74 protein-coding genes, 1 tRNA gene, 1 other RNA gene and 3 pseudogenes (1 of these 79 running past the window's edge) are annotated in these 115,343 nt (G+C 67.3%); 32 read left to right on the top strand and 47 right to left on the bottom strand.

Features of this window, described 5'->3' with window-relative positions; translation table 11 throughout:
• Positions 1–461 precede the first annotated feature (461 nt).
• From D2E24_RS03495 to ffs, 4 genes are all read right to left on the bottom strand, one after another.
• The gene (locus tag D2E24_RS03495) at positions 462–821 is read right to left on the bottom strand and encodes a hypothetical protein (protein WP_125967951.1); all 360 of its coding nucleotides are present in this window, start codon (positions 819–821) and stop codon (positions 462–464) included.
• A 475-nt stretch (positions 822–1,296) separates the two neighbouring features.
• The gene (topA, locus tag D2E24_RS03500) at positions 1,297–4,365 is read right to left on the bottom strand and encodes a type I DNA topoisomerase (protein ID WP_125967952.1); all 3,069 of its coding nucleotides are present in this window, start codon (positions 4,363–4,365) and stop codon (positions 1,297–1,299) included.
• Positions 4,366–4,765: 400 nt separating this feature from the next.
• Positions 4,766–6,043 carry a phosphatase PAP2 family protein gene (locus tag D2E24_RS03505; RefSeq protein WP_164520985.1) on the bottom strand — a complete coding sequence of 426 codons (1,278 nt, stop codon included), beginning with the start codon at positions 6,041–6,043 and terminating at the stop codon, positions 4,766–4,768.
• Positions 6,044–6,096: 53 nt separating this feature from the next.
• Positions 6,097–6,193, bottom strand: an RNA gene (gene ffs / locus D2E24_RS03510) — signal recognition particle sRNA small type.
• A 647-nt stretch (positions 6,194–6,840) separates the two neighbouring features.
• Here ffs and D2E24_RS03515 point away from each other — a divergent pair.
• The gene (locus tag D2E24_RS03515; protein WP_420897471.1) at positions 6,841–9,006 is read left to right on the top strand and encodes a transglycosylase domain-containing protein; all 2,166 of its coding nucleotides are present in this window, start codon (positions 6,841–6,843) and stop codon (positions 9,004–9,006) included.
• A gap of 270 nt (positions 9,007–9,276) precedes the next feature.
• Here the strand turns inward: D2E24_RS03515 and D2E24_RS03520 are convergent, their stop codons facing one another.
• The 5 genes from D2E24_RS03520 to D2E24_RS03540 all read right to left on the bottom strand — a co-directional run bounded on the left by D2E24_RS03520 (position 9,277) and on the right by D2E24_RS03540 (position 20,156).
• Positions 9,277–15,189 carry an alpha-N-acetylglucosaminidase TIM-barrel domain-containing protein gene (locus tag D2E24_RS03520; RefSeq protein WP_241222835.1) on the bottom strand — a complete coding sequence of 1,971 codons (5,913 nt, stop codon included), beginning with the start codon at positions 15,187–15,189 and terminating at the stop codon, positions 9,277–9,279.
• 261 nt (positions 15,190–15,450) lie between these two features.
• Complete coding sequence (locus D2E24_RS03525; protein ID WP_125967955.1) at positions 15,451–16,371, bottom strand: carbohydrate ABC transporter permease; 921 nt, start codon at positions 16,369–16,371, stop codon at positions 15,451–15,453.
• A complete protein-coding gene (locus D2E24_RS03530) occupies positions 16,368–17,324 on the bottom strand; it encodes a carbohydrate ABC transporter permease (protein WP_125967956.1) in 957 nt (318 codons plus the stop codon). Before D2E24_RS03530 ends, D2E24_RS03525 begins: the two co-directional genes overlap by 4 nt.
• Before the next feature lie 153 nt (positions 17,325–17,477).
• Entirely contained in the window at positions 17,478–18,791 is a 1,314-nt protein-coding gene (locus D2E24_RS03535) for an ABC transporter substrate-binding protein (protein WP_125967957.1), read from the bottom strand.
• 345 nt (positions 18,792–19,136) lie between these two features.
• On the bottom strand, positions 19,137–20,156 hold the full coding sequence (locus D2E24_RS03540) for a glycoside hydrolase family 43 protein (RefSeq protein WP_125967958.1): 1,020 nt from the start codon (positions 20,154–20,156) through the stop codon (positions 19,137–19,139).
• Between the two features lie 197 nt (positions 20,157–20,353).
• On the opposite strand from D2E24_RS03540, the gene D2E24_RS03545 reads away from it, so the two are divergent.
• Entirely contained in the window at positions 20,354–20,653 is a 300-nt protein-coding gene (locus D2E24_RS03545; protein ID WP_125967959.1) for a helix-turn-helix domain-containing protein, read from the top strand.
• A gap of 62 nt (positions 20,654–20,715) precedes the next feature.
• Here the strand turns inward: D2E24_RS03545 and D2E24_RS03550 are convergent, their stop codons facing one another.
• Both D2E24_RS03550 and D2E24_RS03555 read right to left on the bottom strand, forming a co-directional pair.
• The gene (locus D2E24_RS03550) at positions 20,716–21,774 is read right to left on the bottom strand and encodes a LacI family DNA-binding transcriptional regulator (RefSeq protein ID WP_125967960.1); all 1,059 of its coding nucleotides are present in this window, start codon (positions 21,772–21,774) and stop codon (positions 20,716–20,718) included.
• Between the two features lie 112 nt (positions 21,775–21,886).
• Positions 21,887–24,016, bottom strand: a complete 2,130-nt coding sequence (locus D2E24_RS03555; RefSeq protein ID WP_125968039.1) for a family 43 glycosylhydrolase — start codon at positions 24,014–24,016, stop codon at positions 21,887–21,889.
• A 128-nt stretch (positions 24,017–24,144) separates the two neighbouring features.
• Here D2E24_RS03555 and D2E24_RS03560 point away from each other — a divergent pair, with 128 nt between their 5' ends.
• The gene (locus tag D2E24_RS03560; protein ID WP_125967961.1) at positions 24,145–25,734 is read left to right on the top strand and encodes a glycoside hydrolase family 43 protein; all 1,590 of its coding nucleotides are present in this window, start codon (positions 24,145–24,147) and stop codon (positions 25,732–25,734) included.
• Between the two features lie 11 nt (positions 25,735–25,745).
• A complete protein-coding gene (locus D2E24_RS03565; protein WP_125967962.1) occupies positions 25,746–27,350 on the top strand; it encodes a glycoside hydrolase family 43 protein in 1,605 nt (534 codons plus the stop codon).
• A gap of 238 nt (positions 27,351–27,588) precedes the next feature.
• Here the strand turns inward: D2E24_RS03565 and leuA are convergent, their stop codons facing one another.
• The 12 genes from leuA to D2E24_RS03620 form a co-directional block, all read right to left on the bottom strand.
• Positions 27,589–29,496: a 2-isopropylmalate synthase gene (leuA, locus tag D2E24_RS03570; protein ID WP_125967963.1), complete on the bottom strand. Its 1,908-nt coding sequence runs from the start codon at positions 29,494–29,496 to the stop codon at positions 27,589–27,591.
• A gap of 204 nt (positions 29,497–29,700) precedes the next feature.
• Positions 29,701–30,744, bottom strand: a complete 1,044-nt coding sequence (locus D2E24_RS03575) for a DMT family transporter (protein WP_125967964.1) — start codon at positions 30,742–30,744, stop codon at positions 29,701–29,703.
• Between the two features lie 143 nt (positions 30,745–30,887).
• Entirely contained in the window at positions 30,888–31,256 is a 369-nt protein-coding gene (locus tag D2E24_RS03580) for a YccF domain-containing protein (RefSeq protein ID WP_125967965.1), read from the bottom strand.
• Between the two features lie 192 nt (positions 31,257–31,448).
• Complete coding sequence (locus tag D2E24_RS03585; RefSeq protein WP_125967966.1) at positions 31,449–32,372, bottom strand: cysteine ABC transporter substrate-binding protein; 924 nt, start codon at positions 32,370–32,372, stop codon at positions 31,449–31,451.
• Between the two features lie 225 nt (positions 32,373–32,597).
• The gene (locus D2E24_RS03590; protein ID WP_125967967.1) at positions 32,598–33,500 is read right to left on the bottom strand and encodes an amino acid ABC transporter ATP-binding protein; all 903 of its coding nucleotides are present in this window, start codon (positions 33,498–33,500) and stop codon (positions 32,598–32,600) included.
• Positions 33,493–34,167, bottom strand: coding sequence for an amino acid ABC transporter permease (locus tag D2E24_RS03595; protein WP_125967968.1), 675 nt, complete (start codon positions 34,165–34,167; stop codon positions 33,493–33,495). The genes D2E24_RS03590 and D2E24_RS03595 overlap by 8 nt, the downstream gene beginning before the upstream one ends.
• Entirely contained in the window at positions 34,154–34,813 is a 660-nt protein-coding gene (locus tag D2E24_RS03600) for an amino acid ABC transporter permease (protein ID WP_125967969.1), read from the bottom strand. The genes D2E24_RS03595 and D2E24_RS03600 overlap by 14 nt, the downstream gene beginning before the upstream one ends.
• Before the next feature lie 271 nt (positions 34,814–35,084).
• Positions 35,085–36,134 (bottom strand): alpha/beta fold hydrolase, encoded by a 1,050-nt coding sequence (locus tag D2E24_RS03605; RefSeq protein WP_125967970.1) that lies wholly within the window; start codon positions 36,132–36,134, stop codon positions 35,085–35,087.
• 10 nt (positions 36,135–36,144) lie between these two features.
• Positions 36,145–36,297 (bottom strand): hypothetical protein, encoded by a 153-nt coding sequence (locus D2E24_RS10255; RefSeq protein ID WP_164520986.1) that lies wholly within the window; start codon positions 36,295–36,297, stop codon positions 36,145–36,147.
• Between the two features lie 12 nt (positions 36,298–36,309).
• Positions 36,310–36,972 (bottom strand): VanZ family protein, encoded by a 663-nt coding sequence (locus D2E24_RS03610; RefSeq protein WP_125967971.1) that lies wholly within the window; start codon positions 36,970–36,972, stop codon positions 36,310–36,312.
• 347 nt (positions 36,973–37,319) lie between these two features.
• A complete protein-coding gene (locus tag D2E24_RS03615; protein ID WP_125967972.1) occupies positions 37,320–39,680 on the bottom strand; it encodes a YhgE/Pip domain-containing protein in 2,361 nt (786 codons plus the stop codon).
• Entirely contained in the window at positions 39,677–42,388 is a 2,712-nt protein-coding gene (locus tag D2E24_RS03620; RefSeq protein WP_125967973.1) for a YhgE/Pip domain-containing protein, read from the bottom strand. Before D2E24_RS03620 ends, D2E24_RS03615 begins: the two co-directional genes overlap by 4 nt.
• A gap of 244 nt (positions 42,389–42,632) precedes the next feature.
• Here D2E24_RS03620 and D2E24_RS03625 point away from each other — a divergent pair, with 244 nt between their 5' ends.
• The 8 genes and pseudogenes from D2E24_RS03625 (at position 42,633) to pknB (ending at position 54,452) form a co-directional block, all read left to right on the top strand.
• Entirely contained in the window at positions 42,633–45,020 is a 2,388-nt protein-coding gene (locus D2E24_RS03625; protein WP_125967974.1) for a prolyl oligopeptidase family serine peptidase, read from the top strand.
• A gap of 208 nt (positions 45,021–45,228) precedes the next feature.
• Positions 45,229–45,930: an FhaA domain-containing protein gene (locus D2E24_RS03630; RefSeq protein ID WP_125967975.1), complete on the top strand. Its 702-nt coding sequence runs from the start codon at positions 45,229–45,231 to the stop codon at positions 45,928–45,930.
• Positions 45,931–45,949: 19 nt separating this feature from the next.
• Positions 45,950–46,486, top strand: coding sequence for an FHA domain-containing protein FhaB/FipA (locus D2E24_RS03635; protein ID WP_125967976.1), 537 nt, complete (start codon positions 45,950–45,952; stop codon positions 46,484–46,486).
• Positions 46,487–46,494: 8 nt separating this feature from the next.
• A complete protein-coding gene (locus D2E24_RS03640; RefSeq protein ID WP_125967977.1) occupies positions 46,495–48,141 on the top strand; it encodes a PP2C family protein-serine/threonine phosphatase in 1,647 nt (548 codons plus the stop codon).
• On the top strand, positions 48,138–49,526 hold the full coding sequence (locus D2E24_RS03645) for an FtsW/RodA/SpoVE family cell cycle protein (RefSeq protein WP_125967978.1): 1,389 nt from the start codon (positions 48,138–48,140) through the stop codon (positions 49,524–49,526). The genes D2E24_RS03640 and D2E24_RS03645 overlap by 4 nt, the downstream gene beginning before the upstream one ends.
• Positions 49,523–50,989: a peptidoglycan D,D-transpeptidase FtsI family protein gene (locus D2E24_RS03650; RefSeq protein WP_125967979.1), complete on the top strand. Its 1,467-nt coding sequence runs from the start codon at positions 49,523–49,525 to the stop codon at positions 50,987–50,989. The genes D2E24_RS03645 and D2E24_RS03650 overlap by 4 nt, the downstream gene beginning before the upstream one ends.
• Positions 50,986–51,888: pseudogene (locus tag D2E24_RS03655) on the top strand (serine/threonine-protein kinase); the annotation flags it as partial. The gene D2E24_RS03650 and the pseudogene D2E24_RS03655, both read left to right, overlap by 4 nt.
• 401 nt (positions 51,889–52,289) lie before the next feature.
• A complete protein-coding gene (pknB, locus tag D2E24_RS03660; protein ID WP_125967980.1) occupies positions 52,290–54,452 on the top strand; it encodes a Stk1 family PASTA domain-containing Ser/Thr kinase in 2,163 nt (720 codons plus the stop codon).
• A 96-nt stretch (positions 54,453–54,548) separates the two neighbouring features.
• On the opposite strand, the gene D2E24_RS03665 is transcribed toward pknB, so the two are convergent.
• From D2E24_RS03665 to D2E24_RS03675, 3 genes are all read right to left on the bottom strand, one after another.
• Entirely contained in the window at positions 54,549–55,193 is a 645-nt protein-coding gene (locus D2E24_RS03665) for an anthranilate synthase component II (RefSeq protein ID WP_125967981.1), read from the bottom strand.
• 228 nt (positions 55,194–55,421) lie between these two features.
• Positions 55,422–56,597 (bottom strand): class E sortase, encoded by a 1,176-nt coding sequence (locus D2E24_RS03670; protein ID WP_125968040.1) that lies wholly within the window; start codon positions 56,595–56,597, stop codon positions 55,422–55,424.
• Positions 56,598–56,872: 275 nt separating this feature from the next.
• On the bottom strand, positions 56,873–57,634 hold the full coding sequence (locus D2E24_RS03675) for a DUF881 domain-containing protein (RefSeq protein ID WP_125967982.1): 762 nt from the start codon (positions 57,632–57,634) through the stop codon (positions 56,873–56,875).
• 146 nt (positions 57,635–57,780) lie between these two features.
• On the opposite strand from D2E24_RS03675, the gene crgA reads away from it, so the two are divergent.
• Entirely contained in the window at positions 57,781–58,302 is a 522-nt protein-coding gene (crgA, locus tag D2E24_RS03680; protein WP_125967983.1) for a cell division protein CrgA, read from the top strand.
• Positions 58,303–58,806: 504 nt separating this feature from the next.
• Here crgA and D2E24_RS03685 read toward each other — a convergent pair.
• Positions 58,807–60,423 carry a THUMP-like domain-containing protein gene (locus D2E24_RS03685; protein WP_206430915.1) on the bottom strand — a complete coding sequence of 539 codons (1,617 nt, stop codon included), beginning with the start codon at positions 60,421–60,423 and terminating at the stop codon, positions 58,807–58,809.
• 161 nt (positions 60,424–60,584) lie between these two features.
• Between D2E24_RS03685 and dcd the strand changes: the two genes are divergently transcribed.
• On the top strand, positions 60,585–61,166 hold the full coding sequence (gene dcd / locus D2E24_RS03690; RefSeq protein ID WP_125967985.1) for a dCTP deaminase: 582 nt from the start codon (positions 60,585–60,587) through the stop codon (positions 61,164–61,166).
• 158 nt (positions 61,167–61,324) lie between these two features.
• Here dcd and D2E24_RS03695 read toward each other — a convergent pair whose 3' ends face one another.
• A complete protein-coding gene (locus tag D2E24_RS03695) occupies positions 61,325–64,342 on the bottom strand; it encodes a cation-translocating P-type ATPase (protein ID WP_125967986.1) in 3,018 nt (1,005 codons plus the stop codon).
• 685 nt (positions 64,343–65,027) lie between these two features.
• Between D2E24_RS03695 and D2E24_RS03700 the strand changes: the two genes are divergently transcribed.
• The gene (locus D2E24_RS03700; RefSeq protein WP_164520987.1) at positions 65,028–65,297 is read left to right on the top strand and encodes an AbrB/MazE/SpoVT family DNA-binding domain-containing protein; all 270 of its coding nucleotides are present in this window, start codon (positions 65,028–65,030) and stop codon (positions 65,295–65,297) included.
• Entirely contained in the window at positions 65,294–65,629 is a 336-nt protein-coding gene (locus D2E24_RS03705) for a type II toxin-antitoxin system PemK/MazF family toxin (RefSeq protein ID WP_125967988.1), read from the top strand. The genes D2E24_RS03700 and D2E24_RS03705 overlap by 4 nt, the downstream gene beginning before the upstream one ends.
• Before the next feature lie 395 nt (positions 65,630–66,024).
• Here the strand turns inward: D2E24_RS03705 and D2E24_RS03710 are convergent, their stop codons facing one another.
• Entirely contained in the window at positions 66,025–67,347 is a 1,323-nt protein-coding gene (locus tag D2E24_RS03710; RefSeq protein WP_125967989.1) for an MDR family MFS transporter, read from the bottom strand.
• A gap of 360 nt (positions 67,348–67,707) precedes the next feature.
• Here D2E24_RS03710 and rlmB point away from each other — a divergent pair, with 360 nt between their 5' ends.
• Positions 67,708–68,703 carry a 23S rRNA (guanosine(2251)-2'-O)-methyltransferase RlmB gene (gene rlmB / locus D2E24_RS03715; protein ID WP_125967990.1) on the top strand — a complete coding sequence of 332 codons (996 nt, stop codon included), beginning with the start codon at positions 67,708–67,710 and terminating at the stop codon, positions 68,701–68,703.
• Positions 68,704–69,122: 419 nt separating this feature from the next.
• Here the strand turns inward: rlmB and galE are convergent, their stop codons facing one another.
• The 3 genes from galE to D2E24_RS03730 form a co-directional block, all read right to left on the bottom strand.
• The gene (gene galE, locus D2E24_RS03720; RefSeq protein WP_125967991.1) at positions 69,123–70,142 is read right to left on the bottom strand and encodes a UDP-glucose 4-epimerase GalE; all 1,020 of its coding nucleotides are present in this window, start codon (positions 70,140–70,142) and stop codon (positions 69,123–69,125) included.
• Between the two features lie 204 nt (positions 70,143–70,346).
• The gene (locus D2E24_RS03725) at positions 70,347–71,885 is read right to left on the bottom strand and encodes a UDP-glucose--hexose-1-phosphate uridylyltransferase (protein WP_125967992.1); all 1,539 of its coding nucleotides are present in this window, start codon (positions 71,883–71,885) and stop codon (positions 70,347–70,349) included.
• 148 nt (positions 71,886–72,033) lie between these two features.
• Positions 72,034–73,110, bottom strand: a complete 1,077-nt coding sequence (locus D2E24_RS03730; protein WP_125967993.1) for a phosphotransferase enzyme family protein — start codon at positions 73,108–73,110, stop codon at positions 72,034–72,036.
• 150 nt (positions 73,111–73,260) lie between these two features.
• On the opposite strand from D2E24_RS03730, the gene D2E24_RS03735 reads away from it, so the two are divergent.
• Positions 73,261–74,121, top strand: coding sequence for an AraC family transcriptional regulator (locus tag D2E24_RS03735; RefSeq protein WP_125967994.1), 861 nt, complete (start codon positions 73,261–73,263; stop codon positions 74,119–74,121).
• A gap of 150 nt (positions 74,122–74,271) precedes the next feature.
• On the opposite strand, the gene D2E24_RS03740 is transcribed toward D2E24_RS03735, so the two are convergent.
• From D2E24_RS03740 to D2E24_RS03750, 3 genes are all read right to left on the bottom strand, one after another.
• Positions 74,272–75,696: a DUF4032 domain-containing protein gene (locus D2E24_RS03740; protein WP_125967995.1), complete on the bottom strand. Its 1,425-nt coding sequence runs from the start codon at positions 75,694–75,696 to the stop codon at positions 74,272–74,274.
• A gap of 83 nt (positions 75,697–75,779) precedes the next feature.
• On the bottom strand, positions 75,780–76,475 hold the full coding sequence (locus D2E24_RS03745) for a hypothetical protein (protein WP_125967996.1): 696 nt from the start codon (positions 76,473–76,475) through the stop codon (positions 75,780–75,782).
• 433 nt (positions 76,476–76,908) lie between these two features.
• The gene (locus D2E24_RS03750) at positions 76,909–78,036 is read right to left on the bottom strand and encodes an ABC transporter ATP-binding protein (RefSeq protein ID WP_125967997.1); all 1,128 of its coding nucleotides are present in this window, start codon (positions 78,034–78,036) and stop codon (positions 76,909–76,911) included.
• Positions 78,037–78,349: 313 nt separating this feature from the next.
• Here D2E24_RS03750 and D2E24_RS03755 point away from each other — a divergent pair, with 313 nt between their 5' ends.
• From D2E24_RS03755 to D2E24_RS03765, 3 genes are all read left to right on the top strand, one after another.
• Positions 78,350–79,153 (top strand): LytR/AlgR family response regulator transcription factor, encoded by an 804-nt coding sequence (locus D2E24_RS03755; RefSeq protein ID WP_125967998.1) that lies wholly within the window; start codon positions 78,350–78,352, stop codon positions 79,151–79,153.
• An 11-nt stretch (positions 79,154–79,164) separates the two neighbouring features.
• Positions 79,165–80,502, top strand: coding sequence for a sensor histidine kinase (locus D2E24_RS03760; RefSeq protein ID WP_206430916.1), 1,338 nt, complete (start codon positions 79,165–79,167; stop codon positions 80,500–80,502).
• Positions 80,503–80,658: 156 nt separating this feature from the next.
• A complete protein-coding gene (locus D2E24_RS03765) occupies positions 80,659–82,074 on the top strand; it encodes an ATP-binding protein (RefSeq protein WP_125968000.1) in 1,416 nt (471 codons plus the stop codon).
• 221 nt (positions 82,075–82,295) lie between these two features.
• On the opposite strand, the gene D2E24_RS03770 is transcribed toward D2E24_RS03765, so the two are convergent.
• The 9 genes from D2E24_RS03770 to D2E24_RS03810 form a co-directional block, all read right to left on the bottom strand.
• Complete coding sequence (locus D2E24_RS03770) at positions 82,296–82,826, bottom strand: GtrA family protein (RefSeq protein WP_125968001.1); 531 nt, start codon at positions 82,824–82,826, stop codon at positions 82,296–82,298.
• Positions 82,819–85,269, bottom strand: a complete 2,451-nt coding sequence (gluB, locus tag D2E24_RS03775) for a beta-glucosidase GluB (protein WP_125968002.1) — start codon at positions 85,267–85,269, stop codon at positions 82,819–82,821. Before gluB ends, D2E24_RS03770 begins: the two co-directional genes overlap by 8 nt.
• Before the next feature lie 377 nt (positions 85,270–85,646).
• Positions 85,647–86,297 (bottom strand): helix-turn-helix transcriptional regulator, encoded by a 651-nt coding sequence (locus tag D2E24_RS03780; protein ID WP_164520988.1) that lies wholly within the window; start codon positions 86,295–86,297, stop codon positions 85,647–85,649.
• The gene (locus D2E24_RS03785) at positions 86,278–86,961 is read right to left on the bottom strand and encodes a DUF3990 domain-containing protein (protein WP_125968003.1); all 684 of its coding nucleotides are present in this window, start codon (positions 86,959–86,961) and stop codon (positions 86,278–86,280) included. Before D2E24_RS03785 ends, D2E24_RS03780 begins: the two co-directional genes overlap by 20 nt.
• Positions 86,962–87,110: 149 nt before the next feature.
• Positions 87,111–87,827: a LytR/AlgR family response regulator transcription factor gene (locus tag D2E24_RS03790; protein ID WP_164520989.1), complete on the bottom strand. Its 717-nt coding sequence runs from the start codon at positions 87,825–87,827 to the stop codon at positions 87,111–87,113.
• Between the two features lie 138 nt (positions 87,828–87,965).
• The gene (locus D2E24_RS03795; RefSeq protein ID WP_125968005.1) at positions 87,966–88,418 is read right to left on the bottom strand and encodes a MerR family transcriptional regulator; all 453 of its coding nucleotides are present in this window, start codon (positions 88,416–88,418) and stop codon (positions 87,966–87,968) included.
• Positions 88,419–88,634: 216 nt separating this feature from the next.
• The gene (locus tag D2E24_RS03800) at positions 88,635–91,520 is read right to left on the bottom strand and encodes a beta-glucosidase (RefSeq protein WP_125968006.1); all 2,886 of its coding nucleotides are present in this window, start codon (positions 91,518–91,520) and stop codon (positions 88,635–88,637) included.
• A gap of 644 nt (positions 91,521–92,164) precedes the next feature.
• On the bottom strand, positions 92,165–92,809 hold the full coding sequence (locus D2E24_RS03805) for a sugar O-acetyltransferase (RefSeq protein WP_125968007.1): 645 nt from the start codon (positions 92,807–92,809) through the stop codon (positions 92,165–92,167).
• Between the two features lie 101 nt (positions 92,810–92,910).
• Positions 92,911–94,320, bottom strand: a complete 1,410-nt coding sequence (locus D2E24_RS03810; RefSeq protein WP_241222836.1) for an MATE family efflux transporter — start codon at positions 94,318–94,320, stop codon at positions 92,911–92,913.
• 148 nt (positions 94,321–94,468) lie between these two features.
• Between D2E24_RS03810 and D2E24_RS03815 the strand changes: the two genes are divergently transcribed.
• Complete coding sequence (locus D2E24_RS03815) at positions 94,469–95,545, top strand: AraC family transcriptional regulator (RefSeq protein WP_241222837.1); 1,077 nt, start codon at positions 94,469–94,471, stop codon at positions 95,543–95,545.
• A 216-nt stretch (positions 95,546–95,761) separates the two neighbouring features.
• On the opposite strand, the gene D2E24_RS03820 is transcribed toward D2E24_RS03815, so the two are convergent.
• Complete coding sequence (locus D2E24_RS03820) at positions 95,762–96,133, bottom strand: MGMT family protein (RefSeq protein WP_125968008.1); 372 nt, start codon at positions 96,131–96,133, stop codon at positions 95,762–95,764.
• Between the two features lie 238 nt (positions 96,134–96,371).
• Positions 96,372–99,245: pseudogene (locus tag D2E24_RS03825) on the bottom strand (beta-glucosidase).
• A gap of 441 nt (positions 99,246–99,686) precedes the next feature.
• Between D2E24_RS03825 and D2E24_RS10790 the strand changes: the two are divergent.
• The 7 genes and pseudogenes from D2E24_RS10790 to D2E24_RS03865 form a co-directional block, all read left to right on the top strand.
• A pseudogene (locus D2E24_RS10790) lies at positions 99,687–100,553 on the top strand (serine/threonine-protein kinase); the annotation flags it as partial.
• Between the two features lie 2,018 nt (positions 100,554–102,571).
• On the top strand, positions 102,572–103,549 hold the full coding sequence (locus D2E24_RS03835; protein WP_125968009.1) for a thioredoxin domain-containing protein: 978 nt from the start codon (positions 102,572–102,574) through the stop codon (positions 103,547–103,549).
• 397 nt (positions 103,550–103,946) lie between these two features.
• Positions 103,947–104,020: transfer RNA gene (locus D2E24_RS03840), tRNA-Thr, on the top strand.
• 338 nt (positions 104,021–104,358) lie between these two features.
• A complete protein-coding gene (locus D2E24_RS03850) occupies positions 104,359–105,981 on the top strand; it encodes an aggregation-promoting factor C-terminal-like domain-containing protein (protein ID WP_125968011.1) in 1,623 nt (540 codons plus the stop codon).
• 156 nt (positions 105,982–106,137) lie between these two features.
• Positions 106,138–107,091 (top strand): 16S rRNA (adenine(1518)-N(6)/adenine(1519)-N(6))-dimethyltransferase RsmA, encoded by a 954-nt coding sequence (gene rsmA, locus D2E24_RS03855; RefSeq protein ID WP_125968012.1) that lies wholly within the window; start codon positions 106,138–106,140, stop codon positions 107,089–107,091.
• 85 nt (positions 107,092–107,176) lie between these two features.
• Complete coding sequence (locus tag D2E24_RS03860; RefSeq protein ID WP_241222839.1) at positions 107,177–108,097, top strand: GHMP family kinase ATP-binding protein; 921 nt, start codon at positions 107,177–107,179, stop codon at positions 108,095–108,097.
• Between the two features lie 69 nt (positions 108,098–108,166).
• Positions 108,167–108,862, top strand: a complete 696-nt coding sequence (locus D2E24_RS03865; protein ID WP_125968014.1) for a LytR C-terminal domain-containing protein — start codon at positions 108,167–108,169, stop codon at positions 108,860–108,862.
• A gap of 376 nt (positions 108,863–109,238) precedes the next feature.
• Here D2E24_RS03865 and D2E24_RS03870 read toward each other — a convergent pair whose 3' ends face one another.
• Complete coding sequence (locus D2E24_RS03870; protein ID WP_125968015.1) at positions 109,239–110,663, bottom strand: CCA tRNA nucleotidyltransferase; 1,425 nt, start codon at positions 110,661–110,663, stop codon at positions 109,239–109,241.
• 168 nt (positions 110,664–110,831) lie between these two features.
• On the opposite strand from D2E24_RS03870, the gene D2E24_RS03875 reads away from it, so the two are divergent.
• The 3 genes in view from D2E24_RS03875 to D2E24_RS10440 are tightly spaced (at most 1 nt apart) and all read left to right on the top strand, a layout consistent with a single transcriptional unit that may run on beyond the window.
• Positions 110,832–111,833, top strand: coding sequence for an NUDIX domain-containing protein (locus D2E24_RS03875; protein WP_420897472.1), 1,002 nt, complete (start codon positions 110,832–110,834; stop codon positions 111,831–111,833).
• Between the two features lies 1 nt (position 111,834).
• Positions 111,835–114,117 (top strand): DUF6049 family protein, encoded by a 2,283-nt coding sequence (locus D2E24_RS03880; RefSeq protein WP_125968017.1) that lies wholly within the window; start codon positions 111,835–111,837, stop codon positions 114,115–114,117.
• Positions 114,114–115,343: the 5' portion of a murein biosynthesis integral membrane protein MurJ gene (locus D2E24_RS10440; protein ID WP_206430917.1), read on the top strand. It continues 2,880 nt past the right edge of the window; 1,230 of the gene's 4,110 nt are visible here — the first part of the coding sequence; its start codon is at positions 114,114–114,116; the stop codon falls past the right edge of the window. The genes D2E24_RS03880 and D2E24_RS10440 overlap by 4 nt, the downstream gene beginning before the upstream one ends.

The raw sequence follows: 115,343 nt of genomic DNA on the forward strand, positions 1-115,343 counted from the left end.
CAGCGGTCAGCGGGCGTCCCCGTTCCCGGCGACGACACCCCCCGGATCATCAACGACAGGGCGAGAAAGTCATACCGGAACCGGCGACCCGGTCCCGACCATCGGGACCTACTAAACATGGTAATGGCGTAAACGAACGACGACGCAAACGAACAGGCCGGCGTCGCAATCCGTTAAGAAACGGAGGAATCCATACGAATGACGACGCAAACCGGGTCACTAGCGTCGTAATCCACATGCCAATTCAGATTGGTAAACGAACAACGACGCAAATCCTCCGCTCCGCGTCGCAACCTGCATACCCACGACAAGTCATATAGAAACAACGACACGACTAGACGGAACAGCGTCCGCATACGGATACAATCATGATTCCGTAATCGGACCATCATCATGAAAAGGCGACGATCATACTTGTGGAATATGACCGCCGCCTCCTTCAATCCTGTGACTGTTTCATGTCAGTCATGACGAATGTCATACAGCGTGAACAGGCAGAAAACCACATATACGATCATGAAGAACGTTACGGAGCCGGAAAAGAACTTGTCATCCGTGTATATGGTCAAATACAGGCAATACAAAGCACCCAAGATAGCCAATGCCGTTTCCGCGCCGAAGGCGGCGAACAACATCCTGCGCTTTCGTCCGTCATCATAATCGGACGACGACCACAGCAACGCCAAGCCGACCATCAGCGAGACGATGGCGATTATGGCTGCCTGCACGGATTGGCCATCATGCAGAGACCGGATCAGACCCGTTACGGAACTTACCGCCGTCCACGCTCCGACGACCATTCCTCGGCGGAAGACTTTCATGATGCCTCCTAACCCCAGGGAAACGAATTGCCCAGTTTCCATTGTGTGCCGGAAAATATCCCGGCACGCGACCGCATTGCGTTACGGGAGGATCAATCGCCTGGCACACGATATCGATCAATGCGAGCACCAGACAGTAAATTAATGTTCATGCCGACCATCTGCATATGCCGCATCATATTCCTCGCGCATGCGTCCTCTTCACACCGCAATTTGCGTGGGGAACGACGCGATTCATGCGAATGGCGACACCAAACGGACAAGACATCGTATGCCGACTCGGATTTACAGACGAATAACGACGCAAACCGACATCCCAGCGTCGCAATCTGTTCGGGGGGCGGCGGAATCCATACGAACAGCGACGCAAACCGACCCCTTAGCGTCGCAATCCGCATGCCAATTCAGATTTGCACACGAACGGCGACGCGAACCGGAGTTCGCGTCGCCGGATGGGCCGGGACAGGAAGCCGAATCAGCGCTTGGCGGGCTTGGCGGCGACCACGGCGGGACGCTCGTAGCCCTCGTGTTCGGTCAGCCAGGTGATGTCGGCCTTCACGGTGGCGGCGGTCGAGCCGATCGCGTCCGCGATGCGCGTGTTCGCCCACCCCTGGTCGGCGAGCCGGCGCACTTCGGCGCGGCGTTCGGCGCGCTTCGCCTCGACGGCGCTCGTCTTCGACGCGGCACCGGACTTGGAACCACCCTTGGCGGTGCCCTTCGCCGACTTGCCCGCCGCGGTCTTACCGGCGGCCTTGCCGCCCGCCTTCGCACCGCGGCCGCGCTTGGCGGTCGGACCCATCGCGCGCTTCTCGGCGAGGATGCGGTACGCGTCGGCCGGTTCGATCGTGGCCGGATCGTACTGGCGCGGCAGCGTGCGGTTCGTCTCGCCGTCCGTCAGGTACATGCCGAAGCGGCCTTCCTTGATGACGACGGGCTTGCCGCTCTCCGGATCCGTGCCCAGCTCACGCACGGGCGGCTTGGCGGCGCCGCGCCCGCGTCCGCGACCGTACTTGGGCTGTGCGAACAGGTCCTTCGCCTGATCGACGGTCACGGTGAAGATCTCGTCCTCCGAGCCGAGCGAGCGCGTCTCGCTCTTGCCGTCGGCCGCGGTCTTGGTCAGGTACGGGCCGTAGCGGCCGTTGTTCGCTTCGACGCGCGCCTCGCTGATCTCGCCGGTTTCGGCGTTCGTCTCCTCGTACGTGCCGACGAACCGCGGCAGGCTGAGCAGTCGCAGCGCGTCCTCCAGGGTCAGCGATTCGGGCGTCATCGTCTTGAACAGGGACGCCATCTTCGGCTTGGGGGCGTCGGTCTTCTTCGCGCCCTTCTTCGCCGTCGTCGTGGTCGCAGCAGCGGCGGTCGTCGCAGCAGCCGCACCACCGTCACCCGCAGCCGCACCGTCACCCGCAGCCGCCGGCACGAGCGCCACGTACGGTCCGAATCGTCCGCTGCGCACTTCGACGGTGCCGCCGGTCGCCGGGTCGACGCCGAGCACGCGCGGTCCGCCCGCGTTGCTGGCGATCAGCTCGTGGCCGACTTCGACGGTCAGCTCGTCGGGGGCGAGCGTGTCGGGCAGGGACGCGTGCTTGGGATTGCCTTCCGCGTCGAGCTGCGTTGCGTCCTCCAGATACGGGCCGTAGCGGCCGACGCGCACGCTCAGCCCGTCGCCGATCGCGATCGTGTTGATCGCGCGCGCGTCGATCTCGCCCAGCTGTGCGACGTGGCGCTGCAGGCCGGCGTGCGCCGCGTCGGCCGACTGCGCCGCATCGTCGCCGGAGCCGAAGTAGAAGCGGGTGAGCCATTCGCGGCTGGTCTCCTGGCCGTGCGCGATGCGGTCGAGGCCGTTCTCCATGTCGGCGGTGAACTCGTAGTCGACGTACGTGGGGAACTTGGTCTCCAGCAGCTTGATCACGGAGAACGCGAGCCACGACGGGATCAGCGCGCGCCCGCGCTCGTACACGTAGCCGCGGTCGATGATCGTCGAGATGATGCTCGCGTACGTGGACGGGCGACCGATCTCCTTGGCCTCCAGCGTCTTGACGAGCGACGCTTCGGTGTAGCGCGCCGGCGGCTGCGTCTCGTGGCCGCCGGCCTTGACGCCGCGCGCGTCGACGCGCTGGCCGGTCGTCATCGGCGGCAGCGACGCGTCGGCCTCGCCGGCCTTCGCCGCGCGGCCGTCGCCCATCGCCTTGAGGAAGCCGGGGAATTCGATCACGGTGCCGGACGCCTGGAACACGGCCTCGCCGTCGGCGCCGGCCGGCGCGGACAGGCGCACGGTCGCGGTCGATCCGGTCGCGTCGGCCATCTGCGAGGCGAGCGTGCGCTGCCAGATCAGCGTGTACAGCTTGAGCTGGTCGGCCGGCACCTTCGTCGCGAGTTCGGCCGGGTCACGGAAGCGCGAGCCGGCGGGGCGGATGCATTCGTGCGCCTCCTGCGCGCCGGCGGTCTTCGTCGCGTACTGCTTGGGCGCGTCCGACAGGAACGCCGCGCCGTAATGCGTTTCGACCGCGCTGCGGGCCGCCGCGATCGCCTCCTGCGACAGCGTCACCGAATCGGTACGCATGTAGGTGATGTAGCCGTTCTCGTACAGGCCCTGCGCGGCGCGCATCGTCTGACGCGAGCTCATCGACAGCCGGTTGCCGGCGGCCTGCTGCAGCGTCGACGTGGTGAACGGCGGCACCGGACGGCGGCGGTACGGCTTGGATTCCATCGAGATGACGGTGAACGGCGCGTGCGCGAGCGCCGATGCGAGCGCGGTCGCGGCCGTCTCGTCGAGCTGGCGGACGCCGTCGGCGACGCCGGCTGCGGTGAGCCGGCCGTCGGCGCCGAAGTCCTTCGATCCGGCGAGCCGGTGGCCGCCGAGGGCGATCATGCGCGCTTCGAATTCGGCGGGTGCACCTTCCGCATCGGGGGCGGCGAGCGTGGCGGCGACGTCCCAGTAGGCGGCGCGGGTGAACGCCATGCGTTCGCGTTCGCGTTCGACGATGAGGCGGGTGGCGACGGATTGCACGCGGCCGGCGGACAGGCCGGGGCCGATCTTGCGCCACAGGACCGGGGAGAGTTCGTAGCCGTAGAGGCGGTCGAGGATGCGGCGGGTCTCCTGCGCGTCGACCATCGCGCCGTCGACGTCGCGCGTGCGGTCGAGGGAGGCGCGGATCGCTTCGGGGGTGATTTCGTGGAACACCATGCGTTTGACGGGCACCTTGGGTTTGAGGGTCTGCACGAGGTGCCATGCGATGGCTTCTCCTTCGCGGTCCTCATCGGTGGCGAGGTAGAGTTCGTCGGCGTTCTTCAGCGCGCTTTTGAGTTCGGCGACGGTGCGCTTCTTGTCGGCGTCGACGATGTAGTAGGGCTTGAAGCCATCGTCGATGTCGACGCCGAATCGGCCGTATTTCGCCTTGTCGGCGGCGGGGACCTGGCTGGGCTGCGCGAGGTCGCGGATGTGGCCCACCGACGCCATGACGGTGTAGCCGTCGCCCAGGTATCCCCCGATTTTCCTGGCCTTGGTGGGAGACTCCACGATGACGAGCTTGCTGCCGGTTGCCATATTCTCTCCTTGACTATGGTGCCTACGGAACGTCATATTACCCATGTGCCGTCGTCAAACCGCAAATCGACGGCCCGCGCGGCATGGCCGGCTGCGGCCCTGCCGGCGTACGTCGCGTCGTCATCCGTATGAGTCGGGGACTTTGCATGCGGATTGCGACGCTACCGGCGCCCGTTGCGTCGCAATCCGTACGGAATCGGAGAATCGTATGCAAGTTGCGACGCCTGAGTCGCGTGTTGCGTCGGGATTCGTATTGGGCGGCCCTGTCATATGCAGAAAACGACGCTACGGGTGCGTGTTGCGTCGTCGTTCGTATGAATCGGGGATGTCGTATGCGGATTGCGACGCTGACGGCGCGCGTTGCGTCGCAATCCGTATGGAATCGGGAATCGGGTACGGATTACGAGGCGGACGGCGGGGCCGGGGGCGCGCCGATGAGGCCGAGTCGGGTGAGCGGGGCGGCGGTCAGCTGGCGCAGCGCCACGACGAGGCCGCAGGTGAGCGTCGCCGCGCCGCCGACGCCGACGATCGCGGCCAGGTGCGCGCCGGACGCCGCCCATGCGGCGGAGATTGTCAGGCCGGGCAGGATCTGCCAGATCACGTACGCCGCGTACGCGCAGGCGAGCGTGCCGGCGGTGATCATCATCGTGCCGACGATCTGCACGCCGGTCGACGAGGCGCGGCGGCCCGGATCGTCCATGCCGCTGGCGCGCGTGCATGCGAGCGCCAGCATCGCCAGTCCGCCGACGATGAGGATCGACATGACCGCGTCGGTGGGCCGGTGCCAGGTGCCGGCGATCACCGACCAGCCGACCAGCGACGCGAATGCGGCGGCGACGATCGCGGCCGCGGCGCGCCATGCGCGTGGCACGGCGAGGATGAGCAGGACTCCGGCCGCGGCGGCGGCGATCGTATGGCCGGACGGGGCGGAGTTGACGTACGGGGTTTCCGTGTAGATGAGCATCGGGCGCGGCAGGACGCGTTTGAGCAGCGACGCCGCGTAGCAGGCGGCGATGAGCGCGCCGGATTGGCCGAGCAGCCACCAGCGGCGGCGCACGGCGGCGACGGCGAGTGCCGCGATGCCGAGAATCAGGGCGATGACGATGGTGGGGTTGAGCGTGAGGAACGGCAGGTGGATGCCCTGCCAGAGGAACGGGGTGAGCAGCGCCGACATCCAGTCGGGGAGGGCCGAGTCGAAGCCGGTGATGACCATTTCGTCGTACGATTGGCCGGCCAGGGTGCGTACGCCCAGCCACCAGACGCCGGCTGCGGCGGCGAGCCACAGCAGGCCGAGGATGACGCACAGAATGCGGCTCGACGTGCGCGGCCGGACGGCGAGCGGATCGAGTGCGGCGAGGCCGCGTTCGACGGCGGCGTCGGCCGTGCTGGGGTTGCCGATCGAGGCGGGCCGGTCGGATGGTGCGGTCGAACCGGAGAACCTCGGGAGACCGGACGAACCGGCGGGGCCGCCGGATGCGGTCTGTGCGGCGGCTGTGAAGCGGAAGTCGGACGGCGGGGCCGGGATGTCGGATGCCGGTCCGGGCGTGGCCGCGAAGGGGATGTCGGAGGCGGCGGTATGGTTCTGGGTGGGTCGAGACGCGTGCAATGGGGTGAACGTCACCGTGTCGGCGGCCGGGACGGGGGCCTGGGAATCGCGGGAGCGCTGTTCGTCGGTCATACGCCCGACTCTACACATCGGATCGCGGGAGAAATCGGGGAGAATCTGGAGATAATGAAAAACCTCCGCGTACCCGGCAGAGGCCACTTACCCTTGCTGCATTCCTGCCCTGGGGGAGTTGGGTGACGTACCGCCACGCGGAGGCTCCCCCTAGTGTACATCATCCCCGGACACCGCGCGTCGCAGCGGCGTTGGTCAAGGCCGGGGCCGTCTGTGGGCGAATCCGCCATCCGACCGGGCTGAGATTACGCCGCAAATCAATCACAGCCCACCTATCTCGCACAGTGAGGGCAGATTTTCGGTTGCGCACAGTGCTATACGGCAAACTGAGGGCAGGTTCACTTCCCCTACACCTGCCATACCCCTTAGCCCTTGGCCAAATGTTGCGCCGTATGTGACGATTGCGGAGAGTGCACCTGCCCTCAGTTCGCCGTATAGCATCTTGCAAACCCCGGAATCTGCCCTCAGTTCGCCAGTTAGCGCCCCGCCAGACCGCATCGGCATCCCGGCCGGCGAAGTCCGGCCTCCTGCCGGCCGGTAATGTGATGATTCGGGGGACGTTGTCGGGTTTTTCGGACGCTGACAGTACGGTGGACATCATGAGTTCACAGGCATACAGCAGTTCCCATGCCGGTCGCGCCACCAGCAGCGCCTCGCATGGCGCATCCCGCGGAGGCCGCGGCACGGGCTCGACGGCGCGCCGGTCCCGCACCTCCACGGCCAAACGCGCCGCAGGCCGTCATGCCGGTCCGTCGCGTCATTCGCGCCGACCGCAGCGGCGCAAGGGCCGTCATCTCATACTCAAATGGATCATCGGCATCATCGCCGCCGGCCTGCTCGCCGGCGTCGGTGCGTTCGCATACTTCTACATCACCACCGACATCCCGCCGGCGGAGAAGATCGCACTGGCCGAGAAGACGACCGTCTACTATGCGGACGGCACCACCAAGATCGGCTCGTTCGCGGAGCAGAACCGCGAGATCATCGAATGCGGCGACCTGCCCGACTATGTGGGCAAGGCGATCGTCGCGTCCGAGGACCGCACGTTCTACACGAACCGCGGCATCGACTTCAAGGGCATCGCCCGCGCGCTGGTCAACAACATCACCAAGGGCACGCGCCAGGGCGGTTCGACCATCACCCAGCAGTACGCGGAGCGCTACTATCTGGGCGAGACGACCTCCTATATCGGCAAGATCCGCGAGGCGATGCTCGCGCTCAAGATCGCCCAGTCGCAGGACAAGGACCAGGTCCTGTGCAACTACATGAACACGATCTACCTGGGCCGCGGATCGTACGGCATCCAGGCGGCCGCGCAGGCGTACTTCGGCAAGGACGCGAAGGACCTGTCGCTCGCCGAGGCGGCGACGATCGCCGGCATCATCCCCTCCCCCGGCAACTGGGATCCGGCCGTCGACGCGGACACGGCGCAGCAGCGCCTGACGCGCGTCCTGCGCATCATGAAGGAGGACGGCTACATCACCGCCGAGCAGCAGAGCGAGGCGAAGGACCTGCCGGCGACCGTCGAATACGCGGCGAACAACATGTACGAGGGCATGAACGGCTACCTGCTCACCACGGTCGAGAACGAGCTGGTCGCGTCCGGCTCGTTCACTGCCGACGAGCTGGAAACCGGCGGCTACCGGATCGTCACGACGCTCGACAAGGCGATGCAGGACGAGATCCAGTCCACCGGCGACACGCGCCCGGACGGCATGCCGGAGAGCATCCAGATCGGCGGTCTGGCCGCCGATCCGCGCGACGGGTCCGTCAAGGCCATGTACGCCGGATCGGACTATCTGACCCAGCAGCTCAACAACGCCACCCAGTCGCAGTTCCAGCCCGGCTCCACGATGAAGCCGTTCGCGCTGCTGGGCGCCGCGCAGGAGGGCGTGAGCTTCGACACGACGTTCAACGGCAACTCCCACCAGCATTTCGACGGCATCGAGAACGAGGTCAACAACGCGCTCGAGATCAACTGGGGCAACATCAACCTGTATCAGGCGACCGCCAACTCGGTGAACACCGTGTTCATGGACGTCAACGAGCATCTGACGCCGCAGCGCACCGCCCAGATCGCGCATGAGGCCGGCATCGAGTCCGACATCGACGAGACGTCGCCGTACAACGTGCTCGGCATCAACGCGACGACCGTGTGGGACCTGACGCAGGGCCATGCCACGATCGCGGCGGACGGCGTGAAGAACACGCTGCACATCGTCGACAACGTCACCGACAGCGACGGCAAGGAGATGTACAAGACCGTCACCGAGAACCAGAAGGTGTTCGACGCGAACGACTGCGCGCTCGTGCAGAAGGCGATGCAGGGCACCACCACGTCGGGCACGGCGGCCGGCACCGCGGCGGCGCTCGGCCGCGCCGTGGCCGGCAAGTCCGGCACGGCCAACGACGAGACGGCCGCGTCGTTCGTCGGCTACGTGCCGCAGCTGATCAACGTGTGGGCGATCTGGAATCCGGACGAGAACGGCAGCCCGCAGGTCGTGCCCGAGTTCGCCGGCTACGGCGTCTCCTCGACCGGCTACCCGGCGCACCTGTTCACCGAGTTCATGAAGCAGGCGCTGGCCGGCACCGAGGTCGTCGACTTCCCCACCGCCACCGACAAGGGCAAGGTCGGTGGCCCCGACGGCACGTGGGGTCTGGGCGCGGCGTACGAGCAGCAGAAGAAGGCCGAGGAGGAGGCCCGCAAGCAGGCCGAGCAGGAAGCGCAGTCCGAGGAGGAGTCCGCCGGCCGGACCGGCGTCACCGGCGGGTCGGGCGACGGCGGGACCGGTGACGGGGCCGGCGATGCGTCCGGCGACGGCGGCACGACCGGCGGCACGACCGACGGTTCCGGCGGCACGACCGGGGGCGATGCATCCGGTGACGGATCCGGCGGGACTTCCGGCGACGCCGGGACCGGCGACGGATCCGGCGCGACGACGCCGAACGGCGAAGCCCAGTAGCCGGCAGATTACCGGATTGCCGGATTACCGGATTACCGGCCGGCAGCCCCGGCACCCCGGTTGCATCCCGCGAATACATGACAGGGGGCGGCGTGCGATGTGCACGCCGTCCCCTGTCGTATGTCGCCGGAATACGGGCCCATCCCCTACCGCTCACCTTCGATCCCGCACCTTCGCGCGGTCCGAAGACGACCGAAGATGACCGGAGCCGGAGGCGCGGACGGAAGGCTGAGCGCGTCGCCCGCGGTGACGGGCGACGCGCCTACGCCGTCACCGCAGACCGTGTCCGCGACGACGCCGGACGATCATGAGGCCGGCCGCGAGCGCCGCCGCCGTCAGCGCGGCGATTGCGACGGGCGTGGTCGCGGAGCCGGTATTGCTCATCTTGCCGGAGCCGTCGCCTTTCCCGGAGCCGGAACCGTTGCCGGTGCCGCCGGGCTTCTGATCGCCGGCGCCGGGCCGGTCCGTGCCGCCTTCACCGGTGCCGGGCTTGTCCGTGCCGCCTTCACCCTCACCGGTTCCGGGCTTGTCCGAACCGCCTTCGCCCTCGCCGGGGCCGGGCTTGTCGCCTTCGTCGCCGCCGCCGTGCGACCGGCGTTCCAGCCCGTCGCGCGCAGCCGCGAGCGCGCCGCATGCCTCGTCCAGTGCCTGCTGGGTCGTGGAGATGCGGTCGCGTGCCTCGATGGCGGCGGCAAGCGCATCGGCGAACGGCTTCCAGGATGCCGCGGTGTAGTCGCCTTCCTGCAGGGCCTGCGCCGAGGCGATGGCCGTGGCGAGCACGGTCCGGTCGAGTCGGGCGTCGGCCAGCGCGTCGATCGCGGCGGCGAGCCGCTGCGCGAGGTCGTCGACGGTGGACTGCGGCACCTGGGTCAGGTCGACGTCGCGGGCCGCGTCCAGAGCGGCGGCCATCGCCGCCCATGCCTGGCTGTCGTAGTCGCGTTCCGTCAGCGCGTCGGCGGCGGCGATCGCGGCGGTGAGCGCCGTCGCATCGATGTGCACGACGGACCGTCCGAAGGCGTCGATGGCGTCGCGCAGTGCGGCGCTCGCCGCGTCGATGGCTGCGGCGTCGGCTGCGGCGGCGCGTGCGGCCGCGGCCGTGTCGATGGCTGCGGCGAGCGTGTCGGCTGCGGTCTGCGGGTACTGGCCTTCGTGGTCGCCGATGACGGCGTCGGCGAGCCGCTGGCGGGCCGTGTCGAGCACGATCTGGTAGCGGGTGTCGGCGTCGTCCACGCCGGCGAGCGCGTCGGCGACGGCCTGTCCGAGCGTGTCGGCCGCGTCGTCGATGTCGCGTTGGGTGACGGTGCCGTACGCGTCGGCGACGGCCTTGGCGTCGGCGAGCGGCGTGTCGAGCGTTGCGGCGAGGCCGGTCAGGCCGTGGCCGCGCAGCGCGTCGCGGGTCGCCGTGGCGTCGTCGATGGCCACGTACAGGGCGTTGCGGTCGATGGAGACGTAGCCGGTGCGGTAGAACTCTCCGACGGCGGTTTCGACGCGCGTGGTCCATGCGGCGCTGTCACGCGAGTTCATCGTGTCGAGTGCGGCCTGGTCGGCTGCGTCGAGCACCGTTTCGAGCGTGTCGCGCGCGTCGGCGCGGTAGTCGCCGGCGTGGTCGCCGAAGGTGAGGCGGGACAGGGCGGCGCGTACCGAAGCGAGGGTGCTGCGTAGCGATGCGGCCATGTCGGTGACGTACAGGTACGTCTCGTTCAGGGTCACGTCGCCGTCGTTGAGGATGGTGAGCCGCACCGCGTCGGTGTACACCGGGGCGGCGAGCCGGGCGAGGAGTTCGTCGCTCAGGCGCGTGTTGCCGGAGTAGTCGGCGAGCGTGGCCCACGTGTCGGCGTCCGCATCGTCCGCGGGCACGCGGTATTCGGCCTTGAACCGCAGCGATTCGCCCTTCATCGAGGACAGGATGCCGAGGATGCCGATGTCGTACGGGCGGTCCAGTGCGAACGTGAGCGTCTTGTCGGCGCCGTCGGTGAGCGTCACCGTGCTGTCGCGGTCGCCGTCGGTGAGTGCGGCGAGCGCGCCGGCGTCGAGCGTCGAGCCGTCGCCTGCGGTGACGGTGGCGGTTCCGGCGGCGTTGCGCGGGGTCGAGTACACCTCGATCTCGCTGACCAGCGGCCATGCGGCGCCGCCGGATGACGGGATCCTCGCGTCGGTGATGTCCATGCGAATCGTCTTGACCGCCTCTCCCACCGGCACGTCGATGGTGATGCCCTGCTGCTCGGACAGGTCGTCCGCGGTCCGTTCGTGGACGACGCGGGTCGTGCCGTCGTCGTCGGTCACGGTGAGGGTGAACTGCATGCTGCGGTCGGGCTGGCCGTCCTCGAAGCGCAGTCGGATCGAGTCGACGTCGCGTGCGCTCGGATAGTCGAGTTGGAACCAGGCGGGCTTGGCGCCGTCGCGGGACACCCATGCGGTCGCCTTGCCGTCGACGAGCGCACCGGCGTTCTCGGGCGCGTCCTTGGTCGGCGACGAGGTGATCGTCGCTTCGGCGGCGATGTTGACGCCTTCGATCGTGTCGGCGCTTTCGGCGAGCAGTTCGAGTTCGGCGAGCGCCGGCCATGCGGTGCCGCCGACCGAACCGGTGAATTCGACGGTGACGTGGGTGATCCGCTCGCCGATGTCGGCGGTGTAGACGCGGTCAAGTGCGCCCTGGTTGCCGGTCTGGTCGATGAGGGTGCGTTCGCTGCCGTCCTCGAGGCCGGCGACGATGCGGAACCGGAATTCACGGCCGGCCTGTTCGAAGACGAGTCGGGCGCGGTCCACGCGGGTCGGTTCGGCCAGGTCGATCCGGTACCAGTTGGGTTCCGACCCGTTGCCGACCCAGAGCGTGCCTTCGTTGCCGTCGATGCCGGCGGAGGTGGAGCGGCCGGGTTCGGTGGAGCCGGCTGTGGCGGTGGTGCCGAGGGCGATGTTGTCGTAGGTGGTCTGCGGCTGCGATGCGCCCCAGATGGTCAGTTCGTGGATGCCGGTCAGCTGGCGTCCGTCGGTGGAGTGCAGTCGGTAGCGCACCTTGGATCCGAGGATGTCGCAGTCGACATCGTTTTTGGAGCTGACGACGTCGGCTTCGGACCGTCCGATCTCGACCCATTTTTCACCGTTCCACACCTCGATTTCGTAGCGCAGCGGGAAGTCGGCGGCGATCTGCTGGAGCGTGATGCCTGCGCCGGTGATCGCGTACGTGCCTTCGAGGTCGATGTCGAGGGTGGCGTCGGTGCGGCCTTGGGCGGTCCAGCCGGTGTCGGTGCTGCCGTCGGTCGGCAGGGTCGTGTTTTCGCCGGTGTCCGCGTCGGTGACGGTGCGGCCGAGGGCGAGGTTGGTGCGTTCGTCGGCGCTGCCGCCGCCGGTGTACTCGTCCATGACGCCCACCGTGTAGCGGGTCATGATGTCCTCGGCGAGCCGTTTCCGGTCGTCGTCGGACGCGGTGACGGCGAAGCCGTATCCGGTTTCGTCGCTTTTGCGGTTGGCCCATTCCCACCCGTAGTCGAACCAGTCGGGGTCGGTGAAGTCGGTGCCGTCGGTGAGTTTGGCGAGCCGGTTCTCCACGTAGGTGGCCCAGCGCGTGTAGTAGTAGTCGCCGGTCAGGCCCGCCCACTGGCGGTTCGAGTAGTCGATGAGCGACCCGTTCTTGGCGAGGCCCCAGGTGGTGACCAGCGCTCTGGCGTTGAGCTCGAACAGGTCGGCGGTCCAGTCGTCGGCGTCGTCGAGCATGGTGCGCGCGTCGTCGATCCAGGTGCCGAGCAGGAAGCTGTCGCTGGTGGCGAGCAGCTGATCCTGCGCCTTGATGATGCCCAGCATCTGTTCGCCGAGTACGGCGAACAGGTCGGCGTCGCCGGAGCGGTAGGCCTGGCCTGCGAGCGGCTGGTATTCCTGGAACGCGTTGGCGAGCACCTGGCGCATCACGTCGACGAAGTCGTAGCGGAATCCTTCGGAGTCCCGGTATTCGTCGTAGGCGTCGATGAACAGCTGTGCGGCCTGCTCGAAACGTTCCTTGTCGTAGTCGATGTCGCTGTGGCCCCAGGTGGAGGCCGAGCCGATCGCGTTGTCGGAGGGGCGGGCGTTGATGATCGACTCGCTGGCGCCCTGATAGTATTCGCCGTCGGTGTGCGCGTAGGCGGTGTCGAGCAGGATGTCCCACGCCTGCTCGATGGTCGTGTCGGTGCCGCCGTAGCGGCGTTCGGCGTAGTCGCGCGTCCACGCGCGGTAGTCGATCGGATCCTGCTGCCAGGTCATGTCGAACAGCAGCTCGTAGACGATCGGCGAGTTGTCGATCGCTTCGGGCGTGATGCCGATGCCCCGCATGTACGAGTTCGCGTTGTACGCGTCGGTGATGTTCTGCGAGAGCACTTCGGGCACGCCGTCGAGGCCCATGCGGCCGCCGAAGTTGTGCAGCATGTTCCACACCCACGGCACGCCCTGGTTCTCCATCGGGCTGGCCTGGGAGCGCAGGTCGCTCTGCAGGTCGAGCACGAGCGCCTGTGACTTGTCGGCCAGACCGGACAGCTTGTTCTCGTCGATGCCGGACTGCCACTGCTGCATCACCCAGATGGCGTCCGGGTCGTGTTCGAGCATCTTGGACTGCACGGTGCGGTAGATGTCGACGATGTCGAACCCGTCGGGGATGGTGCCGCCCTCGTGGAACGGGTCGACGGCGTAGTAGTGCGACACGTCGCCGAACACGCGCTCCTGTTCGGTGTAGAACGTGTCGCCGACCTTCTGGAAGTAGTCCTCCTTGCCGGCGGCGCGGTCGTCGTCGGTCAGGTAGGTCTTGATCATGTACGGGCGGTCGTAGCCGGACCAGCTGCCGGAGGATGCGGCCACGGAGTCGGGGTTGCGTTCCTGGAAGTCGGTGGGTACCTGGCCGCCGAAGCCCTGGATGACGGGCGTGATGCCGAACGTCTGCATGCGGTCGTGGATGCGGCGGCCCAGTTCGACGCGCTGCGGGAACCAGTTCGCGGGCAGCGGGCCGCCGGTCGAGTACAGGTTCTGCATGTAGAACCACGCGTAGTAGGCGGGGCCGGACAGGTATTCGCGCACGTCGTCGTCGCTGTAGCCGTACTGGGTGAGCGTCCGGCGCAGCACCTCCTCCTGGCCGACGATGTCGAGCATGAGGTTGACGCCGTTCATCGCGGCCCAGTCGAGGAACGCCTCGTATTCGTCCCATGCCCAGAACGACATCGTGTACGAGTAGGTGCAGAAGTTGAGCGCGTAGCGGTACTCGTAGTTCGTGTACTTGAGGATCTTGGAGCCGACGGCGGGCAGCGTGTCGGGCATGTCGAGCTGCGAGCCGAACAGCGGATTGTAGTCGACCTTGCACCAGTTGCGCAGATAGTAGTTGAGGCCGGAGGCGAGGGAGACGCCGTCGTTGCCGCGGATGAGGATGCGCCCGTCGCCGGCGTCGGAGATCTCGAAGACGTCCTTGCCGTCCGACTGGCCGCGCAGCGCGAAGTCGAACGAGTCTACCCAGCGCTCGCCGATGACGCGGGAGACGAGGTCGCGCACCCCTGCGATGGTCTTGGCCTCGGCGTACTCGGGATCGGTCTCGACCTTCTCCCATTCGGCGCCCCAGCTGCTCGACGCGAAGTCCTCCACGGCGATGGGCGCCGGTTCGGGGCTGTCGTCGGAGATCTTGACGCCGTGGAAGGCGACTTCGGCCAGGTCGACCTGCTGATGGGCCGAATCGTAGCTCACGTTGATGCGCGCGTACGCGGCCCGGGTCGGGTCGATCCGATAGGTGTCCGCGGTGCCGTCCGACGCCGCGTCGTCGCTCTTGTAGGCGACTTTGTCGTAGCGTTCGCCATCCTCGGACAGGTAGATCTCGTAATGATGGTAGGCGCCGTCGCCCGGATTGGCCACGTCGATCCGGGAGACGTCCCACGTGCCGCCCAGGTCGAAGTCGAGGAAGCGCCGGTAGTCCTGCATCGAGGAGTCGGCCGGGGACTGCCAGTAGGTGGCGGGGTCGCCGTCCACGGCGGCGGACGGGTCGTGGCCTGCTGCGGACGCGCCCGAGGCGGTCACGCCGTCGATGGCCGGGTCGTCCGCGGCGAGCGCCGTGGCGGTCAGGCCGCATGATCCGGCGAGCGTGGCCAGCGCGACGGTCAGAGCGGTCAGGGAGCGTGCCGCGCGGCGTCGCAGCGCGGGCGGACTGGCCCATGTGGGCAGGGTCGGATGGAACGGGGTCATGAAGACGGCTCGCTTTCGATGGGCCGCCCGTTCGGCGTGACGCGTCCGTGCGTCGTATGGCTGGCGGCCGTGGTGATGCGGTCCGCACGGCCTGCGGCTCCATCGTCGGGGCCGGCGCCTTCGCGCGGATCGGTATGGTCGCGCTCCATCGTATGGCATGAGTCGGACCCGGCCGATCGGCGGCGCCGGGCATGGAAAAGGCCGCCGCCGGAGGGGTCCGGCGGCGGCCTGTGGAGGAGAACAGGAGAGAGCGGCAGGGGTTTACTTCATGCCGGTCATCGCGATGCCTTCGACGAAGCGCTTCTGCACGAGGAAGAACACGATGAGCAGCGGCAGGGCGGAGATCAGGGCGCCGGCCATCACCACGCCGTACGGGGTGACGGAGGAGCCGTGGCCGGTCAGCATCGCAAGGCCCGCGGTGATGGTGCGGGTCTCCGGCTTGGAGGTCATGATCAACGGCCAGAGCAGGTCGTTCCAGTTGCCCATGAAGTTGAACATGCCCACGGTCAGGATCGCCGGCACGGCGTTCGGCAGGATGATCTGCGCGAAGATGCGCAGCTCGCCTGCACCGTCGATGCGGGCCGCGTTGTCGAGGTCCTTCGGGATGGAGATGAAGAACTGGCGCAGCAGGAAGATGCCGCCGACATCGGCCATACGCGGGATGATGATGCCGAGGTAGCTGTTGATCAGGCCCATGGAGGCGAGCAGCTTGTAGACCGGGATGAGCAGGGCCATGCCCGGGATCATCATCGTGGCGATGAGCACGCCCAGCAGCAGGCCGCGGCCCTTGAAGTCCACGCGGGACAGGCCGTACGCGGCGAGTGCGTCGAAGGTGACGGAGATGAGCGTGACTGCGCCGGCGAACACGACGGTGTTCAGCAGCTCGCGGCCGATTGGCAGACGGGAGAACAGGTCAGTGTAGTTGCCCAGCGTGAAGGCGCTCGGGATGACCTTCGGCGGCCAGGTTTGCGTGACCTCGTTGGGGGTGAACGAGACCAGCACGACGATCAGCAGCGGGAAGATCATCAGGAAGGTCACGAGGATGAGTGCGAAGTAGCTCAGCCCAAGGCTGATACGGCGCTTGGTGCGGGCGGCCTTGCGCAGGCGTTCGTTCTCGTCGTTGATACGGCGGTTCTCGGCCTCCTGCGCGGCGGACAGGGTCACGGAGGTGGCGGTACTCATGCGATCTCCTCCTTCTCATGCTTGTTGTTGGTGTACAGCTGGATGAGGCCGACGATGAGCGTCATGATCAGCAGCACGTACGACAGGGCGGACGCGTAGCCGAGCTTGCCGTTGCCGAATGCCTCGGTGTAGATGCGGTACACGATGGTCTCGGTGGCGCGGGCGGGGCCGCCGGAAGTCAGGATGAACACCTGATCGAACACCTGGAAGGAGCCGATCAGACCGAAGATGACCACGTAGTTGAAGGTCGGGCGCAGGGCCGGCAGGGTGATGTAGCGGAACTTCTGCCAAGCGCTGGCGCCGTCGAGGGACGCGGCCTCGTACAGTTCGGCGGAGATGCCCTGCAGGCCGGCCAAGAAGATGACCATGAAGTAGCCGAAGTTCTTCCACACGGTGATGAAGACGATGGTGGCCATGGCCGTCTCTCGGGTGCCGAGCAGGTCGAGGTGGGCCGGGCCTCCCAGGCAGGAGATCCAGTACGGGATCAGGCCCAGCGACGGGGAGAGGATGAACTGCCAGGCGATGGCGGCGACGGTCAGGGAGATGACGAACGGCAGGAACATGCAGGTGCGGAAGAATCCGACGAACTTGAGGTCCTTGCGGTTGAGCAGCAGTGCGAACGCGAGTGCGACGATCACGACGATCGGGGCGTAGAGCACTGCGTAGACGAGGGTGTTCTTGACGTCGGTGCGGAAGTCGGCGCTCATGAACAGGTCGATGTAGTTCTTGAGTCCGATGAACTTGGCCGGGCGTCGGGAGTTCGAGGTGATGCGGCCGTTGGTCAGCGACGTGATGAACGTCTGGATGGCCGGGTAGAAGACGAAGATCGCGAGGACGATGAGCGCGGGCGCCGTGAACAGGAGGCCGGTGCGCAGGTTGCGCGCCTGGATGGCCTTCTTGTTCTCCTTGGCGACCTGATGCGAACCGTCCTTGGCGGGTGTTGCGTTGGTCATGTGCTCCTCCAATGGAATGACGAGTGGTCGATGACCCTGCGGCCGGGCGCGGGTCATGAAAGACGACAGGCGACCGGGCGGCCACGATCGGGCGGCCCGGTCGCCTGTCATCGCGCGTCAGGCCCCATCACCGGGGACCGACGGTGGTTACGGTTACTCGGCGTACTCGTCGAGGTAGCCCTGGATCGCGGTCTCGGCGTCGTCGAGCAGCGACTGGATGTCGTCGTCGGTACGGGTCGTGTTGGAGGTCAGGGTGTCGAGGGTGGCGGAGATGTCGCCGAAGCCGCCCTTGAGGCCGGCGATGCCGATGAAGGACTTGTCGGTGTTCTCGGCGATCTTGGCGATCAGCGGACGCTCGGAGAGCTCGTCGGCGGTGACGGTGGTGTTGTTCGGCGGGTAGGCGGAGCCGAGGGACCACTTCACCTGGTTGTCGTGGTTGTTGTAGAACTTGAAGAACTCGTAGATGCCGGGCAGCTTCTCGGAGTCGCCGACCTGCGAGGTGACCCACCAGTACAGGCCGGTGGAGCCGGTGTTGGAGCCGGAGGTGCCATCCGGGTAGACGTAGGTGCCGTCACCGGACGGAACCGGGAACAGGTCATGGTCGATGCCCTTGTCGGTGGCCGCCTGGTCCTCCCACGGGCCGACGATCACCATCGCGGACTGGCCGGACTCGAAGGATTCGCGGGCCGCGGTCTCGTCCATGCCGGACACGGTGTAGCCGCCCTTGTAGAAGTCGCGCATCTTCTCGAGGAAGGCCTTGTTCTCCGGGGTGTTGATGGAGACCTTGCCGTCGGTGGTGTACAGGCCGGTGCCGTTGCCCTTCATGAACGGGGCCCAGCCCAGATCCGGGAGGGCGATGCCGTACTGGGAGCCGTCGGACTTGGTCAGCTTCTTGGCGACTTCGAGCAGCTCGTCCCACGTGGTCGGGTAGTCGGCCTCGGTCAGGCCGGCGGCCTTCCACATCTCGGTGTTGTACCACACGGCGGTCGGGGCGTAGCCCATCGGGACGGCGCACTTCTCCTCGGTGCCGTCGATGTCGAAGGTGATCTGGTCGACCACGTTCTGGATGTAGTTCTCGGTCTCGTACTGGGAATCCTCGTAGAAGTCGGTCACGCACTGGAAAGTGCCGTCGAGGGACCAGCCCTGGCCGTTGTCGGCGCCGGTGGTCACGAAGTCCGGGCCGTCACCGGTGGAGACCTTGGTCACCATCGTCTCGCCGATGGTGCTCCACGGCTGCAGCTGGGCGTCGATCTCGTACTTGTCCTGGGACTTGTTGAACTCGTCGGCGATGGACTCCAGCGTCTTGCCGTCGGCCTCGGAGAAGCCGTGCCACATGACGATCTTGATCTTGCCGTCGGCGGTCTTCTCGGCCTCGCCGCCGCCGTTGTCGGCGCCGCAGCCGGACAGGGCCAGACCGGCGGACAGCACCAGAGCCGTCGCGGCGACCATGCGCTTCTTCATTTCCATTTGGATTCCTCCTTGGTTCCTTGGTTTCCCAAGTTTGGCCCCGAAGCCGGGAGTCGGTCAGCCGCGTCCGTCTTCGCCTTGCCGTTCAGGGCTTGGACAAGACGCCCGCGCGTCACACCGTTGTTCTCGACCGTCCACTCGGGACCGTTGCTTTCTTTGCAACGTTGTAATTATGATTATACAGCGTTTTCTATCGTTGTACAAATCCGATGACACGCCTAGAATGCCGCCGTTTTGCGGACCTTCGCCGCTAAAACGGCGCCGGCCGGGGCGCAGTGCGCTCCGGCCGGCGGGCGGGTGGACGGGTCACGACGGACGGCTCCGGCGCAGCCCGGGGGCGCTCCCCTATCGGGCCTCGACCGGGGTGCCGGCGAGCGGGCCGCCGTCGGCCGGCAGCACGTTGGTGGTCGTCGGGGACCACACGACGTCCGGCTCCGGGACGCCGAAGTCGGGGCCGGACTCGGTCCAGCGCACGACGCCGACGCGGGCGTGGCGGTTCGGGTCGAACAGCGGGTCGCCCTCGATCTCGGTGTAGTTGCGCGCGTGGTAGATCATCAGGTCGTCGGCGTCGTCCTCGGACTTGACGAACGAGTTGTGGCCGGGGCCGTACTGGCCGTTCTCGGCGCAGGTGCGGAACACCGGCACCGGGCTCTTGGTCCAGCTCTTCGGGTCGAGCAGGTCGGCGCCGCGCTCGGCGGTCAGCAGACCCACCGCGTACGGCACGCCGGTGCCGGAGGCCGAGTACGTGATGTAGATCTTGTCGTCGTGGAACAGGAACGCCGGGCCCTCGTTGACGAGGAAGTCGATGCACTCCCAGTCGTATTCGGGCTTGGTGAGCATGACCGGGTCGGCGGCCAGCGTCCACGGGTTCGCCATCGGGGCGATGTACAGGTTGGAGTTGCCCGGGATGTCGTAGTCCTTCTGCGCCCACACCAGGTACTGCACGCCGTCGATCACCTCGGTGGTGGCGTCGAGCGAGAACGAGTCCATCGGGGTGACGATGCGGCCCTTCTCCACCCAGTTGTCGGTGGTGGGATCCTCGTCGGTGTTCTCGAGCACGAACATGCGGTGGGTCGGCATGCCGTTGGGTTCGAACTCGTGCTCGGCGCCGGCGAAGTAGATGTACCACGCGCCGTTGATGCGGTGCAGCTCGGGGGCCCAGATGTACTTGCTGCACTCGCCGGACTCGTGCTTGCGCCACACGACGGTCTCGGGCGCCTTCTGCAGCTCGTTGATCGTCTTCGCGTGACGGATGGCGATGCAGTCGTAGTTCGGATCGGATGCGGTGAACCAGTACTCGCCGTCGACCTTGATGACCCACGGATCGGCGCGCTGGAGCACGATCGGATTGTTGTAAACAGCCATTGTTCGTCCTTTGCAATCCACACAACACAGTGATTTACAACGTTGAATATACCAGCTTTACAACGTTGGAACAAATCGGCCGCACATACCGGCGCGCCCCGACGGCGGCATGACCATCGGGGCGCAATAATCATTAGTAAACTGTAGATTATCCAAGTTAATCAATATTATGACGATGATTGGCGGAGGTACCCATCATGAAATACGTCCCCACCAAGGTGCGGCGCGACCTGCGCACGGTCGGCGAACGGTTCTCCCAGCAACGCAGGCTGCTGTCGCTGACCATCGCCGATGTCGCACAGCGCTCGGGCGTCAGCCCGACCACCGTATCCAATCTCGAGCAGGGCAAGGCCGTCCGGACGGATTCCCTGCTGAGCATCGCCCGCGTTCTACAGCTCGCCGACGCCATCGTCACCGCATGCGACCCGTACCTGACCGACCTCGGACGGCTCAGAGCGGACGAGCAGCTCCCCCAACGGGTCCGCCATAAGTGGTGAGAGGAAAAAGCCGCACGACAATGCGGTATCTGCGCTACGCGGCGCGCAGATACCGCAGCCGGCTAGTTGAGCGGGCGGGTGGACTCGCGCACGACGAGCGTGGAGGCGACCTTGCGGAACACATGCGCGCCGTCGGCCACACCCAGCGGCAGCCGGCCGTCGATGCGGTCGTTGAGCACGCGCACGCTCAGGCGCGCCACCGCCTCCAGACCGGGGGCGATCGACGTGAGCGACGGCGACAGGTACTGCGAATCGTCGGAGTTGTCGAAGCCGATCACCGCGATGTCGTCCGGCACGTTCATGCCGCGCATCTGGATCGCGTGCATCACGCCGGAGGCGAGCATGTCGTTGAGCGCGACGACGCCGTCGGGCACGACGCCGGCGTCCAGCAGGTCGTTCATCGCCCGCTCGCCGTCGCTGCGGTGCCACATGACCGACGGCACCACCAGAGCCGGATCGAACTCGACGCCGGACTCCTCCAGCGCCTCCCGGTACCCCTGGAATCGCAGCGCCGCCGAACCGACCGTCTCGCCCGGGTGCACGCCCACGACGGCCACGCGCCGGCAGCCGGTCTGCAGCAGATACGACGTGGCGCGCTTGGCGCCCTCCACGTTCTCCGTGGCGATGTGGTCGACCCGGTCGGTGAAGATGCGCTCGCCGATGAGCACCAGCGGGCATTCCACGTCCAGCTCGGCCACGTCGTCCTGACCGAGCTCCAGCGGGCTGTAGATGATGCCGTCCACCATGCCGGTCTGCGTGCCGTGCAGCGCGTTCAGCTCGCCCTCGCGCGAGTAGAGGGTCGGCTCGACGATGACGCGCAGCCCCAGCTTCTTCGCCTCGGTGATGACCAGCGACGACAGCTGCGCGAAGTACGGCATCTGCAGGTCCGGCACGACCAGCGCGATGATGCCCGAGCGCCCCTTGCGCAGGTTCCTCGCCGACACGTTGACGCTGTAGCCGAGCTCGTCGATCGCCCGGCTCACGCGCTTGCGCGTCGCGTCGGACACGAATTCGTAGTCGTTGACGACGTTCGACACGGTCTTGATCGACACGCCCGCGGCCTTCGCCACGTCGCGCATCGTCACGCCGCGCTCGGCGCCGGATGCCGCTGTTCTACCCATTGCTGTGCTCCATGTTCTGTTCTCGGACAAAAGGACCGCCCACGGCCCGCACCCCGACCGGAAGGCGCATCCCCGTCCGCGAGAGCGGCTCGCGGACGGGGGTCGGTGCGATTCACCGCACCGTAACGTACATCGTCATACCAGCATAGGCCGGATCGAGCTCCTCATCGGCCTGCATGTCAAGCACGGGCATGCCCTCGGCGGACCAGTGGACGCGGCGCACCTGGGCGTCGCGGCCGCCGTAACGACCCTCCTCGTACTCGGCGTTGTGGAACACGTAGATGAGGTTGCCGTCCTCGTCGTGCGACCACATGCCATGGCCGGTGCCCAGCTGCCATTCGCCGTTGTACACGCCGGACTTCTGCAGCGGGTAGTCGAGCTTGGTCCACGAGGCCGGATCGGTCAGGTCGACGCCGCGGCCGGCCGGCGCGGTCACCAGACCGGTCGTGTAGTCGATGCCGACGAGCGAACCGGAGTAGATCAGGTAGATGGTCCCCTCGTGCACGAACGCGTTCGGCCCCTCCGCGATGAGGTTGTCCCACGCGAATTCGGGCACGACGATCTGCGTCGGCTCGCCGGTCAGCTGCGCCGGCGAGGCCGGGTCGAACGGCGCGATCCACACGCTGCCGACCTGCTGCCACGCGTAGTACCAGCGTCCGGAGTCGTTGATGACGGTCATGTCCAGGGAGATGCGCTGCACCGGGTTGAGGATCGCGCCGCCCAAGCCCAGGATCGGCTCGGGCACGCTCCAGTTGGCCGGATCGCGCGGGTCGAGGTCGCGGCCGTCGGCATCCTTCCGAAGCTGCATGATGTGGCAGCGCCCCGTCCACATGTCCGGCTTGCCGGCGCGGTCGTTGGGCGTGCCGTCCGGATTCTCGGCCCCGCCGTCGAAGCAGGGCATGAACAGCACCGACAGGCGTCCGCCGATGACGTGCAGCTCGGGCGCCCAGAAGCAGCCGGTCATCGCACGGCCTTCCGAGTTGAGATCGCCGCAGGTCAGCAGGTCGATCTCGCGGTCCCGGCCTCCGGCCGCGTCCGAAAGCTCGGCGATCGACGAGGCGACGCGCAGCGGCATGTGCGTGCGGCCGCCGTTCGGGTCGACGCAGTTGCCGTCGGTGTCGTCGGTGGCGATGAACAGGAACATCGGCTCGCCGTTGAACTTCCAGGCGAACACCGACGGGTCGGCGCGTTCGACGGCGAACGGGACCGGATACACGCTCTGGCGCACGCGGCCGGGCACCGCGACCGTGCGGCCCGGCTCCAGACGGCCGGCCGCCGCGTCCTCGGCCAGCGCGTCGAGCGCGGCACGGTCCCAGTCGACGGCGCGCACCGCGGTGGAGCCGTCGCTGTACGACAGGTCGGCGCACGCCTTGCCGAGCGCGGCGACCGCCGCACGCGCGTCGTCGCCGCGCAGCGATCCGTCGAGCGAATAGGGGCGCACCGACGCGCCCGTGTTGTAGATGCGCCCGAATCGGGAGGTCAGCACGGCCGCCTCCTTGGCGCTGACCGTGATCACGTTGCCGGCGACGGCGTCGGCGATGCCGTACGCGCCGACGGCCGGACGCTCCGGTTCGCGCTCCGGCGCGTCCGGGTCGGCCTCGACCGGCAGGACGCGGCCGACGGCTGCGGTGATGTCGTCGCACAGGGCGCGCATCGGACGGCCCTCGTCGTCGCGCCAGCGGATGACGTAGCGGGCCGCCGCGTCGTCGTAGGCGACCTGCGGACGGCGCACGCCGGCGGCGGTGTCGAGCACGACCATGCCGAGACGGTCGTAGGCGGTCAGGTCGCGGCTGACGGCCAGCAGGAACGCGCTGCGCTCGCTGCCGTCGGCGTCGCCGCCGCGCGCGACGCGGGTCGCGGCCACGCCGAAGCGGCCGTCGGCGAGACGGAACAGGTGGGGGTCGGTCAGGCTTTTGAGCGTCACGTCGACGCCGGGCATCACCGCGCCGTACGCGACCGCCTCGCTGACGGGGCGGTCCCCGTCGAAGCGGTCGGCGTCGGCGAAGCGGGCCGCCGCGGGGCAGGCGCGGCGGCAGCCGGTCGGGGCGGAGGAGTCGTAGGTGCCCGATACCGGCACGGCGGCGGCGAAGAAGATGCCATAGTTCTCGTTGAGCGGCTCCCACGCACCGGTGAGCGGGGATCGCAGTGCCAGATGCATGCTCAGCGCGATGTCGTCGTTGTTCGCCTCCTCGCGGCGGGTGGCGACGCGGGTATAGCACAGCAGGGAACGGGTTTTCGGCATCATGACTCGCCTTCGTGTCGACAGATGATTTACAACGATGTAGAGTGTACACCGGATTACATCGTTGTACAACATGCGCGGCCCGGTCGCACCGATCCGACGGCCGCCGCCGACAGCAAGGAGAACCCATGACACTGGCCAGCACGGCGCGCAGGGCGGCCGCCGGAATCATCGCCATCACGCTCGCCCTCGGCACCCTCGGCACCCTCGCGGGATGCTCCTCCGACAACGCCGCCGGCACCCGTCAGACCACCGACACGCAGAGCGCCGAGACGACGTCCATCAAGCGCGGCGAATCGCACGACCCGTCGATCGTCAAGGCGAACGGCAAGTACTACATCTTCGGATCCCACCGCGCCTGGCTCAAGAGCGACGACCTGATCAACTGGGACACGTTCACCAACAACCTCAGCACCGATTACAACGATGTGCTGGGCGACATCTGGACCGACTGGGCCAAGCAGTCGTCCAACCCCGAACTCGAAGGCAACATGTGGGCGCCCGACGTCGTGTGGAACGAGACGATGGGCAAGTGGTGCATGTACATGTCCGTCAACGGCGCCAACTACCGCTCCGTGATCGTGCTGCTCACCGCCGACGACATCGAGGGCGACTGGACCTACGTCGGCCCGGTCGTCTACTCCGGATTCGAGAAGGTCAACGCCGGCAAGACCGACGTGTGGAAGGTCCTGGGCGAAGGCGCCGACCTGACCCGCTACGCCTCGCAGACCGACACCGGCATCAACGCCATCGACCCGTGCGTCAAGTCCGACGAGAACGGCGACATGTGGATGACCTTCGGCTCGTGGTTCGGCGGCATGTGGATGTTCAAGCTCGACCCGGCCACCGGCCTGCGCGACTACACGACCACCTACGAGACGGTCCCCAACCAGTCCGACGCCTACTACGGCGTCAAGCTCGGCGGCGGCTTCGGCAACTCCGGCGAAGGCTCCTACCTGCTGCACTCCGGCGACTACTGGTACCTGTTCGCCTCCTACGGCAACCTCCAGCAGACCGGCGGCTATCAGATCCGCATGTTCCGCTCCGACAAGATCACCGGCCCGTACGTCGACGAATCCGGCAACACCGCCGTCAGCACCCGCGCCATCGGCAACAACTGGCAGAGCGAGGTCGGCGTGCGCCTGATGAGCTCCATCCAGTGGAGCGGCAACGACAACGGCAACATCGAGGTCGCGCAGGGCCACAACTCCGCCTTCACCGACGACGACGGCACCACCTACCTCGTCTACCACACCCGCTTCTCCGGCTCCGGCGAGAAGCACGAGGTGCGCGTCCACGAACTGCTCACCACCTCCGACGGCTGGCTCGTCGCCGCCCCGTACGAGTACACCGGCACCAAGGCGGCCGACACCGAATACTCCGCCGAAAACGTGGCCGGCGACTACGAGTTCGTGATCCACCAGCAGAACACCTCGTTCAAGGGCCCCAAGAAGGTCAACGAGAAGAACAGCACCAACTACCGCGGCGTCAACAAGCCCGTCGACATCACCCTCGCCGAGGACGGCACCATCACCGGCGACGCCACCGGCATCTGGAAGCTCGATGCCTCCGACGGCACCGGCACCGCCACGTTCGTCATCGACGGCGTCACCTACACCGGCGCGTTCGACAAGCTGCCGCGCGACAAGGACGGCAAGGACGTCATGACGTTCAGCGCCATCGGCGGCAACATCTGCGTGTGGGGCTCCCAGAAGTAGCGAAGGCCGCCATGGACGAACGATTCATCGAACACCCGCTCGACGACGGGCGCATCGCGATCCACGATCCGGCGATCGTCGAGGACCACGGCACGTACTACATCTTCGGCACGCACCGCCGCTGCGCACGCAGCACCGACCTGGTGCACTGGGAGCGCTTCGAGAACAACCTCACCCGCGACCCGTACGGCGTGCTCGCCGGCATCTGGGAGGCGTGGCCCAAGCAGCCGGAGAACCCCGACCTGCTCGGCAACACCTGGGCTCCCGACGTGATCTGGAACCCCACGATGGGCAAGTGGTGCATGTATCTGTCGGTCAACGGCCACGAGTTCCGCTCCGTGATCGCGCTCCTGACCGCCGACCGGCTCGACGGCGACTGGACCTACGCGGGTCCCGTCGTCTACTCCGGATTCTCCCCCGAGAACGTGGAGCGCACCGACGTGCCGCGCGTGCTCGCCGACGCCCCGTCCGAGGCGCGCGACCTGACCCGGTACCGCTCCCTCAAGGACACGCGCATCAACGCGATCGACGCGGCCCCCATCCGCTGCGAGCACGGCGAGCTGTGGATGAGCGTCGGATCATGGTTCGGCGGCATCTGGATGTTCCGTCTCGACCCCGCCACCGGACTGCGCGACTACACCGCCCGCTACCCGCTCGTGCACGACGCCTCCGACCCGTACTACGGCGTCAAGATCGCCGGCGGCTACTGGAACTCCGGCGAAGGCTCGTACTTCGTGCGCCGCGACGGCTGGTGGTACCTGTTCATGGCGTACGGCTGGCTCGGACGCACCGGCGGCTACCAGATCCGCCTGTTCCGGTCGCGCCACCTGCTCGGCCCGTACGTCGACCAGAACGGCAACCCCGCCATCGCCAACGGCGAGATCCCCGACAACCACGAGAAGGACACCGGCATCCGGCTCACCTCGTCGGTCATGTGGGAGGGCGGGCCGGACCGCGACGCCACGGTCGAAGTGTCGCAGGGCCACAACTCCGTGCTGACGCGCGGCGCCGACGGGCGGCTCTTCCTCGTCTACCACACGCGGTTCCTCGACCGTCCGCACGGCGCCGACGACGAGGACTACGAGACGCACATCCGCGAACTGCTGCCCACCGCCGACGGCTGGCTCGCCGCGGCGCCGTACGAGTACCGCGGCGCCGACGCCGTCCCGCCGCGCCTCGACGCCGCCGACCCGGCGGACGCCGGCGCCCATCCCGCGTCGCTGGCCGGCACGTACGACCTGGTGCGCCACGATCCGCACACGTTCTTCGACGGACGCCGCGACGACGACGGCTCATGGCACGGCGTGAACGTGCCGGAGCGCATCGAGCTGCACGCCGACGGACGCGTCACCTCCGGCGGCGTCGTCGACTTCTTCGACACGCCGGAAGCGAACCTGCCGCGCGCGACCGATGGACCGGTATCGCGCGGATCGTGGCGGCTGACCGGCGCGACGCCCGCCGGCGTGCGCTGCTGCGCATCCGACATGGAGATCGTCATCGACGGCGTCTCCCACACCGGTGTGTTCGCCGTCCTGCCGCGCGAGACCGACGGCTCGCCGACGCTGACGTTCAGCGCCATCGGCGGCAACCGGGCCATCTGGGGCGCCAGAAGGTAACCATCCCAGTCCCGACATCCGCTGTCCCCCTGTTTCGTGGATTGGTATGCGTCCCGACGACGTCATCGCATACCAATCCACGAAACGGCGGCACGAAACGTGGATTGGTATGCGGCGTCCCCATCGGGACGCATACCAATCCACGGAAACGAACGAAAGCGGCCTCCTCCCGATCGGGAGGAGGCCGCTTGTCGTATCTCTTACGGCGGTGGCGCCGGACGCACCGCCGTCAGACGGTTCAGCGCTCGGAGCGGTTCACCGCGGAGATGATCGCCTTGAGCGAGCTGGTGATGATCGACGAGTCGATACCCACGCCCCAGATGATCTGGCTCTCCGCGTCCTCGCCGACCTGGCATTCGACGTAGGATGCCGCCATGGCGTCCGTGCCGACCGACATGGTGTGCTCCACGTAGTCGAGCACCGACACTTCGACGCCCAGATTGGAGATCGCGTTGATGAACGCGGCGATCGGGCCGTTGCCCATGCCGCTGACCTCGCGGATCTTCGGCTCGGCGCCGGCGGTCACGCCGCGGTCGAGCACGCGCGCCTTGAGCACGGTGTCGGAGCCGTCCTCGCCGGACGAGACGGACACCTTGAGGAGCTTGAGGCGGCCCCACTGCTCGAGCGTCGCGTCGTGCGTGTCGCCGACGATGACGCCCGCGGCGGTCGCGCCGGTCTCCTCGACCGGCAGGTACTCGTCCTTGAACAGGCGCCAGATGTCCTCGTCCTTGACTTCCTTCTTGGTGTCGTCCGCGTACTTCTGCACGATGCGGTCGAACTCGATCTGCAGGCGCTTGGGCAGGTCGAGGTTGTGGTTCGTCTTGAGCAGGTACGCCATGCCGCCCTTGCCGGACTGCGAGTTGACGCGGATGATCGCCTCGTACGTCGAGCCGATGTCCTTCGGGTCGATCGGCAGGTACGGGACGAGCCACACGAAGCTGTCGAGGTCGGCGCCGGCGCGGTCGGCCGCGATCTGACGCGCCTCCAGGCCCTTCTTGATCGCGTCCTGATGCGAGCCGGAGAACGCGGTGAACACGAAGTTGCCCGCGTACGGGTGACGCTCCGAGATCTTGATCTGGTTGCAGTACTCGACGGTCTTGCGGATCTCCGGCACGTTCGAGTAGTCGATCTGCGGGTCGATGCCCTGCGTGAGCAGGTTGAGGCCCAGCGTCACCAGGTCGACGTTGCCGGTGCGCTCGCCGTTGCCCAGCAGGCAGCCCTCGACGCGGTCGGCGCCGGCCAGCAGCGCCAGCTCGGTGGCGGCCACGCCCATGCCCTCGTCGTTGTGCGGGTGGAGCGACAGGACGACCGAGTCGCGGTCGTCGAGGTTGTTGGACACGTATTCGACCTGGTCGGCGAACACGTTCGGCGTGGTCATCTCGACCGTGGCCGGCAGGTTGACGATCATCTTGTGCTCCGGCGTCGGCTTGATGACGCCGATGACCGCGTTGCACACCTCGACCGCGTACTCGGGTTCGGTGCCGGTGAACGATTCGGGGCTGTACTCGTAGTACAGGTCGATGCCCTTGGCCTCGCCCTCCAGCTCCTTGCACAGCTTGGCGGCGTCGATGGCGAGCTGCTTGATCTCCTCGCGGTTCTTCTTGAACACGACTTCGCGCTGCAGCACGGACACCGAGTTGTAGAAGTGCACGACGGCGCGCTTGGCGCCCTTGAGGCACTCGTAGGTCTTGCGGATCAGGTGCTCGCGGCACTGGGTGAGCACGGCGATGGTCACGTCGTCCGGGATCAGCTCACGCTCGATGAGCATGCGGATGAAGTCGTAGTCGGTCTCCGAGGCGGACGGGAAGCCGACCTCGATCTCCTTGAAGCCCATCGACACGAGCAGGTTCCAGAAGCGCAGCTTGCGCTCGGAGTCCATCGGGTTGACGAGCGCCTGGTTGCCGTCGCGCAGGTCGACGGAGCACCAGCGGGGCGCGCGCTGCAGGCGCTTGCCCGGCCACGTGCGGTCCGGGTAGTCGAACGGCACCTGCTGGCTGTAGGACGCGTACTTGTTGTAGGGCATGCGGCTCGGCTTCTGCGGGTCGCCGATGAAGCGCGCCGGAGGCAGCAGCGGGTCGTTGTTCCCTCCGTTGGACGCCGCGGCCACCGCCGCCAGATCGAATACCGATGATTGATCCTGACCCATCACTCCTCCTTTTCCTTGGAATAGCCGCCGTCGCGCCGTGGGCCGATTCGTTCCCCGACGCCGGCGGATGCGTGCGCGTACGTCACATACGCAAAATTTCATTCTACCGACGTTCCGACCCGTAAACGCCGCCATTCCGCCATTCGGGACCCGCCGGCAGGTCGTCCGGTCGTCCGGTCGGCCGGGACCCGCCGGCCGCGTCCGTCAGTGGACGAGGAACACCATGACGATGATCATCGCGAAGCCGATCAGGTCGGTCGGCGCGAACACGGCGCCGGTGAACAGCACCGCGGTCACGGTCGCGGCGATCGGCTCGCTGGTGCCGAGCATCGTCGCGCGCATCGCGCCGACGCGCATCACGCCGGCCATGAACAGGCCGTACGCGCCGAACGTGCCGAACACGACCGTGTACGTCATCAATGCGAAGCCGAACGCGTCGAATGCGGGCGCGCCGGACCACGGCCGTACGATCGGCAGCAGCACGAGACCGGAGATCAGGAACATCAGGCCGCTGACGGTCATGTTGCCCCACTTGGCGATGAGCTTCGCCGGCAGGATCGACAGGAAGCCGGTCGCGGTCGCGTTGATCAGGCCCCAGAACAGGCCCATCATCGGCAGTTTCAGCGTGGTCAGGTCGCCGCCGGTGGCGATGAGCACCGTGCCGACGAACGCGAGCGCCACGCCCGCGGATTCGCGCCGGCCGGGCAGCCGGCGGTCGTGGATGCACACGTAGAGGAGCACGACGAGCAGGTTGAGGGTCTGCAGCACGGTCGCGGTGCCGGCGTTGGTCCAGTTGATCGACGACAGGTAGGCGACCTGGCCGGCGAGGACGCAGCCGATCGCGCACAGCACGAACCACGGCCAGGAGCGGCGTTCGCGCACGGCTCCGGCGAGCTGGCGGGGCGAGCGCGTGCCGGCGACGAGGAGGAACAGCATGCCGGCGAACAGTTCGCGGATGCAGGCGATCCACATCGGCTGCGCGCCGTAGTGCTCCATGAGGATCTTCGACACGGTCGCGTTCGATCCCCACATGATGCCGCCCACCAGCACGAGGATCGCGCCGACGAGCACGTTGCGTGCGGACTGGTCGATGGCCGGCGAGATGCGTCGGCGCCTGCCGCCGTCCGTGCGTCCCGTCGTCGCCGATGACGTCGCCGCCGTCGCCGCCGCGACCGGCTCCCCCGCCGGCGTCGACGTGACGACGTCGCCTTCGATCGTTGTGGTCTCCGTGGTCCCGCGTGCGCTCATCGCCGCATCCACCCTCTCTCCGTTCAGCTTCCGTGCCTATGCCGACGGCGATTGTAGCGTGGTGCGGGGTGCGACGCGCGGATGGCGGACGGACGTGTCGGCGACCGCCGGCGGGGGATGCCGACGGGCCGCTGCGGCAGCCGTCAGCGGATGGTGACGATGTCGGCGCCGAACGGCCAGAGCGCGAGCTTGGCCATCTTGAACGACTGGATGCCGAACGGGATGCCGATGATCGTGATGCAGTTGGCGAAGCCGGCGAGCACGTAGCCGATCGCCATCCACACGCCGACGAACACGAGCCAGACGAGGTTGACGAGCGTCGAGCCGACGCCGCCGCGGTAGACGACGGTGCGCCCGAACGGGCTGAGGGTGAGTTCGGCCATCTTGAACGCCTGGAGGCCCAGCGGGATGCCGATGATCGACACGCACAGGACCAGTCCGACGATCGCCCAGCCGACGGACAGGACGAGTCCGCCGAGGATCAGCCACAGGATATTGCCCAGAAGTCTCATGGCTCCATCATGCCTCATGCCGCACGCCGGCGGACTCAGTGGTCCACCTGATTCTTCCCTGATTGCCGTGCTATCGTCCCTCCCCGCGTCGAGGCCCGCATACGACGGATGCCGGTGCGGGAGCGTCGTCCCGCACCGGCATCCGGTCATCCGCGGCCGCGGATCATGCCGCGGTCATGCATGCGCGTCGGCTTACAGCTGGCCGCCCTCCACGACGATGTCGTCCGGGTCGACCTCGTCGCCGTAGACCGGCTTGAGGGTCTCCTCGAAGTCCTTGTGGAAGAACTGCTCGTCGGCGAGCTTGTCGATCTCGTCGTTGACGAAGTCGAGCAGCGTCGTGTTGCCCTTCTGCACGGCCGGCGCGATGGTGTCCTCGTCGCCGAGCTTGGTGATGCCGACGGTGAAGCCCTTGTTGGACTTGGCCCAGGCGAGCACCTCGGTGTTGTCGGTGGAGAACGCGTCGCCGCGGCCGTCGAGCAGCGCGTTGTACGCGTCGGCGTACTGGTCGTACTTCTGGAGCTTGACGTTCGGGTAGTTGTTCTCGAAGTAGGTTTCGGCGGTGGTGCCCTTGGCGATGATCAGGGTCTTGCCGTCGAGCTGGCTGACGTCGGTGATCGTCGCGTCGTCGGGCGAGACGACGCCGAGCGCGACCTTCATGTACGGCTTGGCGAAGTCGACCTTCTCCTTGCGTTCGTCGGTGACGGTGAAGTTGGCGAGCACCAGGTCGACCTTGTTGGAGGTGAGCACGTCGACGCGCGCCGACGGGTCGACGGACGTGTATTCGACCTTCACGCCCAGGTCCTTGGCGAGGCGTTCGGCGAAGTAGACGTCGTAGCCCTGGTAGTTGCCGTCCTTGTCGACGTAGCCGAACGGCGCCTTGTCGGAGAACACGGCGACCTTGATGGTGCCGGACTCCTTGATCTCGTCGAGGGTGCGCGCGGTCGCCGACGTGGCTGCGCCCGTGTTGCCGTTGGCGGTCGTGCCGGCGTCGCTCGGCGTCGCCGCGGACGGGCCGCAGGCGGCGATCGACGCGGCCATGATGAGCGCCGCGCCGGCGGCGAGCACGTTGCGGGCGGCCTTGACGAGGCCGGTTCGGGTGATGGTTGCGTTGGTCATGTCGATCCTCTCTTCCTGTAGTGGATATGACCGTTGGATGGGGATGGGTACGTCTGTTTGGTGTGGGTATGGGCCGTCGGATACGGGTGCGTCCGGGCGCGGCGGCCGGGTATGGCGGGCCGCCCGTCCGATGCGGGTACGACGGGGTCGCGGCCGTTGCGACGAAGCGGCCGGTCGGACGCGCCGGGGCCGTCCTGCGCGTGGCGCGGGATCGGCGGCGTGCGCTCAGCGGTGACGGTCGAATTCGAACGTGTGCAGGAACCGCTGCGCGCGCTCGGTCTCGGGATGCGTGAAGAAGCGTTCCGCGTCGTCGGATTCCTCGACGATGCCGCCGTCCTCCAGCAGGATCACCTTGTCGGCGATGGCGCGGGCGAACTGCATCTCGTGCGTGACGATCATCATCGTCTGGCCCTGGTCGGCCAGTTCGATCATCACGTCGAGCACCTCGCGCACCATCTCGGGGTCGAGCGCGGCGGTGACCTCGTCGAACAGCAGGACCTCCGGGTGGAGGATCAGCGCGCGGCAGATCGCGACGCGCTGGCGCTGTCCGCCGGACAGCTCGTGCGGCCAGGCGTCCCTGCGGTCGGCCAGGCCGACGCGTTCCAGCAGGGCGAGCGCCTCCTGCTCGACTTCGGCGCGGTCGCGCTTCTGCACGAGGATCGGCGACATCGTGATGTTGCCGAGCACGGTCCGGTTGGGGAACAGGTCGTAGCTCTGGAACACCATGCCGATGCGGGTGCGCAGTGCGGTGGAGCGCTTCGAGCGGCCGGCCTTCTCGGTGCCCGGGCGGCCGGTTTCGATGACCTGCCCGTTGATCGAGATCGTGCCGCCCTGGATGGGTTCGAGGCCGGCGACCGTGCGCAGCAGCGTCGACTTGCCGGAGCCGGACGGGCCGACGACGACGAGCACCTTGCCGTGCGGCAGCGTGAACGAGATGTCGTTGAGGACCGGGCGGTCGGCGTTCGCGTAGCGCTTCGTCAGGTGCGCGATCTCGAAGCCGGAGCATTCGACGGTACAGGAGGTGGCGGTCGCCTTGTCGCTTGCGGCGACGGCGGCGGTGGAACGCTGGGTCGAGCCGGTCGCGGCGGGTGCCGCGGTGCGGTCGACGATGGTGTTCTCGTCAGTCATGCGACCACCTCTTTTCGAGTCGGCGGGCCACGATGGACAGCGGCCAGCACACGATGAAGTACATGAGGAAGATCACGCCGTAGATCCACAGCGTGCCGTTGGGATAGTCGAATCGGTTCGCGTCGATGATCTGCTGGCCGACCTTGATGACCTCGACCACGCCGAGCAGCACAGCCAGGGAGGTCGTCTTGACGATGCGGGTCGCCAGGTTGACGGATGCGGGCAGCATGCGGCGCAGCGCCTGCGGCAGGATCACGCGGGTGAACGTCTGCCAGGGGGTGAAGCCGAGCACGTACGCGGACTCGTACTGGGCGCGCGGGATCGATTCGAGCGCGCCGCGCACCAGGTCGCCGAGTTCGGCGCCGCCCCACAGGACGAACACGAGCACGCACGCGCCGGTCGCGTCGAGGTTGAGGTTCCACATGCGCGCGAACCCGTAGAACGCGATGAACAGGAGCGCCAGCTGCGGCATGATGCGGATGAAGTCGAGGTAGACGCGCATCAGGAAGCGCACGACGCGGCTGCGCACCGTCATCAGCCAGCCGACGAGCAGGCCGACGGGCACGCTCAGCGCCACGGAGACGCCGGCGATCCACACCGTCACCCACAGGCCCTGCAGCAGGCGCGGAAAGACGCCCGGCTGGAGCAGGATCTCAGCGCCGCTCATAGTCGAACCGCCTTTCGAGCCACGTGCCGGCCAACGAGATCGGCAGCAGGATGATCAGATACGCGACGATCAGCAGGAACAGCGACTCGTACGTGCTGTAGTACATGCCGATCAGGTCCTTCGCCATGTACATGACGTCGGCGAGCGCGATCGCGGACACGACCGACGACTCCTTGACCAGGAAGATCACGTTCGCGACGACGCCGGGGACGGCGGTGCCGACGGCCTGCGGCAGGACGACGCGCGTGAGCGTCTGCCAGCCGTTCAGGCCGAGCACGTACGCGGATTCGCGCTGCACGGCCGGGATCGTCTCGACGCCGGCGCGCATCGCCTCGGCCATGTACGACCCGCCCAGGAAGCCGAGGCCGACGATCGCGCAGGTCTGCGCGGACCAGACGACGCCCAGCTTGGGCAGGCCGAAGTACAGGAAGTACAGCTGCACGAGCAGCGGCGTATTGCGGCTGATCTCGATGTACACGCGCGCCAGCTGGCGGGCGACGGGAATGCGCGCCGTCTCGATGCCGGCGCATACGAGGCCGACCGCGACGGCCAGCAGAATGCCGAACACGGAGATGAACAGCGTCATGATGGCGCCGTTGACGAAGAAGGGCGCGTACTGCGCGACGAACTGCCAGTCGAACTGCATGCGGCGGCCCTTCCTTCCCGGTCTTGTCCGTGTTCTCTCGATGGTTCCCTATCGCGCGCGGGCGGCCGAAAGCGGGCCGGGCGGCGCGTGAATGGTCCTATCGTAAAGGGTCGCCGATGGTTGGGGAAGCCTTCCTCTCACATTTCGCTATATGAAAAATGGATAGTCGGCTCCCGAAGCGCGGTCCGTGGCCGTGGACGGCCGGCGACGGACGTCGCGTCGCGGCCGGACGCGGGCCACGGAACGGCGTTCCGTCACGCCGACGGCATCATCACACGATGACGAGCTGCGGCGACCCGTAGAAGTCGAGGATGCGCCCGACATAGTCGCCCAGCGTCGCGTTGGGCATGCTGAAGATCTCGTGGACGGCGTCGTCGTAGCGCACGCGTTCGATGTCGGCGCCGCCGTCGCGCACGCGCGCGACGAAGCGGTCCTGCGGCTCGTTGAGCACCCACACGTCGCGGCCGGACTGGAACAGCAGGATCGGCGTCTCGATCCGGTCGCATGCGGACGTCTTCTGCACGGCGCGCGACAGGCGCAGCGCCTGCCGCACCCACGAGAACGCGGCCGCATTGGTCCGGTGATGCGGGTCGGCGAGCCGCTGTTCGTGATACCAGCGCACGCGCGCCTGCGACGCCCCCTCATGCTCCTCGGGTTTGAACTCGGGGTCCATCGGCCCTTGGCCGAACACGGCGCGGCGGCCCATCCCGCACGCACACAGGATCTCGGCGGCGAGCGAGGCGACCCAGTTCGGCACGCCGGTCGCGGGCGCGATCATCGGCGACGACAGCACGGCCTTGTCGAACAGGGTGGGATGCTGCTCCAGGACGGCCGCGCCGATGCCGCCGCCCATCGAATGGCAGTACAGGTGCATCGGCTGGCCGTCCGAGTAGGCGCGGCCGACGGTCTCGGCGAACTTGGCGAGGTCGGCCACGTAGCGACGCCAGTCATCGATGTACACGATGTGGTCCTCGTCGACGTCGCGTGCGGAATGGCCGTGGCCGCGGTGCTCCATCATGCACACCGAATAGCCGGCGAGCAGGAAGTACCAGATCATCTCCGCGTATTTCGCGGCGAATTCGGTGAAGCCGTGCGAGATGACGACCGCACCGTGGAAGACACCGGTCGCGCCCTCCTCGCGCAGGTCGTCGAACTTCGCCGCGTCGTAGCACACGTAGTGCAGACGGCCGTCGACCGGCGGCAGGCCCGGCTCCTCGGCCGGGTCCATCCATCCTTCGACGCGGCACGCCTCCAGCGCGGGCAGCACCCGCTCCCCCATCTGCCGCGCGTACCGTTCCTCATCGATCAGCCTGAAGTCCATGACGACCACTCTAACGGCAGTCCCGCCCCGCCGCACCGCGCCACGCGTGCAAGCGTGCCGATACAAAGGCGATTCCAACGAACTTCATCGGGATGGATATGATGCTCGGCACGACCATCGGCTCATCATCATCGGACAGTGTCTCGCCGAGCACGATACCCATCGCTGTCCTCGGTCATATCGCTGAAGAATCATGACGCCTTACTAGGTAAAAATGTCCTCCATCGATATCGACCCTTCGGAAGCCCATCCACCGCATGGCCGACAGACATCCGATGCCGATCAGCACTCCCATGACATTGGTGCAGATATCCAGAACGTCCAGGACGCCCAGATGGAACACGAACTCCAGACTTTCCACCAGGATGCTTCCCGAAACCCCTATTATCACGGCGAATCGGGCTCCCCTGCATGAGGCGAGAAAGAAACCCACAGGAATCAGCAGGACGATGTTCAGCACTGGCGTGATGGATCCGGCCATCAGTTCATCAAGGAACCCGGCGATGTCGAGATTGATCCCCCAAGCCGTCACATTATTCCAGGATTTCAATACCATGCAGAGCATAAGCCCGACCGAATAGGCAATGCCTCCGCACAAATACATCGCAAAGGAAATTCGGTGGAATGCAAGGCCGCATATCATATATGCACACCATATCGCAGGCAAGACCACCCCGATCGCATATGCCAGAACGAACACCTGCATCGAATTTTCAATCAATCCGGATGTCAGGAGCATCACATACTGCCAGAGTAAACGAAAGTATATATGGTTGAAGCAATACCAACATGCACCGGCCGACAATCCCCACAATGCCAGTGAGCCATAGCGTCTCATAGCGGAAATGATACCTCCGCAGAGAAGCGATAGCGACCGGCCCGGAAATACCGGCCTCCGCACCGGCAAATTGAGGAACGACGGGACCGGACCATCATAGGGGCCAAGGATCGTCCGGGAAGCTCGCTTGTACGGAAAACATGACAGCGGAATCGTCTTCAGTACCGGACCACGGCCCCCTCAGAAACGTCGCAACGGACACGCAATCATCATGTATGCGTGCCAGTTGTGAGGAAACGAAGCCCTCAAACTTCGCAACGGACACGCAGACCCTGCGATCGCGTGTCCATTGCGAAGGAACGGGCCGAAGATGTGACACATGGACGCGGAACGCCCGCCGCCCACCGTCACATGACCTTGGTGCTCTCCAGGTTGTGGATGATCCAGTTGTTGAGGCGGATGACCGGCTTGCGCAGGACGAGGCCGAGCAGCAGCGACGGGATGAGGAACAGCGCCAGCTTGCCCATCGCGATCCAGTACTCGTTGCCGTAGGAGCCTGCCATCGCCGCGTGCATCGCGTCGACGCCGTACGGGAACATCAGGAACTTCGCGACCGCCTGGAAGTACCACGGGAGCGTCTCGATCGGGAACGTGCCGCCCGAGCCGGCCACCTGCATCACCAGCAGCACCACGGCGATCGCCTTGCCGATGTCGCCGAACGAGACGGTCAGCGTGTACATGATGTTCGAGAACACGATCGCCGCCAGCCAGCCGGCCAGCAGGAACCGCCACAGGCTCTCGCACTGTGCGCCCAGGTAGAACACGTCGCCCAGGCATACGAGCGTAGCCTGCAGCAGCGCGAACACGGCGAAGATCAGGTAGCGGCCGAAGTACTCGTGGTGGAGCTTGAGGCCGAACTGCCGCGCGTTGCCGGGCGTCTCGGCGCGCGGCTTCATCAGCACGTCGAGCGCGGCGGCCGGTCCGGCGACGCGGCCGGCGACCATCGCGTCGCGCAGTCCGGTGCGCGCGCCGAGCGGCAGGTCGTTGCCGAGGCCGAGGATCTTCGCCTTCTCGTGGTCGGAGACGGCGACCTTGAGCATCGCGACGAGGATGATCGACCCGACCCAGATGGACAGGATCGTGTAGAACGGGGTCATCGCCGAACCGTAGTTCTCGACCGGGTACACGGCGACGCGGTCGACGCGCACGGGTGCGGAGATGAGTGTCGCGATCGTGTCCGCGTCGGTGCCGGACACGAGTGCGGACAGGTTCTCGCCGCCGTCGTCGAGCGTGGACGTCAGCTTGCCGCTGAGCCTGTCGAGCTTGTCGGCGGAGTCCGTCAGCGACGAGGCCGCGTCCGCCATCGCCTTGCGCGCGGTGTCGATCTGCGAGCCCAGGTCGCCGGTGAGGCCGTCGACGCCGTCCAGTGCGGACGACAGGCCGTCGATCACGGTCCCGACCTGCGAGGACAGGTCGTCCAGCGACGACGCGAGCGCCTCGACCTGGGGTTCGAGCGTCGAACGGTACGAGGAGCGGACGTCGTCGATCTGCTGTTTCGCCGCGTCGAGCTTGTCGGCCAGCTGGGCGCGCGTCTGCTGCGCGTCGGCCTTGCCGTCGGCCACCTGCTGCGCCGCTTCGCCGAGGCCGTCCGCGGTCTCGCGCAGCCGCTTGGCGGCCGCCGACGCCTGGTCGGCGGCCGCGTTCAGCGCGGCGCGCAGCGTGTCCAGGGCCGTCTGGTCCGAGCCGGCTTCCGACGATCCGCCCAGCGAGTCGGCCATCCTGCGGAGCGAATCGGCGTACTCGTCGAGCGCCTTGGCCTGGTCGTTGACGGACGTCTGCATGTCGGTCAGCGCGTCGTGCAGCTGGTCGCTTTGGTCGCCGATCGCGTCGAACGACTTGCCGAGCTGGGTCTTGACGTCGTCGTAGGCGCCGGACGCCTTGTCGAGCGAGTCGCCGACCGAGTCCATCGCGCCGGACAGCGCGTCGCCCAGGCTCGTCATGCCGTCGCGGCCCTGTCCGAGGGCGGTCTTCGCGTCGGCGGCGGTGGATCCGGTGGTGCCGAGCAGCTCGTCGGTGGAGTCGATGATGCCGCCGATCGACCCCATCAGGCCGGCGTACGCGTCCATCTGCGCGGCGGCCGAACGCAGGTTCGATGCCAGCGATCCGATGTGTTCGGTGGCGTTGTTCACGTACTGCGCCATCTGCGGGCTCTGCGTGTAGTCCACCATGTTGGAGGCGAGGTCGAGCGCCACTTCGCCGATCGTCTTGACGAACGTCTGGTCGATGGTCGTGGCGACGGTGCTGGCGCCCTTGTCGGTGATGTGCGGGGCGATCGGGTTGATCTCCTCGTTGAGGTAGTACTCGAGCTTCGCGTGCTCGATGTTCGGCGAGAACACGGTCATCATGTCGGCGCTGAACGTCTTGGGGATGATGAGCGCCGCGTAGTAGTCGCCGGAGTTGACGCCGTCGAGCGCCTCGTCCTTGCCGACGAACTGCCAGTCGAGGGCGTCGTTGGCGCGCAGCGCGCTGATGACGGTCTCGCCCACGTTGATCTCGACGGGCATGAGGTCGGACTTGTAGCCTTCGTCGACGTTCGCGACGGCGACCTTGAGCGCCTTGGTGTTGCCGTACGGGTCCCAGCTGGCGGCGATGTTGTACCACGCGTACAGCGACGGCACCACGATGAGGCCGAGGGCCACGATGAGCGCGATCACGTTGCGGGTGGCCTGGCGCACGTCGCGTACGAAGATGCGTCGGATGTTCCTCATCGTTCGTCTCCTTCGATGGTGTCGGTGGCGGTCGTCGTCGCGGCGGGCGGGAACGACGGCGGCATGGCCGTCGGCGTGCCGGCGTCGCCGTCGGAAGCCGTCGGCGGCGTCGCGCCGGCCTTGTGCTGCGGATGCGGGCGTCGCGCGGTCGTCATGACGCCGCCGTGGAGCATCGCGGCGCGGAATTCGTCGGCGGTCATCGCGCTCACGCCGATCTGCCGCGCGTAGCTGTCGCGCACGAATTCGACGACGATCAGATACGCGTCGATGAGCACGATCGACGCGATCCACGCGGTGAGCATCGCGATCTTCGACTGGATGACGAACAGGAGCACGAGGAACACGAACGGCAGCACGAGCAGCGCGGCGAGGCCGGCGCGCACGAGCCGCGGATAGCGGGCGAAGTAGCGGTGGGCGCGGCGCGTGACCACGGAGCGCAGGTCGTCGGAGTCGCCCAGGTCGCGCAGCAGCGCGCTGAGGCTGACGCGTTCGTCGACCATGCTGTGATGCTCGGTGATCATGAGGTCGGTGTCGCCCAGCCGGCGGTCGAACAGCGCGTTGAGGTTCATCGCGTAGCGTCGCACGATCAGGCCGACGAACAGCGCGACCGGCACGTACCAGCACAGGCTGAGCATGTTCGACGTGTAGTGGTCGCCGTAGATGCCGGCGATGGTGCCGCGCATCGCGTTGATGCCGTACGTGAACGGCAGCCACGGGTGGATGCGGCGGAAGAAGTCGGGCATCAGCTCGATCGGGTACAGGCCGGACGCGCCGGGGATCTGGATGATGACGAGCACCACGGCGAGCGCCTTGCCGATGTGCCGGAACGCGACGCCCAGCGAGTAGATGATGTTGATGTACGTGAACGAGCACAGGATGCCGGCGAGGACGAACAGGACGGGATGGTCGCATTGGATGCCGAGCGCCAGATCGCCGACGGTCGCGATGACGGCCTGCAGCACGCCGATGACGACGAGCAGCAGCCAGCGGCCCATGTACGCGTGCGCGGCGGATACGTGCAGCCCTTCGAGTCCGTCGCGGTCGACCTCGAGCTTGTAGATCGCGATGAGCACGAAGCCGCCGACCCACAGCGCGAGGTTCGTGTAGAACGGCGTGACGGCCGACCCGTAGTTCTCGACCGGGTACACGGTCTTGGTGGACAGCTGCACGGGGCTGCCCATGAACTCGCCGATGCCTTCCGCGTCGAGGTCGAGCGCGTCGGCGATGCGCTGGTAGGCGGCGGAGCTGTCGATCGCGCCGACGTCGTCGCGTACGCCGGTGATCTCCTCGTGCAGCGTGCCGAGCGACGTGTCGGTCTTTCCGATCGTGTCGGACGCCTGCTTGGCGGTGTCGGCCAGCTGGTCGAGCAGCGAGGTCGCCTGCGCGACCGTGCCCTTGAGCGAGGCGAGCGTGCCGCCCAGCGTGGAGGTGAGCGTCTGGAAACTGCCCAGTCCCGAGTCGAGGCTCGGCATGACGGTGCCGGTGAGGGTGCCGCGCATCGTGGTGAGCGTGTCCACGCCGGTGTTCGTGGCCGTGGTGGCCGCCGATGCGAGCGCCGACGCGGCGTCTTTGCCGGAGGAGGCGAACTGCGTGCCGTGGGTGCGGAACCCGTCGACGGCGCTCTTCTGTCCGGCGACGAGCGCGTCGAGCGCGTCGAGGCTCGCCCACACCTGTTTGACGGTCTCGTCCGTGGAATCCTCGCCGTAGCCGGCGTCGCGCAGCGCGTCGCGGACCGTGTCGAGGGTGGAGTCCACCGCGTCGAGGGCGGTGTCCGCCTTGCCGGCGATCGATTCGACGGATTCCTGCGCGCCGGTGAAGCCGTTGATCAGCGTGCCGGCCGCCGTGTTGACGTCGACGCCGAATCCGGCCAGTCCGACGGCGCCCTTGTCCATCGCGTCGGCGGCGGACGACGCGAATTCGCCGGAGCTTTTCCGCGCTTCGGCCAGCAGCGGCGACGTCTGTTCGAGCGAACGCTGCGCGGTGTCGATCTGCGTGGATGCGGTCGCCAGGTTCCGTTTCGCGTCGGCGGTCAGGTCGATCGTGGAGGACAGCGAGTCCTGCATGTCGGCGAGGGACGCGCGTACGTCGGCGATGCCGTCGAGCACGCGGTTGAGGTCCGTGACGATCTCGCCGCTCGCCGTCGTGGTCGTGTCGCCGAGCTTGCCGCCCGTGTCGGCGATCGCGTCGGCCACCGCGCGGCTCACGGTCTGCACGAACTGCGAGTTGATCTGCTCGTCGATGGTGGTCGCGCCGGTGTCGGTGATCTTGGGCGCGATCGCGTTCTTCTTCTCGTTGACGTAGTACTTGAGGCTGGGCTGCCTGCCGCCGTCGGTGACGGATTCGACGAGGCTTGCGCTGAAGTCGCGCGGCAGTACGATCGCCGCGTAGTATTCGCCGGATTTGACGCCTTCGACGGCCGCGTCCTCGTCGACGAACCGCCAGCCGAGCGAGTCGTTCTCCTTGAGTTTGGCGACGACCTCGCTGCCGGCGTCCAGATGGCCGGTCAGGTCGCTGTCGGTGCCGCGGTCCTCGTTGGCGACGGCGACCTGCAGGTTGCCGGTCGCCGAGTACGGGTCCCAGTTGGCGAGGATGTTGAACCACGCGTACAGCGAGGGGATGATCGCCACGCCGATGGTGACGACGAGCGCCACCGGGTTGCGCACGATCCGCATGATGTCGCGGGTGAAGATACGCCAGACCGTCCGCATCCGTGTCCTCCGTCCGATTCGTTCCGTTATGTGCCGTTATGTGCCGTGTGTTGCGTCTGTTCCAGTCCGACCGGTCGTGCGCGGCGGTCCCCCGCCGCCGCGGATCGCACGGTCCGCTGGACGAGTATAGGCGCGGGGATGCGCAAGCCGTCCCGCAGGCGAACAAAACCCGACACACGCCCTGCGTATGCCGGGTTCGCCGGTGAGCGGCCGTCCGGGACCGCGTGGCGTAGTATCGGACCCTATGAGCGAATACACCGATATCAATGAGGCAATCAGGGAATTCCCCCGCCGCAAGGCCCGGACGCTGCGGTTCGGCTCGGGCGCGCCGCGTTCGGCCCGCGTGGTCGGCGACGGCTCGCGCGCGCTGTTCCTGCGCTCCGACGGTCCGGAGGACATCGTCACCGCACTGTGGATGAGCGGCTTCGACGCGGCCGGCGAGCCGTGCGAGGTCGTGCTCGCCGACCCGCGCGCGCTGCTGGCCGACGCGGACGACGAGGACGTGCCCGCCGAGGAGAAGGCGCGTCGCGAGCGCGCCCGTGAAGGCGGCTCCGGCATCGTGTCGTACAGCGTCGACGCGGCCGGCGAACGCGTCGTGTTCACGATCAACGGACGCCTGTTCCTCACCCCGATCCCCGCATCCGTCGACGCCGCCGACGATGCGGCCGCCGCCACGCGCCAGCTGGCCGCCGCGGCGATCGACGCCGACCAGTCGGCGTTCACGCCGGTCCTCAACCCGCGCATCTCGCCCGACGGACGCCACGTCATGTACACGACCGGCACGCGCCTCGTCGTCGTCGACATCGCCGACGACGGCGCCGACGACCATATCGCCGCGATCGCCGACGTGGACGCGCGCAACGCGGCCGCCGCCGACGCGCCGTGGCGCATCGGCCTGGCCGAGTTCGCCGCCGGCGAGGAGATGGACCGCTACGACGGCTTCTGGTGGGCGCCCGACTCGCGCGGCGTGCTCTACGAGACGTACGACACGACCCCCGAACCGATGTGGTACATCGCCGACCCGGCCAACCCCGACCATCCGGTGCCCGGCACCCGCTATCCGCGCGCGCTCACCCGCAACGTCGACGCGTACCTGACCCGTGCCGCGCTCGCGTTCGACGAGGACGGCCGTTGCACCGGCGTCGCCGCGTCCGCCGACGTCGCGTGGGACCGCGAGGCGTACGAGTATGTCGCCGCCGTCAGCTGGACCGGCGGCCACGAGCCGCTCGTGCTCGTGCAGAACCGCCGCCAGACGCGCGACCAGGTGCTCGCCGTCGCCGCCGACGGCACCGTGCGCGTGCTCGAGGAGCATGCCAACGACCAGTGGCTCGACCTCGTCGGCGGCACGCCCGCCTACACGCCCGACGGCCGCCTCGTGTGCGCGCTCAACGACATGGACGCCGACACGAACCGTCTGACCGTGGACGGCCGCGCGTTCACGCCCGTCGGCCTCAACGTGCGCGGCGTGCTCGACGTGACCGACGACGACGTGCTGTGCGTCGTACAGCGCGACCCCGCCCTCCTGCCCGACGTGCCGGCCGTGTGGGCCGACACCGCCGACGGCCACGACGCGCGCAGCTTCGACGTGGTCGCCATCGCCTACGACGGCGCCTGGTCGCCGGAGACGGCCGAGCCGGGCGTGTGGACGATGTCGCGCGGCGAGCGCGGCAACGTCGTCTCCGGACGCATGATGGCCTCGCCGCGCACGCGCGTCTCGCACTGCGTCGACGTCACCGACACGGTCGCCGCCGACGGCGAGCCGGTCGAACAGAGCTGGGCCGTCGCCGTCCTCTCGGACGACTCCGCCGAACCCGGCTTCGCGCCGAATGTGACGTTCACCCGCATGGGCGAGCATGCGCTGCACACGGCGATCATCGCGCCGAGCGAGTCCAGCCCGTACGCGCACGCCGCAAGCCTGCCGGTGCTCATGAAGCCGTACGGCGGCCCGGGCGCGCAGCAGGTCGTCGCCTCCCAGGCCTACTACTGGGACGCCCAGTGGTGGGCCGACCAGGGCTTCCTCGTCGTCACCGCCGACGGCCGCGGCACCACCGGCCGCGGACCGAAGTGGGACCGTGAGATCTTCGAAGCCATGAAGGACGTGACCCTCGCCGACCAGGTCGAGGCCGTGCACGCGTTGAGCGACGCAATCGCCTCGCTCAACGACGCGTTCGCCGCGCTCGGCGAGACGCGCCGCATCCCCGCGCCCGACCTCGATCGCGTGTGCATGATCGGCTGGTCGTACGGCGGCTTCCTGTCGGCGCTGGCCGTGCTCGACGCGCCCGACGTGTTCCACGCGGCCTGCGCCGGCGCCCCGCCGACCGACTGGACGCTGTACGACACGCACTACACCGAGCGCTATCTGGGTCTCGACCCGGAGACGTACCGCCGCAACAGCATCGTCGAGGACGCGCCGAACCTGCGCCGCCCGCTCATGCTGATCCACGGCTTCGCCGACGACAACGTCACGATCGCGCATTCGCTGCGTCTGTCGCAGGCGCTGATGGCCGCCGGCCGCCAGCACACGTTCCTGCCGCTGACGGGCATCACGCACATGACCAACGACGAGACGGTCGCCGAGAACCTGCTCATCCTCCAGCGCGACTTCCTGTACGACGCGCTGGGCATGCGCTGATCCCATCCGCCGCCGGCGGAATCCTCTGACTGCGGTTTGTTCGCGTCCCAACGAAGGCGGCGCACACAAACCGCAGTCATGGCCCCTTGAAACTGCGGTTTGCATGCGTGCCGACGGGGCGGCGGCCCCGGTCGGGACGGTCTTCACATTTGGCCTGTTCCCGCCACGCGCGTAGGATGGGGTATCGATATGCAAGAAAGGGACTACCATGAGCGTTCTCGACCGTTTTGAGAAAAGTGTGGAAGGCGCGGTCAATGGCGTGTTCGCCAAGTTCGGGTCGAAGGACCTGCAGCCCGTCGACCTGTCCAGCGCCCTCGAGCGCGAAATCGACGCCGAGGCCATGCCCGTCGGCCGCGACCGCACGGTGGCCCCGAACGAGTACCGCTTCAAGCTGAGCACCCCGGATTTCGACCGCATCGAGCAGTGGGGGTCCGAGACCCTCGCCAACGAGCTGGCCGACAATCTCACCCAGTACGCGAAGAGCCAGCACTACGCCTTCGTCGGACCGGTCGTGGTCATCTTCGAGGAGGACCTCGACCTGACCCGCGGCAACTTCACGCTCAGCTCCGAATCGGTGCAGGGCAACGCCGTCCCGGTCACCACCGCATCCCAGTCGCAGGACGACCCGATGCTGGAGATCAACGGCAACCAGTATCTGATCACCAAGGAGAAGACCGTCATCGGCCGCGGCTCCGGCTGCGACATCATCATCGACGATCCGGGTATCTCCCGACGCCACATGGAGATCGACATCACCGACAACGGCGTCATCGCCCGCGACCTGGGATCCACCAACCATATGTACATCGAAGGCCATCAGGTGCCGATAGCAACGCTGCTGGACGGCAACACCATCACGATCGGCCGCACCCGAATCCTCTACTGGGCCTCTTCGCAGGAACAGGAGTAGTCGGCGAGGAGTCCCCTTCATGATCACCGAACTCACCTTCGCGATCCTCAAATACGGTTTCCTGATCCTGCTGTGGGCGTTCGTATGGCTCGCCGTACGTTCGCTGCGCCGCGATCTGGAGACGTTCAGCCCGAAGCAGTCGCGCACGCACCGTCGCAAGGAGCGCCGCGCGCGCAAGGCCGCCGAGGCGCCCGCGCCCGTCGCCACGTCGACGGCGGTGCCGGCGCGCCCCGCCGCGCATGAGACGCCGCGCGCCGACGCCGGACTGTCGCTGCTCGTCGTCATCGACGGGCCGCTCGCCGGCGCGAGCGTGCCCCTCGCGTCCGGGCCGATCTCGCTGGGCCGCGCCGCGTCGAACACCGTCGTGCTCGACGACGAGTTCGTATCCTCGCATCATGCGCGCGTCTACCAGGATCCGCTCACCGGCGACTGGGCCATCGAGGACCTGTCGAGCACGAACGGCACCGTCGTCAACGGCCAGCGCATCGCCGCGCCCACGATCCTCTCCGCCCGCGTGCCGGTGCGGATCGGCGCGACGACGTTCGAACTGAGGTGAGCGCCCTCATGCCGAACTCAGCAGCCTCGCAGAACCTGTTCCTCTACTCCACCACCGTCTCCGACGTGGGCACCGTCCGCTCCAACAACCAGGATTCGTCGTTCGCCGGCGGCCATCTGGCCGCGATCTGCGACGGCATGGGCGGCCATGCGGGAGGCGACACCGCGTCCACGATCGCGATCCGCTCGCTCGCCCACCTCGAAAGCGACGACGTCGACGGCGACATCCAGGCCGTCGCCCGCATGCTCGAATCATCGGTCATCGCCGCGCACGACGCGATCGTCGGCAAGGCGAAGCGCGAACGCAAGCTGTCGGGCATGGGCACGACCGTCACCGCCGTCGTGCTCGTCGCCGGCTACTGGGTGCTCGCCCACATCGGCGACTCGCGCGCCTACCTGCTGCGCGACGGCAAGCTCACGCGCATGACCCACGACCACAGCTACGTGCAGCATCTCATCGACATGGGGCGCATCAGCGAGACCGAGGCGAAGAGCCACCCGCAGCGCAACGTCGTGATGCGCGTGCTGGGCGACTTCGACATCGACCCGCGCCCCGACATCGCGATCCGCAAGGCCCACCCGGCCGACCGGTGGATGCTGTGCTCCGACGGTCTGACCGGCGTGCTCGCCGACTCCACGATCGAACAGGTGATGGCCGACTGCACCGACCAGGAGGAGTGCGCCCAGCAGCTCGTGGGCATGGCCCTCAAGGCCGGCAGCACCGACAACGTGAGCGTCGTCATCGCCGACGCGACCCTCGCGCTCGACGCCGACGCGTTCGAACTGCCCCATCAGACGCTGCTCGTCGGCGGCGCCGCCAGCGGCAGCCTCGAACCGATCGCCGACATCGTCAACGAGCCCGTCGCCACCGCGCCCGCCCTGCGCGCGCAGACGTCGCCGGCCCAGAAGGCCGCAGCGCTCTCCCACGGCGACGGCCGCCACACCGACGCGACGATGCGCGTCGTGCAGCCCTCCACCGTCCGCGAGGAGACCGGCGAACGCGAGATGCCCGACACCGGCGAGATCCCCGTCGTGCAGAAGGCCGACGGGCGCATCACCGCCGACCCGCACGACCCGGAGGTCGTGCGCGCGATCCGCCGCGAACAGGACAAGCAGCGCAAGGCCACCAGCACGAAGCGCCGCCACGGCCGCCTCGCCACGATCCTGAGCGTCATCCTGGCGATCGCGCTCGCCGCCGGAGCCGCGGCCGGCGCGTACGCGTGGAGCCAGACCCGCTACTATCTGGGCGCCGGCGACGGCGTCATCGCCATCTACCAAGGCGTCAACACCGACCTGTTCGGCTTCAAGCTGTCGCACGAGGTCGAACAGACCGACATCGCCGTGGACAGCCTGCCGCAGTCGTGGCAGGAGCAGCTCGCCCAGGGCATCGCCGTCGACAGCCTCGACGAGGCGCGCACGCACGCCGCATACATCCGCGACGAACGCGACAAGGCCGCCGACGACACCAAGGCCGACGAGCCCGTCGTCGGAGCCGCGGACGACGCGGCCGGCGAGCAGGCCAGCACCAGGAAGGACGCCGGCTCGGACGACGCGAAGACCGACGGCTCCTCCGACGGATCCGACGCGAAATCAGACACCAAGACCGATACGAAGACCGGCACGACCGACACGGGGAAGGAGGCCGACACGCAATGATCCGCACCCGCCTGCGCCAGGTCGCGCTCATCCTGTTCGCCATGCTCGTCGGCTTCATCGGCCTGTTCCAGATGTTCGAACGCACCACCGGCACATTCCCCGCCAACTACGCCGTCCTGCTCGGCGTCGTCGCGCTCATGGCCCTCGGATCGTGGGCGCTCGTGCTCAGATTCCAGCCGTACGCCAGCCAGACCGTCATGGCGTGCGTGCTGCTCCTCAACGCCGTCGGCGTCACGATGATCGCCCGCATCGACCAGTCGATGGGCACCGCCATCGCATTCCGCCAGCTGCTATGGCAGGCGCTCGCGATCGTGCTCGCCACACTGCTCATCGTGTTCCTCAAGGACTACCGCGTGCTGCGCCGATTCTCCTACGTGAGCATGGTCACCGGCCTCGTACTGCTGCTCAGCCCGATGCTGCCGTTCATCGGCGCCGACATCAACGGCGCGCGCGTGTGGATCGTCATCCCGTTCACCAACAGCACGATCCAGCCCGGCGAATTCGCCAAACTGTTCCTCGCGTTCTTCTTCGCCGCCTACCTGTTCGACCACCGCGACCAGCTGGCCGTCGGCGGCAAGAAGTTCCTCGGCCTGCAATTGCCGCGCATCAAGGACATGGGCCCGATCATCATCGTCTGGTTCGCGTCCATGGGCGTGCTCATCCTCCAGCACGACCTAGGCACGTCGCTCATGTTCTTCGCGATGTTCGTCTCCATGCTCTACGTCGCCACCGGGCGCCGCAGCTGGATCGTCATCGGCCTTCTCGCGTTCGCCGCCGGCGCCGTCGCCGCGGCCGGCATCTTCAGCCACGTCGGCTCGCGCGTCGACGCCTGGCTCGAACCGTTCAGCGCCGAACAGTACAACAAGGAGATCGGCGGCTCCTGGCAGATCGTCACCGGCATCTTCGGCCTCGCCTCCGGCGGCATCCTCGGCACCGGACTGGGCGAAGGCTACCCGTCGCTCACCACGTACGGCAACTCCGACTTCATCTACACGTCGCTCGGCGAGGAGCTCGGCCTGACCGGCCTCATGGCCATCCTCATGATCTACCTGACGATCATCGCCTCCGGGTTCATCACCGCGATGAAGATCAAGGACGGCTTCGGCAAGCTCCTCGCCTCCGGACTCGTGTTCACGATGGCGTTCCAGGTGTTCACCGTCGTGGGCGGCACCACGCTCGTCATCCCCCTGACCGGCATGACCCTGCCCTACATGGCCGCCGGCGGCTCGTCGCTCATCGCCAACTACATCCTCGCCGCGCTCCTCGTCGTCATCTCCAACGCGGCCAACAAGCCCGAACCCGACCACGACCTGTCCGAAACGTTCCAATACGAGGCCTTGGCCGCCCTGCGCGACCACGAGCTCAAGGAGAGGAGCGCCCGATGAACAAGTCCCTGCGCCAGCTCTTCACCGCCGTCCTCGTCCTGTTCGTCATCCTCGGCATCTCCACGACCATCCTGTCGGCCATCCGATCCGACGAACTCAACGCCGACCCGCGCAACGCGCGCGCCATCTACCACACGTACGGCACGCCCCGCGGCCAGATCCTCACCTCCGACGGCACCGTCATGGCCCGCTCCGACGCCTCCAACGACGCGTTCAAATACCAGCGCGTCTACGAGAACGGCGCCGTCTACGCGCCCGTCACCGGCTACTTCTCGATCACGCAGGGCACCGACCGCGGCATCGAGGACTCGCGCGACAGCCTCCTGTCCGGCGAATCCGACGCGCTGTTCTGGGAGCGCGTCAAGGCCGTGCTCACCGGCACCCAGAACACCGGCGCCACGATCGAAACGTCCATCGACGCCAGGCTCCAGACCCTCGCCTACCAGCTCATGGACGGCAAGGACGGCGCCGTCGTCGTCACCCAGCCCAAGACCGGCCGCATCCTCGCCATGGTGAGCACCCCCAGCTACGACCCCAACCAGCTCGCGAACCACGACACCCAGTCGGCCAACCTCGCCTACCAGCAGCTCGTCGCCGACGGGAACAACCCGATGCTCAACCGCGCCACCAGCGAGCTCTACCCGCCGGGATCCACGTTCAAGACCGTAGTCGCGGCCGCCGCGATCGACAGCGGCGACTACACCATCGACTCGCAGATCCCCGCCGGCGCGTCCTACACGCTGCCCGGCACCAACGTGCAGCTCACCAACGCGTCCGCGCAGGGCGCCGGCAGCAACGGCACCATCTCGCTCGAGGACGCGCTCGCCTACTCGTCCAACACCGCGTTCGCCCAACTCGGCGTCGCCGTCGGCCAGCAGAAGCTCGACGACATGGCCTCCAAGCTCGGCTACGGCACGTCCATCACCATCGACGGCACCACGTCCACCGGCAGCCCGATGAAGACCGTCGCCGCCAAGCTCCCGACCGACATGGGCGACGACCGGCTGGCGCTCGCCTCGATCGGCCAGGGCGACAACCTGACCACCCCGCTGCAGAACGCGCTCATCGCGTCCGCCATCGCCAACGACGGCACGCTGATGCGTCCGACGCTCGTCGACCGCGTGCGCTCCAGCGACCTGTCCGTGCTGTCCGAAACGAAGCCGCAGGTCATGTCGCAGGCGTTCGGCAAGGACACCGCCGACCAGCTCACCAAGGGCATGCAGTCGGTCATCACCAAGGAATACCCGACCCTGGCCATCGACGGCGTCGCCGTGGCGGCCAAGACCGGCACCGCGCAGATCGGCGAGAACAACGAGCGCATCGACGGATGGATCATCGGATTCGCACCCGCCGACGACCCGCAGATCGCGATCTCCGTCGTCGTGCACAACACCGACCTGTACGGCTCGCTGACCGCCGGCCCGATCATGAAGTCGTTGATGGAGGAGGCGCTGAAGCAATGAGACTCATCGAAGGACAGCTGATCCACCGACGATACCGCCTCGACGCCCGCCTCGCGCAGGGCGGCATGGGCGAGGTCTGGCGCGCCTGGGACATCCAGCTGGGCCGCCCCGTCGCCATCAAGGCGCTGCGCTCCGACCAGGCCGACGTGGAGGCCAAGCTGCACCGTCTGCGCGCCGAGGCGCACAACTCCGCCAACCTCGCGCACCCGAACATCGCCGCGCTGTTCGAATACTACGAGCATGACGGCATCGGCTTCCTCATCATGGAATACGTGCCCAGCAAGTCGCTCGCCGACCTGTACCACGAGCGCGGCGCGATGGACCCGACCGAACTGCTGCCGATCCTCATCCAGACCGCGCGCGGCCTGTTCGTCGCGCACAGCCACGGCGTCATCCACCGCGACGTCAAGCCGGCCAACATCATGGTGTCCGACAGCAACGAGGTGAAGATTACCGACTTCGGCGTCAGCTACTCCACCAACCAGGAGCAGATCACGCAGGACGGCATGGTCGTGGGCACCGCCCAGTACATCTCCCCCGAGCAGGCGCAGGGCCATCAGGCCACGCCCCAGTCCGACATCTACTCGCTGGGCGTCGTCGCCTACGAGGGCCTGTGCGGCCACCGCCCGTTCACCGGCGCCACGCCCGTGGACATCGCCGCCGCGCACGTCAACGACCCGGTGCCGCCGCTGCCCGACACGGTCGACCTGCAGCTCAGCCAGTTCGTCATGTCGATGCTCGCCAAGGACCCGCTCGACCGTCCCGCCGACGCGCTCGTCGTCTCGCGCACGCTCGCGCGCATCGAACGCCGTCTCCTCGACCAGGCGACCGCGCAGAGCGACGACACGACCGTCAACCCGTCCGGCCGCGTGCCGCGCCGCGTGCGCAGCCGGCCGCACGCCGTCAACACGCTGCTGCGCGCCGTCGACCCGGAGCATCTGACCGCACGCCGGCCCGACCGGCCGATCCGCGTGCCGACGCCGCCGGTCCCCGGCGCGGCGTCCGCCGACGCGCCCGACGTACCGGGTGCCGGCATGCCGTCGTCCGACGGCCCCACGATGCCGCCCGTCGTCACGCCGTCGATCGCCGGCACGGCGCTGCCCGACCTGCCCAGCCTGCCCGACCTGCCGGCCTCCGTCAGCGCGACGATCGGCGAGGTCACACTCGCCGCGGGCGACACGACCACCGCCGCGGCCGGACTCGCCGACGCACCGTCCGGCATCGCGACGGCCATCCCCCTTGACCATCAGCACACCGCCGCATCGCATGCGGACCTGCGGAACCTTTGGAAGGAACAGCAATGAGCAACATGCCCAATTCGCTTGCCGACGGCCGCTACCAGCTCGGCCAGGCGATCGGCCACGGCGGCATGGCCGAGGTGCGCGTGGCCCTCGATACGAGGCTCGGACGCACCGTCGCGATCAAGATCATGCGCGCCGACCTGGCCAACGACCAGATCTTCCTGTCGCGCTTCCGCCGCGAGGCGCACGCCGTCGCGCAGATGAACAACGCCAACATCGTCAACATCTACGATTCGGGCGAGGAGACCGTCACCGACGAGAACGGCATGACCGAACGGCTGCCGTACCTCGTCATGGAGTACGTCAAGGGACAGACCCTGCGCGACATCATCAAGGCGAACGGCCCGATCTCCCAGCGCGACGCCGAACAGGTCATGCTCGGCGTGCTCGGCGCGCTCGAATACTCGCATCGCATGGGCATCATCCACCGCGACATCAAGCCCGGCAACATCATGATCAGCGAGCAGGGCGTCGTCAAGGTCATGGACTTCGGCATCGCCCGCGCGCTCGACGACTCCGCCGCCACGATGACCCAGTCGCAGGGCGTCGTCGGCACCGCCCAGTACCTCTCCCCCGAGCAGGCGCGCGGCGAGACCGTCGACATGCGCTCCGACCTGTACTCCGCCGGCTGCGTGCTCTACGAGATGCTCACCGGCCGCGCGCCGTTCACCGGCGACTCGGCCGTCGCCATCGCCTACCAGCACGTCTCCGAGGTTGCCACGCCGCCCAGCTCGCTCGTGCCCGGTCTGCCGGCCATGTGGGATTCGATCTGCGCCAAGGCCATGGCCAAGGACCGTCAGAACCGCTACGCGACCGCCAACGAGTTCAAGAACGACATCCTCACCTACATGAACGGCGGCATGCCCGTCGCGGCCGCGTTCAACCCGCTCACCGACCTGTCGAACATGAAGGCCCGCAAGCAGGCCGAACAGGACGCGGCCACGCAGGCCCTCGGCCAGACCCAGGCGATGGGACAGACCGCCGCAATGGGCACGATGCCGATGCCGGCCGCCATGCCCGCGGCCGCGATGGGCGGCGAGACCACCGCCACGCAGGCGTTCAACCCCGTCACCGGCCAGTTCGAGGCCGTGCCCTCGCTCCAGCCCGCCGGCGTCGCCGTCAAGTCGCGCGCCGAACAGCGCGCCGAAGCCGACCGGGCCAAGCGCAAGAAGATCATCATCGGATCGGTGGTCGGCGTGATCGTCGTCATCGCCGCGCTCCTCGCCGTGTTCTTCATGATGCAGGGCCGCGGCGGCACCGACGAGCAGAAGGTCGACGTGCCCGACTTCACCACGATGTCGAACATCACGTCGGAGAAGATCACCTCCCAGCTCGAGGACCTCGGACTCGTCGCCGACATCGTCGACGACGACGATTCGACCGAACCCGAAGGCACCGTCACCAAGCAGGATCCCAAGGGCGGCGCGAGCGTGGCCAAGGGCAGCACCGTCAAGGTGTGGATCTCCACCGGCCCGCAGTCCGCCAAGGTCCCCGACGTGAGCGACATGACCCAGGACGCGGCCCGCGCCGCGCTCAAGAAGGCCGGATTCGAGGTCGCCTCGTCCACGCGCAGCGAGGACAGCGCCAAGATCGAGAAGGACAAGGTCGTGGGCACCGACCCGGCCGCCGGCACCAGTGAACCCAAGGGCACGCAGATCACGCTCATCGTGTCCACCGGCCGCGCCACCGTGCCCGACCTGGCCGGGCAGGCCAAGGACGCGGCGATCCAGACGCTCAAGAGCATGGGCTTCGAATCGACCAGCATCAGCGAGGACTACAGCGCCACCGTCGCCGAAGGCGCCGTGATCGGCACCACGCCGGAGGCCGGCGCATCCGTCGAACGCGGCACGACGATCTCGATCGTCATCTCGCGCGGCCCGCAGCCGGTGACGGTCCCCTACCTGATCGGCCAGAAGTACGCCGACGCCAAGAGCCAGCTCGAAGCGCTCGGCCTCACCGTCGCCCTCACCAACGGCTCGTCCACCAGCGACACGGCGATCGTGACCGCCTCCAATCCGGCCAACGGCAACACCGCCAAGCCCGGAGACACCGTCACCCTCACCACCGCCGACCCCGTCACCCCCACCCCGGATCCGACCGATCCGACCACGCCGGGCACCGACGACAACGGCAACAGCAGCGGCACGACCACCGGCCAGTGAGCCGCACGGACCGCCCGCACCAGGCGTGAAGACACGAGAAGGCCCCTCCCTGGAGGGGCCTTCTCGTATGTCGATCGCCGCTGGACCGTCAGCGGGTCAGCGGGCGACCTTCGGCCGCAGGCCGGCCGAACGGGCGACCGCATCCGTCTGGCCGCACGCGGCCAGCCAGTTCGCGAACAGACGGTAGCCGTCCTGCGTCATCACCGACTCGGGGTGGAACTGGACCGCCTCCAACGGCAGATCGCGGTGACGGACCGCCTGGATCGTGCCATCATCCGACGCGCGCGCCGACACGACCAGCTCGTCCGGCATCGACGCCGGGTCGATCGCCAGCGAATGGTAGCGGGTCGCCGTCATCGGCTCGGCCACGCCCGCGAACACGCCCGCGCCGTCATGCTCGATCAGGCTCGTCCTGCCGTGCATGATCGTCGGCGCATGGGCCACCGTGCAGCCGAACACCTCCGCCAGCGCCTGCAATCCCAGGCACACGCCGAACATCGGCTTGCGCTCCGCCGCGCACCGGCGGATCACATCCTCGCTCGCGCCCGATTCGGCCGGTGCACCCGGGCCCGGCGAGATCAGCACGCCGTCATAGTCGTCCAGCAATCCCGGTGCGGCCGCGTCGATCGCATCGTTGCGCACGACCGTCACGCTCGCGCCCAACGTCTTCAGATATCCGACGATCGTATAGACGAACGAATCATAGTTGTCGACCACCAGAATGCGCGCCGAATCCGTCATAACTCCTCCTGCCGGGCCGCAACCGGGCCGCCGGTCCGGCCTCCCCTGCGAAGGCCGCGTCATCGCCCCCAGTGTATCCGCGGCCGGCACGACGGCGGCGGGAATGACCGGAATACAGCACGGCTGACGGCGGCGAACGCACGCCGCCGTCAGCCGGCCATCATCGCCACGACACCCGCCGGGCCGCCATCGGACAACCGCCGCCGACCGCCGGACGGCACCCCGGCATCAGCCGGCGGTGAAATTCGACATCTGCTGCAGATACGGAATGTTCGACGCCGCCCACGGGAAGCCCCACTCGAACAGCGCCGCGGCCGCCGCGAACAGCAGCAACAGCACCAGCAGCAGGCGAATCGGCAGCACACCCGGCTGATGACGCATCAGCCAGCCGTACAGGCTCGCATCCGGGCGACGGCGCTCGCCCGCGCGGATCGCACGCAGCAGCGGGAACCGCCAGGCGACCAGCGCCGCGACGAATACGATCGCGTACGCGACCAGCGCGACCGCGACCACCGGGGCCAGCGAGTCGAGCCGCGCGACCGGCGACACGGCCTCCGTCGCGTTGTTCGTGAACGTCACGCCGCCCTTCGCGTCGCTCGTCGCCAGCTCCTGCGGCCAGCCGTCCGCGACCTTCGCCCAGTACTTGAGCTTGCCGTAGCTGATCCACCGGTGGGTGGGCGTCGAATACTTCGGTTCGCACGTCGTCATCGTGATCATGCGCTCGGTCGGTTCGGCACCGGGATTCAGCGGATTCGAGCCGATCACACGGATGTCGTCCGGCAGCACGATCTCACTCGACGTGTACTCGTACACATACCAGTAGTCCTGCGTACGCACCACGATCACATCGCCCGGCTGCAGCTTGTCCACGTCGCCCAACGGCTGCCCGTAGCCGTTGCGATGGCCGGCTATCGCGAAATTGCCCACCTGACCAGGCCACTGCGACTCCGTGTAATGGCCCAGGCCATGCTTGTTGAGCTGCACCAGCGACGTGCCCTGCACCAGATTGCGCTCCCACTGGTCGCCGAACCGCGGTATGTAGACGGTGGCGATCAGCTCTCCCTCCGCCGCCGACTCCGGCTGGACCGGCGGATCGCCCTCCTGCGCCGGCGCGACCGCATCCGTGCTGCCCGACCCCGGCGACGTCCAGTTGACCGACTGCCGCATCTCGACCTGCGCGTGCTCCGACTGCACGCCCGTCCACCACATCTGCCACACGACGTACAGCGCGCACACGGCCGCCATCGTCAGCAGCAGCTCCGCGACGATGCCCAGAATCGACCACAGCAGTCCCTGACGGTGACCTCCACCGCGGGCGTCGTCGTATCCGCCACCGGCGCCGACGCTATCGCCGTCACGACCGCTGCCGCCGTGCGACGCGCGGCGACGGTCGCGGCGTGACATAACGGCGTCGGCGTCACCGGATCCCGAACGACCGTCGGCGCCGACGTGACGGTCGGGATGGACGGTCACCAGACGCAACGATTCGCCCGGATCGGCGACATCCTGCATGCGCAGCAGCAGGTCGGCGGTCGTCTCCCCGTCAAGGCTGCGGCCGACCGCGCGACGGGCGGCCGGGCGCGACGACGGCGGCTGTGCCGAGGGCGGCGTTCCCGGCGCCGACGCCGACGCCGACGACATTCCCTCCGATGCGGACTCCTCCGATGCGGTCATACGGTTCATTGCGCGTTCTCTCCCTCGTCGTCGATTACGCTCGAATATTGCAGCGACTGCAGCAGCGCCGCGGATTCCGGGAACTCCAGCCGGTCGTTCTCCTCGACCTTCCATCCCAAGCCGAACGCGCTCACATACTCGCGGTAGATACGCACGTCCTTGGAATCGTCGAGCGCCTGCTTCATCCCGTCGATCGGGCCGATCGCCTTGATCGTGTACGGCGGCGAATACTTGCGGCCCTGCAGCAGCAGCACGTTGCCCTGGCAGATCACCGCCGAATTGAACAGGACACGCTGGTCCTGGATCATCATCGACTCCGCGCCGCCCGCCCACAGCGCGTTCACCACCGCTTCGACGTCCTGCTGATGCACAACGTAGTCGTTGATATTCGCCGCCGAACCGGAGCCGTCGACCTTGCTCTCCCACAGCGGGGAATCGTCGAGCGTGACCGTCAGACCGGGGCCTTCGACCGCGGGCAACGTCGTACCGGAACCCGCGTCCTCGCCGCCGGACGGGTCGGACACGTCGCTCGCCAGATCCTTGAGCGTGTTGACCTGCGCGCCGAGCCGGCCGATCTCATCCTGCAGCTGCGTCACACGGTTGACGCGCTGCTCGACCAGATCGGCAGTGTCCGACGAGACGACCGCGGTACGGTTGAGCCGGGCGTTCGTCGCCAACAGGAAACCGGTGAATGCGACGAGCAGGAACACGGCGACGCCATTGAACAGCGAACGCTTCGCCGCGTGCCTGCCGGTTCGTCGTGCCATGATCCCCTCCTGCCGGCGAGTATGCGAGTATGCGGCCATATGCAGGCCCGACGCCGCGCCACGGGCCGATTCGCAGACGATGTCTTCGCCAATTCGAGTCTAACCACTATTATGACTTCTAGCCTATATACAAGGAGACTACGCTCATGGCAGAGACACAGCCGAACGAAACCGATACGGAGGCCCAGAAGGACTGGGCGGAAGCGACGAAGCCCGAGGCCGAGGCTGCGGCCGACACCGCCGCGACTGAGACCGCCGCCGAGGACGCCGCCGAAACCAAGGCCGCCGAAACCAAGGCCGCCGAAACCAAGGCCGCCGAGACCGAGACCGCCGACGAAGACGACGAGGACTTCGGTGTGCCGATGGACCAGGTCGAGGCCGTACTCAACGCGACCGCCGACAAGAACGACCTCACCCCGCAGATGCGCCGCATGATGGCCCGTCAGGCCGAGAACACCAAGCGCGTCGAGGAGGCCATCAAGGGCACCAAGTCGAATCCGCGCTGGTTCGTGCCGCTGTTCTGCACGCTGATGGTCATCGGCCTGATCTGGTGCGTCGCCTACTACCTGACCGGCAACTACCCGATTCCGAACATCGGCGCCTGGAACCTGGCCATCGGCTTCGCGATCATCATGGTCGGCTTCCTCATGACGATGGGCTGGCGTTAGTCCGTCGCGCCGTTCCCCTGTCTTTCGGCCCCTTCGCCGGCTTCACCGGCAAGGGGCCTTGCCGTATCCGGGCATCAGTCCCCCGGCCCCCGGTCCCCCGTGTACGGATTGCGACGCAAACTCCCTCTCCAGCGTCGCAATCCGTAAGAAATCCAGTCCTCCCATGCAGGTTGCGACGCAAACCAGCCCGTCAGCGTCGCAATCCGCACAGGATCCCCCGTTCATGTACAGATCGCGACGCAGCGCAGCCCCGTGTACCCGCCGATCACAGCATCCCAGACCGGTCGTCATCATCGGACATCCCACTTTGCGTCGCAATCCGCATACTAACCCCCATTCCCATACGGTTTGCGACGCTAACTGGGCCTTCCGCGTCGCAATCCGTAAGGAATCCGGTCCTCCCATGCAGATTGCGACGCAAACCAGCCCCTCAGCGTCGCAATCCGTAAGGGATTCGGCCCCCGTGTACAGACTGCGACTCAACCGGCCGGTTGAGAGTCACGCTCAGTCGGTCGAACGAGCGGTGGACAGGCGCCGCGTGCGGATCAGGACGTGACGCGAGCCGGCGAGCGTCGTGGCGAACAGGTAGAGGTCGCCGCCGTCGCCCAGCCGCAGCTTCTTGCGCAGCTGTGCGACGCTCATCGGAAAATTGCGCACCGCGACGTTCGCCTTCGTCGCACCGGCGAGCAGCGACTTCACGTCCTTCTTCCCGAGTCCGCCGACCGCCTCGATGGCGAACTCGCGTCCGGGGAACCCGTCAACCCGCTGAGTACTTACGAATAGGTGACTGTTCGGCCCGACCTGCCGCATCGGATAGCGGTCCTCGATCAGCGCGAAGCATCCGGCCTTCATGATCGACGCATTCGGCTCGTATAGATATCTTGCTTCCGAGTTGCCGTCGACATCGACTTTAACATCGGTCCCGGCGACGTCATCGGCGGTATCGTACCAACCGTCGGCGAGCAGTCCGGCGGCGGTCGTGCCGGTCATGCGGTCGACCGACGGCGCCGACGGATTATAGTCGTACGCGAGTTCGTCACCGTCGTTGACGCAGACCACGCGGACCGGCATTCCCTCACAGGCGTCGGTCGTCACGTCCGCAGCCGATGCCCCGGCAGCCGTCCCGCCCGTCGGCGGCCCGCCCGCAGCCGGCCGCCCCGTCGCACGCCGACGGTCGAGGACGAGCAGCAGCTCCTTGCATTCGTTGCCGGTCGAGACGATGTGTACCTCGCCGACCGCGCCGCGGAAGTCGGCGACGGTCTTGCGCCAGTCGAGCATCGGCGACAGCTTGACCATGACGAGCGGGGCGGCGGCGAACAGCCGGTCCGCCAGCGCGAGCACGTCCGGCGTGCAGTCGGCGATGGCGACGGCGCGGCCGCCGTGGTCGTCGCGGCGGGCCGGGTCGACGAAGATCATCGTCGCCGTGCCGCCGTCCGCAAGCCACGTCTCGGCGTCCGCGTTGACGACGCGCGCGTGGTCGAGGCCCAGCGCACGCAGGTTGTGTTCGGCGATCGCGCACAGGTGCGGCTGCCGTTCGACGTACGTCGCCCGGTCGAATCCGCGCGCCAGATACGAGAAGTCGACGCCGAAGCCGCCGGTCAGGTCGGCGAGCGCCGTCCCGTCGGCCGGGCTCGCCGTCGTGGCGGCCGTTGCTGATGTCGGCGCGGTCGGCGATTCGGGTGCCGATGATGCCGTCGTTCCCGCCGATGCCGGGGTCTCCGGCTCCGGCGCCGATGCCGCCATCGTCGCCGACGGTTCCGGCGTATCCGCGGCATCCGATTCGCCCGATGCGACCGACGCAGCCGATGCGACCGATGCAGCCGACCCGGCCGATGCGTCGGCCGCGAGATACGCGTCGACGATCCGGCGGGCGACGCGCGCCTTGTATTGGGCGGTGAACTGCGACGAGCACTGTTCCATCGACAGGTGCGGCGGGTAGATGATGCCGTCGCTGGCGGCCCATTGCGGGAGTTTGGTGCGCGCGGTCTGCCATCCGGCGATCTGGTCCAGGGCGAACGGCAGGTCGAGGCCGTCCTCCCGTCTGGCCTTGAGCGCCAGGTCGCGCACGTTTTCGAGTCGGTGCGCGGCGATGAATCCGCGGGTCTGCGACGAAACAAGCATGACGCCCATCGTATCGTCCCGTCGCCACCGCCCGTCGCGCGGCAACGGCCGCGTCAGGCTCGACGCGGATGAGCGCGAGGGCGCACTGCATGCCGGGATGAACTAGTTTGCAACGGATTGTAGACTGGGGAACGGTTTTATTAGCAATATAAGGAGTCCCGATGCTGCTGTCCGATCGCGACATTCTGGCCGCCAAGGCCGACGGTCATATCTCGCTCGACCCTTGGACGCCCGAAATGGTGCAGCCGGCGTCGATCGACGTGCGACTCGACCGCTTCTTCCGTCTGTTCAACAACCATGCGTACACGTACGTCGACCCGGCCGAGAACCAGGGCGCGCTGACCGAGCAGTTCGAGGTCGCCCCCGACGAGCCGTGGATCCTGCATCCGGGCGAGTTCGCGCTCGGCTCCACGTGGGAGTACGTCAAGCTCGACGCGACGGTCGCCGCGCGTCTGGAGGGCAAGAGCTCGCTGGGCCGTCTGGGCATCCTCACCCATTCGACCGCCGGCTTCATCGACCCGGGTTTCGAGGGCCATATCACGCTGGAGCTGAGCAACGTCTCCACGCTGCCGGTCAAGCTGTGGCCGGGCATGAAGATCGGCCAGATGTGCTTCTTCCAGCTGAGTTCGCCGGCCGAGCATCCGTACGGTTCGTCCGGGACCGGCTCGCATTATCAGGGCCAGCGAGGCCCGACCCCGAGCCGCTCCTACGAGCGTTTCTACCGCGCCGAGATCCGCGACTGAGCCGACGCCGGTCGTCGCGGCGGCATCATCGCCGCACACCGCCGCATATCGCCGCGCACCATCGCGTATACGACTGAGGGGCGGTCGCGGGAATCCGATTCAGGATTCCCGCGACCGCCCCTCAGTCATGCGTCAGGACGTGACGCCGCCGGCGACGCTCACGCGTTCACGCCGCGGCGCGCGTCGATCGCACGCATGATCGCCTTGTAGATCTCCGAGGCGACGAGCACGATCGCGGCGAGGCCGATGCACTCCAGCCACGCCGTGAGGCCCAGCGGCGTGGTGCCGAACGCGCCGTTGAGGAACGGCACGTAGATCACCACGACCTGCAGCACGACCGACAGGCCGATCGCACCCCACAGCCACTTGTTGGAGAACAGGCCCACGAACGCGCTCTGGCGCGACGAGCGCGAGGCGAGCGCGTTGAACAGCTGGGCGAACACGAGGATCGTGAAGCCCATCGTGCGGGCTTCGGTCATCTGCGCGTCGTGGCCGAGCGCGTCGACGGAACGGTCGGTGAACAGGCCGCCGGCGAGGTGCATGTCCATGCCGATCAGCGTCACGGCCGCCATGACGAAGCCGATGAACACGATGTCGAACCACATGTCCTTGTCGATCACGCGGTCGGTGAGGCGGCGCGGACGGCGGGCCATCACGTCGTCGGTCTGCGGGTCGACGCCCATCGCCAGCGCGGGCGCGGCGTCGGTGAGCAGGTTGATCCACAGCAGCTGCGTGGCCAGCAGCGGCACGGTCACGCCCTGCGAACCGGGCTGGGTGATGCCGAGCACGCCGGCGAACAGGACGCCGCCGAACACGGTGAGCACCTCGCCCACGTTCGAGCTGAGCAGGTAGCGCAGGAACTTGCGGATGTTGTCGAAGATGACGCGGCCTTCGCGCACGGCGGCCACGATGGTGGAGAAGTTGTCGTCCGCGAGGATCATCTTCGCGGATTCCTTCGTCACCTCGGTGCCGGTGATGCCCATCGCCACGCCGATGTCGGCGGATTTGACCGCCGGCGCGTCGTTGACGCCGTCGCCGGTCATCGCGGCGATGTTGCCCTGGCGCTGCAGCGATTCGACGATCTTCAGCTTGTGTTCCGGTGCGACGCGCGCGTACACGGACACTTCGCTCGTGGCCTTGTCGAACGCGGCCTGGTCGTCGCCGAACGCGTCTAGCTGGTCGCCGGTGAGCGCCTTGCCGCCGCGTTCGATGATGCCCAGGTCGGAGGCGATGCGTGCCGCGGTCAGCGGATGGTCGCCGGTGATCATGACGGTGCGGATGCCGGCGCGGTGCGCTTCGGCGACCGAGTCGCGCACTTCGGTGCGCGGCGGGTCGATGATGCCGACCATGCCGGCCCAGATCAGGTCGGTTTCGATGACGTCGCTCTGTTCGGCGATGTCGGTCACCTGGCCGGCGGCGTTCGCCACGACGCCCGGCACCGCGGCGAGCGACGCCGTGCCCAGCGGACGGTACGCCTGGCCGAGCGTGCGGTACGCTTCGCCCGACAGCTTCTCGACGGTCGCCAGGATCGTCTGACGGTCGCCTTCGGTGAGCGGCCGCACCGCGCCGCCGACGGCGATGCGCGTGCAGTAGCCGAGCAGCACGTCCGGCGCGCCCTTGGCGAACACGGTCAGGTTGCCGGCGTCGGCGTTGTCCTTCGCGACGACGGCCATGCGCTTGCGTTCGGACGTGAACGGCACTTCGGCGACACGTTCGAAGTTCGCGAAGCGGCGGTCGGCGTGGACCTTGCGCGCGGCGACGATCAGCGACACTTCGGTCGGATCGCCCACGGCCTCCCATGCGCCCGGCTTGGCGGTGCTTTCGCGCAGGTCGCCGTCGTTGGCCAGCGTGCCGGCGCCGAGCGTCATCATCACTTCGGCGTTCACGTCGGCCGGGACGGCCAGATCGTCGCCGCCGACCATCACCATGCGGCCTTCCGGCGCGTAGCCGGTGCCGGTCACCTGCACTTCGCCCGACGGCGTGACGATGCGTTCGACGGTCATCTCGTTGCGGGTGAGCGTGCCGGTCTTGTCGGAGCAGATCACGGACGCGGAACCGAGCGTCTCCACGGAGCTGAGCTTCTTGACGATCGCGTTGTGCTTGGCCATGCGCTGCACGCCGAGCGCGAGCACGACGGTCAGGATCGCGGCCAGGCCCTCCGGCACGGCGGCGACGGCCAGCGAGACGGCCAGCAGCAGCGAGTCGATGATGTCGTGCACGGAGTGGAAGCCCTGCGTGAACGCGAGCGCCGCGAGCACGATCACGGCGATCACGCACACGGCGAGGCCGAGGATCTTGGAGACGTGGGCCATCTCCTTCTGCAGCGGCGTGGCTTCGTCGTCGGTGGCGGCGAGCATGTCGGCGATCTTGCCGACCTGCGTGTTCATGCCGGTGCCGGTGACGATGGCGCGGCCGGTGCCCTGCGTGACGGACGTGCCGTTGAAGATCATGTTGGCGCGGTCGCCGAGCGCCTTGGCTTCGGTGAGCGTGTCGGGCTTCTTGCCGACGGGCACGGATTCGCCGGTGAGGCTCGCTTCGGCGATGCGCAGGGATGCGGCGGCGAAGAGGCGGCCGTCGGCGGAGACGGTGTCGCCTTCGCCGAGGACGACGATGTCGCCGGGGACCACGTCGGTGGTGGCGACGTGGACGACCTTGCCGTCGCGCAGGACGGCGGTCTGCGGCGCGGTCATCTGCGCGAGCGCTTCGACGGCCTGTTCGGCGCGCGCCTCCTGGATGTAGCCGAGGACGGCGTTGACGATGAGGATGAGCACGATGACGAGCGCGTCGAACGGCAGCGGTTCGCCGCCTTCCGCGCCGGGTGCGGTGTTGGCCTTCTCGATGAACCATGCGACGACCGAGATGGCGGTGGCAACGAGCAGCAGGTAGACGAGCGGGTCCTGGAACTGCTGGAGGAACTTCTTCCACTTGGGCACGGGGGGTGCGCTGGCCAGCTGGTTGGGGCCGAACCGTTCGAGACGGCGCTTCGCCTCGGCCTCGCTCAGGCCGACGGCGGGGTCGACGTCGAGGGCCTTGGCGACGGCCTGTGCGTCGGTGAGGCTCGGGTCGACGTCGTTGAGGAGGGCCTGCTGGGCCCGTACTTCTTCCGTTTGGGCGGCGTCCGCACCGTTCGCGGTGGCGGCGGCCCCGATGGTTTGATCCTTGGTGCGATCAACCATGATGATCTCCTTGATATAGCCGCGGAGTAGTCAGCCCTCGTAACCTGCCGGACGCCTGCCGGGGCGCCGGCCGGACGCGATAAAGCTGCGCGGTTATGGGCACCGGGGCGTCTGCCTCCGGCGCATACCCTGCCATTATTCCATACGTCGTTCCGCCGCGGGGCGAACGGTGCGGCGGGGTGTTGTCGCATTTCGGGGCCCGGCGTTTGCGTCGGGATCCGTATGGGAGGAGCCGATTCCTTACAGATTCCGACTCCGAGCCGCCGTTTTGCGTCGCAATCCGTACAGGAGAACCGGATTCCTTACGATTCACGACCCGAAACGACCCGCCGGCGTCGCAATTTGTAGGGAAGGAACCGATTCCTTACGAATTACGACGCGGAAGCCCCAGTTTGCGTCGCAATCCGTATGAGAACAAGGAATCGTATGCAGATCACGGCGCAAAGAGATACGGTTCGCAAGCATTGTGGATAACTCGGGAGCTTTCGACCACATACCCCGGTTCGGCTTGCACGCATCCGACGGGCCGGGATACCGTCGAATCATCCGGCCCGGCGGGAATTGTACAGGCCGGTTCGGCGGAAACACCGGACACAGATTGGGGGACGTCATGGACGGCATGATTGCGACGGCACTACCACCTCACAGTAAGGATATACTTGGTATATCCGACTGGGGAGGCGATATGGTCAAGGCGACGATCAGCAAATGGGGCAACAGCGAAGGCATCCGCATCCCCAAGGAAATCCGCGATACGACGGGTCTGCATGAGGGCAGCAGCGTCTACGTCGAAGCGAATGGCGACCGCATCATCATCACACCGGTCCAACCGAACGGCACACGGATCGGCCGATACCGAGTCCCCGACCTGACCGACCTGTTCGACGGCTACGACAACGGCTACATCCCGCGCGAAGACGGCTTCGTCGCACCGGCAGGCAGGGAGGAGCTATGAACGGCTACCGACGAGGCGACATCGTCGCCGCCGACCCCGACCCGGCACTGGGGCACGAACAACGCAAACGGCGCTACCTGCTCGTCGTCGGCAACGAGAACTTCAACCAGCTCTGCAACCTCACCTGGGTGTGCCCGATCACGTCGACCGACAACGGATACCCGCTGCACCGGGCCATACACCCGATATCAACGCAGGACATCGAAGGATTCGTCGAGGTGGAGCAGCTCAAATCCCTCGACCTGGAGGCCCGCAACGCCCGGATCGTCGGCTATCTGCCTCAACACGAAACCGACGCCGTCGTGGAGATGCTGCTCGCCTGTCTGATCTGATATCGGCGCATTGCGCCCGACGGAATCGGCCGTATTCCGACACAGATTCGGGAAAGCGACGCTCTGCGTGACCTGAGTCCGACTATCTCCTGCCTTCCGGCACTCAGGTCACGCAACGGACCCCGCTTACGTGACCGCAGTCCGAGTATCCCCGGTCTTCTCGGAGTCCGGTCACGCGACACAAGCCTTTTGCGTGACCGGACTCCGACTACTTTTTCTTTCTCGGACTGAGGTCACGCAACCCCACTCTCCTGCGTGACCTCAGTCCGACTACCGCCCGGGTTCTGGCACTCGGGTCACGCAAAATGCCGGTTTTGCGTGACCCGAGTCCGATTGCCGTGCGGGTTCCGGTAATCCGGTCACGCGGAGCCGCCGGCCCACCAAACCCCGCACCGTCACGCCATGGCGGCGGCGAGGTTGCGGGCGACGGCGCGCTCGCGGGCGCCCTTGGTCACGTACAGGCCGATCGCGACGAGGATGAACATCGCTGTGCACGCGGTCCACAAGGTCTGCGCGCCCCATCCGGCGATGATCCAGCCGCCGACCAGCGGCGCCACACCCTGCGACAGCGACCATACGAGGTTGTAGACGCCCTGATAGGTACCGCGGCAGTCGGCCGGCGCGAGGTTGGCGACGGTCGTCGCGGCGATCGGGAACGTGCCCAGCTCGCCCAGCGACCACATCACGGTGGAGAACGCGAACGCGAGGAACACGCCCGAGTGGATCTGGCACGCGTAGCCGACGGCCGTCACGAGCATGCCGAGCACGAGCACGCGCGTGTTGCTCATGCGGTTGAACAGCGCGATCGCGGGGATCTGCAGCAGGCACATGATGCCACCGTTGATGGTCAGCAGATGCGAGTATTCGTCGGTGCCCATGCCCAGCTGCGTCATCGCAATCGGCAGACCGCTGGTCGACTGGAAGTAGGCGATCGTGTAGCCGAACATCAGCAGCACCATCGACATGAGCGGCCAGTCGGTCAGCGCGCGACGGTAGTTGGCGATCATCGACACCGGCTTGCCGCCCGTCGCGCCGGCCGGCTGCGCGGCGGCGTCGACGGTCGCATCGGCGGCGATGATGGCGACATCCGGCGACGACGCATCCGTCGACGCGCACGTTGCGGCCGACACGACGACGGCGGCGGCGCGGCGCATCGCGCGGAAGAAGCAGACGAGCATCACGGTCACGCCGATCAGGATGGCAGCTTCGGCGTAGAACATCAGCGAATACGAGACCTTCACCAGATGGTTGGCGATGATCGGGCCGGTCGCGTAGCCGAAGTTGACCGCCCACGTCTGCAGCGTGTACGCGCGCTTCTGGTCGCGCAACGGCACCACGTCGGCGATGTACGCGGCGATCGCGGGCGTCGGCACCGATGCGATCGCGCCGTATATCAGCAATGCCGCGCCCATGACGGTCGGGTCGTCGATGAACGACAGCAGCACCAGCATGACGGCCGCGCCGGATTCGCCGATGATGATCATCGACTGCCGGCCGAAGCGGTCGGACAGCGCGCCGCCGAACAGGCAGCCGAAGATGCCGCCGAAGCCGAACATCGACACGACCGTGCCGGCGGTTCCGGCGTCGACGTGCATGTCCGAGACGAGGTACATCGACATGAACGAAATGACGAAACGGCCCATCCACAGGAACAGGATGGCCAGCCACAGGCCCCAGTAGAGGACGGGAAGCCCGAAGATCCTACGCTCTTTTCTCACGCGAACACCTTACCCGAAACGGCAGGGAGAAACGGCGGGGCGCGACGCTCCGACCGAGTCGTCAACATCCGTAACGTTTCACGTGAAACCAAACGGAACCTCGTCCCGCACATCATCCCCATCGGCACTGTTTCACGTGAAACGGAAGTGGAATACCATCGTGCAGATACCCCCCCCCCACCGCCCAAGGATTCCGCCACCGTGTCACCGCGCATTACATCACCGTGCACCGCATATCGCGCATTGCGCTACCGCACTGCTACGCATCACATCACCGCACCACACGCCCCACAGCCGTCCCGCTCCCCCGCATTTCGCCGGCGACGGGATTTGCCTCGGGGTGTTGAGACAATGAACCCTATGGCTATCAAGAAAGGACCGACCAAGGGGTCGGGTGGAAAGCATCGCAACAAGCTTCGTGGGCACGGGCCGACGCCCAAGGCCGAGGACCGCGTGTATCACAAGGCATACAAGGAGAAGAAGGTCGCCGAACGCCGTAAGATGGCGGATCCGCGGCTCGCGGCCCGCCGCCGCGTGGCCAAGTTCACGTCGGACTCCGACGATTTGGTCATCGGCCGCAACGCCGTACTCGAGGCGCTGCGCGTGGGCGTGCCCAGCACGCAGCTGTACATCGCCGCGCGCATCGAACACGACGACCGCACGCGCGAGATCGTCAAGCTCGCCGGCGCCAACGGCCTGAGCCTCATGGAGGCCGACCGTCTGGAGATGGACCGCATCGCGCGATCCTCCAACCATCAGGGCGTCGTACTCAAGGTGCAGCCGTACCAGTATTCGTCGCTGGCGGAGCTGGTCGAGCGCGCCGAGAAGAAGTCCCGCGCGATGGAGGCCGCCAACTCGGCCGAAGCGCGCATCAACGCCCGCCCGCTGTTCATCGCGCTCGACGGCGTGACCGACCCGCAGAACCTGGGCGCGGTCATCCGCTCCGCCGCCGCGTTCGGCGCGAACGGCGTCATCCTGCCGGAGCGCCGCTCCGCGTCGGTGACCGCCGCCGCGTGGAAGGTGTCGGCCGGCGCCGCCGCGCACATGCCGGTCGCGCGCGTCGTCAACCTGACCAAGGCGATCGAGAGCCTGCGCGAGCGCGGCTTCTACACGGTCGGCCTCGACGGCGGCGGCGACAAGCTCGTCGGCGAGACCGGCTTCGAGACCGATCCGCTGGTCGTCGTGCTCGGGTCGGAAGGCAAGGGCCTGAGCCGTCTCGTGCGCGAGGCGTGCGACTCGATCGCCGGCATCCCGATCTCCAGCATGGTCGAATCGCTCAACGCGTCCGTCGCCGCCGGCATCAGCCTGTACGCGGTGGCGCGCGCCCGCCGCGAGGCGGCCGCCGCACAGCAGTGACCGTCGCAGCGGCCGCATGACCGCGCGGTAGGACCGCAACCAACGACAAACGTCACTTTGCTCGCGCAATCGCATGACTTGCGCTGGCAAAGTGACGTTTCGCATATCGTAAGGCTCACATTGCTCGCGCACGCCTTGCGATTGCGCGAGTGAACGTCCTCTGACGCCGGGAAAACAGCCGTTTCGTATGCCGTGACCTTCGCATTGGTCACGCAACGACGACGTGTGCGTGCCCGTTGCGAAGTTTCAGGCACCCCAAACGTCGCAATGGGCACGCAACCTGTGAGATTGCGTGCCCATTGTGAAGCGTTGTCGTGATATCACCCGTGGCTGCGGCCGACCGACGGCCATCAGCTGTCAGGCCGTCAACCCGACGGGCCGGACGGCGGCCAAAGACCGACAGCCGCCCGTCAGCCCCGTCAGGCCTCGCGGTAGCCGTTCGGGTTCTGGGTCTGCCAGTGCATCGAGGACGCGGCCATGTCGTCGATGCCGAGTTCGGCCTTCCAGCCCAGCTCGCGCTCGGCCTTGGACGAGTCGGCGTAGCAGGCGGCGATGTCGCCGGGGCGGCGCGGCTTCATCTCGGACGGGATCGCGTGGCCGGCGGCCTTCTCGTACGCCTTGATGACCTCGAGCACGGAGTAGCCGTGGCCGGTGCCCAGGTTGTACGTGTACACGCCGGAACCTTCGACGTGGTCGATGACGGCAACGTGGCCCTTGGCGAGGTCGACGACGTGGATGTAGTCGCGCACGCCGGTGCCGTCCGGGGTGTCGTAGTCGGTGCCGAACACCTGCACGGCGGCCAGCTCTCCGAGGGCGACCTTGGCGATGTACGGGGTCAGGTTGGCCGGGATGCCCTTCGGATCCTCGCCGATGAGGCCGGATTCGTGCGCGCCGACCGGGTTGAAGTAGCGCAGGATGACGACGGTCCAGTCGTTGTCGGCGACGTGCACGTCGCGCAGGATCTGCTCCTCGAACAGCTTGGTGCTGCCGTACGGGTTGGTGGTGCCGCCGGTGCGGCTCTCCTCGGTGAGCGGCAGCTCCTCCGGGGTGCCGTACACGGTGGCGGACGACGAGAAGATGACCTTCTTGACGTCATGCGCGCGCATCGCCTTGAGCAGGACGATGGTGCTGTTGAGGTTGTTGTCGTAGTATTCGATCGGCTTGGCGACGGATTCGCCGACGGACTTGAGCGACGCGAAGTGGATGACCCAGTCGATCGGGTTCTCGTCGAAGATGCGGTTCATCAGCGCTTCGTCGCACACGTCGCCTTCGTAGCGCTTGATGGTCTTGCCGGTGATCTGCTCGACGCGGTCGAGCGCCTTGGGGGACGAGTTGGAGTAGTTGTCGACGCACACGACGTCGTAGCCCTTGTTCAGCAGTTCCACGTCGGTGTGCGAACCGATGTAGCCGGCGCCGCCGGTGACCAGGATGGTCGTCATGAAGTTCTCCTTGATCGTGATCCATGGGATGCGGCGGCGCGTCGAGGCCGGCGGCCGCCGCGTTCCCTTGATACAACAGCGATTGTATCACAATTAAACATGTTCAACCAAAATCGAACATAATCTACCAATAGTGCGGCCGCCCCGCCCGGCGAGTCGACCGCGACCCGCCCGACGGTCCGACCGCGGAATCCCGCCCCGCGCTCAGTCGATGATAGCGGGCGTGCAGCCGAGCGGCATGAGGAACGCCTTCGTCTGCTCCTTGGTCTTGAACACGGCCGTGTTGACGAGGATGCGGCGGCAGATGTCGCCCAGCTCGTCCTCGATGGCCTTGTGGATCGTCTCGCGGTCGCGCGAACCGTTGAGCAGGAACCCGAGTTCGGCCCATTCGAGCGAGAACTCGGACACCGCATCCGGCAACGGACGGCCCTCGGCGAGCGCGTCCTCGATCAGCGCCAGCTGGTCGATCAGGCGTCCCGGCAGGATGAACAGGCCCTGCGCCTCGATCAGGCCGATCGGCTCCTGCTTGACCGGCCAGAATTCGGGGTGCGCGTGGAACACGCCCTCCGGGTACAGGTCGCTGACCGCGTTGTTGCGCAGGATCAGGCTCATCTCGTAGCCGCGGTCGGTGACGATCGCGCTCGGCGAGACGGCCGATTGGCGGTTGCCGTCGGCGTCGTGGCTGGCGATGCCGGCCGCCTCGTCGTCGTAGCGCTCCCACGCGAGGCGGATCATGTCGCTCACGTCGATGATGGAGCGGCGCGACGGGGACACGACGCGCACGGCGGTGCCCGGCCAGTCGAGGATCTCGACGGTCGTGTCGGCGTAGCCGTCGACGGTCAGCGTCGCCCACGCTGCGGCGCGGTGCATCGGCAGCAGCTCGCCGCCGCCCTGGTAGTGGTCGTGGGCGAGCACGGAGCCGCCGATGCGAGGCAGCGCGGCGTTGCAGCCGAGGAAGTATCCGGGGAAGCGGTCGACGAAGTCGAGCAGCTGGCCGAACGTGTCGCGGTCGACGTGCATCGGCGTGTGCTCGTCGTTCACGCAGATGCCGTGCTGGTCGAAGTAGCCGTACGGGGAGAACTGCCAGAACCAGGATTCGTCGCCCAGCTGCACGGGGATCGTGCGCAGCGTGCGCTTGTCGCGCCCGGCGAAGCCCTCGTTCTCATGGCAGATCGTGCACGACGGGTAGCCGCCGGACACGGCGTTGCCGGCCGCGGCCTTCTTCATGTTCTTGAACTCCGGCTTGGCCATGTTGATGGTGATGGTCAGGCCGTGCGAGTCGAAGCGCGGGTTGCGGTCGAGGACGGCGCGCTTGACGTACGTGTTGGCGACGCAGTAGTCGTAGAACCAGCGCATCGCGTCCATGCCGCCGTTGTCGGGCGCGTCGCTCTCGCCGCCGTCGCCGGCGCGTTCGATCGCCGCGAACCGGCGCAGGATGGCCGACGGCGGCTGGGACAGGATGCCCATGACCACGTCGGCCACGGACGGCCCCTCCTCGTCGTGGAACAGTCCGGCCGCGACGCCGGCGGCACGGAAGTCGGCGACGAGGTCGTCGACGGGCCGGCCGTCGCTGGTCGTGCCGGTCGGACGGTACGAGTCGAGGGAGAACAGCGCGAAGATGCGGTTGCGGGTCCAGTCGGCGTCGCGCGCGTCGAGGTCGAGTCGCAGCCGCGCGTGGTCGACGAGCGCGTCGATCGTCGCGTACACGGCGTTCAGGGTTTCCGGAGTGGTGTGGTGGGTCATGATATGTCCCGTCGTTGGGTTCGTTCTGTCGGTTGCGGTTCGGATGTAGGTTCGACCGGCGCCGGATGGGCGCCGTATGACGAGAGGCGTCGGCCACGCCGCCGCAGCGGCCGACCGACGCCGGGTCGGGGATGGGGATGGGCGGAGGTCAGCCGGCCATGATCGCGTCGACGATGGCGGCGGTCTCGTCGGCCTTGGCCTCCATCTCCTGCACGAGCTTGATCTGGGTGCGGGCGCGCACCAGATTGTGCTCGGGGTACTTGGTCGCGAAGTACGTGTCGCCGGCGAGGTAGTCGGCGAGGAAGCGCATGCCGCACTCCATCGTCATCATCTTCGCGCCCATCGGCAGCAGCTGCGCCTCGCGTTCGGTGATGCTGTCGCGCAGCGCGCCGACGAATCCTTCGGCGTACGCGCGGAACAGGTCGGTGCTGAAGTGCACCTTGTCGAGGTCCTGCTCGTCCTCGAGGGCGGTCGAGGCGCCGAAGCGGATCGAATCGCCGAAGTCGTAGAGCATGGAGCCGGGCATGATCGTGTCGAGGTCGATGATCGCGCGCGCCTTGCCGGTCTCGGCGTCCATGAGGATGTTGTTGAGCTTGGTGTCGTTGTGGGTGACGCGCAGCGGGATGGAGCCGTCGGCCAGCGCGTCGGTGATCGTCGCGTACTCGTCGGCGTGGTCGAGGAAGAAGGCGATCTCGTCGCGGCAGGTTTCGGCGCGGCCCTTCACGTCGGCGGCGAGCGCCGCCTTGAAGTCCTCGAAGCGGTGCGGGGTGTCGTGGAAGTGGGCGATGGTCTCGGTGAGCTGGGAGGCGTCGAAGCCGGCGAGGTCGTTCTGGAATTCGCCGAACGCGGCGCCGGATTCGCGGAAGACGTCGGCGTCGGGGACGAGGTTGTAGGAGACGGTGTTCTCGATGAAGCGGTAGACGCGCCATTCGCCGGTGTCGTCGCTCAGGTAGGTGCGGCCGTCGCGGGTGGGGACGATGTCGAGGGTCTCCTTGCCCTTGCCGCGCAGGTAGGCGGTGACGAGTTCGACGTTGCGCATGAGGTGCTCGGTGTCGGGGAAGATGTCGGTGTTCATCCGCTGCAGGATGTAGCGGGTGTCGTCGGCGGTGGCGAGGTAGGTGTGGTTGATGTGGCCGTCGCCGTAGGGGGCGATGTCGCGCACGTCGGCTCCCAGATCGAACTGGGCGGCAATCTCGAACAATTTAGTGATATCGATCGTCGGCATTGGCCGCGTCCTTCCATAGTGAAACAGCGTTGTTGATTCCACAGTAAGGTCAGGCGCGCGCAATCCTCGGCACTTGTCGCCATCTTTGCAATTTCGATGAGCGATAGAACAATTTTTTGATAGAATGGGGCGCGGTAAGGGGGAATTCCAATGAAACCGATCGAACATCATGTGGACAAGGACGCGTCCGACTACTACATCTACGCACCGAGCCAGGTGGCGAAGCGCACCTACCTGTATCCCACGCTGATCGGCCGCTACCGGTATCTGGAGGGCTACCATCTGACGCGCAGCACGTTCGACAGCTTCAATCTGATGGTGGTGCAGCGTGGCGAGTTCCGGTTCGCGACCGCGCAGGGCGAGGCGGTCGCGCGCGACGGCGACATCGTACTGCTGGACTGCCGCGCCGACGCGTATCAGGCGACGGCGGTGACCGACAGCGACGTCATCTGGCTGCATTTCGACGGCATCGCGGCCAAGCCGTACTACGACGTGATCCACCGCCGATTCGGCACGGTGATCGGCGTGCGTCGGTCCGCGTACGTGCTCAGCCGCATGACGATGCTGGTGGATGCGTTCGCGCAGGGCCGCGCGGTCAGCGAGGCGCGCATGTCGCTGACGATCACCGAGATCCTCACCGAGTGCATGGCGGCGGCCGACGAGCAGGGCGGCCGGCCGCGCAACGAGGACGCGATCGAGGAGGTGCTCGCGTACATCGCGGCGCATCTGGGCGATCCGCTGCCGCTGTCGCAGCTCGCGTCGATCGCGTTGATGAGCGAATACCATTTCATCCGCATGTTCTCGCGCGCCACGGGCACGACGCCGCACGCGTACATCGTCAACGCGCGCATGGACGCGGCGACGTACATGCTGGCGAACGGCTACGCGTCGCTCAAGGAGATCTGCGCCGAATGCGGGTTCAACAGCACCAGCGCGTTCTGTTCCGCGTTCAAGACGCGCTACGGCTGCTCCCCCATGGCATACCGCGCCAAGATGGCCGAGAACCGCTGACGACGGCCGTCGCGTCGGCGACGGCATCGCCGCGGTAGCGTCGGCAAGACGGCGGCATAGACGACGGAGGCCGCGCGTAGCGTCGTACGCGCGGCCTCCGTCATGATGAGGGACGGTCCGACCGGCCCGACGTGCGGACCGGAGCGCGGGTCAGTGCGCCCAGACGGCGGCGTCCGGATCGTCGTCCGGATTGTAGCCGTCGTCGTCATCGTCGTCGTAGCGCTCGTTGTACGTGTATTCGTCGTCGACGACGCCGGAGTCGGCTTCGGCGTTGAGCGCCTCCACGTCCTTCTTGTCGAGCTTGTACTGCGGCAGGACGTTCTCGATGTAGCTCTTGACCGCCTCGCGCATCGGCACGTCGTGGCCGAGCTTCTCGGCGAGGAACCAGCGGTGGGTGAGCACCTCGTGGAAGAACTGCGCCGGCTCGATCTGGGAGCGGTAGTCGCGCGGGATCATGCGCGTGGTCGGCTCGAACACCTCGCGCATCCAGTCGGTGGCGACGATCTCCAGCTCCTCGCCCTCACGCCAGGTGGACGCACGGTAGGCGTCCAGGTCGTTGAGCAGGCGGCGGGCCTGGTTCTCCTGCACGTCGAGGCCGGTCAGGCGCAGCAGCTTGCGCGACGCGTAGCCGGCGTCGACGACGCGCGGACGCACCAGCACGCGCTTGCCGCCCTCCTCGGTCTTCATCTCCAGCTCGTCCACGTCGAAGCCGAGCTCGTTGAGATGGTTGATGCGGTCCTCGATCTTCCACATCTCGTCGGGGCCGAACTTGTCGGTGCCGGTGAGCGCGTCCCACAGCGAATGGTAGCGTTCGGCCAGACGGTTGCCGGTCTCGATCTCGTCCACGTCGCCCGGCAGCAGTCGGCCGGAGCTCAGATCCATGAGCTCGCCGATGATGTTCGTGCGAGCCAGGTCGATGTCGTACTCGCGCTGGCCTTCGGTCAGGTTGACGTGCAGGTCGCCGGTCTCGGCGTCCACCAGGAACGCGGAGAACGCGTCGGCGTCGCGCAGGAACAGGACGTTCGACAGCGACACGTCGCCCCAGTAGAAGCCGGCCAGATGCAGACGCACCATGAGCACGGCCAGCGCGTCGATGAGGCGCTCGGCGGTGTCTGGACGCAGGTTGCGGGCGAACAGCGCGCGGTACGGCAGCGAGAACTTGAGGTGCTTGGTCACCAGGATCGCCTCGAGCGGCTCGCCGTCGCGGTCGTGGCGGCCGGTCACCACGGCGATCGGCTGCACGGTGGGCAGGTCGAGCTTCTGCAGTCGGCGCAGCAGCTCGTACTCGCGTTCGGCGACCTTGCGGGTGATCTCCTTCATCGCGTACACCTCGTCGCCCACGTGCACGAAGCGCACGACGTGGCGGGAGATGCCTCGCGGCAGGTTGGCGAGCAGGTCCTCGGGCCAGGTGGCGAGCGGCTTGTGCCACGGCAGGGTGAACATCTTCGGGTTCGAGCTCGCGGCGGTGATCTTCAGCGCCTCGGGCTCCGGCGCGTCGGCCGACGCATCCTCTGCCTTGACGGATGTGGCCTTGAGCGCACGCGGATCCAGCTGTGCAGATTCGTTGAGTTCCATACCCCTCATCGTACCGGGGAGCCGGAACGTCAACCCGCCGTCCGCGCCGCGTGAAGGCGGGTTGACGTTCCGACGAACCGGCGTCATTCCCGGTACGTGCACAACGGCAGACCGGCCGATTCCGGATCGTCGTACGGTACGCGGTCGGGAGACTGTGGCCGCCATGGCAGCACGGCTGTGGCGGAGCCGTCATCCTGCCTGACGGCGGTCGGCTCACCGCCATACCGTGCGTCGGCTTGGACGATTTCGCCGGCACGCCAGCGCCATGCTCGGACCCGCCCGTCATGGTCGTAGCTGATGTCCACGCCGCCGTCCTCCGTGGCCCGCGCCCACGGGTTCGACTCGTACGGGTCATACCACAGCGTCGTCGCCGTGATCCCGTCGTCGTCGGTCACGTACTGGAAGGTCGCGGTCCGTTTCTCCTTCACGGCGTCGAGGAACGCCGTGACCTCGTCGCCGCAGACGGCATCCCGGCCGGTCATGTCCGTGAATCCGGCGTCGACCAGCTGCCGGACGGTGCTGTACGCAGGCAGCGAAGAGAGTTCCCGTTCGATACGCAGTGCGCTCGGCGACGCCAGATACGCATACAGCCACGACGCCGCAACGAAGACGATCAGCACCACGGCCGCCAGCACCGGCTCCCACGCCGGCACCTTTGCCTTGCCCCCAGTCATCACATCCTCCTTGATGCCATATTCCGGTGCCGGCTCAGGTTGGCAGGGTGTTCCGAATACCTGATCGTAGACATCCTTGGCGCCCCCATCGGCGGGATTCCGCATCGAATCCGCTTTGCCGCCGAACCGGTACGACCATTATAATCGGCCGGCATCACGCTGGATGGTGACGTTTCCTCAGATTTTGGCGACTTTCGAGCTCAACACCGTGGCTGTCAACATCCGTAGGGCGATGCTCTTGAACCCGCGGTTCGTATGCGCCCCGACGCATACATTCCGCAGATTCGAGGGGGCCGGTTCTGCGATTGGTATGCGGCGGGCTCGTCCCGACGCGCGCAAACCGCAACGGTGCCGGATGACGGTATGCGGCGGGGGCCTGGGCCGATGGCAGACGGCCGACTCGGCGCCGGATCCGGTCCGCTTCCGGGCAAAAGAAAAGCCCCGCTGCGACGCGGGGCTTTTCCAACGAGGCCTAAGAGAGGAAGAGAATGCCTCGTTTAATTATCTGGCACAATCGTACGACCATGCCAAGTATCTACTAGTTCAGACGCAGCTCGGTCGACGGGGCGAACAGGTGCATCTTGGCCGGATCGATCTTGATCTTGACGACCTCGCCGATCTTCGGCAGAGCACGCGGGTTCACACGGATCGTGGTGAGCTTGTTCTGATCGGACATCAGCTGGCCCTCGTCACCGGTGGAGCCCTCGGTGATGATGTTGCCGTAGATGTAGCCGTCGGAGCCCAAATCCTCGACGTTGACGACCTTCAGCGAGAACGCGTTCGGATCGTCCGGGGTCGCCAGGCCGGCGTCCTCCGGGCGGAAGCCGACGACGATCTGGCCGTTGTCCTCGGCGGTCAGCTTGGCCACGGCCTCCTTCGGCAGAGCGACGGAGTCCTCGCCGATCTTCGCGCTGCCGTTCACCACCGGGTGGGTGTTGATGTTCATCGACGGGGAGCCGATGAAGCCGGCGACGAAGACGTTGGCCGGGCGATCGTACAGCTCGGTCGGAGCACCGACCTGCTGCAGGATGCCGAGCTTGATGACGGCGATGCGGTCGCCCATGGTCAGAGCCTCGGTCTGATCGTGGGTCACGTACAGGGTGGTGACGCCCAGCTGACGCTGCAGAGCGGCGATCTGGGTACGGGTCTGGACACGGAGCTTCGCGTCGAGGTTCGACAGCGGCTCATCCATGAGGAAGACCTTCGGCTCGCGGACGATTGCACGGCCCATGGCCACACGCTGACGCTGACCACCGGACAGAGCCTTCGGCTTGCGGTCCAGGTACTCGGTCAGGTCGAGGATCTCGGCGGCCTTCTCGACGCGCTTGCGGATCTCCTCCTTCGGAGTGCCGGCGATCTTCAGGGCGAAGCCCATGTTGTCGGCGACGGTCATGTGCGGGTACAGCGCGTAGTTCTGGAACACCATGGCGATGTCGCGGTCCTTCGGCTGCATCGTGGTGACGTCCTTGCCACCGATGAGGATGCGGCCCTTGTTGACCTCCTCCAGGCCAGCGAGCATGCGCAGGGTGGTCGACTTGCCGCAGCCGGACGGGCCGACCAGGACGAGGAACTCGCCGTCCTTGATATCCAGATTCAGGTCATCCACAGAGGGCTTGTCGTTGCCCGGGTAGATACGGGTGACATGGTCGAAAATGACTTCTGCCATAATGTGTTCATCCTTTCAGAGGCAGGTACGTGCCTCACGATCCGTGGTAAAGGGATTACTGCGCTTCCATTCTAGGTCCCCAGCACTGGCGAACTTCAAACGTCGGCGTTTAAATTGTTCTGTTTTTCGGTTCTTCGGTCCATTGAAAATCTCTTCGCCGAGCCACGTTCCACTATACACGCCCGACGCGGTCCGTCAACGGCGTGTCCCGGCGCGTCCGGCGCGTCGCGGGCACGACGCAGGCGCGACGCGGCCCGAATCCGACGCCACGCTAGAATCGGGGAAGCAACGCAGAGCAAGGAGGTATCGGCATATGCGTGACATCCGAATCGGCGTGGTCGAGGACGACCCGGCCGCCTGCCAGCGCACGCTCGACTATCTCAACCAGTACCAGAGCGAGACCGGCGTGCGGTTCACCGTCTCCGTCTTCGACGACGGCGAGGCGGTCGTCGAACGCTACACGCCCGTCTACGACATCCTCCTGCTCGACATCGAGATGCAGCGCATGGACGGCATGGCCGCGGCCCGCCGCATCCGCGAACGCGACGATTCGGTCGTCATCATCTTCATCACCGCCGCGCCGCAGTACGCAATCAATGGGTATGAGGTGCAGGCGCTGTCGTATCTGCTCAAGCCGGTGCCGTACTTCGCGTTCCGGCAGGAGCTGGGCCGCTCGATCGACATGGTGCGCCGCCGCGCCGAGGCGTCGATGCTCATCGACGCGGGCGGACGCCAGCAGCGGCTGGAGCTCGCCGACGTCGTCTACATCGAGTCGATCCGCCACACGATCGTCATCCACACGCTCGGCGGCAAGCTGTCGGTCTCCGGCACGCTCAAGGACTTCGAGACACGGCTCGCCAACCATGATTTTTACCGCTCCAATTCATGCTATCTGGTCAACCTGCGCCACGTCGTCGGCGTCGAGGACCAGGACTGCGTGATGTCCAACGGCGAACGCCTGCGCGTCAGCCGTCCGCGCAAGAAGGCGTTCCTGACCGCGTTGGCCGACTATATGGGCGCGACCGGCCCGCTGGGCGGGCGCGCCGCCGCGACGGGTGGTTCGTCGGCGACGACGGGGGCGGCCGCGACTGATGTTCCGGCCGGACCAACCGCATGATCGGAGCCGTCATGCCGACGATGATCGCCAACGCGCTGCCGGACATCCCGCGCCTGTACACGGCCATCTGCGAATGGCTCGCCTGCCTCACGTACATCGCCGTCATCCACCGCCGCGTACCGCTGCAGCGGACGGTCGGCGTCGGCGCGGTCGGCCTCGTCGCGATGATCGCGATCCAGTATCTCGACGGCGCGATGCCGATCTGGTTCTGGGTGGGCGGCATGCTGCTCGCGTTCGCCGGCATGTACGCGATCGTGGGGTTCGGCGCGGGGACGGGCAAGCGCGAGGGCCTGTACATCGCGGCGCGCGCGTTCGTGCTCGCCGAGCTCGTCGCCTCATTGCACTGGCAGATCGTCACGTTCCTGCACGTGCAGACCGACCCGTTGGACGCGATGCGGTTCCAATGGGAGTCGTGGACCGCGCTCGTCGTGATCTACGGCGCATGCTTCGGTCTGGCGTGGCTGGCCGAACGCGACAACTTCGACTCGACCGCGCCCACGACCACGACCACGACCATCCAACTGGCGGTGGGCACCACGGCGATCACGCTCGTCACGTTCGCGATGAGCAATCTGAGCTTCCTGTCGACCAACACGCCGTTCTCGGGGACGGTCGGCCAGGAGGTGTTCTACATCCGCACGCTCGTCGACTTCTGCGGGTTCGCGATCCTGTACGCGCAGCAGCAGCAGGCGCGGCGGCTGGAGGCGAGCGCCGAGCTCACGTCCATCAACGCGCAGCTGGAGAGCCAGCATCAGGAGTATCTGGCGTCCAAGGAGAACCTCGAATCGATCGGACGGCTCGCGCACGACCTCAAGCATCAGATCGCGGCGTTGCGCGCCGAGGTCGACCCGCAGCATGCGGCCGCTGGATTCGAGCAGCTGGAACGGTCCGTCGCCGAGTACAGCGTGCAGCAGCATTCCGGCAATCCGGTGCTCGACGTGATCCTGACCACGAAGACGCGCACGTGCACGGAGCGCGGCATCACGCTGACGGCGGTCGCCGACGGCAAGCTGCTGGACGGCATGTCGTCGATGGACATCGCCTCGCTGTTCGGCAATGCGCTCGACAACGCGATCGAGGCGACGTCGCGGCTGCCCGACCGCCAGCAGCGGCTGATCCGGCTGGCCCTGTACCGGCAGGGCGGGTTCGTGGTGATCCGCGTGGAGAACTACTTCGATTCGACGCTGCGCAAGGATGCGGCCGGCAATCTGCGCACGACGAAGCGCGATTCGACCCGGCATGGGTTCGGCGTCAAGTCGATCCGTCACATCGCCGCGCAGTACGGCGGCGAGGTCACTATCCGCACCGACGACCACTGGTTCGTGCTCACGGTCCTCCTCCCCCGCTGACTACCCCCGACCAATTCCCAACGCCGGAGCCACGCAGCAGAATCCACTGGCTTATGCGTATAATCGTGACTATAATAGTCGCAGCTATTATAGTCACGACTATATAAACAAGACATCGGGGAAAACCCGAGACGGCTCAGGGGAAGGCGGCAGATCATGACGTTCATCGGCAGAGCGGACGACCTCGCGTTCCTGCAGGACTGCTACGAGGATCCCAAAGCGCAGCTCGTAGTCCTGTACGGACGTCGGCGCATCGGCAAAACGGAGACGCTGTCGCACTTCACACAAGGCAAACCATGCCTGTTCTTCTCCGCGCAGATGGCCACCAAGGAGGAGCAGCTGGCGGAATTCTCCCGTCGCATGTTCGAGGAGGGCGCGCCGGCCGCCGCTTATCTGGACCGGTACGCCGACTGGCGGACCGCGCTTGTGGAGCTGACGAAGCTCCCGCCCCCCGCCGACGGGGGACGGCGCCTCGTCGTCATCGACGAATTCCCCTACCTCGTCAAATCGGACCCGTCACTCCCGTCCGTATTGCAGAACCTCTGGGATCACACCCTACGGCATGCGAACCTCATGATCGTCCTGTGCGGCAGCGCGATGAGCTTCATCGAAAAGGAGATCCTCTCGGAGAAGGCACCGCTGTACGGCCGTGCCACGGGAGTGCTGAAGATGCTTCCCATGCCGTATTGGGACGCGGTCCGCTTCTTCCCGGACTATTCCCCCGAGGAGAAGGCCATCGCATACGCCGTCCTCGGCGGCGTCCCCCAATACCTCGCCACATTCGATCCCGACCGTCCGCTCGACTGGAACATCAAACGCCATATCCTGCGCAGGGGCGCCGCATTGTATTCGGAACCGGAATTCCTCATGCGCGAGGAGTTCCGCGAAACCGCCAAATACAACACCGTCATCCGCGCCATCGCCCTAGGCGACACCAAGATCAACGACATCGCCACGCACACGCTGATTCCGGCCACCGCGCTGGGATTCTACCTGTCCGGACTCATGGAGACCGGCATCGTGGAACGCGAGTTCCCCGTCACCGCGGCGGTCGGCGAACAGGCGAAGGGCACGCGCGGCCTGTATCGTCTTCGCGACGACTTCTTCGCGTTCTGGTATTCGTTCGTCTATCCGAACCGTTCGGAATTGGAGTCCGGCGACGTCGACGGCGTGTATGAGGAGGTGGTGAGGCCGAATCTGCATGCGTTCGCCGCGCACGCATTCGAACGCATCAGCGCGGACTGGCTGATGCTGCAGAGCCGAAGCAAGGCGCTGCCCTACCGTTTGAACCGATGCGGACGATGGTGGGACCGGACCGACGAGATGGACGTGGTCGCGTTGGACCGCACGTCACGCAAGACCGTGGTCGGGGAATGCAAGTTCCGATCCGCCCCGATGGACGTTCCCGTGCTGGATCGGCTGCACATGCGCGCGATGAAGCTCGATGCGGACGAGCGCATGTATGTCCTGTTCTCACTCAACGGCTTCACCGCGCGGTTGGAGCGTATGGCCGACGCCGACGACACCGTACGGCTGGTGGACATCGACGAGCTGATGACCGCACAAGGATGATCCGCCGCCGACTCTCGGCCCCGAGTCACGCAACAGACCGGATTCCTGCGTGAACGGAGCAGCGGAGCATCCCCGGCTCCCGTGCTTCGATCACGAGAACGGGTGCGCCGGATAATCCGGCAGTCATGGAAAGGGCCTCCCTTTGCGGGGAGGCCCGGATATCCATGGATTCGCCGGGCGGGCGGGGGTGGGGAGGGTCCTCCGCCGCCCGGGCGACGTCATCACTTGCTCTTCGGCATGATCCAGAACTTGAGGATCGGGTAGCTGACGAGCACGGCCAGCAGCGTGTTGACCACGGACGCGATCGTGGTGGCGATCTGGCCGCCCAGGCCCAGGCTCACGCACAGCGAGGTCACGTAGCCCGGCAGCACCAGGTTCACGACGACGATCACCACGGCGAGGATCGCGTACTTCCACGCGGCGTCCTTGAAGCTGGAGTCGGACTTGAACACCCACTTGATCTGGACGATGAAGTTCACGATCTGGGCGATCACCTCGGCCAGCAGGAACGTCAGGAAGCCGCCCAGGCCGTTGCTCGTGTCGCTCGTGTAGTTGAAGATCAGGAAGCTGAACGGCTCGGTCAGGCCCATCGCGGTCACGAACACGGCGGTGCCGATCCACGCGACCACGAAGCGGGAGATCGTGGAGATGTTCGACAGCAGGTTGAACAGGATGAACTCCCAGATGTTCGGATGGTCCTTGATCCACTGGCGGATCGGGCCGAGCTTGGCGGCGTTGTTAGGCTCAGTCATGGTTCAGCTCCTTCTCGGTGTGCTTGTTGGCGGACTGGTTGCGGAAGAATCCTGCGATGACCCCTCCGAGGCCACGGAACGTGTGGCCGTTGGCGATCTTGACGATCGCGTCGACCATGGCCGAATCGACCATGCCCTGCGTCATCTTGCTCATCGCGCGCGGCGGCATGTTGAGGATGAACAGCGTGTTCAGATCCGGCGCGCCGGTCTTCTCACGCACCTTCGCCTCGCGGCTGATGAGCGTGCGGGCGACCGTGCGGGCGGTGAAGCCGCGCGAATCGGCCCAGCTGGAGATCGGGTCGTTGACCCCGAGCACGGTCGGCTTGCCGGGGGCGATGACCTCATGGCCGAACAGGGTGGCCATCTCGGCGTCGGTGACGTGCTTGACGTCGCCGGTCAGGTAGTGTCCGAGCGCCGGGTCGGCCGGCTTGGCGTCCACGTCGCCGGCGACGGCGAACGGGGTCGCCAGCGGCAAATCGGCGGCGTTGTCGCCCACGGCGAGCGTCCAGATGCCCGATTCGACGGCCCACTTGTTCGCGGCCATGTCGAAATGACGGAACGTGTAACGGTCGAATTCGATGCGGACCGTCTTCGACTCGTGCGCGTCGAGCCACACCTTCGTGAAGCCCTTGAGCTCGCGCGCCGGGCGCAGCACGCCGTCGGACGGGCCGGAGACGTACAGCTGGGCCACGGTCGCGCCGGCCACGTCGGAGTCGTTGGTGACGGTGAACGAGACGCCGGTCTCGTCGGCGACGAGGTTCGTGTAGGAGAACGCGCTGTAGCTCAGGCCGTAGCCGAACGGGAAGCGCACGTCCACGCCCGCGGTGCCGTAGTAGCGGTAGCCGACGAACGGGCCCTCGCGATAGATCGCGTCGCGGCCGATCGCCGGATACCAGCCGGCGGACGGGCAGTCGTCGTAGCGCATCGGCCACGTCTCGGCGAGATGGCCGGACGGGTTGACCTCGCCGGTCAGCGCGCGCACGGTCGCGGACGCGCCGGCCTGGCCGGACAGGCCCACGTACAGCACGGCGGCCACGTCGTCGAACCACGGCAGCTCCACCGGGGAGCCGGCGACGAGCACGACGACGACCGGCTTGCCGGTCGCGGCGAGCGCGGCGACCAGATCGTTCTGCACCTGCGGAATCGCCATCGTGGAACGGTCGAGGCCCTCGGATTCGCTGCGCTCGTCGAGGCCGACGACCGCGAGCACGGCGTCGACATCGCCCTGCGCGGCGAGCGCGACGGCCGCGTCGGACAGCGCGCGGTTCTCGGCGCCCTGACGGTCGTAGCCCTGCTGGTAGCCGGCGACGGTCACGCCGGTGCGCCCGGCGGCTGCGGTCAGCTCGTCGACGATGTTCTCCTCGCGGGTCGCGTTGACCTTGGACGAGCCGGAACCCTGGAATCGGGGCGTCTGAGCCATGTCGCCGACGACGGCGACGCGCATGCCGGCACGCAGCGGCAGGGCCGCGCCGGCGGCGGTCGCGGCGTTCTTCAGCAGCACCGACGATCCTTCGGCGACGCGGCGCGCCACCTCATGGTGGGCGGCGGCGTCCGCATCCGACAGCAGGTCGTCGCGGCCGACGCCGGTCAGCTTGGTGACGGCGGCGATGCGGGCGACCTCGGCGGCGCGCGCGTTCAGATCGGCTTCGGAGAGCGTGCCCGCCTCGACGGCGCCGACCAGCTCGCGCACGGACGTGTAGCCCGGCGACGGCATTTCAAGCGAACCGCCGGCCTTGACGGCGGCGACAGCGGAGTTGGAGCCGCCCCAGTCGGAGACGACCATGCCGTCGAAGCCCCACTCGTCGCGCAGGATGTCCTGCAGCAGATGCTTGTTCTCGTGCGCGTACACGCCATTGATCTCGTTGTAGGAGGTCATGATGGTCAGCGGGGCGGCCTCGCGCACGGCGATCTCGAAACCGGTCAGGTAGATCTCGCGCATCGTGCGCTCGTCGATGACCGAGTTGGACGCCTGGCGGCGCAGCTCCTGGCTGTTGACCGCGAAATGCTTCGGGCAGGCGGACACGCCGTTGGACTGGATGCCGCGGATCAGGCCGGCGGCCATGCGGCCGGCGACGATCGGATCCTCGGAATAGTACTCGAAGTTGCGGCCGCACAGCGGGTTGCGCTTGATGTTCAGGCCCGGGCCGAGCAGCACGTTCACGTCGAGGTCGTGCGCCTCCTTGCCCAGCGCCTTGCCCATCGTCTCGGCCAGCGCCGGATCCCACGAGTTGGCGACCGTGCCGGCCGTCGGGAAGCAGGTGGCGGGCTTGGACGCGCCCAGACCCAGATGGTCGCCCTCGCCCAGCTGACGGCGCACGCCGTGGGGGCCGTCGCTCATCACGAAGCTGGGGATGCCGGCGCGCTCGTTGCCGCGCGAATCCCATTCGGAGCCGCCGGACAGCATCGCCGCCTTCTCGACCACGGAGAGTTCTTCGAGTTCCATATCGTTCTCCCTTGCCTGTGCCCGCTCCAGTGCCTGCGCACCGTCGCGGGCGGCCGTCGCGCCGCGCCCTCACTGCTCTCGGCTTTCGCCTTCGCGCCACGCCACGGCCGTCTTGCCGTTCTCCGACGAACCTGCCGTGCCACATCGCGGGCACCGCTTCCGTGCCATGCCCATGCCGCGCGCCATTCCGCCGCTGACTTCGATTGAACCAGCCCGCGCCGGGGCATGCGCGGCCCATTACACAACCTGTCGTTTCCCGCGCACGATTGGTCGGGAGTAAAACCGCGCCGCTGCCGAGTGCCGGACAGTGACCCGGCGTTCGGCTTCTCGACATCGTCAAGGAGTCTGCACCGTAACTTCCCGATCATTTCGGGAAGCTACGGTTCCAGCAGATCTTCGATGCGGCAGCCGAGCGTACGGGCCAAAGCGAGCACGGTGGAGACGGAGGCCTTGGCGAGGTCCTTGCGGCGCTGCTCGTACATTTGGATGGAGCGCAGGGTGACGCCGGAGCGACGGGACAGTTCGGATTGGCTGAGTCCGGCACGCACGCGGATCGTATGCAGCCGGGAGTCGTCCTCGATGCGATTGCAGGCGGCCCGCCCGTCGTACACGTCGACGAATCGGCTTTCGTCGGCTTCATGCAGAGTCGGGTACAGTCGCACGATATCGTCGAACGGCAGCACGTCGAGAATATCCGCGAACCGCACCCCCCTGGCCCATTGGCAGTATGCGAGCGCCCATCCGGCCCAGTATTCGGGGGTCGAGCCGGCACGCGGCGCGGCGGGCGGCATATCGATGATGCGCACCCAGCCGGTCTGCCGCATGATTTCGGCCACCAGTTCTTCGCCGGACATGCCGCACACGTATTTGGGTGTGCCCCGTCCGAAGAGCTCGGCCGCCTCGGAGGCGGCGAAGAAGTCCGCGAACAGGCCGGCCGGCAATCCGCAATCGTTCAGCGCGTAGTCGAATGCGCCGGCCAAGTTGGCCATGGCGTCCGGCAGGTATGTCTCATCGTATGCGGGGATCATCGTTGGTCACCTTCTCGCGGATGATGTCGCGCATGAACAGGCCGTCGAGATCGGTTTCCGCGCTGTTGCGGCGGTAGGCGTCACGGGCCGTGCGGTCGCGCTCGTTGCGCAATACGTGGTAGGTCGATGCGCGTGCGATTTCGCAGCCTTGGAAGCGCAGCGCCGCGAACGCCCGGGGACTGATGAGTACGATCTGCTTGCCGAGCTCGCCCAGTCGCATCGCCTCGGCGAGCTGATCGAGGGAAATCGCGTTATTGACGAAAGCGCGGGCGAAGGAGAAATACGAATCGTCGGCACGATATCCGACGATGACGTCGGCCTGACTGATATCCGGCAGAAACACTTGCTTCAGGTACTCGATGCCTTGCGTGGCGACGGCGGTGGTCGGTTGGAAGCGACGGTTCTCGACCAACAGGGCCAGCCAGTTGAGGATGGTGTAGGGCGGCCGGGACAGGTCCAGGAAGGCGAGACCGTCGGTGGCCAACGTGTATCGATTCGCAAACCCGTCATCCAGTCCCGCGCACGCCCATTCCTTGGCCAGCTCGATGCTGCGCGTGCAATAGAATCCGCGGCCGTAGTCGTTGTTCGGCTTGCCCAGCCCGTATTCGGGCTGCCTGATGACGTGCGAGGAGCCGTGCCACAGCTCGATCGAGGAGGTCTCCATTGGCCGACTCCTTATCTCCGTCTCCCGCCTTACATACCCATGATCATATCACCACAGTGATAGTCATAAGGTCATGGAACCGCTCAGACTCAGGTCACGCATTCCGCCGCATCCCGCGCCGAATCCGCACCCCGACCCGGCCGGAGAGCCTAGGCGGCGGTGATGTAGTCGGCGACGGCCTGCAGCAGGGCCGGCCGGCGACGGCGCGACACGGCCAGGCGCGTATCGTCGCGCATTAGGCATGTGGCGCGGTCCACCGCGGCCACATAGCGCAGGTTGACCAGATAGCAGGAGTTGGCCACGGCGAATCCGCGCGGCTCCAGCTGCGGGATGAAGCTTTTGAGCGTTCCGGTGAACTCGTAGGCGCCGCCCACCGCATGCACGATGATCTTGTGCCGCACGCATTCCAGGTACGTCACGTCGCGCACCGGCACGCGGGCCACACCGGCGGCGGTCGTGAACGTGAGCGTCTCCTCCACGCCGCGCGCGAGACGGCGGGCCACGCAGCGGTCCATCTCGCGGGCGAACGCGTGGTAGTTGACCGGCTTGAGCAGGTAGCTGAGCGCATCCACCTCGTAGCCGCGGATCGCGTACTGGGCCATGTTGGTCACGAACAGCAGCGACACGTCGGCATCGCGTTCGCGGATCGTGCGCGCCGTGTCGAAGCCGTCCATGTCGCCCATCTCCACGTCGAGCATCACCACGTCCACGTCGCTGCGGTAGGCGGCGAGCAGCGCCTCGCCGGATTCGTATTCGCGGATCGTGAATCGCACATGGCCTTCATGCTCCGATTCGTAGCGCTCCAAGGCCGCGCGCAGGTCGCGCCGCGCGGTCGCGTCGTCGTCGGCCACCGCCACCGTCATCATCTCGCACATCGTCGTCCGCCTCCCCGGTCGTCTCTCGTCTTCGCGCCGTCGCGTCTCCGCGGCTCCGCTTCGATGCGACGCTTCGATGCGACCAGTGAACGACCTTGCACTTGGTTCAAGGCAACCGACGATCGCGGTTCACTGCATGTTCTGTCGTTTTCGGCGCATGTTCTGCACCGTGTCGATCATCGCCGTCTCGTTGAGGATGCGGAACGTCTCGTCGTCGACGCCGTCGGCGAGCGCCTGCCGGCATCGGGCGCGGCTTTCGTCGAGGATGGCGAGCGCGTCGGTCAGTTCGCCGATGCGCCGGCGCACCTGCTCATAGTGGTCGTCAAACGCGTCGAGCCGTTCCCGGATGCTGCCGCCGTCGCCGTCGCACCAGTCGGCGAACCGTCGGATCGTGCGTACGGGCATGTCGGCGAGGCGCATGTAATCGACGATGTACAGTTCGCGGACGGCCGCGTCGTCGAAGACGCGGTAGCCGTGTTCGTCACGTTGGCCGGCGGGCAGCAGGCCGTGGCGGTCGTAGAAACGGATCGCGGATGCGGGGATGCCGGTCTCCTCCGACACCTGTTTGATCGTGCGCAGCATGACGTCTCCCTTCGCCGCCCGTCGGCGACCGTCGCCGTCGACATGACCATCGTAGCGTGCGGTCGCATGCGAAACGGGGCCGCCGTCCGCGATCGTATGCGGACGACGGCCCCGTCATCTCGGGATCGTCGGCGATGATGCCGGCTGCCTGACGACCGTCATCGGACGGCCGTCGGGCGGTCTGCCGCCGTCAGCCGACGGCAGGCCGGGGGGAGGTCACTTGCCGGCGGCGACGGTCACGACCGTCTTGCGGCGGGCGAGGTAGCGGCGGATCGCGAGGGCCTCCAGGGCGAGGACCAGCACGACGGTCACACCCCAGGCGACGTGCATCGCGGTCTGCCACATCGGGGTGTCGACCTCGGGCTCGCCGTTCTCGTACATCCAGCTGTTGGCGGCGGTGTACAGGATGTTATGGCAGGCCTGGCGCATCGCCTTGACGGACGCGGCGCTGTGGTCGGTGATGTGGTTGGTGGTCTCGGTGGTGGCGAGCATCGCGTCGTTGCCGTTGCGGATCGCCTGGTCGCCGTACATGTAGCCGGCGCCCTCGAAGTAGTCGGTGAGGACGAAGCCGCGGAAGCCCCACTCGTCACGCAGGACGGTCTGCAGCAGGCTGGAGTTGCCGCCGGCCCAGGTGGCGCCCACGTAGTTGAAGGAGCTCATGACCGCGCCCGCGCCGCCTTCCTTGACGCTCATCTCGAACGGCTTGAGGTAGATCTCGCGGATGGCCTGTTCGTTGGCCCACGTGCACAGCATGCTGGCGCGGTTGGTCTCCTGGTCGTTGAGGGCGAAGTGCTTCATGAACGAGTACACGCCCTTCTCCTTGGCGCCGGCGATCTGCTGGGACGCCATCACGCCGGACAGGAGCGAATCCTCGGAGAAGTACTCGAAGGTACGGCCGGAGAACGCGTTGCGGTGGATGTTCATGGCCGGCGCGTACCAGCCGGACACGTGCATGTCGCGGGCCATCTGGCCGATCATCTCGCCGAAGCGCTTGGCCAGGTCCTTGTTCCATGTGCAGGCGAACGAGGTGGAGGCCGGGAAGCCGATGGAGCCGACGCCGGTGAAGTTGTTGTTCAGCGCGGCGGGGCCGTCGGCGTCGGTGAGCTGCACCTTGCCGATGGAGCTGATGGCCTGGGTGCCGTAGCCGGCGTTCGCGATGAGGCTGTCCATCTCGTCGAAGGTGAGTTCGTCGAGCAGGTCGTCCCACTGGGCGTCGTCGTAGTCCTTGCCGGTCAGGTCGGCGAGGCGGACGCCGTTCTTCGCGCCGGTGGTGGGCATCTCGTCGGAGTCGTCGTTGTGGGCTTCGAGGTCGTAGTTGGAGATGTTGGTGAACATCGCCTTGAGGTCGTCGCTCATGGTCAGGCTGGCCGGGGCGGCGGTGGCCTCGTCGTAGTTGGCGAAGTGGTCGGCGCGGCTCAGGTAGGTCACGTCGCCTTCGGCGTCGTCGAACTGGTTGGTGGCCACGACGGCGTCACCGTTGTGCGTGTTGTCGTCGGAGTCGTAGGTGATCGTCTTATCGACGCTGATGGTCTGCTCGGCGATCGTGGTGTGCGAGTCGGACTGGATGGAGATCTCGTAGTCGCCCTGCTCCAGCACGTACGCCTTGGCCTTCTGATAGTCGTAGGATGCCATGTCGTCGTCATCGAACTCGATGCTGACGGTCTGCGATGCGCCCGGCTCCAGCAGGTCGGTCTTCTCGAAAGCGACCAGGTTGGCGGAGGCCTTCTCGATGCCGCCGTTGGTGTACGGCGGGTTGTAGTATGCCTCCACGACGTCCTTGCCGGCCACGCCGCCCGTGTTGGTGACGGTCACGTCGAAGCTGACCTTGCCGTCCTTATAGGTGACGTCGCCCATCTCCTGCTTGAACGTCGTGTAGGACAGGCCGTAGCCGAACGGGAACGCGACCATGTCGTCGTAGTCGATCAGACCCTCGTCGGCGGCGGTCTCGTAGAAGCGGTAGCCGACGTAGATGCCTTCGACGTAGTCCACGAAGCTCGGCTGGCGCACATCGCCGCGGTTGTCGGTGTTGAACTCGGACATGTTGTCGTAGATGAACGAGCCGAAGTTGTTGTAGGTCGGGGTCTTCGTCAGGTCGGTCACGAACGTGTCGGAGGTCTTGCCGGACGGGTTGGTCTCACCGGCGAGGATGTCGCCCAGGGCGGAGAAGCCGGTCTGACCGGCCGGCGGGCACCACAGCACGGACTGGATCTGCGGATAGTCGTCCAGGAAGTCGAACTGGAGCGTGTTGGCGCCGTTGTAGACGAGCGTCACCTTGCTGAAGTTCTCGGTGACCAGGTCGAGCATGTCGCGCTCGGTCTGGCTGAGCTCGAGGAAGCTCTCGCCCTTCTGGAAGTCCTTGTACTCGGTGGAGTTGTCGGTGTAGGTGATGCCGTCGGCGGTCATGTCCATCGGCAGGTCGGCGCCTTCGCCGCCGACGCGGGTGAGCACCACGACGGCCTCGTCGGAGAACGCCTTCGCGTCGGCGATCAGATCATCGGAATACTGGGCGGCCGGCACTTCCGGCAGCGTCCAGTCCTGCGCCCACATGCCCACTTCCGGACGGTCGGCGCGGTAGTCGGTGTACAGCTTGGTCAGGTCGGCGTTGGTCTCGATGCCGGCCTCCTTGAGGCCGTCGAGCAGCGACGTGGTCGCGTACTGGTCGGACATCGAGCCGGAGCCGGTGCCGCCGTAGACCGGGTTGGTGGAGCCCCAGCCGAACACGTTGACCTTCTTGTTCGCCAGCGGCAGGTTGCCGTTCTCGTTCTTCAGCAGCGTGATGGCCTCGGATTCGACCTCCTTGGCGAGGTCGTTCGCCGCGGACACGGTCGAGTCCGACAGCTCGTACTTGGTGATGGTCGCGTTGTTGAGCAGCGTGGCCAGCGGGCCGGACAGCATCATCGACACGCTCACGACCGCGGCCACGAGCATGACGATCCACGATTCGCTGTGGATGAGCTTGCGTGCGGCGACGTCGGCGACCGTCTTGCGGTTGACGGCGAACGTCGCGATCAGCGCCAGCACGAGCACGACGCCGATGGCGATCAGATACGGCGTCACCGAACCGAGCACGGTGATGACGTCGGCCATGTTGATCTGCAGCATGGTCTTGCCTCCTCCTTGATGTCCCTACGGGGTTGCGGCGTTCGTGCCGACGTCTGGCCTTCTGCCCAAGGCACGTCGTCATGCCGCCGAGTCCATTCCATCAGGGGAAGGGCCGGCCGATGCCGGGCGTTACTTTTTCGGTACGGCTCGCGTCTTTTTCGGTCGGGTTCGCGGGAGGGTGGCTCTTCGCGTTTCGGCGTGTAGGGCCGTATGGCCCCGCATGCCGATCGGCTTGTGTGAACTTCCGATCTGAGGGGAAGAATCGGGGCCTTGCATGCTTCTTTCTTCCAACTGAGGGGAAAGAATCCCCGATGCCGAAGACCAGATTCCAGGGGTTTCCGGCCGAAAGGGCCCGACGGGACCGGAGTTCTCCCGCCAAGCCGTCCCCTCAGATCGCCGAAAGAAGCATGCAAGGCCCCGATTCTTCCCCTCACTTGGCCGATTGCGCGAACTCGGCCCGGGCATCGCGAATGCATTCGGACTCGGGTCGCGCAAACGCTGCCGGCCCCGAAACCGGAAGCATCGGAATCGGTGGATTCGGCATCCGACGGGCCGTCGCGCCGGCTCATCGTGCGATGGAATCCTTTGTCGCTTTTAGAATCCTTTAGAACTTTTTAGATTCTTTTAGAACTTTTTAGATTCTTTTAGATTTCACGGGCGGCGAGCGTCTCCTGTACGAGCTCGTCGTCGGCGAAGGCCATGCCGGGGCGGTATTCGGTCAGGTCGCGCTCGCCGATCTCGCGCAGCACGCGGCACGGCACGCCCACGGCGACCGTGTGCGCGGGGATGTCGTGCGTGACCACGCTGCCCGCGCCGATCGTCACGCCGTCACCGATCGTCACACCGGGGCAGATCGTCACGTTCGCGCCGATCCAGCAGTCGTCGCCGATGACGACCGGGTCGGCGAACATGAACTCGCGCATCGCCGGGTTGATCGGGTGACTGACGGTCGCGATGTTGACCGACGGGCCGAACATGACGCGCCGGCCGATCGTGATGCGGCCGTCGTCGATGAACGAGCAGTTGACGTTCACGTACGTGCCGTCGCCGATCGTGATGTTCGTGCCGTAGCAGAAGTAGAACGGCGGTTCGATCCACGCGGCCGCCGGCCGGTCCGGCGTGCCGAGGATCTCGCCGATGAGCTGCGCGCGGCCTTCCGTGTCGGCCGGGTCGAGCTCGTTGAAGCGCTTCATCCGCCGCTTGGCGGCGAGACGGTCCTCCGGCAGTCCTTCGCAGTAGTCGGTGAACAGGCGTCCGTCGGCGATGCGTTGGCGCATGGTGTCGTGCATGATGATGGTCCTTTCCGTGAGGCCGCGGCCGGTCGCGCGTCGGCGCGCGGCGATGGTTTCTTTTGGGGAGTGAGGTTGATGGGCGGGGCGGCCGACCGCCGTCAGCGCGTCAGGTCGCGCAGCCAGCGGTACGTGCGGTAGTGCGCGAACACGGCGGGCAGTTTGATCATCTCGTCGAGGTTGAGCAGCACGTATACGGCCATCACCGGCCAATGCCAGACGAACGCGGCGAGCAGGCCGAACGGGATCACGATCGCCCAGATCGTCACCATGTCGCACGCCAGGCCGAACCGCGAGTCGCCGCCGGCGGGGAACAGGCCGCCGACCGTCGTCGAATTGATCGACTTGCCGACCACGTAGTACGCGCACACGAGCAGCATCCCCGACAGGTAGCCGGTCGCCTCCGCGTCCAGCGTCGTCACGCGCAGGACGAACGGCCGCAATGCGACGATGACGCCGCCGATCGCCACGCCCAGCACGATCGCGGTGCGGCAGAACATGCCGCCGGCGCGGCGCGCGCGGTCCAGTTCGCCGCGGCCCATCATGCCGCCGATCAGGATGCCGCCGCCGCTGCCGAGGCCGGCGCACAGGCACACCAGCAGGTCCTTGACGATGTTCGCCATCGAATTCGCCGCCACCGCGGCCGACCCGAGATGGCCGAGGATGATCGTGTACGTCGCGAATCCACCGCCCCACGCGATCTCGTTGCCGAGGACCGGCAGCGTGTACCGCCAGTAGTCGCGTTCCAGCCGCCGGTCCGCGCGGCGCATGTGACGCCATCGCGGCGCGACGGATGCGACACGGCGGGCGGCGACGCACGACCATGCGCATTCGACGCCGCGCGATATGACGGTCGACACGGCCGCGCCGGTCACGCCCAGCCGCGGCAGGCCGAACGCGCCGAAGATCAGCAGCCCGCTGACGACGATGTGCACGGCGACGCCGACCATGCTGATCGCCGTGCCCGTGGCGGCCCGGCCGGTGTTCTTGAACAGGCACAGGTTGATCTGACTGACGCCGATCATCACGAACGCGACGGCCGTGACCGACAGATACCGGGCGCCCGGTCCGACCAGCGCCGTGTCGCCGGCGAGCAGGCGCATCAGCGGGCGCGGGAACGCGACGGCCACGGCGGCGAACGCCGCGGACAGTGCGATCGTGTGCGCCAGGACGAACGAGATGATGCGGCTGACCGCGTCCGCGTCGCCCTTGCCCCAGTACTGTGCGATCAGCGTGCTCGCGCCGATCGTGAACGCGAGCACGAACAGTTCGAACACGAACTGCACCTGCGTGGCGAGCGACACCGCCGACAGCGCATCCTGGTCCACGGCGGCGAGCATCACCACATCGAACGCATTCGACAGCACCAGCACGAACTGCTGGAACGCGATCGGCAGCGCCAACGGCCGCAGCGCGCGCAGGAAGCCGCGGTAGGTCAGCGGGGCGGGCTGGGCGGCGGATTCGACGGCCACGGCAGGACCGACTGGGGTCATGGGCTTCGACTGCGGCATCGCATCTCCTTTCGTCTCGCATCGGCCGGCGCCAGCGAACGCGCCCGCGACCTCATCCATTACATCGCCGCCGGCCGCCGCACACGGCGTCGGCGGTTGTACAATGCGCATCAGTTTGTGCACTATCTACCAAAACGGAGGTGCAGCCATGCAACGAGACACGGACCGCGACATCGACCGTGACGCCGCCCGCACGCCTCATGTCGACGAACCCGCCGTCCGCGATGCCGCCGGCCCCATGGTGGTGCGCGCGGACGGCTCGGAGCGCGTACGCTACGACTATCCGCTGTTCTTCTCGTACATGCGACGTGGCTCGCTCGCACGATATCCCACCATGCGCGCCGACTGCCATTGGCACGACGACTGGGAGTTCCTGATCGCCGAACGCGGCCATCTCACCTACTTCGTCGACGGCGAACGCGTGCGCATCGACGAAGGCCAGGCGATCTTCGTGAACGCGCGCCGGCTCCACTACGGCTACTCCGCCGACGGCACCGATTGCGAATTCCTGTGCGCGCTGCTCAACCCGATGCGCGCCGGCACGCCCCGCGACGTGCTCGAACGGCACATCCTGCCCCTCGGCGACGACGCGCGGCCACCGTACCTGCTGCTCTCCCCCGCCACCGGTGCGGTCGGCGATGCGCCCGGGAACGCGGCCGACGGCACGCCCGACGCCGCCGCCATCATCAGTACGCTGCATACGATGGCCGACGCCGTCGGATCGCCGACCACGTCGCTGACGACGCTCGCCGGCTTCTACACGATCGCGGAACGCCTGACGCGGCTGATGGACACGGCCGACGGACGCTGCGGCACGGACCGTTCGCCGTCGTCATCGGCGGTGCCGGCAACGGCGACGGCAACCGGGATGTCGGGCCGGTCGGCCCGGCAACCGCGGCTGCAATCGTTGACCGCGATGGTCGACTTCATCCAGGCGAACTACGCGCATACGATCACGCTCGCGCAGATCGCGGCCGCCGGCGCGGTCGGCCGCAGCACCTGCGCGACGCTGTTCCGCCGGCATCTCAACCAGTCGCCGATCGAATACGTGAACGACGTGCGCGTGCGCGCCGCCGCCGAACTGCTCGCCGGTACGGATCTGCCGGTCGGCGCGATCGCACCCCGATGCGGGTTCAACTCGCCGAACTTCCTCGCGCGCACCTTCCGCGTCGTCACCGGTGAAACGCCTCTCGCCTACCGCCACCGCACCCGGTTCCCGGGATGATGCACTCAGCCCCCCCCCGGCCTGATTGCGTGAGCTGAATACCAGTAATGCACCGATTCTCGGGCACAGGTCACGCAGAAAAGGCACATTGCGTGGCTGTAGTCCGAGAATCCCGGAACTCCTCGGACGCAGGTCACGCGGCAATCGGCGAGCACCGGCCGGCGGATAGCAAAACCGGTTGATAAAGGCGATAAAGCGGACAACAAACGGAGCGAATCAGGGGATCCAGCGGAAACGGGCCATGTCGACGCATCCGTCGGCGCGGAAGCCCACACCTTCGGCCTCCAGCAGGGCACGCTGGGCGATCCAGCCGGGCACCAGCCGACCCGACGCGGTCACGACCCGATGGCACGGGTAGGCGATGCGGCAGGCGGCGGCCGACCCGTCACCGGCATCACGATCGGAGCAGTCGGAGCGGCCGGCATCGCCGCCGGCGTACATGTCGACCCCGGCGAGCACGCGGCCGACCAGCCGCGCATTGCGCGGGCGGCCGATCAGCGCCGCGATCTGGCCGTACGAGGCCACCCGGCCGGGCGGGATATCCGACACGACCTCCAGCACGTCGCGCGCGAAACCATCCATCGTCATGCCGCCATCCTATCCGGCGACCGTCCACCGACGTACGCCCACCCCCACACATACGACGAACCGGCCGCGGCGCCAGTGATGCTGGCGGCCGCGGCCGGTCGCTTCTCTCTCCGGATGGTCCCGTCATGGCGACGGAACCGGGTCGTGTGCGGGGCGGGCGCCGGAGACGCCCGACCCTACCCGTTGGCCGTGTGGTGACCGGCCGTCGGTCCGCGGGACCGCGGCCGTCCGGCCGGACTCAGCCCTTGCGGCGGGCGAGGTAGCGCTTGATGGTCAGCGCCTCGAGGCCGACGACCAGCAGCGCGGCGACGCCCCAGACCACGTAGGTGATGGTCTTCCACATCGGGGTCTCGACCTCCGGCTCGCCATCCGCGTACAGCCAGCTGTTGGCGGCCGTGTACAGGATGTTGTGGCAGGCGGTGCGCATCGCCAGCAGCGACGTCGCGGACTTGTCCTCGATGTGGTTGGTGATGTCGGTGGTGGCCAGCATCACGTCGGAGCCGCCGCGGATCGCGCGGTCCGCGTCCATGTAGCCGTAGCCGCCGAAGTAATCGGTCAGGACCATGCCGCGGAAGCCCCACTCGTCACGCAGGACGGTGTTGAGCAGACCGGAGTGCGAGCCGGCCCATTCGGTGCCGATGTAGTTGAAGGAGCTCATGACCGCACCGGAGCCGCCCTCCTTGACGCTCATCTCGAACGGCTTGAGGTAGATCTCGCGGATCGACTGCTCGGTCGCCCAGGTGTTGAGCTCGCTGAGTCGGTTGGTCTCCTGGTCGTTCAGCGCGAAGTGCTTCATGAACGCGTACACGCCCTTGGCCTGCGCGCCGGCGATCTGCTCGGAGGCCATCACGCCGGACAGGTAGCTGTCCTCGGAGAAGTACTCGAAGGTACGGCCGGCGAAGGCGTTGCGGTGGATGTTCATGGCGGGGGCGTACCAGCCGGCGACGTGCATGTCGTGGGCCATGTCGCCGATGCCGTCGCCGAACTGGCGGGCCAGGTCCTTGTTCCACGTGCAGGCCACGGAGGTGGACGACGGGAAGCCGATGGAGCCGACGCCGGTGAAGTTGTTGTTCAGCGAGGCCGGGCCGTCGACGTCGGTCAGGGCGATCTTGCCGACGGAGTCGGCAGCCTGGGTGCCGTAGCCGCCGAACGCGATCAGGTTGTCCATCTCATCGAAGGTCATCTGGTCGAGCAGCTGGTCCCACAGCTCGTCGTCGTAGTCCTTGCCGGTCAGCTGGTACAGCTTGACGCCGTTCTTGGCGCCGGTGGTCGGCATCTCGTCGTCGGCGTTGTCGTACGCGGTCGGATCGTAGTCGGAGTTGTTGAAGAACGTCTCCTTGAGCTCGTCGGCCAGCGTGTAGTTGGTCGGGGCGGCGAGCGCCTTGTCGGCGTTGGCGAAGTGGTCGGCGCGGGACAGGTAGGTGATGCCCTGGGCCTCGCCGAGCGCGTCGTCGAACACGTTGGTGGCCACGACGGCGTCGCCGTTGTGCGTGTTGTCCTCGGTGTTGTAGGTGATCGTCTTATCGACGGTCACGGTCTCCTCGTCGATCGTGGTGTGCGAGTCGGACTGGATGGAGATCTCGTAGTCGCCCTGCTCCAGCACGTACGCCTTGGCGTCGTTCGCGTCGTAGGAGGCCATGTCGTCGTCGTCGAACTCGACGGACACGGTCTGGGATGCGCCCGGCTCAAGCAGGTCGGTCTTCTCGAAGGCGACCAGGTTGGCGGAGGCCTTCTCGATGCCGCCGTTGGTGTACGGCGGGTTGTAGTAGACCTCGACGATGTCCTTGCCGGCCTTCTCGCCGGTGTTGGTGACGGTCACGTCGAACGTGATCTTGCCGTCGGAGTAGGTGACGTCGCCCATCTCCTGCTTGAAGGAGGTGTAGGACAGGCCGTAGCCGAACGGGTACTGGACGTACTCGTCGTAGTTCACGGCGCCTTCGTCGGCGGCGGTCTCCCAGTACTTGTAGCCGACGTAGATGTTCTCGACGTAGTTGACGAACGCCGGGGTGGTCTCGCCTTCCTCGAAGTTCTCGGTGCCGTACTCGCTCATGTTGTCGTACTTGAAGTCGCCGGCGTTGTTGTAGGACGGCTGCTGGGTCAGGTCGTACACGAACGTGTCGGAGGTCTTGCCGGACGGGTTGGTCTCGCCGGCGAGGATGTCGCCCAGGGCGGAGAAGCCGGTCTGGCCGGCCGGCGGGCACCACAGGACGGACTTGATCTGCGGGTAGTCCTTGACGAAGCCGAGTTCGAAGGTGTTGGCGCCGTTGTAGACGAGGGTGACCTTGTCGAAGTTCTTGGTGACGAGGTCGATCATGTCCTTCTCGGTCTGGCTGAGCTCGAGGAAGCTCTCGCCCTTCTGGAAGTCCTTGTATTCGGTGGAGTTGTCGTTGTAGGTGATGCCGTCGGCGGTCATGTCCTTCGGCAGGTCGGCGCCTTCGCCGCCGACGCGGGCGATGACGATCATCGCCTCATCGGAGTATTCCTTGGCGGATTCGATCACGTCGGACGGGTAGTCGGCGGCCGGGAGCTCCGGCAGGGTCCAGTCCTGCTCGGCCATGGCCACGACCGGACGGTCGGCGCGGTAGTCGGTGTACAGCTTGCTCAGGTCGGCGTTGGTCTCGATGCCGGCCTCCTTGAGGCCGTCGAGGATGGAGGTGGTCTCGTAGGACTGGTTCATCGAGCCGGAGCCGGTGCCGCCGTAGACGGGGTTGGTGGAGCCCCAGCCGAAGACGTTGAGCTTCTTGTTGGCCAGCGGCAGGTTGTCGTCGTCGTTCTGCAGCAGGGTGATGGCTTCGGACTAGATCTCCTTGGCGAGCTTGTTCGCGTTGGAGATGGTGGTCTCGCTCAGCTCGTACTTGGTCGCGGTCGCGCTGTTGAGCAGCGAGGCGAGCGGACCGTACATCATCATGGACACCGACACGACGACGGCGACCAGGAACACGATCCACGATTCGGAATGGATGAGCTTGCGGGTGCCGGCGTTCTGCACGGTCTTCTTGTTCACGCCGAAGGTCAGCGCCAGCGCCAGAACCAGCACGACCGCGATCGCGATCAGCTGCGGCGCGAGGGATGCGACGACGTTCCAGACGTCGCTCCAGTTGATGCTCAGCATCGTTCTCCTCCTTGATTGTCTGTCGCCGGGATGCGAGCCGATACCGTTATCGGCCCGTACAGGGGATTCGGGCACTGCCCTGCACCGTCCTCCCTTGCGGTGCGTCCGCTCGCTCTCCGTTGGGTCGCTGCGCGGACGCCCCTCATACCGGGGTCCGTTCCAGACTCGCAGATTCGCCGCCGCGTCGCGGCCCGGCTCCCCCATCCTGTCGTTTCGGGCGCATAATCTGCTACCACGATGCGCCCGGCCGCGCCACCGGTTTTGCGTAAACGGCGTTTTCGCGTACGCGAACGGCATGCCCGCGCGCGTCGCGATCGGCGGCGGCCGGCAGCCGGCGACGGCCGTCCGATGAACTCCCGACGGATTCCCGACAGACTCCCGATGGGCGTGTCAGCGGCGCAATTCCGCCGGTTTCGGCACGCTTGGCTAGGATGGGGCCACATGAGCGATCTGAACGCATTGAATCTGGAACCGGGGGCCCTGATCGGCGGGTACACGCTGGTGTCGCGCCTCGGCGCGGGCGCGATGGGATCCGTCTGGCGCGTCAACGACGGCGGCGGCCAGGAGTATGCGATGAAGATCCTGCGCGATTCGCTGTCGGAGGACGGCGTCGACGACGGTGACGACGACGCGCTGCGCGAACGCCTGACGGCCCGCGAGCGCCTGCGCCGCGAGGCGATGGCGTTGAAGCGGGTGAATCATCCGGGTGTATGCGGCATCGTGGATATGGAGTTGGATGATTCGGTCGCGTTCATCGTGACGGAGCTGATCGAGGGCCGTAATCTGCGTGACGACGTGAAGGCGAACGGCCGCTATACGGGTGATGATCTGGAACGGCTGGCGCGCAAGCTGATCGAGGCGGTGAAGGCGGTGCACGCGGCGGGGATCGTGCATCGCGATCTGAAGCCGACGAATGTGATGGTGGCGGCATCGGGGCCGATCATCGTGGATTTCGGCATCGCGATGTCGGGCGGGGAGAGCCATGTGACGCGCACCGGTCTGGTGATGGGCACGCCGGGGTTCATCGCGCCGGAGATCATCGACGGCGCGGAGTCGGATGAGATGACGGACTGGTGGTCGCTGGCGTCGGTGCTGGCGTTCGCGGCGACGGGTGCGCCGGTGTTCGGCACGAAGCCGATGATGGCGGTGCTGGAGCGTGCGGCCGCGGGCAATGCGAATCTGACGGGTCTACCGGCGGGCACGATGAACGCGTTCCGCGCCGCGTTGCATCCGGACCGGCGTCGCCGCTGCACGCCGGACCAGCTGCTGCATGCGATCATGATGGACGCGCTCGACCCGTTCGCGTGGCGGGATGCGGCGCTGGAAAGCGGCGAGATGGGGGTGGTGCACCCTTTTGACGGTTCCGGCGCGGATAATCCGCGTCTGCTGTGGCGTCGCGCGCAGCGTCGTGCGGCCGGCGCGGGCGGGCGTATGGCCCGCGGGATCGCCGGCGGAGTCGGGACTTCCATATCTGAGGCCGGCGCGGGCATGCCGCCGGCGCCCCCGTCGCCGATCGCCACGGCGGGTGGCGATCCGTCAGCGTTCGTTGCGCCGTCTTCGATGCCGCCGATGCCGCCGACCGTCGACCGGTCGGCACCGCCCGTCCCACCGGCGCCGTCGACCGCGTCGGCCGCGGTCGAGCTGCCGACGGATGCGCCGTCGCAGGTGATGGAGATGCTGCCGATGGACGTGCTGTCCGGCGGCGCGCCTGCGTTGGACGATACGTCCGCGGATGCGACGCCAGAGACGCCGGCCGACGCGACCGACGCGACCGACGCGACCGACGGGCGTTCGGCGGACCAGCCGTCGGACCCGTCGGGAGCCGTGCCGCCGGTTCCGCCGGACGAGTCCACGACCGTGCTTTCTCCGGCGGGTTCCGCTGCCGCCGTACCGTCCGCGGAGTCCACGACCATGCCGTCGCCGGGCGAATCGACGACCGTCCTGCCGCCGGCTGCCATGCCGGCAGATGCGCCTGCCGCCGACAGCGGCGGACGCATCGTACGCAATTCGCGCAATGTGCCCGCCGCGGATCGTGCGCCCGGCATGCCGGCGGCACCTACGTCGTCGCCGTCGGACGGCACGACCGTGATCGCCGCGCCGGTCACGCCGCCGGGCCGCGTACCGTCGTTCCTCGCCGGAGCGTATGGATCGGAGACCGCCGCGCGCGGCGAGGCGGCACCGACGTCGGGCGAGTGGACGCAGTCGTCGCTGTTCGACCAGCCGTCCGCGGACGGCCGCCCGCCGGCGTTCCTGATGGACGGCGACGAACGCTCCGACGACGTCCCCGACGACGACGCATTGACGGAGATCGGCGGCGAGCCGGTGGATGACGGACCGTCCGGACGCGCGGTCCGGCGCGCGACAGGCACGGCGGCGTCCGGCCCGGCCGGCGACGCGGCGGGCGACGACCGCACCCGGCCCCGTCGCGGCTGGTTCGGCCGGCGTCTCGACGACGACGCTGACGACACCTACGGTGCGCACGATTCCTACGACCCGTACGGCGACGCCGACGACGCGGATGCGGCGACGCGGCGCGCCCGCTACCTGTCGGCCGGGTCGGGCGTCGTGACGCTGCTGCTCATCCCGCTCGCGCTGGTCGCGGCGAGCATCCCGCTCGCGGCGGTGCTGGCGGCAGGCGCGCTGCTGTGGGCGCTGTTCACGTTCGGTTTTTCGGTGGACGCGCGACTGTCGCGCGAGGAGCGCCGCGGCGGCCGCACGTCGACCGACGGGCTCGTGCAGGCGGCGAGTCTGCCGTGGCATCTGCTGCGCGCGGCCGGCGCCGCCGCCGCGTGCACGCTCGCATTGGGCGTGTTCATGGTCGTCGTATCGGCGTTGGCGGCGCTGATCTTCGACCTGCCGACGTCGAACGTCACGTTCGGCCCGTCGTGGCTGACGCTGCCGATGGCCGCCGACGCGCCGCTGTCGGCCGGCGGCGTCGTGTCGGCCGCGGCGATGGCGGTGGGATGGCTGACGGCGACGTTCTCGCATCGCACGTCGGCCGTACGGCTGGGCGCGGGCGCGCTCGCCGGTTCCGCCCGCGGCGGTTCGGAGGACGGGTCGCCGACGTCGACGCGCACGATGATCCTGGCGGCTGTCTGGCTGACGGTCACGCTGGCCGCGCTCACCGCGATGGGCCTCGGTTCGCCGATCGACTGGTGGCCGTTCGCCGGCGAATCCTGGTGACGTCCGCCCCGGCTTCACCCGTGGGCGATACTCACGCGCGTCCGTTATGATGGGCGCGATCGCAAGGCCGTATCGTCGGTCGCGCAGCCGGGCCGGCGGCGGGAACCGTCGGCCGCGCGCGGGCCGCAGTGGGAAGGATCATCATGGCCAAGGGCAACAGGGACAAGAGCCGGGCGGCGAGGCGCGCCGCCGAGGCGCGGGCCGAGCAGGCCGCGCGCGAGCAGGCGGAGCGCGAGCGCCGGCAGCAGACGGTGATCGGCGCGATCGTGGTGACGCTGATCGTGGCGCTGCTGGCGGTGGGCGGCGTGATGTTCTGGCGTTCGACGCATCAGGCGGCGCAGGAGGCCGCCGAGGAGGTCAGCGTCGACGATGCGTACCAGGCGGTGCAGGCCGTCTCCGGCAAGCCGGCGCGCGCCGACGACAAGGGCGGCATCATGATCTCGAAGGACGGCTACGGCACGACGGTGGACGGCGCGCCGACGATCGCGATCTACATGGATTTCATGTGCCCGGGATGCGGCAGCGTGAACCGTCAGCTCGACCCGACGCTGGTGAAGCTGGTCGATGCCGGGCAGATCAATCTGGAGCTGCACTTCCTGTCGTTCATGGACCGCTATTCGACGGACGAGTATTCGAGCCGCGCCGCGAACGCCGCGCTGTACATCGCCGACCATGACGACGATCCGGCGCATCTGCTCGATTTCATCGCCAACATGTACGCCGATGATTTCCAGCCGGAGGAGGGCAGCGGCTACGAGCCGGTCGGCGACGCCGAGATCCGTCAGCAGGCGATCGACGCGGGCGTCGCGGACGACGTGGCGCAGGCGGCGATGACGCGCGACTACGATGATTGGCTCGCCGCGGTCAACGCGTATACGCCGAAGCGTCCGGAGCTGTTCAACACGTCCGGCAACTTCGAGGGCACGTTCACGACGCCGGCGCTGACGATCAACGGCACGCGCTGGAACCTGTCGGAGGTGAGCGCCGCCGGCATGACGGTCAAGGACGCGTTCCTGGAGTCGATCGGTCTGCCCGCCGACAAGCTGGGCGACGGGGCGACGCTGCCGTCGATCGGCGCCGACGGCAAGCCGATCGACGTGATGACCGGCCAGAGCGAGTGATTCCGCCGGGCCGTCCCGGATCGGAGCCGGTCCGGGACGGCCTGCCCGCCGAAACGTCACAACGCGCGCGCAATCGGACGGTCTGCGTGTCCGTTGCGAAGCAACGACTGTCCGAAACTTCGCAACGGGCACGCGCGCATCCCGATTGCGCGTCCATAGTGAAGGTCCGATACCCACGGCATCGGACGGCCGGTCACGATACGGGACCATCATCCGGACAGCGGATTTCCCCGGCGGCGTAAAAACGGACGCGACACGCACAACAGCGACATTATTAGGAAATTCGTCAAACAAAAAAGCGTGGCCGTTCCGCACCGACCCACGGCGCGACATTGAACATTCCGAAAGTGCTGGTATGCTTGTCATTCGTCGCATCCGAGGCATTCGGACGCGGTAAGCCTCCTTAGCTCAGATGGCCAGAGCGGCCGCCTTGTAAGCGGCAGGTCGTCGGTTCGATCCCGACAGGGGGCTCGTCACGCAGAAAAACGGCGTATAGTAGGCACTAGCGTGGTTTTCTGCGCGGAGTTCTTACCCTGAGTAAGCAACCCAGAAGCTTTCCCCCAACTTGTAGCTTCTGGTGAGTGGGCAGAGCGTTCCCCCAACCGGCTCTGCCCTTGTAGTGGGGGCGGGTACTTCCCCTTCTCTCCCGCCCCCACTTTTTCTTTATCTCCTCCCGTCTCTCCTCCCCGACCCAGCCGCCGTTCGGGTTCGGCCGGTACAATGCACCCTTGTGCGCATCGCGTCGTCGCGCACGTCATCCCCCTGGACCAGATAGACCGTCCGCAACGTCAGGAAACGAGGTGCACCGCATGGCCAGACGATGGACCCCGCAACGATTCGCCCGTCTGCGCCGCATCCGAGTCGCCGCATGCGCGCTCAGCGTGACCGCGATGATGGTCGGCACGTTCGCAGTCGGCGCGCGCAAGACCGTCGCCGTGACCGTCAACGGGGAGACGACGACCGTCGTCACGTATGCGATGAGCGCCCAGCGCCTGCTCGCCCGGATGGGCGTCGACGTGAAGACGCACGACCTGGTCGAGTCGAGCGCCGGCGGCGACCGGCTCACCGACCATGCGGTCGTGACCGTGCAGAGCGCCTACCAGACCACCATCACGATCGACGGCCAGCGCGTCCCGTTCTGGACGACCGCGACCAGCGCCGCCCAGCTGCTCGGCTTCTTCGAGGCGAACGAGCATGCGGCCGCGAAGATCACCGTCGACATCGGCAACATCTACAACAAGCTCACCGGCGGCATGGTCATCGACGCGGACGGCCCGGTCACGGTCATCGCGGACGGCAAGACCTCGGTCGCGCCGAACGGCAAGCTGCCGGCCGCGTCGATCCTGGACGCGAAGGGCATCACCGTCGGCAAGGACGACCGCGTCAGCGTCGAACGCGACGGCGACGAGACGATCCTGCGCGTGCAGCGCGTCACGGTCGGCCAGGAGACACGGATGACGACGGTGACGCACGGCACGCAGACGGTCGTCGACCCGTCGCTGGCGCCGGGCGAATCCGTCGTCCGCCAGCAGGGCGAGGACGGCCGGATCCGGCAGGTCTACGACGTCACATACGTCGACGGCGAGGTCGAGTCGGAGACGCTCGCCTCCGAAACCGTCGTCAAGCTGGCGCTCGACACGATCATCGCCGTCGGCCCGTCGAGCGGGTCGAATGGGTCCGATGATGCGGCCGGTTCCGGTGGCACACCCGGTTCGTCCGGCGGTTCGATGTCCGGCGGCAGCGGCGCGACCGGCGGATCGTCCGGCGCGACCGGCGGCGGCTCATCCGATTCCGGCACGTCAGGCGGCACGACCGGCGGCGACGGCGGTTCCAATGATTCCGGCGACGGCGGTTCCGGTACGACCGGCGGCTCGACCGACGACGCCGGCAACGGCGGCGGAACGTCGGGCGGAGGCTCCAATGATTCCGGCAATTCCGGCGGTAGCGGCGACGACTCGGGCGGATCGTCCAACGGAGGATCGTCGTCCGGCGGTTCCGATGATGCCGGCAATTCCGGTGGGAACTCCGGCGGCTCATCCAGCGGCGGTTCCAGCGACTCCGGCTCATCGTCCGGCGGTTCCGGCGGCTCGTCCGACGGCAGCTCGACCGCACGGCTGTGGCATCCGACGCCGGCGCAGGCGCAGGCCTATGCGGCGGGCGCGGCGGCCCAGCGCGGCTGGACCGGCGACGACTGGGACTGCCTCGTCAAGCTGTGGAACCGCGAGTCGAACTGGCGTTGGGATGCGGAGAACGCATCATCCGGCGCGTACGGCATCCCGCAGGCGCTCCCCGCCGACAAGATGGCGGTGTTCGGCGCGGACTGGCGCGACGACGCCGCGATCCAGATCGACTGGGGTCTGGCCTATATCGCGGAACGCTACGGCTCACCGTCCAAGGCGTGGCAGCATTCCGAAGAGGTCGGCTGGTACTGATCCGGCACGGCCGCCCCGATCGTGCGGCAGACTGGCGGGCCACCGACCGGCGAGGGCATCCGTCCGCAGCCAAGCACGACGACACGGGGCCTACCGGACGCTGCAAGACCATACGAAACACGCGAGAATACAGAGAAGACCGACGAAAGGCATGAGATGAACGAAGAGCAGGGCAGGCTGCTGGGCGCGGCGGACATCCGTCGCATCGCGGCGGACGCGGGCATCAGCCCCACCAAGAAGTTCGGCCAGAACTTCGTGATCGACCCGGGCACGGTGCGCCGCATCGTGCGCGAGGCCGACGTGACGGCCGACACGCATGTGATGGAGGTCGGCCCGGGCCTCGGGTCGCTCACGCTGGCGATCCTGGAGACCGGCGCGACGATGACGGCCGTCGAGATCGACCCGCCGGTCGCCGAACGCCTGCCGCGCACGATCGGCGAATACATGCCGGACGCGGTCGACCGCTTCCGCGTCGTCAACCGCGACGCGCTGACCGTCGCTCCCGCGAACCTGCCGGATTTCAACGACGACGACCGTTTCACGCTCGTCGCGAACCTCCCGTACAACGTGGCCACGCCGATCATCCTGACGCTGCTGGAACGCTTCGCCAACCTCGACTCGTTCCTCGTCATGGTGCAGAAGGAGGTCGCCGACCGTCTCGCCGCCGAACCGGGCAGCAAGATCTACGGCACGCCCAGCGTCAAGCTCGCTTGGTACGGCACCGCACGCCGCGTCGGCAACATCGGCCGCAACGTGTTCTGGCCGGCCCCGAACGTGGATTCGGCGCTCGTGCGCTTCGACCGTCATAATCCGGCCGCGCAGGCCGCGCTCGTCGGCGACGCCGACCGCAAGGCCACGTTCGCGCTCATCGACGCCGCGTTCGGCCAGCGTCGCAAGACGCTGCACGCCGCGCTCAAGAAGACCGTGCCCGCCGGCGCGTTCGAGGCGGCCGGCATCGACCCGACCCGCCGCGGCGAGACGCTGACGATCGGCGAATTCGCCGCGCTCGCACGCGCGTGCGCCGCCGTCGCCGACACGTACGCCGATACGGCCGCAGCCGCCGACGATGCCGATTCCTCCGACTCCCAGCCGACCACCGACGCCGAGTAGTCCTCCGCCGGTCCGGCCGACGCCGACCCGCCGACGACCGGACCGCACCAGCAGAACCGTTGTGAATCCCCGGAAGGAGCCCATCGTGACGAACCAGCAGCAGCCGTCCGCCGTCAGCGTCGACGTGCCCGCCAAGACGAACCTGACCCTGCACGTGGGCGAGCCGCGCGCCGAATGGGGCGGCCGCCACGCGCTCGACACGATCTACTGCGGCGTCGGCGTCTACGACACCGTCGCCGTGTCCCGCCGCGCGCCCGGCTCCGGATTCACGTTCGCGCTGGCCGGCGACCATCTGGGCGACCTCGCCGCACCGGCCGCCGACGCCCTGTCCGACGAGGACGCGCGCCGCAACCACGCCGTCAAGGCGCTGCTCGCCCTCGCGCAGGCCGCCGGCCGAGAGCCCGACGTCGCGATCCGCCTGACCAAGCGCATCCCGGTCGCGGCCGGTCTGGGCGGCGGATCCGCCGACGCGGCCGGCGCACTGCTCGCATTGAACATCCTGTGGGCACTCGACTGGCCGATCGACCGGCTGCGCGCGGTCGCCGCCACGCTCGGCGCCGACATGCCGTTCTGCCTGACCGGCGGCGTCGCGCACGGCACCGGCTTCGGCGAGCGAATCGACGACATCCCCGCCGATTCGCCGCGCGGCCGCGACCTCGCCGCGCGCGGGTTCGCCGGCCGTCTGCTCGTCGGCGCGTACGACGACGCGCTGTCCACGCCGGCCGTGTACGCCGCGTTCGACCGGCTCGGCGCCGGCGACGGCGGCGAGAACCATCTGCAGCATGCGGCCGTCACGCTGCACCCGCGCAGCGGCCTCGCGATCGACGCGGCGAGGGCGGCGGGCGCGACGCAGGCGTTCGTCTCCGGTTCCGGCCCGTCGGTCGTCGCGTTCACGCCGACGGCCACCGTCGAGGATGCGGTGCGCCGCGCATGGGAGTCGGCCGGCTGCGTCGACCGCATCATCGCCGCCGACGCCCCGGCTACGCCGCGCATCACCGTCGCCTGACCACCGGCGTCGGCGTCACGTAGTGCCGCTACTCTTGAACCAGTCTCGTGGGAATGGGAAGGACAAGGAATGACTGAGCAATACGACGAGAGGCAAGCCCGTAAGGCGTACATGCGACGCCGTCAGCGCAAGGTGTTCGCCGTCGCCGGGTCCCTGCTGGTCGTGCTGCTGGTGGTCGCGCTCATGTTCTACTTCCACCTGTTCGGGCTGGGCGTGGTGAAGACGTCCGCGACGCAGCCCAACTACGGCGTGACCGCGCCGTGCGTGCCGAAGGCCGAGGACGGTTCGACGCGCAAGTACGTGGACAACCGCGACGTCAACGTGACGGTGTTCAACGGCACCGCGCACGTCGGCTTCGCGAAGGCGGTGCGCAACGCGCTCGTCCAGCGCGGCTTCCCGATGAACGACCCGCAGACCTACTACGTGGACGGCGCGCAGAACACCGACCTGGAGCGCACGATGATTCGCTTCGGCAAGAACGCGATCGCCGAGGCGTACACGCTCAACGCGAACTTCACCGACGCGGTGCTCGTCATGGACGACCGCGAGGACACGAGCGTCGACGTCGTGCTGGGCGCCACGTTCAACGACCTCGTGCCGGTCGCGGACGTGCCGGGCGCCGACAAGGACATCGCCGACATCGAGGGCTGCGTTGCCGCCGACCAGATGACCGGCCTGCCGCACTACGAGGTCGTCGCCGACCCCACCGAGGAGGATGCGCAGGCCGACCAGTCCGCCGACCAGCAGGCCGAAACCGCCCAGTAACCGCCGCTTCCCCGCCCCCGTAACTTCGCAACGGACACGCGACGACTATGTCTGCGTGTCCGTTGTGAGGTTACGGACCGTCCAACCTTCGCAATGCGCACGCAGACCATGCGATCGCGCGTCCGCCGCGAGTTCCGGAGAACTATGTTGCATAGTGAGGGCAGATTCCGGGGTTTGCAAGATGCTATACGGCAAACTGAGGGCACCCGTACTCTCCCTGCACCTGTCATGCCCCTTAGACCTTGGCCGAATGTTGCGCCACATGTGACGGTTGCGGAGAGTACAAGTGCCCTCAGTTTGCCGTATAGCGCTGCGCACAGTCCGGAATCTGCCCTCAGTGCACGAGATAGCGCGTCCGAGAAGAGGATACCGACGGCTATGCGCCCGCGGTCTCTCTCTCGTACCAGCGGCGCAGCTCAGCGACGGCCGTCTCGTGGTCGACGGGACCGTTGTCGAGTCGGTAATCAAGCATGTGCCGGTACGCGCGGCCGACCATCGGGCCGGGTTCGAGTCCCAGCAGTTCCATGATCTCGTTGCCGTCCACGTCGGGGCGGATCGCGTCGAGGTCCTCCTGCTCCTTGAGCGCGATGACGCGCTGCTCCATCTCGTCCATCGCGGACGAGAACACCATCGCCTTGCGTCGGTTCTGCGTGGTCGCGTCGGCGCGGGTGAGACGGTTGAGCCGGTGGTAGAGCGCGCCCGCGTCCTTCACGTAGCGGCGCACGGCCGCGTCGGTCCACGGCTCGTCCACGTAGCCGTGGAAGCGCAGGTGCAGGTTCACCAGTTCGCTCACGTCGTCGACGATGTGGTTGTCGAAGTGCAGCACGCGCAGGCGCTTGCGGGTCATCTTCGCGCCGACCGCGTCGTGATGGTGGAAGCTGACCTTGCCGCCCGCCTCGAAGCGGCGGGTGCGCGGCTTGCCGATGTCGTGCATGAGCGCGGCCAGTCGCAGCGTCAGGTCGGGGCCGGGCACGGGGCCGTCCGGGCCGGTCTCGAGCGCGACGGCGCGTTCGATGACGATCATCGTGTGCTCGAACACGTCCTTGTGGCGGTGGTGCTCGTCGATCTCCAGCTGCAGGGCGGGGATCTCGGGGAACACGATGTCGGCGAGGCCGGATTCGACGAGCGCCTCGATGCCGGCGCGCGGACGGTCCGACATGAGCATCTTGACGAGTTCGTCGCGCACGCGTTCGGCCGACACGATGCCGATGCGGTCGACCATGTCGGTGATCGCCTCGGCGGTCTCCGGTTCGATGCGGAAGCCCAGCTGGGCGACGAAGCGCACGGCGCGCATCATGCGCAGCGGGTCGTCGTCGAACGAACGATGCGGGTCGATCGGGGTGCGCAGCACGCCCTTGGCGAGGTCGTTGGCGCCTCCGAACGGGTCGACGAACTCGAGCTGCGGCACGCGCAGCGCCATCGCGTTGACGGTGAAGTCGCGGCGCGACAGGTCGCCGTCGAGCGTGTCGCCGTAGTCGACCTCCGGCTTGCGCGACTCGGGATCGTACGAGTCGGTGCGGTACGTGGTGATTTCGACCTGCACTTCGGTGCCGTCGTCGCGCCGGCGCATCGCGCCCAGCGTGCCGAACTTGCGGCCCATGTCCCAGAATCCGTCGCGCCCCCAGCGGCGCAGGATCGGCTCGAACTCCTCCGGTCGCGCCGACGTGCAGAAATCCAGGTCGTGAGACGGGCGGTGGAGCAGCAGGTCGCGCACCGGACCGCCCACCAACGCCAGCTCATACCCCTGTTCGGCGAACAGACGTCCCAGTTCAATGGCTTCCGGCCATACTTCGAAATTCACGCGCACCCTTTCGCGACCAAAAAACTTGTACCTTATCAGCATAGCGTCACCCGTCCTGCACAAGAGTTGGGTAAGGTGGGAACCATGATTACGCCAGCGGACCTCGCACGCATGCTCGACCATGCGTCGCCTCGTCATGCCCTGGACCCGCTGGCGCCCGACCGACTCATGTACACGTCGCAGACCGCGCCCGCCGAGCAGGAGCCGTCGCCGACGCGCGCCCGCGTCACGCCGTCCGACGTGTTCGGCCGCGCGCGCCGCTGCGGCCAGCGCGACGACGCGCCGTGCGCCGCCGACCTGCCCGGCGTCGCCGACGACGCCGCAGCGGACGCCCCGACCAAGCCGGAAGGACCGTCCGATCCGACGGTTCCGACCGCGCGGACGGTTCCGGCCGTCCCGACCGCACCGGTCGCCGGCGATGCCGCCGACACGACCGTCATCTCTGAAGCCGCCATCTGCGCCGGCGGCCCGGACGCCGCCCTTATCGTCGCCGATGACGATGCGACCGTCGCCGACGTCGCCGAAGACGCCGCGATATCCGCCGACGCGCAGCAGACGGCGGACGAGACCGCGACGCAGGTCGCGACGACCGCGCTCGCGGCCGCGGTCGCCTCCGACCGCACCATCATCGCCGCGACGATCGTCACCGCGTCACGACGCCCGTCGCCGGCGAACATGCCGCAGCGGCGCACGTCGGACGGGCCGACCACGTTCGCGTCGCTCGACGCGCAGGAACTGCCGGTCGTACGCGAATACTCGGCGGGCGGACTCGTGTTCGACGAGCACGGCCGGGTCGCGATCATCGCCCGGCATTCACGCAGCGGGCACCTGGAATGGTGCCTGCCGAAGGGGCACATCGAGAAGGGGGAGACGCCGCAGCAGACGGCCGTGCGCGAAGTGCACGAGGAGACCGGGATCCTCGGCGAGGTGGTCGACTCGATCGCCACGATCGACTACTGGTTCACCGGCACCACGCAGCGCGTCCACAAGCTCGTGCACCACTACGCGCTGAGGCAGATCGGCGGCCATCTGACCGTCGAAGGGGACCCCGACCACGAGGCCGAGGACGCCATCTGGGTCGACTTCGCCGACCTCGACGGCGTGCTCAGCTATCCTAATGAACGCAAGATCGCATGGCTTTACGCCAGGAAACTGAACAGGCAGGCATGACGTGACCACTCCCCCGACGAACCGCGCGCGACGCATCGCGCAACGCGCGTGGGCGGCGATGGCGGCGGCGGCGCTGGTGCTGGGCGCGGGGGCGGGCATGACGCTCCTTGCGCCGCGGGCGCTCGCCGACGACGCCGACCGGCAATCATCCCTCAGCGGCGACGGCGGCACCGGTGCGACCGGCGGCGGCACGGCCGACGCCGCCGATACGGCCGACGGCGATCAGTCGGGTGGCCAGTCGGCCGAGCAGCCGGCGAGCGCCGACGAGCCGACGCTGACGATCGACGAGGCGACGGCGGTCGTCACCGCGTCGTCGGGCTGGCGCATCCGGGTGACCGTCGCGAACGGCACCGACCGTACGATGCCGTCGGGCACGCTGACCGCGTTGGTGAACGCGGCGCATGTCTTCGCATCCCGCACCGATATCCAGGACTGGTCGCAGGGCGAGGTGCCGATTCCCACGCCCGATGTGCTTGGCGCCGTGGATGTGCCCGAGCTGAAGCCGGGTGCGAGCGCCACGGTCACGGTCGATGCGAGCGCCGACGTGCTGGCGTCGATCGCCGTGTGGGGGCCCAAGCCGGTGCTGCTCGACTATGCGGCGGGCGACCCGTCAGCGCAGAGCGCGCAGGATGCGCAGAACGGTACGGGCGCCGGCTCGGACGCCGCCGCGGGCGCGCATGTCCAGGTCCACACGTTCCTGACGCGCTCGTCGGACGGCATGGCGTCCGGTCAGACGCCGGCGATGGATATGACGGTCGCACTGCCGATCGCGTCGGACGGCTGGGATGCGGATGCGGATGCGATCTCGTCGCTGGTCGAGGACGGCGACACGGACGCCGAGGATGCGGCGGGCGTCGTCGTGGACGATGCGGACGCGCAGCAGGAGCGGCGGCTGCAGCAGCTGTCGGTCGCGCATCCGGCGCTGCAGATCGTCGCCGATCCGGCGACGTTGAAGGCGGCGGGCATGCCCGCGCAGGTGACGGCGCTGATGCAGCCGTCCGGGTTCGACATCACCGCGTACGCCGCGTACGGCGACGCGGACGCGTATGCGGCGGCCGGCGTCGATGACGCGGATTGGAGCGCGCAGACCGCGCTCGACGACTATCGAGACGCGATCGGCGACCAGAATGCGTCCGGCAGCGTCGTCGCATGGCAGGGGGATGCCGCGTGGTCGCTCGATTCGTTGACGACGGCGAAGCGGCAGGGGTATGACGTGGTCGTCGCCGACCATGAGTTCGACGACAGCGATGATTCGACCGTGCATACCGGCACGGTCGTGGTGCCCACCGATGCGGGCGATGTGACGGTGCTGACCCAGCAGCGTGAGCTGAGCCGTCTGGCCCAGGGGCAGGCGACGAGCGACGCGTCGGACGGCGAGACGAGCGTGGCGGGCCGTCTGGCGCGCTTCGTCGCGCAGAGCGCGTTCTATCAGATGGAACAGCCGTACACGTCGCGCAATCTGCTGGTGTGCTTCGGCCAGAACGCGGACATGACGATGGTGGATACGCTGATGGCCGCACTGGAGCAGGCGCCGTGGCTGCATCTGACCGACCTGTCGACGCTCGAGCAGGCGGAGCCGCTCGCGTCGGGCGACAACGCGCTGTCGATGGTCGCCGACTCCGCCCAGCTGGACGATACGGAGTCCGCCGAGGTCGCATCGACGCTCTCCGCGTTGCAGGGCAGCCGCGACGACATCACGCGCATCACGCGCGATGTCGTCGATGCCGGCGACGGCAAGGTGTCCGGCCGGGCCGCATCATGGTCGGACGCGCTGCTCGCCGCGCAGTCGGCGTGCGCGCGCACGGCGCTGGGCGGCGACGCGGACGTCGCGCAGCGCATGACGCAGGGCGCCGCCGCGATCGCGTCGTGGCTGACCGACGGCATCGTCATCACGCCGACCGAGTCGGTGAGTGTGGTCAGCGAGACCGCGCAGATGCCGGTGACGGTCAGCAACACGCTCCCCTACCCCGTGCACGTCCAGGTGCGCTCGTCGACCGGGTCGATGGAGATCGTCACGTCGCGTAGCGCCGACGTGGACGTGCCGGCGCACGGCGACGCGCAGGTGACGTTCAAGATCCGCGTCTCCGCGTCCGGTTCGGCCCGTGCGACGCTCACGCTGCACGACCGTGACGGCCGCCAGTTCGGCTCGTCGCGCACGACCGACATCACGAGCGTGCTGCGCATCAGCGACATGAGCGGCTTCGTGATCATCGGCCTGGCCGTGCTGCTCGGCCTGCTGGGCCTGTGGCGTCAGTTCCATCGCGAGAAGGATCCCGACGAATGAGTTCATCCCTGGGCCGCAATTCCCTGATCATGGCCTCCGGTACGGCCGCGAGCCGCGTCACCGGGCAGATCCGCACGATCCTGCTGGCCGCCGCGCTCGGTACGACGGGCCTGGCCGCGAACGCCTACCAGGCGGGGTCGATGATCCCGCAGGCGCTGTTCACGCTCGTCTCGGGCGGCATCTTCAACGCGGTGCTGGTCCCGCAGATCGTGCGCGCGCTGGAGCAGGAGGACGCCGAGGACCGGCTCAACAAGCTGATCACGCTCGCCGTCTCCCTGCTGGCCGGGGTGACGCTGCTCATGGCCGTCGCCACGCCGCTGCTGACCCGCCTGTACGTGTCCGCCGACGACCCCGACCTGACGGCCCTGACGAACGCGTTCACGCTGTGGTGCATGCCGCAGATCTTCTTCTACGGCCTGTACACGGTGATCGGCCAGATCCTCGCCGCCAAGGACCGGTTCGGCATGTACGCGTGGAGTTCGGTGGGCGCGAACGTGATCAGCTGCGCCGGCTTCACGATGTTCCTCGTCCTGTTCGGCCGTGCCAGCGAGCAGCCGCTTGATTTCTGGACCGCCGACCGCCTGCTGCTGACGGCCGGCACGTGGACGCTGGGCGTCGCGTTCCAGGCGCTCATCCTGTTCGTGCCGCTGACCCGCTGCGGCATCCGCTACCGGCCTAAGTTCGGCGTGGACGGCATCGGCCTGCGTTCGATGGGCGCGGTGGCCGGCTGGAGCCTCGGCATCGTGGTCATCGACCAGCTGGCCAACATCGTCACGACCCGCATCGCCACGTCGGCGCCCGCGCGCGCGGAGGCGCTGCTGGGCCTGCCGAAGGTGGACGTGGCCGGCAACGCGACGTATCAGAACGCGTTCACGCTGTACATGCTGCCGTATTCGCTGATCGCCGTGTCGGTGGCGACGGCCCTGTTCCCGCGCATCTCGCGCGCGATCGCGGACGGGCGCATCGGCGAGGCGCGCGAGGCGTTGAGCGCGTCGCTGCGCAACGTGGGCGTGCTCATGATGTTCTTCTCGGTCGCGTTCGTCGTGATGCCCACGCCGATCATCCTCGCGCTGCTGCCGTCGGTGAGCGTGCATGAGGCGGCGCTGATCGCCGCGCCGCTCACCCTGCTGGGTCTCGGCCTGCCGATCACCAGCATGTATCTGATCATCCAGCGCACGTTCTACGCGTTCGAGGACGGCCGCACGCCGTTCCTGTTCATGGTGCTG

Origin of the sequence: Bifidobacterium samirii, from assembly GCF_003952945.1 — a bacterium.
GTDB classification, from domain to species: domain Bacteria; phylum Actinomycetota; class Actinomycetes; order Actinomycetales; family Bifidobacteriaceae; genus Bifidobacterium; species Bifidobacterium samirii.

Excerpts from the sequence above, each read along its gene's own strand:
- D2E24_RS03495 (WP_125967951.1), bottom strand. The coding sequence starts at position 821 with ATGAAAGTCTTCCGCCGAGGAATGGTCGTCGGAGCGTGGACGGCGGTA.
- topA (WP_125967952.1), bottom strand. The coding sequence starts at position 4,365 with ATGGCAACCGGCAGCAAGCTCGTCATCGTGGAGTCTCCCACCAAGGCC.
- D2E24_RS03505 (WP_164520985.1), bottom strand. The coding sequence starts at position 6,043 with ATGACCGACGAACAGCGCTCCCGCGATTCCCAGGCCCCCGTCCCGGCC.
- D2E24_RS03520 (WP_241222835.1), bottom strand. The coding sequence starts at position 15,189 with ATGACCCCGTTCCATCCGACCCTGCCCACATGGGCCAGTCCGCCCGCG.
- D2E24_RS03525 (WP_125967955.1), bottom strand. The coding sequence starts at position 16,371 with ATGAGTACCGCCACCTCCGTGACCCTGTCCGCCGCGCAGGAGGCCGAG.
- D2E24_RS03530 (WP_125967956.1), bottom strand. The coding sequence starts at position 17,324 with ATGACCAACGCAACACCCGCCAAGGACGGTTCGCATCAGGTCGCCAAG.
- D2E24_RS03535 (WP_125967957.1), bottom strand. The coding sequence starts at position 18,791 with ATGGAAATGAAGAAGCGCATGGTCGCCGCGACGGCTCTGGTGCTGTCC.
- D2E24_RS03540 (WP_125967958.1), bottom strand. The coding sequence starts at position 20,156 with ATGGCTGTTTACAACAATCCGATCGTGCTCCAGCGCGCCGATCCGTGG.
- D2E24_RS03545 (WP_125967959.1), top strand. The coding sequence starts at position 20,354 with ATGAAATACGTCCCCACCAAGGTGCGGCGCGACCTGCGCACGGTCGGC.
- D2E24_RS03550 (WP_125967960.1), bottom strand. The coding sequence starts at position 21,774 with ATGGGTAGAACAGCGGCATCCGGCGCCGAGCGCGGCGTGACGATGCGC.
- D2E24_RS03555 (WP_125968039.1), bottom strand. The coding sequence starts at position 24,016 with ATGCCGAAAACCCGTTCCCTGCTGTGCTATACCCGCGTCGCCACCCGC.
- D2E24_RS03560 (WP_125967961.1), top strand. The coding sequence starts at position 24,145 with ATGACACTGGCCAGCACGGCGCGCAGGGCGGCCGCCGGAATCATCGCC.
- D2E24_RS03565 (WP_125967962.1), top strand. The coding sequence starts at position 25,746 with ATGGACGAACGATTCATCGAACACCCGCTCGACGACGGGCGCATCGCG.
- leuA (WP_125967963.1), bottom strand. The coding sequence starts at position 29,496 with ATGGGTCAGGATCAATCATCGGTATTCGATCTGGCGGCGGTGGCCGCG.
- D2E24_RS03575 (WP_125967964.1), bottom strand. The coding sequence starts at position 30,744 with ATGAGCGCACGCGGGACCACGGAGACCACAACGATCGAAGGCGACGTC.
- D2E24_RS03580 (WP_125967965.1), bottom strand. The coding sequence starts at position 31,256 with ATGAGACTTCTGGGCAATATCCTGTGGCTGATCCTCGGCGGACTCGTC.
- D2E24_RS03585 (WP_125967966.1), bottom strand. The coding sequence starts at position 32,372 with ATGACCAACGCAACCATCACCCGAACCGGCCTCGTCAAGGCCGCCCGC.
- D2E24_RS03590 (WP_125967967.1), bottom strand. The coding sequence starts at position 33,500 with ATGACTGACGAGAACACCATCGTCGACCGCACCGCGGCACCCGCCGCG.
- D2E24_RS03595 (WP_125967968.1), bottom strand. The coding sequence starts at position 34,167 with ATGAGCGGCGCTGAGATCCTGCTCCAGCCGGGCGTCTTTCCGCGCCTG.
- D2E24_RS03600 (WP_125967969.1), bottom strand. The coding sequence starts at position 34,813 with ATGCAGTTCGACTGGCAGTTCGTCGCGCAGTACGCGCCCTTCTTCGTC.
- D2E24_RS03605 (WP_125967970.1), bottom strand. The coding sequence starts at position 36,134 with ATGGACTTCAGGCTGATCGATGAGGAACGGTACGCGCGGCAGATGGGG.
- D2E24_RS10255 (WP_164520986.1), bottom strand. The coding sequence starts at position 36,297 with ATGGGTATCGTGCTCGGCGAGACACTGTCCGATGATGATGAGCCGATG.
- D2E24_RS03610 (WP_125967971.1), bottom strand. The coding sequence starts at position 36,972 with ATGAGACGCTATGGCTCACTGGCATTGTGGGGATTGTCGGCCGGTGCA.
- D2E24_RS03615 (WP_125967972.1), bottom strand. The coding sequence starts at position 39,680 with ATGAGGAACATCCGACGCATCTTCGTACGCGACGTGCGCCAGGCCACC.
- D2E24_RS03620 (WP_125967973.1), bottom strand. The coding sequence starts at position 42,388 with ATGCGGACGGTCTGGCGTATCTTCACCCGCGACATCATGCGGATCGTG.
- D2E24_RS03625 (WP_125967974.1), top strand. The coding sequence starts at position 42,633 with ATGAGCGAATACACCGATATCAATGAGGCAATCAGGGAATTCCCCCGC.
- D2E24_RS03630 (WP_125967975.1), top strand. The coding sequence starts at position 45,229 with ATGAGCGTTCTCGACCGTTTTGAGAAAAGTGTGGAAGGCGCGGTCAAT.
- D2E24_RS03635 (WP_125967976.1), top strand. The coding sequence starts at position 45,950 with ATGATCACCGAACTCACCTTCGCGATCCTCAAATACGGTTTCCTGATC.
- D2E24_RS03640 (WP_125967977.1), top strand. The coding sequence starts at position 46,495 with ATGCCGAACTCAGCAGCCTCGCAGAACCTGTTCCTCTACTCCACCACC.
- D2E24_RS03645 (WP_125967978.1), top strand. The coding sequence starts at position 48,138 with ATGATCCGCACCCGCCTGCGCCAGGTCGCGCTCATCCTGTTCGCCATG.
- D2E24_RS03650 (WP_125967979.1), top strand. The coding sequence starts at position 49,523 with ATGAACAAGTCCCTGCGCCAGCTCTTCACCGCCGTCCTCGTCCTGTTC.
- pknB (WP_125967980.1), top strand. The coding sequence starts at position 52,290 with ATGAGCAACATGCCCAATTCGCTTGCCGACGGCCGCTACCAGCTCGGC.
- D2E24_RS03665 (WP_125967981.1), bottom strand. The coding sequence starts at position 55,193 with ATGACGGATTCGGCGCGCATTCTGGTGGTCGACAACTATGATTCGTTC.
- D2E24_RS03670 (WP_125968040.1), bottom strand. The coding sequence starts at position 56,597 with ATGTCACGCCGCGACCGTCGCCGCGCGTCGCACGGCGGCAGCGGTCGT.
- D2E24_RS03675 (WP_125967982.1), bottom strand. The coding sequence starts at position 57,634 with ATGGCACGACGAACCGGCAGGCACGCGGCGAAGCGTTCGCTGTTCAAT.
- crgA (WP_125967983.1), top strand. The coding sequence starts at position 57,781 with ATGGCAGAGACACAGCCGAACGAAACCGATACGGAGGCCCAGAAGGAC.
- D2E24_RS03685 (WP_206430915.1), bottom strand. The coding sequence starts at position 60,423 with ATGCTTGTTTCGTCGCAGACCCGCGGATTCATCGCCGCGCACCGACTC.
- dcd (WP_125967985.1), top strand. The coding sequence starts at position 60,585 with ATGCTGCTGTCCGATCGCGACATTCTGGCCGCCAAGGCCGACGGTCAT.
- D2E24_RS03695 (WP_125967986.1), bottom strand. The coding sequence starts at position 64,342 with ATGGTTGATCGCACCAAGGATCAAACCATCGGGGCCGCCGCCACCGCG.
- D2E24_RS03700 (WP_164520987.1), top strand. The coding sequence starts at position 65,028 with ATGGTCAAGGCGACGATCAGCAAATGGGGCAACAGCGAAGGCATCCGC.
- D2E24_RS03705 (WP_125967988.1), top strand. The coding sequence starts at position 65,294 with ATGAACGGCTACCGACGAGGCGACATCGTCGCCGCCGACCCCGACCCG.
- rlmB (WP_125967990.1), top strand. The coding sequence starts at position 67,708 with ATGGCTATCAAGAAAGGACCGACCAAGGGGTCGGGTGGAAAGCATCGC.
- galE (WP_125967991.1), bottom strand. The coding sequence starts at position 70,142 with ATGACGACCATCCTGGTCACCGGCGGCGCCGGCTACATCGGTTCGCAC.
- D2E24_RS03725 (WP_125967992.1), bottom strand. The coding sequence starts at position 71,885 with ATGACCCACCACACCACTCCGGAAACCCTGAACGCCGTGTACGCGACG.
- D2E24_RS03730 (WP_125967993.1), bottom strand. The coding sequence starts at position 73,110 with ATGCCGACGATCGATATCACTAAATTGTTCGAGATTGCCGCCCAGTTC.
- D2E24_RS03735 (WP_125967994.1), top strand. The coding sequence starts at position 73,261 with ATGAAACCGATCGAACATCATGTGGACAAGGACGCGTCCGACTACTAC.
- D2E24_RS03740 (WP_125967995.1), bottom strand. The coding sequence starts at position 75,696 with ATGGAACTCAACGAATCTGCACAGCTGGATCCGCGTGCGCTCAAGGCC.
- D2E24_RS03745 (WP_125967996.1), bottom strand. The coding sequence starts at position 76,475 with ATGCGGAATCCCGCCGATGGGGGCGCCAAGGATGTCTACGATCAGGTA.
- D2E24_RS03750 (WP_125967997.1), bottom strand. The coding sequence starts at position 78,036 with ATGGCAGAAGTCATTTTCGACCATGTCACCCGTATCTACCCGGGCAAC.
- D2E24_RS03755 (WP_125967998.1), top strand. The coding sequence starts at position 78,350 with ATGCGTGACATCCGAATCGGCGTGGTCGAGGACGACCCGGCCGCCTGC.
- D2E24_RS03760 (WP_206430916.1), top strand. The coding sequence starts at position 79,165 with ATGCCGACGATGATCGCCAACGCGCTGCCGGACATCCCGCGCCTGTAC.
- D2E24_RS03765 (WP_125968000.1), top strand. The coding sequence starts at position 80,659 with ATGACGTTCATCGGCAGAGCGGACGACCTCGCGTTCCTGCAGGACTGC.
- D2E24_RS03770 (WP_125968001.1), bottom strand. The coding sequence starts at position 82,826 with ATGACTGAGCCTAACAACGCCGCCAAGCTCGGCCCGATCCGCCAGTGG.
- gluB (WP_125968002.1), bottom strand. The coding sequence starts at position 85,269 with ATGGAACTCGAAGAACTCTCCGTGGTCGAGAAGGCGGCGATGCTGTCC.
- D2E24_RS03780 (WP_164520988.1), bottom strand. The coding sequence starts at position 86,297 with ATGATCCCCGCATACGATGAGACATACCTGCCGGACGCCATGGCCAAC.
- D2E24_RS03785 (WP_125968003.1), bottom strand. The coding sequence starts at position 86,961 with ATGGAGACCTCCTCGATCGAGCTGTGGCACGGCTCCTCGCACGTCATC.
- D2E24_RS03790 (WP_164520989.1), bottom strand. The coding sequence starts at position 87,827 with ATGATGACGGTGGCGGTGGCCGACGACGACGCGACCGCGCGGCGCGAC.
- D2E24_RS03795 (WP_125968005.1), bottom strand. The coding sequence starts at position 88,418 with ATGCTGCGCACGATCAAACAGGTGTCGGAGGAGACCGGCATCCCCGCA.
- D2E24_RS03800 (WP_125968006.1), bottom strand. The coding sequence starts at position 91,520 with ATGCTGCAGATCAACATGGCCGACGTCATCACCGTGCTCGGTTCGGTG.
- D2E24_RS03805 (WP_125968007.1), bottom strand. The coding sequence starts at position 92,809 with ATGCACGACACCATGCGCCAACGCATCGCCGACGGACGCCTGTTCACC.
- D2E24_RS03810 (WP_241222836.1), bottom strand. The coding sequence starts at position 94,320 with ATGCCGCAGTCGAAGCCCATGACCCCAGTCGGTCCTGCCGTGGCCGTC.
- D2E24_RS03815 (WP_241222837.1), top strand. The coding sequence starts at position 94,469 with ATGCAACGAGACACGGACCGCGACATCGACCGTGACGCCGCCCGCACG.
- D2E24_RS03820 (WP_125968008.1), bottom strand. The coding sequence starts at position 96,133 with ATGACGATGGATGGTTTCGCGCGCGACGTGCTGGAGGTCGTGTCGGAT.
- D2E24_RS03835 (WP_125968009.1), top strand. The coding sequence starts at position 102,572 with ATGGCCAAGGGCAACAGGGACAAGAGCCGGGCGGCGAGGCGCGCCGCC.
- D2E24_RS03850 (WP_125968011.1), top strand. The coding sequence starts at position 104,359 with ATGGCCAGACGATGGACCCCGCAACGATTCGCCCGTCTGCGCCGCATC.
- rsmA (WP_125968012.1), top strand. The coding sequence starts at position 106,138 with ATGAACGAAGAGCAGGGCAGGCTGCTGGGCGCGGCGGACATCCGTCGC.
- D2E24_RS03865 (WP_125968014.1), top strand. The coding sequence starts at position 108,167 with ATGACTGAGCAATACGACGAGAGGCAAGCCCGTAAGGCGTACATGCGA.
- D2E24_RS03875 (WP_420897472.1), top strand. The coding sequence starts at position 110,832 with ATGTACACGTCGCAGACCGCGCCCGCCGAGCAGGAGCCGTCGCCGACG.